Genomic DNA, 114,689 nt, shown 5'->3' on the forward strand with positions numbered 1-114,689 from the left:
AGGGCCCGGTGGGGCCCCGCAGGGCCCCGGCCCGCACCGCGGACCCCGTCCGCCGCCACGGCGCCTACCCGGCGTGCAAGGATGAAGTACGTGCGTTTCCTCAATGACTCCAAGCCGCCGTACGACCTCACCTACGACGACGTCTTCATGGTTCCGAGCCGCTCCGCGGTCGGCTCCCGCCAGGGCGTGGACCTCGCCGCCCCCGACGGCACCGGCACCACCGTCCCCCTCGTGGTCGCCAACATGACCGCCGTCGCCGGCCGCCGGATGGCCGAGACGGTGGCCCGCCGGGGCGGGCTGGTCGTCATCCCCCAGGACATCCCGATCGACGTGGTCACCGAGGTGATCTCCTGGGTCAAGAGCCGCGACCTGGTCCTGGACACCCCCATCGTCCTGACGCCCTCCGCCACCACCGGCGACGCGCTGTCCCTGCTGTTCAAGCGGGCGCACGGCGCCGGCGTGGTGGTCGACGACGACGGCCGCCCGGCCGGCGTGGTCACCGAGCACGACCTCACCGGCGTCGACCGCTTCACCCAGCTGTCCGAGGTCATGTCCCGCGACCTGCTGCTGCTCGACGCCGGCATCGACCCGCGCGAGGCGTTCAACCGCCTGGAGGACGCCCACCGCAGGTTCGCCCCCGCCGTCGGCCCCGACGGCCGCCTGGCCGGCATCCTCACCCGCAAGGGCGCCCTGCGCGCCACCCTCTACACCCCCGCCACCGACGCCGGCGGCCGGCTGCGCGTCGCCGCCGCCGTGGGCATCAACGGCGACGTGTCCGCCCGGGCCGCGGCGCTGCTGGAGGCCGGGGTCGACACCCTGGTCGTGGACACCGCCCACGGCCACCAGGAGCGGATGATCGAGGTCCTGGGCAGGATGCGGGCCCTGGACCCGCAGGTGCCCGTGGTGGCGGGCAACGTCGTCTCCGCCGAGGGCGTGCGCGACCTCGTCGAGGCCGGCGCCGACATCGTCAAGGTCGGGGTCGGCCCCGGCGCGATGTGCACCACCCGGATGATGACCGGCGTGGGCCGCCCCCAGTTCTCGGCCGTCCTGGAGTGCGCGGCCGAGGCGCGCAGGCTCGGGAAGCACGTCTGGGCCGACGGCGGGGTCCGCCACCCGCGGGACGTGGCCATGGCCCTGGCCGCCGGCGCGTCCAACGTGATGATCGGATCGTGGTTCGCCGGCACCTACGAGTCCCCCGGCGACCTGCAGCAGACCGCCGACGGCCGCTCCTACAAGGAGAGCTTCGGCATGGCCTCCGCCCGCGCCGTGCGCAACCGCACCGCCGACGAGTCCGCCTACGACCGGGCCCGCAAGGGGCTGTTCGAGGAGGGCATCTCCACCTCCCGGATGTTCCTGGACCCGGCCCGGCCCGGCGTGGAGGACCTGATCGACTCGATCGTCGCCGGCGTGCGCAGCGCCTGCACCTACGCCGGCGCCGGCTCCCTGGAGGAGTTCCACGAGCGCGCGGTCTTCGGCGTGCAGAGCGCGGCCGGCTACGCCGAGGGCAAGCCGCTGCACGCCAGCTGGAGCTGACCGGCGGCCGCGGCAACGATCAAGCGCACCTGCGGCGATGTCCGCAACGAATCGCCGCAGGTGCGCAAGGATCGGACGTTACCGGGCACCGCCCCCGCTGCGTAGGCTCGGTCGCCGGAAGCGGAGCTGCGGGAGCCTCGGCAGGGCGCTCCTCCCGCACGGGTGCGCGGCAGACGCACCCGCGTGCGCCGTGCACCGGCCGGCCGCGGCCCGCCCGGCCCGCACGACGCGGGCCGGGAGGGCCGCGGCCCGTGCCGTGCTCCGCCCCCCGACCGCGGCGTGCGCCGCCGCGGGACCGGCCCCCGCCGGCCCGCCCCGCAACCGAAGGTGAAGCAGTACCCGTGCCACTGAACGACCTGGACGAGCGCATCGTCCACGCACTCGCCGAGGACGCCCGGCGCTCCTACGCCGACATCGGCGCCGAGGTCGGGCTGTCCGCGCCCGCCGTCAAGCGCAGGGTGGACCGGCTGCTGGCCTCCGGGGCCATCACCGGCTTCACGGTGCGCGTGGACCCCGCGGCCCTGGGCTGGTCCACCGAGGCCTTCGTCGAGATCTACTGCCGCGGCAAGACCTCCCCCGAGGACATCCACCGCGGGCTCTCGCGCTACCCCGAGGTGGCCTCCGCCTCGACAGTCACCGGTGAGGCCGACGCGATCGTCCAGGTCTTCGCCTCCGACGTGCGGCACTTCGAGAGGGTCCTGGAGCGCATCGCGGGGGAGCCGTTCGTCGAGCGCACCAAGTCCGTCCTGGTCCTCTCCCCGCTGCTGCGCCGCTACAGCTCCGGTGCGCCCGCCTGACCGGACGCAACGAATCTCCGGAAGGGCCCGGAAAGACGCAAGGAATCCACCGTCCGCGCGCAATGTCCGGCTCTTGTAGCCACTGTGCGGCGGTCCGTAGCCTCGACGAGACCCCGGACCCCCACGACGTGAGGACCCATGACCCCGCTGCGCATCGCCATCCTGCAGAGCTCCGGGCACCCCGGTGACGTCGCGGCCAACCTCGGCGCGCTGGACGCGGCCGCCGCCCGCGCCGCGGAGTCCGGCGCCCGGCTGCTGGTGTGCCCCGAGATGTTCCTCACCGGCTACGCGATCGGCGACGCGGTGGAGCAGCTGGCCGAGGCCGCCGACGGGCCCGGCCCGGCCGCGGTCGCCGCGATCGCCGCCCGGCACGGCGTCGCCGTCGCCCACGGCTACCCCGAGCGGGACCCGGCCACCGGCGCCGTCCACAACTCCGCCCAGCTCGTCGGCCCCGACGGCCGCGTCCTGGCCGACTACCGCAAGACCCACCTCTTCGGCCCCTTCGAGACCTGGCACTTCCGGGCCGGGGACACCCCGGTGGTCACCGCGGACCTGTTCGGCCTGCGGATCGGCCTGCTGGTCTGCTACGACGTGGAGTTCCCGGAGACCGGCCGGGCGCACGCCCTCGCCGGCACCGACCTGCTGCTCGTCCCCACCGCGCTGATGCGCCCCTACGACGTGGTCCCCGAGGTCCTGCTCCCGGCGCGGGCCTTCGAGAACCAGATGTACGTCGCCTACGCCAACCGCTGCGGCCCCGAGGGCGAGTTCGACTTCGCCGGCCTGAGCTGCCTGGCCGGCCCCGACGGCACCGCCGCGGCCCGCGCCGGACGCGGCGAGGAACTCCTCGTCGCCGACGTCGACCCCGAGGTGCTGAGCGCCTCCCGCGCCCGGAACACCTACCTGAGCGACCGGCGCCCCGAGCTGTACGCCTCCCTGGTCCCGCCGGTCCGCGTCCCCTGAGGGCCCGGGGCGCCCCGGACGCGCCCCGACCCGCCGCCCCGCTCCGCGGGCGTGCGGGCCGCACGACGGCCCGCACGCCCGCGGACCCCTGCCCGTTCCCGCCGTACCCGCAAGGAGAGCCGCGCCGATGACGTCCACGGTGCCCACCGCCGTCCACGAAGCCGGGGAGCCCGCCGCCGACCGGCCCCCGGTCACCATGTTCGGCCCGGACTTCCCGTACGCCTACGACGACTACCTGGCCCACCCGGCCGGCCTCGGCTCGGTGCCCGCCACCGAGCACGGCACCGAGGTCGCGGTGATCGGCGGCGGCCTGTCCGGCGTCGTGGCCGCCTACGAGCTGATGAAGATGGGCCTGCGGCCGGTTGTCTACGAGGCCGACCGGATCGGCGGGCGGCTGCGCACCGTCGGCTTCGACGGCTGCAACGAGGACCTGACCGCCGAGATGGGCGCGATGCGCTTCCCGCCCTCCTCCACCGCCTTCTGGCACTACGCCGACCTGGTCGGCCTGGAGACCGAGCCGTTCCCCAACCCGCTCGCCCCGGACACCCCCTCCACCGTGGTCGACCTCAAGGGCGAGTCCCACTACGCCCGCACCCTGGAGGACCTGCCCGAGGTCTTCCGCCAGGTGATGGAGGCCTGGAACGCCTCCCTGGAGGGCGGCGCCCGGTTCTCCGAGATGCAGCAGGCGATCCGCGAGCGCGACGCGCAGCGCGTCCGGCGGATCTGGGCCGAACTGGTGGAGAAGCTCGACCACCAGACCTTCTACGGCTTCCTGTGCGAGTCCCCGGCCTTCAAGTCCTTCCGGCACCGGGAGATCTTCGGCCAGGTCGGCTTCGGCACCGGCGGATGGGACACCGACTTCCCCAACTCCATCCTGGAGATCCTGCGGGTGGTCTACACCGGCGCGGACGACGACCACCGCGGCATCGTCGGCGGCAGCCAGCAGCTCCCGCTGCGCCTGTGGGAGCGCGAACCGGGCAAGCTGGTGCACTGGCCGCAGGGCACCTCGCTGTCCTCCCTGCACGGCGGCGCCCCGCGCCCCGCGGTCACCCGGCTGCACCGCACCGCCGGCAACCGCGTCACGGTCACCGACGCCTCCGGCGACATCCGCACCTACCGGGCCGCCGTCTTCACCGCGCAGAGCTGGATGCTGCTCAGCAAGATCGAGTGCGACGAGTCGCTCTTCCCCGCCGACCACTGGACGGCGATAGAGCGCACCCACTACATGCAGTCCTCGAAGCTCTTCGTGCCGGTGGACCGCCCGTTCTGGAAGGACCCCGACCCCGAGACCGGCCGCGACACCATGAGCATGACGCTCACCGACCGGATGACCCGCGGCACCTACCTGCTGGACAACGGCCCGGACCGCCCCGCCGTGATCTGCCTGTCCTACACCTGGTGCGACGACTCCTCCAAGTGGCTGCCGCTGTCCGCGAAGGAGCGGATGGACGTCATGCTCGCCTCGCTGCGCGAGATCTACCCCAAGGTCGACATCCGCAGGCACGTCATCGGCAACCCGGTGACCGTCTCCTGGGAGGCCGAGCCGTACTTCATGGGCGCCTTCAAGGCGAACCTGCCCGGCCACTACCGCTACCAGCGGCGCCTGTTCACCCACTTCGTGCAGGACCGGCTGCCCGAGGACCGGCGCGGGCTGTTCCTGGCCGGCGACGACATCTCCTGGACGGCCGGCTGGGCCGAGGGCGCGGTGCAGACCGCCCTCAACGCCGTGTGGGGCGTGATGCACCACCTCGGAGGCTCCACCGACCCGTCCAACCCCGGGCCCGGCGACGTCTACGACACGATCGCCCCGGTCGAGCTGCCGGAGGACTGAGCCGGGGCCGGCGGGGTCAGCAGGAAGCGGCCGACGAGCCCGACGGCCCCGTCGGCGCACTCGGTGAACTCCGCAGCCAGGACGGGCCTGCGCCGCAGGCCCCACAGCACGCGGGACGCTGCCCAGGCCGCGTCCCGCGCCCGCTCCAGGCTCCAGGCGCCCACCAGGTGGGTCAGCGGGTCGGCCACGTCCAGCAGGTCGGGACCCGGCATCAGCTCCTCGCGCACCCGCTCCTCCAGCCCCGCCAGCACCCCGCCCACCCGCTCGTACACCGCCTCCAGCGCCTGCGGCCCGCACCCCAGCGCCCGGCAGGACTCCACCACCGCCGGAGCCAGGTCGCAGCCGATGTGCGCGTTGATCCCGGCCAGGGCGAACTGCACCGGGTGCACCCCCGGGTGGTGGCGCAGCCGGAACAGCGGCCGCCAGCCCGCCGCGGCGCGCCCGCCGGCCCCGTCCTCCTCCACGGCGGCCAGGTACCGGGCGGCGAACCGCACCACCAGCTCGGCCGCGGCCGCCGGGTCGGCGAACCCGCCCGCCGAGAGCAGGGCGCGCACCTCCTCGGTGACCGACAGGTAGACCCGGTTGAACACCGCGACCCCGTCCCGGGCCGGCAGCCCCGCACCCAGGTCCCGCATCCGCCCCGCGACGCCCTCCACCGCCTCCGCGGCGGCCCCCGCGGCCCCCGGTCCCGCCGGGACCCGCACGACCGGTACGTCCGGGCAGCGGTCGGTGCGGATCACGGGGCCTCCTGCGGCGGGGTCCGACGGCGGGAGGAGCTCCCCGCGGGCGGGCCCGTGCCCGGAGCCGCCGGCGGGGAGCCCCCTCACCGGCACTGTGCGCCCGCCGGGGGCCCGCACCCGGGCAGGGACACGCCCCGTCCCCCCGAACGGGCCACCCCCGCAAGCCCGTTGACCCGCCCGCGGCCCGGGCGCCGCACCCGGCCGCCGCGCCCGGCCGCGGCGGTCCCGGAGCGTGTCCGGCCGTGCGTGCCCTAATCGTTGCGACAGGGGCGGTTCCGTGCGCTGACCAGCGAGGACTACCGTTGTCGCGATCTGCGCCGGCGAGAGGCCGGCGGGCACGGTGAGCACAAGGAGACACGATGGGCCTCGGAGTGGGCTGGAAGCTTCACGGCGACGGGAGGAGCCCGGAGCCGGGCGCCGTCGTCCGCCCCGACGAGCGGCTGTCCTGGGGCAGGACGCTGGGCCTGGGCGCGCAGCACGTGGTGGCCATGTTCGGCGCCACCTTCGTGGCCCCCGTCCTGATGGGTCTCGACCCGAACCTGGCGGTGATGCTCTCCGGCGTCGCCACCGTCTTCTTCCTGCTGGTCACCCGGGGCAGGGTGCCCAGCTACCTCGGCAGCAGCCTGTCCTTCGTCGGCGTCGCGGCGATCATCGCGAACAACGGCGGCACGGCGGGAACGCTCACCGGCGCCCTGCTGGTGGTCGGCGTGGTGCTGTGCGCCGTCGGCCTGGCGGTGCGCTCGCTCGGCGCCCGCATCGTGCACGCGGTGCTCCCGCCCGCGGTCACCGGCGCGGTCGTGATGCTGATCGGCTTCAACCTCGCCCCCGTGGCCGCCGGGACCTACTGGCCCCAGGACCAGTGGACGGCGCTGGCGACCATGCTGTTCACCGGCTTCGCCCTGGTCGCCCTGCGCGGTTTCTGGAACCGCATCGCGATCTTCCTCGGCCTGGTCTTCGGCTACGCCCTCTCGTGGGTCCTCGACCGCACCATGGGGCAGATCCACTCCCCGGACGCCTCCGGCAAGGTCGTCGACCACTGGCGCCTGGACCTGTCGGGGGTCGCCCAGGCCGACTGGATCGGCCTGCCCACCCTGCACGCCCCCAGCTTCGAGCTGTCCGCGGTCCTGGTCGCCCTGCCCGTGGTCGTCGCCCTGATCGCGGAGAACGCCGGGCACGTCAAGGCCGTCGGCGAGATGACCGGCGACCCGCTGGACGACGAGCTCGGCACCGCCATCGCCGCCGACGGCGCCGCGACCGTGCTGTCCACCGCGGTCGGCGGCCCGGCCACCACCACCTACGCCGAGAACATCGGCGTCATGGCCGCCACCCGCGTCTACTCCACCGCCGCCTACTGGGCCGCGGCCGGTTTCGCGATCCTGTTCGGCCTGTGCCCGAAGTTCGGCGCCGTCGTCGCCGCGATCCCCGGCGGCGTCCTGGGCGGGATCACCATCATCCTCTACGGCATGATCGGCCTGCTCGGCGCGAAGATCTGGGTCGAGAACAAGGTGGACCTGGGCAACCCGATCAACCTGGTGCCGGTCGCCGCGGGCGTGATCGTCGGCATCGGCAACGTCACCCTGGAGTTCACCGACACCTTCTCGCTCAGCGGCATCGCCCTGGGCACGATCATCGTGCTCACCGGCTACCACGTGCTGCGCCGGCTGGCACCGGAGCACATGAAGGGCGAGGCGCCCCTGTTCGACGCCGTCGTCCCCGGCGGCGACGAGCCGGGCGGCGACGAGCCGGGCGGCGACACCTCCGCCCGGGGCGGCAAGGGCTGACCGTCCGCCGGGCGGGGCGCGGCCCGGCCGCGTACCGCCCGGCGGGCCCGCTTCCGGCCCGCCGCCCGGACTACCGCTTGGGCCGCCGGTGCCGGCCGCGCCCGGACGAGGGGCGCGGCCCCTCGCTCCGGGGGCCGGTGTCCTCCGTGCCCGGTGCTCCGGCGCTGCCGCTCATGCCCCGGGTGTCCTCGGGGCCGTGCAGTCCGGTGGTGTCCCGCTCCGGCAGTCCGGAGAGGTCCTCGCCCTCGTGGCCGGGAAGGTCCTTGGACCGGTCCCGGCCCGCCAGGTGCCCCCTCGGCTCGGGCTCGGCGCCCGCACCCGGCGCGGTGCCCGTGCCGCCGGTGGTGCCCGCGGCTGCGCCGGTGTCGGCGGCGCCGGCGGTGCCCGTGCCGCCCCCGGCCCGGCGGCCGAAGTCCCCGGCCCCGCCGCCCGCCCCCGCCTCCCCGGGACGGCCGGGGCCCGTCGTGGACAGCCCGTAGTACCGGTAGAGCTCCTGCTCCTCCTCGACGGAGAGGTGCCGGCCGACCTCCAGGTCGGGGGCGCCGCTGACCTTCTCCTTGAGGTAGGCCAGACGCAGCTGGTCGCCGGACATCGAGGCGCCGCGCAGCGGGACGAAGATCTCCTTGGAGCGGAACAGCCCCCTCTTCACCGTGACCCATTCGGGTGAGCCGGTGGTGTCGCTGACGAAGACCTGCTCGACCGAGCCGATCTTGTTCCCCTCGACGTCCACGGCCTTGTGGCCGATGACGTCGTCGGGGCGGATCTGGGTGCTCATCGTGCCTCCAGGATCGCTGGGGCGTCCCGCCGGCACCGGGCACACCGGGCGGAGGCGGGCTCTTCCCTTTCCGCCTGCACTATCCGGCGCACCGGCGGGCCCCGCAACCGGTGGCCGCCGGCAGGCCCGCGCAGGGGACCCGCGACGCCGCAGGGGCGCCGGCGGGCCCCCGCGCGGACCCCTGCGCGGACCCCTGCGCGGGGCCGGGCGCGGGGCCGGGCGCGAGGTGCCTCAGCAGGCCCCGAGGTCCTGCCACACACCCCACTCGCCGGTGGTCCCGGGCTCCTCGCCGCTGGTCCACCACTTGGCCCGGTACTCGCGTCCCTTCCAGGAGACGGTCTGCCCGCCGGAGTACGCGGTCGCGGCCGACCACTCGGCGGCCGTGCAGGTGCCGCCCCCGCCGCCGGTCCCGCCGTCACCGCCGGTCCCGCCTCCGCTCCCGCCGTCCCCGGGGTCCACCACGGTGGTGCCGCGGGCCAGGTCGGTGGTCAGCCCGTAGGTGGAACCGCCGAAGGAGACCGTCCAGTTCGACGGCGTCGAGGTCGGCAGGTAGTACACGAGGTCGAACTCCACCGAGGCACCGGGAGCCAGGGCCCGGTGGGAGGGCAGTTTCACGGAGGCCCGGTGGTAGTCGCCCTTCAGGCCGCCGACGTTGCCGACCGAGGAGTGGTCGCTGCGGACCACCGTCAGTCCCCACCCGGACTGGTCCTTGGCGTTGTTCGGGGCCGACGTGGCGTAGTCGAACCGGAACTCCGAGCCGCCGGGGACGGTGGTGCGGGAGTGGTTGGTGATGCGGACCTTGGGGCTGATCGGGTAGTTGGAGTCGCCCAGCGGGAAGGAGTGGAAGTCCACCGACAGGTCCAGCGACTCCTTCGGCACCGCGGTCGTGGCGCGCTGCGCGCCGTAGGGGGAGGCGGCCTTGAAGGCGTCGTACATCGCCGTGGTCAAGGTGGTGCCCGGCCCGTACTGGCCCTTGCCGCCGTTCGCGGAGGCGTCCCAGGCGTAGTCGCCGGCCAGTTCCCAGACCATGGTGCCGCCGATGCCCTTGTCCACCACGTACTTGGCCTTGGCGGCCACCGACTGCTCGTCCTCGGTGGACAGGAACACCTTCTTCTCGGCGTTCCACAGCCACGGGGCGGTCAGCGTGGCGTCGTACTTGCGGGCGTAGGTGCCCTTCAGCGCGGTGTCGGACAGCCCGTGGTCGGCCAGGTAGTCGGGCAGGACGCCCTTCTCCAGGTTCTTGGCGTGCCACATGGGGTTGGAGCCGGCCGGGGACTCCTTGCCGTTGTCGTCCAGGTCGTGCCACAGGTTGTCGATGCCGGTGGCCCCGTCGCCGCACTCGGTCAGCCCCGATCCGGCCGGGCAGGAGGTGGTCTTCGCCGTCCCCCACAGGCCGTCGGTGCCGCCGGTGACGTTCTTCCAGCCGCGGGTGTAGTACGGCAGGCCGATGTTGATCCGTCCGGCGGGCATCGACGCGCGGAAGTAGTGGTACGCCCAGTCGGTGTTGAGGTAGCCGATGCCGCCGTACTGGGAGGTGGTGTACACGCCCCACTTGGCCAGTTCGGCGTCCTTGCCGTCGTCGTACAGCGCGGCGTTGGGCCCGACGAACTCGTTCCACGCGCCGTGCAGGTCGTACGACATGACGTTGACGTAGTCCAGGTACTTGGTGACCTGGTAGGTCTCCATGCCGCGCAGCAGGTAGCCGGAGGACGGCGCGGCCACGGTGAGCAGGTAGTGGCGGCCGTCGGCGGCCCCGGCCCGGTCCAGCTTCTCGCGCAGGGTCTTCATCAGCGCCGCGTAGCCCCGGTTGAGGCCGGCGCGGCGGGCGTTGGCGACCGGCCAGTCCTTGGGGTTGCCGGCGTCCTTCATCGAGGTCGGGTACTCGTAGTCGATGTCCAGGCCGTTGAAGCCGTACTTCTTGACGAAGGCGACCGCGGAGTCGGCGAAGGTGTCGATGCCCGCCTGGTTGACCGAGCCGTCGGCGTTGGTGGCCATCGTGTAGAAGCCGCTGCTGTCGGCCCAACCGCCCACCGAGATGAGGGTCTTGACGTTCGGGTGCTGCTTCTTGAACTTGTTGAGCAGGTTGAAGTGCCCCTTGTAGGAGTACTCCGGGTCCATCTCGGCGCCGGGCGTTCCCGGCCAGGTCATGCCGGTGGCGGCGTTGTCCGCGCCGTCCGCGCCGACCGTGATCCGGTGGGAGGAGTCCACGCCGGCGAAGGCGTAGTTGACGTGGGTGACCTTGTCCCAGGGGACGTCCGGGGCCAGGTAGGCAGGCTTGCCGTCCTTGCCGGTGCGCCAGCCGGTGAAGTAGCCGATGATGCGCCGCTGGTGGTCGGCGCCCATCTTCTCGCGGCCGTCGGCGTCGTAGACCGAGCAGTAGGGGACGTTCGTCCCGGGGGTGGTGTACAGGCCGTCGGGGCGGCAGGCGCTGTGGTCGACGGCCTGGGAGGGGGAGGCGCCGGCCAGTCCGGCGGCCAGGAGGGAGAGCGCGGCCGCCGCCGCGGCCAGGGGGGCTCTCGCCCGGTTCAGGAGTCTCACGGTGGTCCTCCACGCGGGGGTCGGGACACGGAGCGGGGAACGGGTCCTGCGGTGCTCCGGACCGGGTGCGCACCCGGCCGGACGGGCCTCGGAGGTTGGCGAGAGGTTAAGTGGACTAGACCAATGAGGCCAATAGGTCTGTACCAATTCCCCTCGTGTCGCCGTCCCGCGGGTGTGAGTGACCGCACAGCGGAATGCCTGTACGGGGCCGCCCGGGTACGTGGCACACTGACCCCAGAACCAGTGACGTTCGCGCACTCCGGGGTCGGTGAAATTCCGAACCGGCGGTTACAGTCCGCGACCCGGCCGCATCCAGCGGCCGGTTGACCAGGTGAAATTCCTGGACCGACGGTTAAAGTCCGGATGGGAGGCAGTGCGCGGCGGGCGTACACGGGTCGACGCCGCCGCAGGCGGTCCGCGCGATCGCGCTCAGGACCGGCCGGCCGCTCCGTCCCCCGGCGTGCGGCATCCCCGCTCTGTCCTCGAACCACGCCCCGGAGTCCGCGCCCAGCAGCGCAGGAGGACCCGGTGGCCACCGCAGCACAAGCCGACGCCGTGCAGCACGCCGTCGTGCACACCGTGCCCGGCCCGGCCGGCACCGCGACGGTGCGGCCCGGCCCCCTCCCGCGCGTCACCGCCCGCCCGCGGACGCGCCCGGCGCCCGCCGCCGAGAACACCCCGGAGGGGAACTGACGTGTTCACCGGAATCGTCGAAGAACTGGGCGAGGTCGTCGCCGTCGAGGAACTGGCCGACTCCTCCCGGTTCAGGCTTCGCGGACCCCTCGTCACCCAGGACGCCCGGCACGGGGACTCCATCGCCGTCAACGGCGTGTGCCTGACGGTCGTCGAGACCGCGGGCGGGGAGTTCACCGCCGACGTCATGGCCGAGACGCTCGAGCGCTCCAGCCTCGGCGCGCTCCGCCCCGGCTCCCGCGTCAACCTCGAGCGCGCCATGGCGCTCGGCGGCCGGCTGGGCGGCCACATCGTCCAGGGCCACGTCGACGGCACCGGCACGGTCCTCGAACGCGTCCCCGGCGAGCAGTGGGAGGTCGTGCGGGTCTCCCTGCCCGCCGGGCTGGCCCGCTACGTGGTGGAGAAGGGCTCGATCACCGTCGACGGGGTCAGCCTCACCGTCGTCGAGGCCGGGGCCGACTCCTTCACCGTCAGCCTCATCCCGACCACCCTCGCCCTGACCACGCTGGGCCTCAAGCAGCCCGGCGACCCGGTCAACCTCGAGGCGGACGTCCTCGCCAAGCACGTCGAGCGGCTGCTCGCCCACGGGGCGGAGACCTCCCGGTGACCCTCCTCGACCTCTTCGACCGGCTCAACGGCGAGGCCTTCGCCGTCCTGGGGCAGCACGTCATCTGGTCCGACATGCTCGGCAACGCCCTGGGCCTGGCCGCCCTGGCCCTGGGCTGGCGCCGCTCGGTGTGGAGCTGGCCCGTCCAGCTGCTCTCCGGCCTCGTCCTGATCGCCGCCTACGTCGCGGCCGAACTGGGCGGCGGCGTGGGCAAGCAGCTGATCGTCATCGCCGTCGCCGTGTGGGGCTGGAACCAGTGGCGGCGCGGCGGCACCGGCAGCGGCACCGGGCGGATCGAGGTCCGCTTCGCCACCGGGCGGGAGCGGGTGCTGCTGCTGGGCGGCACCGCGGCCGGCACCCTCGCCGTCGGCACCCTGTTCACCGTGTTCCCCGTCCTGTCGTGGAACCCCTGGCCGGACGCCTACATCTTCGTCGGCACCCTGGCCGCGATGATCGCCCAGGCCCGCGGCTGGGTGGAGTTCTGGTTCGCCTGGCTCGCCGTCGACCTGGTCGGCGTCCCGCTCGCCCTCAGCAGCGGCCTGGCCTTCTCCGGCCTGGTCTACGGCATCTACTTCGTCCTGGTGCTCCTCGGCCTGCGCACCTGGTGGCTGACCACCCGCGCCCCCGCAGCGCCCACCCGGACGGTTCCGGAAGGAGCAGCAGCATGATCACCCCTCCCCGCACGCCCGTCGGCGACGACCCGGTGCTGGACCCCGTCGAGCGGGCGATCGCCGACATCGCCGCGGGCCGCCCCGTCGTGGTCGTCGACGACGCCGACCGCGAGAACGAGGGCGACCTGGTCATGGCGGCGGAGAAGGCCACCCCCGAGGTGATCGCCTTCATGATGACCGAGTGCCGCGGGCTGATCTGCGCCCCCATGGAGGGCGCCGACCTGGACCGGCTGGGCCTGCCGCAGATGGTCGACGACAACACCGAGAGCCACGGCACGGCCTTCACCGTCTCCGTCGACGCCCGCGAGGGCGCCACCACCGGCATCTCCGCCGCCGACCGGGCCCTGACCCTGCGCCTGCTCGCCGACCCGGCCACCGCCCCCGGCGACCTGGTCCGCCCGGGCCACGTCTTCCCGCTGCGCGCCCGGGAGGGCGGCGTGCTGACCCGCAACGGCCACACCGAGGCCGGCGTCGACCTCGCCCGGCTGGCCGGGCTGCGCCCGGCGGCGGTGATCTGCGAGATCGCCAACGAGGACGGCACCATGGCCCGGCTGCCCGAGCTGGTGCCCTTCGCCCGCAAGCACGGCCTGGCGATCATCTCCATCGAGGACCTGATCGCCCACCGCCGCCGCTCCGAGCCCACCGTGCGCCGCGAGGCCGCCACCCGGCTGCCCACCGCCCACGGGGACTTCCAGGCATTCGGCTACCGCAGCACCGTCGACGGCGTCGAGCACATCGCCCTGGTGGCGGGCGGGCTGGGCCCCGACGGACGGCTCGCCGACGGCGAGGACGTCCTGGTGCGCATGCACTCCGAGTGCCTGACCGGCGACGTCTTCGGCTCGCTGCGCTGCGACTGCGGACCGCAGCTCCAGGCATCACTCGAACGAGTGGCCTCCGAGGGGCGCGGCGTCGTGCTGTACCTGCGCGGCCACGAGGGCCGCGGCATCGGCCTGCTGCACAAACTGCGCGCCTACGAGCTGCAGGAGCTCGGCCACGACACGCTCGACGCCAACCTCGAACTGGGCCTGCCCGCCGACGCCCGCGACTACGCGGCCGGCGCGCAGATCCTCGCCGACCTCGGGGTCGCCTCGCTGAGGCTGATGACCAACAACCCCGACAAGAGCGCGGCGCTGGCCCGCCACGGGATCGAGGTCCTGGGCCGGGTGCCGATGCCGGTCGCCGCCGGCGAGCACAACCTGCGCTACCTGCGCACCAAGCGGGACCGGATGGGCCACGACCTGCCCTGGCTGGAGGCCGCCGCGGCGGCCCACACCGCGCAGTGACCCCGCCGGTACGGCAGGCCCCCGCCGCCGGCGGGCCGGCGGCGCACCACCAGCACCAGCACCAGCACAGCAACCGAGGAGTGACGTGAGCGGCAAGGGCGCACCCGAGCTGACCGTGAAGAACTGCGGCGACCTGCGGATCGCGGTGATCGCCGCGCAGTGGCACGAGCAGGTCATGGACGGCCTGGTCGACGGCGCCCTGCGCGCCCTGTCCGACCTGGGCATCGACGAACCCACCCTGCTGCGGGTGCCCGGCAGCTTCGAACTGCCGGTCGTGGCCAAGGCGCTGGCCGGGCGCGGCTACGACGCCGTCGTGGCCCTGGGCGTGGTGATCCGCGGCGGGACGCCGCACTTCGACTACGTCTGCCAGGGGGTGACCAACGGCCTCGTCCAGGTGTCGGTGGAGACCGGCGTGCCCGTCGGGTTCGGCGTCCTGACCTGCGACACCGAGGAGCAGGCCCTGGACCGGGCGGGCCTGCCCGGCTCCTCCGAGGACAAGGGCCACGAGGCGGTCACCGCCGCCGTGGCCACCGCCGCGGTCCTGCGCAACGTCGCCGAGCCGTGGCGCTGACGGCCGCCGCGCCGGTCCGCACCGCGCCGCGCCGGTCCGGGGTGTCCACGCCCCGGACCGGCGGCGGGTCGCGCCCGCGGAATCGGTAGGGTGAGGAGCACCATGGCTGACAAGACATTCGAGGAGCTCTTCGCCGAGCTCCAGCACAAGGCCGCCACCGGCGACCCCGCCACCTCCCGTACCGCGGAGCTCGTCGGCAAGGGCGTGCACGCCATCGGCAAGAAGGTGGTCGAGGAGGCCGCCGAGGTGTGGATGGCCGCCGAGTACGAGGGTGCCGACCGCACCGCGGAGGAGATCTCCCAGCTCCTCTACCACCTGCAGGTGATGATGGTCGCCCGGGGGATCTCCCTGGACGACGTATACGCTCATCTGTGACGAACCGCCCCGCCCCTCCACCGACACCGCACCACCACTCCCACGCGAAGGAAGCCCTCCCCATGCTGCGCATCGCCGTCCCCAACAAGGGTTCACTGTCCGAGCCTGCGTCGGCGATGCTCCATGAGGCGGGCTACCGGCAGCGCAAGGACTCCAAGGAACTGGTCCTCGTCGACTCCGACAACCAGGTCGAGTTCTTCTTCCTGCGCCCGCGCGACATCGCCGTCTACGTCGGCTCCGGCCGCCTGGACATCGGCATCACCGGGCGCGACCTGCTGCTGGACTCCGGCTCCGAGGCCGAGGAGATCCTGCAGCTCGGCTTCGCCGGCTCCACGTTCCGCTACGCCACCCGCCCGGGCACGGCCACGGACGTCAAGGAGTTCGGCGGGATGACCATCGCCACCTCCTACCCCGGCGTGGTCGCGGCGCACCTGGCGGACCACGGGGTCGAGGCCTCCGTGGTCCGGCTGGACGGCGCGGTCGAGACCGCCATCCAGCTCGGCGTCGCCGACGTCATCGCCGATGTCGTCGAGACCGGGACCACGCTGCGCAACGCGGGCCTGGAGATCATCGGCGAGCCCATCCTGCTCTCCGAGGCCGTCGTGATCCGCCGCACCGGCGCCGACCCCGAGGACCCCAAGGTCCAGCAGTTCCTGCGCCGCCTGCAGGGCGTCCTGGTCGCCCGTCGCTACGTGATGATGGACTACGACATCCGGGTGGAGAACGTGGAGGCCGCCATCGCCCTCACCCCCGGCCTGGAGTCGCCCACCGTCTCCCCGCTGCACCACGAGGGCTGGGTCGCCGTGCGCGCCATGGTCCCCAGCAAGGGCGCGCAGCAGATCATGGACGAGCTCTACGACCTCGGCGCCCGGGCCATCCTGACCACCGGCATCCACGCCTGCCGGCTCTGACCCGCACGGCGCCCAGGCGCCCCGGAACCCCCGTCCGGCGCGGGCGACCCCGCGCACCCGAGCCGTCCGAGAGTCCGATCGTGTCCTCCTCCCGGCCCCCGCCGAACTGCCCGAACTCCCCCTGGTCCTGCGGCCGAGGCGCACCCGCGCGGTGCTGCTCGGCACCGGGGTCGCGGGGCTCGTGGTCCTCACCGTGATCGCGGTCGCGCTGCCGGTCGGCGGAATGGTGGACCGCGTCTCGATCGTCGCCACGGGCCTGCTGATCCTCGGCGTCCTCGCCCTGCTCAGCAGACCCAGCGTGACGGCCGACCAGGACGGGGTCACCGTGGTCAACCTGACGACCCGGCGGCGCCTGGAGTGGGCCGAGATCGTCCGGGTCAACCTGCGCAGCGGCGACCCCTGGGCCCACCTCGACCTCGCCGACGGCACCTCCCTGCCAGCCATGGGCATCCAGCCCGGCGGCGGGCGGCAGCAGGCGGTGGAGGCGGCCCGCGCGCTGCGCGCCCTCGTCGAGGCGCACGGCGCCTGACGCGGTCCGGGGCGCTGCTCCGTTCGCGGGGGGAATCTGTCGTGCACCGGGCCGGGTTGTCTACTCTGTGAAAACGGCGCAGTACCACGCGCCCGCCCCGCAGCGACACAGCACCACCGTCCGGCCCCGCCGGGCACCCGCGGGGCCCGGAGCAACCCGAGGAGTGACACTCTCCGTCGATGGACGCATCGTCCGGTAGTACCTGCGCCACCCCGCCCGCTCATACCGGCGGGGTGGTGGCGGAATGAGCACCCCCCTGCTGCTGCTCGCAGCGGCATTCGTCCTGATCCTCGCCAACGGCTTCTTCGTGGCCGCCGAGTTCGGCCTGGTCACCGTCGACCGTCCGGCCGCCGAGCGCGCCGCGGCCCGCGGGGACCGCCGCGCCGCGACCGTCGTGGAGGTGCTGCGCAGGCTGTCGTTCCAGCTCTCCGGGACGCAGCTGGGCATCACCATCACCTCCCTGGTCGTCGGCATGCTCGCCGAGCCGGCCCTCGCCGGCGTGCTCGGCGGGCCGCTGGCGGCCACCGGCCTGCCGGCCGGGGCCGTGCCCGGCGTCGCGGTCGGCGTCGGCATGCTGGCCGCCTCCGCGGTGCAGATGGTCGTCGGCGAACTCGTCCCCAAGTACTGGGCGGTGGCCCGGCCCCTGCAGGTGGCCCGGCTCGTCGCCGGACCGCAGCGCGCCTTCTCCGCCGCGTTCGGGCCGGTCATCGCCGCCCTGAACACCACGGCCAACCGCCTGGTGCGCCTGCTGGGGGCCGAACCCACCGACGAGATGGCGTCGGCCCGCACCCCCGACGAACTGGTCTCCCTGGCCCGGCACTCCGCCCGGGCCGGCGCCCTGGAGCAGGACACCGCCGACCTGTTCGTGCGGACCCTGTCGCTGGGGCACCTGACCGCCCAGCACGTGATGACCCCCCGGGTGCGGGTCAGCGCCCTGCAGGACGGCGCCACCGCGCAGGACGTCCTCAACCTCTCCCTCGCCACCGGCCTGTCCCGCTTCCCCGTGTACCGGGAGCGGCTCGACGAGGTCGTCGGCATGGTGCACCTGAAGGACGCCCTCGCCGTCGACCCGCACCTGCGCCCGCGCACCCCCGTGGGGAGCGTCGCGGTGCCGCCGCTGCTGGTCCCGGAGACCCTGCCGGTCCAGCCCCTGCTGGGGCTGCTGCGCAGGGAGCAGCCCATCGCGGTCGTCGTCGACGAGTACGGCGGCACGGCCGGCGTGGTCACCCTGGAGGACATCGTCGAGGAGCTGGTCGGCGAGGTCCGCGACGAGCACGACGTCCACGACCCGCCCGAGCTCGCCCCGGTCCCCGCGGACGGGGACGGCCCGCCGGCCTGGGACGCCGACGGCGGCTGCCGGGTCGACCTGCTGCACGCCGCCGGCCTGCGGGTGCCCGACGGCCCCTACGGGACCGTGGCAGGCCTGGTGGCGGACCTGCTGGGCCGCATCCCCGAGCCCGGGGACACCGCCGAGCTGCCCGGTTGGCGGCTGCGGGTCGAGGAGGTCGCCCACCACCGGGCCGAGCGGGTGCGGCTGGTGCGCACCGCCGACGAGCCCGCCCCGGAGCGGGAGGCGGCCGCGTGAGCGCCCTGCAACTGCTCCTGGCCGTCGTGCTCGTCCTGGGCAACGGCTTCTTCGTCGGCGCGGAGTTCGCCCTGGTCTCGGTGCGCCGCAGCCAGATCGAGCCGCTGGCCGCCGTGCACCGCAGGGCCCGCTCGGTGCTGTACGGGCTGGAGAACCTGCCGCAGATGATGGCGGCGGCCCAGTTCGGCATCACGGTGTGCTCCCTGACGCTGGGCGCGGTCGCCGAGCCGACCGTCGCCCGCCTGCTGGAGCCGCTGCTGCACGGACTGCACGTCCCGGAGCAGCTGATCCACCCGATCGGCTACGCCGTGGCCCTGGCCGCGGTGGTCTTCCTCCACCTGGTCGTCGGCGAGATGGTGCCCAAGAACCTCGCCATGGCCGCCCCGGAGAGCACCGCCCTGCGCTTCGGCCCCGGACTGGTCGCCTTCGCACGGCTGCTCAGGCCCGTCATCGCGGTCCTGGACGGGTGCGCCAAGGCGGTGCTCGCGCTCTTCCGCGTCGAGCCGCGCGACGAGCTGGAGTCGGTGTTCACCAGCGAGGAGCTGACCCGCCTGGTCGAGGACGCGGGCGCGGCCGGGCTGCTGGGGGAGGAGGAGCGCCGCCGGCTGGAGGACGCGCTGGTCCTGGGCAGCAGGCCGGTCACCGACGTCCTGCTGGCCCCGGACGACCTGGTCACCGTCGGCACCGCGGTCACCGCCCGGGAGCTGGAGGAGCTGACGGTGCGCACGGGCTACTCCCGCTTCCCCGTGGCCGACGGCGGCTCCTTCCTGGGGTACCTGCACGTCAAGGACGTCCTCGACCTGGACGACCCCGGCGCCCCGGTGCCGGGGCGGCTGCGGCGGCCGATGACCACCCTGCGGGACGGCACGCCCCTGGACGACGCGCTGACCGCGATGCGCCGGGCCGCCACGCACATGGCCCGGGTCACCGACGGCCAGGGGCGGCTGCTGGGGCTGGTGACGCTGGAGGACGTGCTGGAGATGCTGGTGGGCGAGGTCCACGACCCGGCGCACCGCCTCTCCTCCGGTCCCGGCACGGGGCCCGCCGCCGTGCTCGCGGCCGCCCCGGCGGGCCGGGGCGGCGTCCGGCCGGCCCCTTCCGAGGGGCGGTAGGGGACACCCCGCGGACACTTCGCGGACAGTGCCGGCGCCGGTGGTGCCCCCACCGTGAACTACCCACAAGTAGTTGAGGGTTGCATGATGGGGGCACCGCCGGTGGCGGATCGGTATATTCGACCGCTGACCGGCCCCCACCTCGTCGACCGGAGTCCTTCGTGCCCCAGACAGTCACCGTCAGCGCTGCCGAGATCTCCCGGCTCGCAGGTGTCGGGCGGGCAGCGGTCAGCAACTGGCGCCGCCGCCACCCCGACTTCCCGGCCCCCGCGGGCGGCACCGACGCCAGCCCGCTCTTCGCCCTGGGCGAGGTCGAGGAATGGCTGCGGGCCCAGGGCAAGCTCGCCGGCACCTGCCAGCGGGACTGGCTGTGGCCCTACTTCGACGTCCTCGGCGACCGCGACCGCAGCGGCCGCGCCATCGCCGCGGCCGGCGCCGCCTGCCTGGCGAAGCAGGGGGGCGGGCCCCTCATCCTGCCGGACGCGCCCGCCGACCCGGCCGACCGGGGACTGGTCGCCCGCGCCGTCGCGGTCGCCGAGGCCGACGACGAGGGCCCGCGGGGGACGTTCGAGTTCCTGCGCGGGCGCTGGCTCGACACCCACGTCCGCCAGATCAGCTCCACCCCGCCCGAGCTGGCCGAACTCATGATCGACCTGGCGCTCGCCGGCACGCACGACGGCGACCGTGCCGGGGGGCCGGCGGGGGAGGGGCCGGCGGACGCCCCGTTCACCGTCCTGGACCCGGCCTGCGGCACCGGCACGCTCCTCGCCGCCGCCCTGCGCGCCCTCCCCGCCGGGGGCCGCGGGCCCCTGCTGCTCGGGCAGGAGGCCGACCCCACCCTGGCGGTGCTCGCCGCGGTCCGCCTCGCCTTCGCCTCCCGCACCCGGGACGGCGGCACGCCCCCGCCCGACATCCGCACCGGCGACACCCTGCGCCACGACGCCCACCCGGACACCCCGGCCGACGCGGTGGTGTGCAACCCGCCGTTCAACGAGCGCAACTGGGGCCACGACGAACTCGCCTGGGACGACCCCCGCTGGACCTACGGCACCCCGCCGCGCACCGAACCCGAACTCGCCTGGGTGCTGCACTGCCTGGCCCGGCTGCGCCCCGGGGCCCCGGCGGTCCTGCTGATGCCGCCCGCGGTCGCCTCCCGCCGCGCGGGCCGCCGCATCCGCGCCGCCCTGCTGCAGCGCGGCGCGCTGCGCGCCGTCGTGGCCCTGCCGCCGGGGGCCGCGCCGCCCCACGGCGTCGCGCTCCACCTGTGGGTGCTCACCCGCCCCCAGGAGGACGAAACGCCGCCGGACTCCGTGCTCCTGGTCGACACCGCCGCCCCGCCGGAGCCCGACGGCAGCAGGCCCGACTGGGACTGGGCCGGGGTCCGCCGCGCCACCACCGACGCCTGGGCCGCCTTCCGCCGCGGGGGCGCGGAGACGGCGGACCGCCCCGGCCTGTGCCGGGCAGTGCGCGTCGTCGACCTCCTCGACGACGAGGTCGACCTCACCCCCGCCCGCCACGTCCCCCAGGACACCGCGGGCACCCTCGTCCACGGGCTCGACGAGCGCTGGGACGAACTCGACGGCGGACTGCGCGAACTGGCCGGACTGACCGCCGCCCTGCGCGGCCTGAGGACCCCGGGCGCGGCCGCCTCCGGATCCCCGCGCCCGCAGACCACCGTCGGCGACCTGCTGCGCGCCGGGCACCTGACCCTGCGCACCGGCTCGGCCGCCCACCAGCCGCTGGTGCGCGACGGGGAGCCGCCGAGCGGCGCGGTGCGGGCGCTCGCCCTGACCGACATGGCCCCCGACGCGCAGCCCTCGGGGTGGGTCCCCGCGGGGGAGGTCTCCCCGGACTGGGCGGTCACCCGCCCCGGCGACGTCGTGGTGGCCACCGCCGCGCACAGCGCCGCGGTCCTCGTCGCGGGGGAGGAGCCCATGGTGCTCGGACCGCGACTGGACCTGCTGCGCCCGGACCCGGAGGTCATCGACCCCTGGTTCCTGGCCGGCTGCCTGCGCAGCGCCGCCAACGCCCGGCAGGCGGGCACGCACGCCTCCACCACCTCGCGGATCGACGTCCGGCGCATGCAGGTCCCCCGGCTCCCGCAGGCCGAACAGGCCCGCCACGGCGAGGTGTTCCGCCGGCTGGAGGCGCTGGAGGCCGTACTGCTGCGCACCGGGGCGACGGGCCGGGGGCTGGTCCGCTCCCTGACCGACGCCCTCGCCTCCGGCACGGTGGAACCGTCCTGACGGACGCGGGTGCGGGGCCCGCCGGCCCTGCACCGCCGTCCGGTTCCGCACCGCCGCCCGGTTCCGCACCGCCGTCCGGTTCCGCACCGCCGCCGGGCCCCGGCTGCCGCCGCGGAACCGGCGGGGCCTCACACCGCGGGCGGCTCCGGGCCGTCGGTGTCGGTGTCGGTGCCCGTACCGGCCCCGCTGTCCCGCAGGCCGCGGCCCGGCCCGCGGCCGGAGAGCACCTCGCCGTAGGCCTGCATCAGGTCCGGCAGGCGCAGCGTGGCCAGGTCCTCGCGGCCGGGCGTTCCGGAGAACCCGCTCAGCCGCAGGTCCCGGTAGGCGCAGGACTTCTCGTACAGAGTGCGCACGAAGCGCCCGTTGCCCAGCTCGTCCACCCAGCCCTGGTCCACCACGTGGCCGGCGATGCTGCGCAGTTCCTCCAGGGCCTCCTCGTCCCAGCGGTCGCCGTTCTCCGCCGCCAGTACCCTCCCGATGCGGGTCAGCTCCTCGGGCCGGTAGCTGGGGAAGTCCACCCGGGTGGTGAAGCGGGAGCCGAGCCCCGGGTTGGCGGCCAGCAGCCGGTCCATGCCCTCGGGGTAGCCGGCCAGGATCACCACCAGCCGGTCCCGGTTGTCCTCGGCGCGCTTGAGCAGCACCTGCAGGGCCTCGTCGCCGTAGGCGTCGCCCTTGCTGTAGCCGGCGTTGGCCAGGCTGTACGCCTCGTCGACGAACAGCACCCCGCCGAGGGAGGAGTCGATCAGCTCGTTGGCCTTCACCGCGGTCTGGCCCAGGAACTCGCCCACCAGGTCGGACCGTTGCGCCTCCACCAGGTGGTCGCTGCCCAGCAGGCCCAGCGCGTGGAAGACCCGGCCGAGGATGCGCGCCACCGTCGTCTTGCCCGTGCCGGAGGGCCCGGAGAAGACGAAGTGCCGCTTGGGCGGCTGCACCGGCATGCCCTGCACGGCCCGCAGCCGGGCCATCCTCAGCTGCGCGGACAGTGCCCGCACCTGCCGCTTGACCGGTTCCAGGCCCACCATCCGTTCCAGCTCGGCCAGGGCCTGCGCCAGCAGGGCCGGGTCCGGAGGGGCGGCGGGCAGCGTCGTCGAGGTCCCCGGGTACTTCCCCTGCGTCCCGTCCGGCCGGGGACCGGGCCCGGCGGTGCGGCCGGGAGGCAGCCCGGAACCGGGTGCGGGGCCCGGGTCCAGGAGGTCGTCGTCCGCGCCGCCGAACCCGGCGCCCGGTCCCGCGGACGCGGCCGGCGGGTACGGTCCGGGCCCCGGCGCGCCCGCCCGGCCGTCGGCGTCGAAGCCGGCGTCGGTGCCGGCGTCACCGGCGATGTCGAGGAGGGTCCGGTCCGGGGCGGCCTGCTCGTCCAGGCCGTCCCCGGCGGTGATCGCCGCGAGCCGGGCCGCGGTGTCCATGAAGGCCGGGTCCACCCGGTGCACCGCCCGGTACAGGGGGAGGGCCGCCGCGCTGCGCCCCGTCCCCTCGTGGGCGCGGGCCAGCCAGTAGCGCAGCTCCTTGCGCTGGGGCTGCTCGGAGCGGCACCGCATCAGGGCGCGGGCCAGTATCGGCTCGGCCTGCCCGCACAGCTCCATGCGCACGCGCGCCATCCCGCCGAACAGTCCCGCCTCGATGCCCAGCACCGGGTCCTCCAGCAGGGGCTCGGACTGCCGGACCAGCTGGTCCCAGTCCTTGACCAGGTAGGCCCGGCAGGCGTGCAGGAAGCGCACCTGCGGGTCGGACTCCGGCGGAGGGCACTCGGCCAGCGCCCGGTCGAGCTCGGCGATGTGGCGGCCGTCCAGCCAGTGGGAGGCGTGCGCCAGCAGCAGGTCCCGCTGCGTCTCCAGCACGGGCTGCACCCACCAGCCCAGCCAGTACCAGGAGTTGAGCGGGCGCCCGTGGCGTCGCCGCTGCTCGCCGAAGCGGTGGCGGTGGCGGAACATCTGCGGCAGCGCGGTGGCGGTGTCCACCCGCAGGGCGTGCAGCCCCAGCCAGGCGTCCGCCATGCCGGGATCGAGCCGCACTGCGGTCCGGAACTCCTCCTCGGCCTGGGTGTAGGCCCCCACCACGCAGGCGTCCACGCCGCGCAGCCACGCGAGGTCGGCGGAGGAACCGGCCCGCTCCGGGTCGAGGTCCATCAGGTCTCCCACCAGCCCAGTCCCCGCGTCCCCCGCACACCGTGATCCCGTGATCGCATGCCAAGTGCCCCTCGCCGGGGGCCCGTTGGAATGGTACCGGCGCGAGGGCGGGCGGGCAGGGGAGCGACGGCGGGCCGAGGGGGCGGGCGCGGGCGTCCGGGGGGAGCGCGCGCGGCGCACCGTGCCCCGAAGGTCACCCTCGGTGAGGAGCGGGAGGTCTTCCTCCCGTCCGCGGAGTGACCCGGGACAGGACGAAGCCCCCGGTCACGGGGGAACAACCGGGGGCTTCGTGTCTGTGTGCGGCCCTTCGTGACCGCGCATTCAGAACGTAATTGCTCCACCGGCCCCGGGTCAAGCCGATCGGCCCCGGCGCGGGGTGTGTTTTTCCAGCGGCCGCGCACCGGCGGGGGGCAGTCACGGACGGTCGCGGAACCGGAGTGCGGACCTCCCCTTCCCGGGGCCGGGGAGGAATCCGTAGCCGCCGTCCCGCTGGAGGACGAGGAGGTCCGCCCGGGGCCGCGAGGGGTCGGCGGCGAAGTGCGCCGCCTCCGCCCGCGCCCACTCCCGCCAGAACCGCTCCCAGTAGCCGTCCGGGTCCTCGCTCCCGGGCGGGCGGTCCCGGAGCAGGCCGCGGGCGTGGGAGGTGCGGACGTCCGTCTCCATCCACAGGGCGGCCGCGAGGAAGGGGCGCACCTCGCGCCGGGCCGCCCCGACCCCCTCCAGCAGGACCACCGGCGCGGCGGGCACCTCCCGCTCGTCTGCGAAGCGCCGCCGCGTCCAGTCGTAGACCTCGTACCGGCCGCTCTCCCCGCGGGCCAGCGGCTCCAGCACCCGGGCCCGCAGGCGCCCGGCCCAGCCGAAGGGCTCGCGGTGGGTCGCCAGGTCGTCCAGGCGGACCACCGGGGTCCCGGGGCCGAGCGCGTCGGCCAGCCGGGCCGCGAACGTGCTCTTGCCGGACCCGGCGTGCCCGTCGACGGCGACCAGCCGCACCGGGCCGCACGAGGGGGCCAGCGCGCACAGCCACCGGGCGAGCTCCGGAAGACGGGCGGGGGAGGCGTCCGGCGCCCCGCGGTCCGGCGCCCCGCGGTCCGGTGCGGCTCGGTGCTTCGGATCCGGGAGCCCGTCCCGGCCCGGCAGGTGGTCGGCCATCCCGGCCAGCCTAAGCCGCCCGGGCCGGCAGCCACGTCTTCCCGCAGCCACGTCTTCCCGCGGGGCGGCCCGGGCGGGCGTACGGTGGGCGCGTGAGCGATCTCTTCCCTGCCGAACGACTCGAACGGACCCGCGGGGCGACCGCCGAAGCCGGACTGGACGCGCTGCTCGTCTCCCCCGGAGCCGACCTGCGCTACCTCACCGGCTACCAGGCCATGGCGCTGGAGCGGCTGACCTGCCTGGTGGTGCCCTCCTCGGGGGACCCCTTCCTCGTGGTGCCGCTGCTGGAGAAGCCCTCCGCCGAGGCCTCGCCGGTCGCCGGGCTGGGGGTGGAGATCGTCGGCTGGAAGGAGACGGACGACCCCTACGAGCTGATCGCGGACCGGCTGGGCGGGTCCCGGGTCGGCCGGATCGCCGTCGACAACCGCATGTGGGCGGAGAAGGTCCTCGCGCTGCGCGCGGCCCTGCCCCGGGCCGAGCAGTCCCTGGCCGGGACGGTCCTGCGCGACCTGAGGATGCGCAAGACCCCGGCGGAGGTCGACGCCCTGCGGCAGGCCGCCGCCGCCATCGACCGGGTGCACCGGCGCATCGGGGAGTGGCTGCGCCCCGGCCGCAGCGAGCTCGACGTCGCCAAGGACATCGCGGACGCCATCCTGCAGGCCGGCCACCTCAGCGCCGACTTCGTGATCATCGGCTCCGGGCCGAACGCGGCCAGCCCGCACCACGAGGTCTCCGACCGGATCGTGCGCGAGGGCGACGCGGTCGTCGTCGACATCGGCGGCACCACCGAGGACGGCTACTGCTCCGACTCCACCCGCACCTACACCATCGGCGAACCCGGCCCGGAGTTCCGCGAGATGTACGAGGTGCTGCGCACCGCCCAGGCGGCCCAGACCGACGCCGTCCGCCCCGGCATCACCGCCGAGCAGCTGGACGCGGTCGGCCGCGACATCATCACCGCGGCCGGCTACGGCGAGCACTTCATCCACCGCACCGGGCACGGCATCGGGCTGCAGACCCACGAGGAGCCCTACATCGTGGCCGGCAGCGACCTGGTCATCGAACCCGGCATGACCTTCTCCGTCGAGCCGGGCATCTACCTGCCCGGCCGGTTCGGCGCGCGCATCGAGGACATCGTGGCGTGCACCGAGGACGGCGGGGAGCGGCTCAACCTCACCTCCCGCGACCTCGTCGTCCTCCCCGCCTAGCACGGCCGGTGCTCGCCGAGCCCGCGGCCGGTCGGCGCCGTAGGCTCGGTGGCATGCGCTGCCGAGTGCGATCGCGAGGTCCCGTGGGGCCACACTCCCGGGGGCGGGGAGGGCCGCCGGGCCGGTCCGCCGCGCCCGGACGGCCGCTCCGGCGGAGGTGAGCCCGTGGGACCGGACGCCTCCCCGGGCCGCGCGGCGAAGGACCCCGGCCCGGGTCCCGCCCCGGCCGCCGGTTCCGACCTGTTCCCGCCGCACGCGGTCATCCGCCTGCTGACCTGCGCCGAACCGCAGAGCCTGCTGCACACCGCGATGCGGATCGGCGTCGCCGGCGTCGACGCCGTCTCCGGCGTCATCTGCCTCGTCCAGGACGACGGCTGGCTGCGTCCGACCGCCGCCGTCAACTACAGCGACAAGATCCTGGACCGGTTCCGGCTGATCCCGCCGGACTCCCCGCTGCCGGCCGCCCGCGCGGTCCGCGAGCGGCGGGCCGTCTACCAGGCGGCGGAGGAGCTGTCCGAGGCCTTCCCCGACATCCGGGCCCTGCGGGCGCCGGAGATCAATTTCGCCGCGATCCCCCTCCTGGTCGACGACCGCTGCCTGGGCTCGATCGTCCTGCGGATCGACCGCCCCTGGCCGCCCGGGAGCGAGTGGAGCCTGGCCCTGAGCGCCGTCGCGGCGGTGTGCGCGCACCGGCTCGAGCACCTGCTCTCCGTCGGCGTGGACTCGGTGCCCGGCGGCGGACTCGACATGGCGGTCGAACTCCTGGAGAACCGGGCCCGGACCGCCCGGCTGGAACTGGCCATGTCGGGCGCGGAGACCGGGGCGTTCGACTGGGACTTCGCCTCCGGCAGGCTCGTGTGGGACGAGCGCCTGTGCCGCCTGTTCGGCATGCGGCCCGAGGACTTCGACGAGAAGGACGCCACCTACTACAACGCGATCCACCCCGACGACCGGGCCGTCGTCAACAGGGCCGTGCGCGAGAGCAGGCGCACCGGCGGCGACTACCGCGCCACCTACCGCATCGTCCGCCCCGACGGCCGGGTCCGGAGACTGGACGCCCGCGGCCGGGTCTTCCGGGACATGACGGGCCGGCCCGCCAGGATGGTCGGCATCGCCCAGGACGTCACCGAGGAGTGGGAGCGCAAGGAGCGCGAGGACCACCGCAAGAACCTCGTGCTGGAGGTGACCGGCGCCCTGTCGGACGCCATCTCGGTGAGCGACGTGGTCACGGCCATGACCCGCACCATGCTCCCGGCCCTGGGCGCCGACGCGGTGGTCCTGTACGTCGAGGAGGACGGGCACCTGTGGCCGGCCGGGGTCCAGGGCCACCCCGAGGAGGCGACCCGCAGGATGAGCGCCGCGGCCGCCTTCCCCGGCAGCCCCGTGCGCAGAGCCCTGGAGGAGGGCCGCCCGCTGTTCTACGAGAACCGCGCCGCCTACCTGGCCGACTTCCCCGAAGAGGTCTTCAGCCCCGGCGAGCACCACCACTCCTGGGTGGTGCTCCCGCTGATCGCCGCGCACCGCGTCGTGGGCGGGTGCGTCATCTCCCACACCGCGCCGCACCGCTTCTCCCCCGACGACCGCACCCTCGTCGCCGCCCTGGCGGGCATCCTGACCCAGGCGATGGAACGCGCCCGCCTGTTCGACCAGCGCCGCTGGCAGATGACCGAACTGCAGCGGGTGATGCTGCCGCGGCACCTGCCCGTCCTGCCCGACCTGGCCGTCGCCGCCCGCTACCTGCCCGCGTCCCGGGGCATGGAGGTCGGCGGGGACTGGTACGACCTGCTGCCCCTGCCCAGCGGCAGGGTCGGCGTGGTCATCGGCGACGTGCAGGGCCACAGCGCCACCGCGGCCGCGGTCATGGGCCAGCTGCGCACCGCCCTGCGCGCCTACACCGCGGAGGGGCACGACCCGGCCACCTTGATGGAGCACAGCAACCGCCTGCTGTGCGAACTGGACACCGACCTGTTCGCCACCTGCTGCTACGCCGAGATCGACCCGGTGGACGGCACCGTGGAGATGGTGCGGGCCGGTCACCCGGTGCCCCTGCGGCTCGACGCCGAGGGGCGGGCGGCCGAGAAGAACGTGCCCGGCGGGGTGCCGCTGGGCCTGGACCCCGGGAGCGAGTACCCGGTGCACCGCGCCGAACTCCCGCCGGGGGAGGCGCTGCTGCTGTTCACCGACGGGCTGGTGGAGAACAGGGGCGGCGACTACGCCGAGAACGTCGCCCGCCTGGCGGACCGGGTGAGCCGCTGGAACGCCACCCGCGGCAGCCGGTACAACGACGTGATCGCCGACGCCCGCAGGGAGCTGGAACTCCTCGCCGACGAGATCGTCGCCCCGCCGGGGGACCGCACCCCCCGGGAGGACGACGTCGCCGTGCTCCTCGTGCGCCGCTGCCCCGACTCGCGCAACCCCACCACGTGCAGCGCCCGGTGGCACGCCGCCGGGGGGAACCTGGCCGAGGTGCACGAGGTCCGCCGGGCCCTGGGGCGGCAGGTGCGCGCCTGGGGCCTGCGCGAACGGGCCGCCGACACGGAGCTGCTGGCCGCCGAACTGCTCAGCAACGCGGCCCTGCACGCCGACGGCGACATCGACCTGACGGCCCGTCTGGAGGACGGGACGCTGCGGGTCGAGGTGTTCGACACCAACCACTACCGCCCCAGGGTCGTCCCGGTCGACGAGGAGACCGGGGAGGCCGCCGAGCCCGGGGTCTCCGGGCGCGGCATGCACCTGGTCCAGGAGTGGGCCGACCGCTGGGGGTGGGAGCCGCGCGGCGACCGCAAGGCGGTGTGGTTCGAGGTGACGGAGAAGTACCCCGCGCCCCGGAGGCCGTGAACCGCCGTGTCCGCCCCCCGCACCCCCGCCCGTACCGCACACTTGACGGGACACCGGCCCGCGGCCGCGGCCGCGGCGAGTGAACCACGAGGAGTCCTGGAATGAGTGACACGACCGCACCGCAGGGTGTCCGCCCGGACCGGCTGCCCGAGTGGGCCGCGCTGGGCAAGCACCGTGAGGAACTGGGGGAGGTGCGGCTGCGCGAGCTGTTCGCCGCGGACCCCGGACGCGGCGAGCGCTGCGTGCTGCGGGTCGGCGACCTGTACATCGACTACTCGAAGAACCTGGTCACCGACCGGACCCTGGAACTGCTGCGCGGCCTCGCCGCGGCCACCGGCGTGGAGCGGCTGCGCGACGCGATGCTGCGCGGCGAGCGGATCAACACCACCGAGGACCGGGCCGTGCTGCACACCGCCCTGCGCGCCCCGCGCGACGCGGTGATCGAGGTGGACGGCGAGAACGTCGTCCCGGCCGTCCACGAGGTCCTAGACCGGGCCGCGGACTTCGCCCGCAAGGTGCGCTCGGGGGAGTGGACCGGCCACACCGGCGAACGCATCACCACCGTCGTCAACATCGGCATCGGCGGCTCCGACCTGGGGCCGGCCATGGCCTACGAGGTGCTGCGCCCCTGGACCGAGCGCTCGCTGGACTTCCGCTTCGTCTCCAACGTCGACGGCGCCGACCTGCACGAGGCCCTCCGCGGCCTGGACCCGGCCCGCACCCTGTTCATCGTCTCCTCCAAGACCTTCACCACGGTCGAGACCATCACCAACGCCACCTCGGCCCGCCGCTGGCTGCTGGACGGCCTGGGCGGCGACCGGGCCGCGGTGGCCGAGCACTTCGTGGCGGTGTCCACCAACGCGGAGAAGGTCGCCGACTTCGGCATCGACACCGCCAACATGTTCGAGTTCTGGGACTGGGTCGGCGGCCGCTACTCCTACGACTCCGCCATCGGCCTGTCGCTGATGATCGCCGTCGGCCCGGAGCGGTTCCGCGAGATGCTCGACGGCTTCCATCTGATGGACGAGCACTTCCGCACCGCGCCGCCGGAGGCCAACGCCCCGATGCTGCTCGGCCTGCTGGGCATCTGGTACAACAACTTCCACGACGCCCAGTCCCACGCGGTCCTGCCCTACTCCCACTACCTGTCGCGCTTCACCGCCTACCTGCAGCAGCTGGACATGGAGTCCAACGGCAAGTCGGTGGACCGCGCCGGCTCCCCGGTGACCTGGCAGACCGGCCCGGTGGTGTGGGGCACGCCCGGCACCAATGGCCAGCACGCCTACTACCAGCTGCTCCACCAGGGCACCAAGCTGGTCCCGGCGGACTTCGTCGGCTTCGCCCGCCCGGTCGAGGAACTGGGCGAACTGGCCGCCCAGCACGACCTGCTGATGGCCAACTTCTTCGCCCAGACCCAGGCACTGGCCTTCGGGAAGACCGCGGAGGAGGTCGAGGCCGAGGGCGTGCAGGCCGACTTGGTGCCGCACCGCACCTTCCACGGCAACCGCCCCACCACCACGATCCTGGCCGACAGCCTCACCCCGTCGGTCCTCGGCCAGCTGGTCGCCCTCTACGAGCACAAGGTGTTCGTCCAGGGCGCGGTGTGGAACATCGACTCCTTCGACCAGTGGGGAGTGGAACTGGGCAAGGTCCTGGCCAAGCGGATCGAGCCGGCGCTGACCGAGGGCGCCGACGTCCCCGGCCTGGACTCCTCCACGGAGACCCTGGTGGCCGTCTACCGGAGCATGCGCGGCCGCTGAGCCGCCCCGCCCCCCCGCCCCCGTCGCGGCTCCCCGGGCCGGCCCCGGGGAGCCGCGGCCGGCCCCGGCCTCCCCGAAACGGCGGACGGGGCGTCGGTACCGCCCGGCACGCGGAAGGCGACTCGTCGGCCCGCGCTCTGGCCCGGTGCGCCCCCGCCGGGGATAGTGGTTCCACCGTCGTGCAGCTGACGTTGCGTCGGACCTGGCCACCAGCCGAACAGGGGGACCGATATGCCCGCACCCACGCCGCGCCGCACCGTCCTGGCCGCAGCGCTCGCCACCGCGGCCACCGCCGCCGCACCTGCCGCATCCGCCCGCGCGGCCACCTCCCCGGACGCCGCCCCGGGCCGCGGCGGCGCCCCGGCACGCGGCCGGACCGCGGACCCCACCGCCCCGGCGGGGTCCGCCGCACCCGCCGCCGCGGAGGCCGCGTTCGTCGGCCACCGCAGCTGGGCCACCCGCACCGACTGGAACAGCGGCACCGGCAGCGGCACCCGGGTCGTCCCCGGTCCCCGCCCCGGCATCGCCCTGGACCGGCCCACCGGCACCCTGGAGCACACCGACCCGCACACCGGGACCACCGCCACGTGGGAGACCGCCACCTGGACCTCCCGCACCCACCGCCTCGAACGCGGCGCGACCGAGGCCGTCCCCTCCTGGAACGCGCACACCCCGCCCGGCACCTGGATCCGGATCGAACTGCGCGGCACCTACGGCGACGGCAGCACCACCCCCTGGTACGTCATGGGCCACTGGGCGTCCGGGGACAGCGACGCCGACATCAGGCGCACCTCCGTCGACGACCAGGGCGACGGCCGCAGCACGGTGTGGACCGACACCCTCTCCCTCGACGACCCCGCCTCCGGACTGCGCCTGACCGCCCACCAGCTCCGGCTGACCCTGCTGCGCAGGGCCGGGAGCAACGAGACCCCCACTGTGTGGCGGGCGGCCGTCATGGCCTCCGACGTCCCCGACCGCTTCGAGGTCCCCGCGTCGCGGCCGGGCGTGGCCCGGGGCGTCGAGCTGCGCGTGCCCCGCTACTCGCAGGAGATCCACGTCGGCCAGTACCCCGAGTACGACAACGGGGGAGAGGCGTGGTGCAGCCCCACCTCCTCGCAGATGGTGATCGAGCACTGGGGCCGTGGACCGGCCCCCGAGGACCTGGCCTGGGTGGACCCCGCCTACGCCGACCCCCAGGTCTGCCACGCCGCCCGCCTCACCTACGACCACCAGTACGCCGGCTGCGGCAACTGGCCCTTCAACGCCGCCTACGCGGCCGGCTACCCCGGCATGCAGGCCACCGTCACCCGCCTGCGCTCCATGGACGAGGCCGAGCTCCTGGTCCGCGCCGGCATCCCGCTGATCACCTCCCAGTCCTTCCTGGAGAGCGAGCTCGACGGCGCCGGCTACGGGACCGCCGGGCACCTGATGTGCCTCGTCGGCTTCACCGGGGACGGCGACGTCGTCGCCAACGACCCGGCCAGCGAGAGCAACGAGGCCGTCCGCCGCGTCTACGACCGCCGCCAGTGGGAGAACATCTGGCTGCGTACGAAGAGGTACGACGCCAAGGGCAACGTGCGCAGCGGCACCGGGGGCGTCTGCTACGTCTACTGGCCCACCGACCCGTCCCCCGCCCAGCGCCGCGCCCTGGCCGAGGTCGGCATCCGCTGACGGCCACCGGGGCGGCGGCCCGGGCAGCCGCCCCCCGGCGGCGCTTCCGTCCGCCCCGGTCCCGCCCGGGGAGCCCGGACCCGTGGGTGTCCCGACGGGGCGTGCGCTTATTCCGTCCGGGCGGCCGGGGAATGCCGGGCGGCCGACGAACACCGGGAGTCGACCGATGAACGTCGACGAATACAAGGGGTTTCGCCTTCATGACCACGGTGCTGATCCTGGTTTTCGAGGCGGGACGAACGGCGGCATCCCGACCTCTGACCGGAAACAGCCGGTCCACCGAACGGTCGAGCACCGGGTGCAGATCGCCGCGGCCGCCGGCACGGCCGTTTTCGCCCTTGCCGTGCTCCTGACGGCACGGCGTCCTCCCGCGGAAAGCTGCGGCCCGACCGCGCACCGGCAGTGAGGGCGGGCCCGGGATCCTCCGAGTCCCCGGAGGACCGGACCGGGACGCAACGTCCGCACGCAACACCCGCAAAGCGCCTGCCGACGCGCTTCTCCCCCTGCGGTACCGGCGCCGAGCAGGTGGTGGAGAGCCGCCCGTGCACCGGGGCCGTACGGCCCCGGTGCACGGCGTCGGTCCGGACGCGCCGGATCAGAGAATCTGCAGGGCGTACAGCGTCTGGTTGAGCCCCTCGATGTCGACGATGGTCGACCACTTTTCCATGGAAACCGGCTCGTTGTTGAGGAACATCTGGATCCTGTTGTCGCCGGAGCTGACCTTCCAGACGTTGGGGAGCTGGGGCGTCACGATGCCCGCGTTGGCGAAGCACATGACCTGGTCCCCGCCGTCGTACCAGACCTTGACGAAATCGGTCCTGGTGCCGCAGTCGGTCTGGTTGATGGCGGCAGCCGATGAGACGGGAAGAAGAGCCGTCATGATTCCCGCCGCCGCCACGGTGAGCGCGATGCGCGATGCGCGATGCTTCATGAGAGTGAACATCCTTTTTGAGATACCGAACGTCGTGCAACGGTGCTGAAGAAAAATCAACTGCCTTCCTGGAAAGGCAGTTGATTGTTGGTGATCAAATCAGAAAAAAATCGAGGGCTGAGTGTTCAACCGTTGGATTCGGCCATCCGGAACCTCGCCCGCACAAGGTGGCGGAGGCGTCGGCCGCCGGCAGCCACCGGGGCGGCGGCCTGCCGCCCGGTGATCGTGGGAAAAATAGTGTGCCAAGCGGACTGTGTGACTAAGAGGTCATCTCATTTGGTGAGTCTGCGGTAGCAGATGAGGGTGCAGGCGATGCTGGTGAAGGCGAGGAAGTGGTCGGCTTTGCGCTCGTAGCGGCGGTGGAGGCGCCGGTAGCCGGTGAGCCAGGCCATGGTTCGTTCGATGGTCCAGCGGTGTCGGCCGAGCCGTTGCGAGGTCTCGACGCCCTTGCGGGCGATGCGGTGCCGGATGCCGCGCCCGGACAGCCATCGGCGCAGGTGGCGGTAGTCGTAGCCCTTGTCGGCGTGGAGCTTGCCGGGCTTGCGCCGGCGGGGCCCGCGGCGGGAGCGGATCGGGGGGATGCCCTTGACCAGCGGGATCAGGGCCTGGCTGTCGTGGGTGTTGGCACCGGAGATCCCGACGGACAGGGGCAGACCGGTCCGTTCGGTGATCAGGTGGATCTTCGAGCCGTACTTGCCCCGGTCGACAGGATTCGGACCGGTCAGGTCCCCTTTTTCATCGCCCGCATGTTCACCGAGTCGATGGCGCACCGGGACCAGTCCAGCTCGCCGCGGGAGCCGAGTTCGTCCAGGACCAGGCGGTACAGCTTGGCCCACACCCGGGCCTTGGTCCACTCGGTGAAGCGACGGTGGGCCGTCGCCCCCGACGGCCCGAACGACGCCGCGGGCAGCTGCTGCCACGTACAGCCCGACGTCGCCACGAAGATGATCGCGGCCAGCACCTCACGGTCCCCGTGCCGACGTCGGCCGCCGCCTTGAGGCCGCGACGGCGCCTCCGGCACCACCCGCTGGAACAGCTCCCACAACTCGTCCGGCACCAGCCGCTCAACCATTCCCACCACGACCGGCAGCCTATCGGGCCAAATGAGATGACTTCTAATGTGGGCCGGGTGAGCGTGACGGACGACAGGACGAGCAGCCGGTACCCGCGGCCGACCGTGTCGCCGGAGGAGGCCGAGTGGGTCTGGCGGCTCCTGGCGGACGAGGCGGTGCGTGACGGGGCGAAGCCGGAGACGGTGCGGCTGGCCGTGGTGGTGGGCCTGGTCCGCGACACCGGGGCCCGCTACTCGGACCTGCTGCGGTGCACGGTCGACGACCTGGACCTGCGCACGGGGCGGGTGGAGGTCGCGCACGGCAAGCACCGCACCCTGCGCCGGCACGACCTGCGCGACGGCACGGCGGTGGTGCTGCGCCGCTGGCTGCGGGTGCGCGAGCAACTGTGCGCCGAACTGGAGGGGGCGACGCCCCGGGCCCTGCTGCTGACGGTGCACCACACCCACGACAACGGGGTGACGGTGGTGGCCGGGCTGCCCATCACCGCGCAGGGACTGGTGCTCTCCTGGCGGCGCTTCGTCCACCGCACCAACGCCGCCCACGCCGGCCGCCGCCCCCCGCTGCCCACCCGCTTCGAACAGCTGCGCCGCGCCTGGACCACCGCGTAGCGGCCCTTCCCGGCGGAACGCGACGGGGACGCGGCCGGGCCCGGGATCAGCCGAGGGGCGTGACGGTCCCGCGCAGGTGCTCGCGGCCGGAGCCGGTGCCGTGCAGCCGGAAGTCCCAGCCGGTGCCGGTGCCGGTGCCGGTGCCGGTGCCAGTGCCTGTGCCGTCGGCGTCCGGGCCGGCGGTGCGGACGGAGGCGTGGAAGCGGACGTGTGCGGGGAGCAGGACGGGGGCGCGGAAGACGACCTCCACCCGGTGGGCGTCGGGCAGCAGCGTCTCCAGGGCCGCCAGGCAGCGGGCCTTGGTCCACATGCCGTGCGCGACGGCGCGGGGGAAGCCGAAGGCCCTCGCGGCGAGCGCGTGCAGGTGGATGGGGTTGCGGTCGCCGGAGACGGACGCGTACGACCGTCCCGCCGAGGCGCCGACGTCCCAGTGCTCGTCCACCAGTGCCGCGACGGTGGTGTCCGCGACGGTGTCCGTGGCGGTGTCGTCCGGGTCTCCGGCGTCCGGGTCCGGGGCTTCCGTGCCGGGGGCGGCCGTGTGCGGTTCCGGGGCGGGGGGCCGGCGGCTCCGGGACAGGTAGGTGCTGACCGACCGCCACACGGTGGCGGTGCCGTCGTCGGCCTCGGCGACCACCTCGAACGAGGTGCCCCTGGGATGGGGGCGGGGCTGCCGCGTCCACACGTGGTGGGTGAGCCGCTCCCCGGCGCCGACGGGCCGGAGCTGCTCGATCCGGTTGGCGATGTGGACCAGCCCGAGCATGGGGAGCGGGAAGTCCCGGCGGGCCATCAGGGACATGGCCAGCGGGAAGGCGACCAGGTGCGGGTAGGTGGCGGGCAGCCTGTCCCGGCGGGTGAACCCGCAGACCTCGGCGTACCGTTCCAGTTTCCGGGGATCGGTCGCGGCCTCGCGCAGGACCAGCCGCCGTTCCGGTGCCGGGCCGCCGCCGCGTTTGGGGACGAGCGCGCGGACGTACGGGCCGAGCAGGCCGGGTGGTGCGGTCAGTTCCCGGGTGCCGGGGCGCCCGGCGCTCACGGTGCTCCCGGTGGGGGAGCCCGGGGCGCCGGTGGTCGTCCTCCGGAGGCGATCGGCCATGGGCTCCGTCCTTGTGGGTCGTCGGGTCGCCGAGGCGTTGGGTCGGCGGGTCTGAGGGGCGTCGAGTTGGTGGGCGACGTTCGCCCGAAGGCAAGTTACCGTGGGTTCGCCCAGCTCGGAACGGATACCGCGGATCCGCGGGCCCGGCGCGGGGGAGTCAGTCACGGGGGAGCAGCGTCCCCAGGGGGCCCAGGTCGAGGTTGAGGTCCTCGGGCGACAGCCCGTGGTGGTCGCGGAGTTCGGCCATCCGTTCGTCCAGCAGCATCAGCGTCCGGCCGATGCGCTCCACCTGGTCGTCGGTGAGGTCTCCCTGGTCGATGCGCCGGATCGCCTGCCGCTCCATCAGCTGCCGCAGCAGTTCGACCACGGTCAGCACGAGGGCGACGAGGTCGCGTCCGACGGTGTCGGCGTCGAGGTCGACCCGCTCCGCGGTCAAAGCGGCCCCCCGTCCCCCCAGGGCGCGGGGACGCGCTCGTTGACCGAGGACAGCAGCGCGTGCAGGGAGACCCGTACCAGAGGCACTTCGGCAATGGCGATCACCAGGTCGCCGCTGACGACCACGCCGGTGCCCAGCACCCGGTCCAGCAGGTCGACCAGGGGCACGCCCACCGGGCCGCCCTCCTCCCACGCCTCCTCCCAGGGGAGGGCCTCAGCAGCCGAGGTCACCGGTGCCGCCCCCGTCCACGAAGGAGTAGGGCACCCACGGCCCGGAGACCTCGATGCGGACGCCGTCCGCCTCCGCCTCCTGCCGCAGCCGCCCGACGGCTGCGGCCAGTTCCCGGTCGCGGTCCCCGTCCACCAGGTAGGCGGCGTTCAGCATCTGGGTGCGGCGGTCGCGGTCGGGCCCCGGGCCGTGCAGGCGCAGCCGGCGTGCGGCCACCGCCAGGCCCCGCAGGGCTGTGTCCACCCGTTCGGCCGCGCGCAGTGCGGCCTCCTGCCGGAGGTCGCACGCCCGTTTCCGGCTGCGCACCCGCTCCAGGTAGGCGCGGCCCGATCCGGGCCCGTCCGGGGAGGAGGAGGCGGGTGCGGCGGGGCCCTCGGGCTTCCCGGCCGGTGCGGGCGCGTCGGGCCGCGCCGGCACGGTGTACGCCTTCACCGCCCACTCGGCGCGGCCCTCGATGCGGTCGAGCGCGGCGTGCAGGTGCTGCTCGCGCTTCCCGAGCGCGGCGCGGGCGCGCTCGTCGCCGAGGTAGAGGGTGGCCAGCGGCAGAGGGACGGTCGGGGCGCAGCGCGCCGCCGCGGAGACCACGGCGTGGTGCGTCCGCGCGCAGCGCTCGAGCTCCGCGCCGTCGGACAGCCGTTCCCGCACGGCCTCCTCGGAGAACCGGTCGGCCGGCACGTCCTGCACCACGGCGGTGAGGGATCCCAGGGGGAGCAGCCGGACGCGTGCGCCCTCCTCGTGGCCGGGCATCCCTTCGAGGGCGGCCGGGTCGCCGCCGCGGCAGACGGCGAAGACGCAGGTGGCGGTGGAGGCGTCGGTGGCGGTGGGGACGTCGGTGGCGGTGGGGACGCCGGTCGTGCACGGGGCCGCCGTCATCGGGTGCTCCTCACATGGACGGCCCGGGCCGCGGCCCGGGGAGGGGGAAGGGGGAGGGAAGGGGACGAGGGGGGAGGGGCGGGCAGGAGCAGGGGTCAGGAGCCGGCCGGTTCCCCGGCCGCGCCGGGAGCGGCGGCCGGAGAGCTGCCGCTCTCCAGCGCCTCCAGCCGTTCGCGCAGCTGCCGGTTCTCCTCGGCGAGCGCGTCGCGGGCGGCGCGCGAGGAGAGCGCGGGGTCGGTCTCCCACCAGTCGATGCCGGCCTTCCTGGCGGTGTCGACCGAGGCGATGAACAGCCGCAGGCGGATGGTCAGCAGTTCGATGTCGAGGAGGTCGATCTTGATGTCGCCGGCAATGACGATGCCCTTGTCGAGGACGCGTTCGAGGATGTCGGCGAGGTTGGCGGTGCGCGGCCCGTAGGGGGTCGTCGACGCGGGCGCGTCCCAGGGGTCGGGGGGACGCGTCCCCGCCGGGGCGAGGGCGGTCCCGGCAGGGTCGTTCATCGGTGCGCTCCTGTCGTCGGTTCCTGCGGTCTCGTCGCCGGTCCCGTCGCCGGTCCCGCGGCGGCCGGCGGTGTGCGGAACAGCCGGTGCTCGAGCAGGTCGAGGAGCCGCTCCTCCTCGCGTTCGAACTCCTCGGTGCCGATCTCCCCGTTGTCCAGCGCCTCGTTCAGGGCGGCGAGCCGGGCCCGCAGGACCGAGGGGTCGTACAGCTCGTGCTCGGCCGCTTCGTTGACGCGCTCGGCCAGCCAGGCGACCCCCCTCACGGGTGCGAGCGGCAGCAGGAGGATCCCGGTCAGCAGGCCCATGCCGCTCAGGCCCCGGCCGGTGCGTGCGCGGGGCCGACGAAGCTGTAGCAGGGCATCGGGCCCGTCAGCTTCAGCTCGACGCGGCCGCGGTGGCCCGTCGCGAGGCGCGAGACGGCCGCGGTGAACCGGTCGTGCCCGGAACCGCCGACCAGGAAGGAGACGTTGAGGACGCATCCGGCCACCTCCGGGCCCGCGGCGGTGCCGTCGGCGAGCGCGGAGAGTTCGCGCAGCACCGGGACCGCCGCTTCCCGGGCCCGGCGCTCCAGCCCCGCCGCCACCGCCTCGCCCAGGCGCAGGTGCGCCTCGTAGCCGGGGCGGCGGCGCGCCTCGTCGCGCAGCCGCCGTACGCGCGGGTCCTCCTCGAGGAGGCCGGCCAGCCCCTCCTCCTGGGCCGGCAGCACCTTGAGGTTCATCTCCACGCGGCCGTCGACGCGGTCGAGGCAGGACAGGTGATGGCGCTCGGCCGCCGCCAGCCGCTCCACGAGGAGGTCCTCGCCGCCGCACACGGTGCCGAAGCGCATGGGCACCACCGGGCCGTGCGCGGCGAGGGAGGCGAGGATCCCCTGGTGGGCCGTCAGGTCGCGCCTGCGGGCACGCAGCCCTTCGGGGACGTCGCTGACCACGGCGGCCAGCCGGCCCGCCGGGAGGCGGCGGACGGGGGCGGGCGGCGAGCCGACGCCGAGGCTTCCGGCCGGGAGCCGGTGGCCGGCGCGGACGACGCCGTAGACGTACAGGTCCCGTGCGGCCACCGGTCAGTCCTCCTCGGCGCGCCGGGCGGTGCGCGGGCGGCCCCCGCGGGCCTTGGCGGTGGTCCGGCGCCGCGGGCGGGGCTCCTCCTCGGCCGGTTCCTCCCGGGGCTCCTCCTCCGGCTCCACGTCCTCGTCGCCGTCCTCCGCCCCGATGGCCCTCCGGACCTTCTCGCCCATCGACCGGACGGCCTTCCCCGCCGCCTTCTTGCCGACGGCCCGGGTCATGCCCCCGCCGCCGAAGAGCTCGGGCACCGTCTTGCTGCGGGTGTCGGTCTCCAGGTCCAGGCGGTTGCAGGCCTCGGCGAAGCGGAGGTAGGTGTCGACGCTGGCGATGACGATGCGCACGTCGACCTTGAGGATCTCGATGCCGACCAGGGAGACGCGGGCGAAGACGTCGATCACCATCCCGCGGTCGAGGATGATCTCGATGACGTCGTACAGCGTGCCCGCGCGGGGCACGCACGCGACCTGCTCGGTGTAGGTGGTGGTCATTGCGGGGCCGTCCTCTCGGGTACCGCGCTGCGCCGCGGTCGGCTGCGCGGGCGGTCAGTCGTCGGCCGCACCGCGCCGGTAGCGGCGGACCCTGCGGTAGCGCAGGAGCTCACCGTCCCGGTCGAGCTCCACCTCGTACGTGGCGAGCAGGCTGGTGGTGTCGGGGATGCGCGGCACCTCCAGCACGTCGACCTCGACGTGCCAGCCGTCCTCGGAGCGGCCGACGGCGGACACCCCCTCCGCCGGGTGGCCGGTGAGCGAGGTGATGCACCGGCAGGCCCGGCCGGCGGCCTCCTCGGGCCCCTCCACCGGCGGAGGGGAGGAGACCGCGCTCCCGGCCGCCGGGCGGCCGCGTCGTTCGCGTTGCTCTGCCATGGGGATCAGTGTGTCCGCACGGAACCGCGGCGTGCGCGTGCTGATGGGCCGGACGGAGCACCGCACGCGGCGGGCGGCCGTTCCGCCGAGGCCTCCCCGCCGGCCCGGGGCGGCTTCCGGGTCAGGCTTCCCGCGCGGGTCCGCCGGGCTTGGTCGCGGACAGGCGCTCGACGACGCCCGCCCGGAAGCGGTCGCGCCGCTCGACGGTGAACCCCGACGCGAGCACCAGGGCCAGCGGGCGGCGGGTCATGCGGTCGCCGCACCAGCGCCACGTCAGCCTCTCCAGGCCGCGCTGGGCCGCCCGGACGGCCCGGCCGGAGCCGGCGACGTGGTCGAGCAGCAGCAGGCGCCCGCCCGGGCGCAGCACGCGGTGCATCTCGGCCACGGCGGCGCGGTCGTCGGGGACGCTGCACAGGGCGAGGGTGGACACCACGGTGTCGAAGCAGGCGTCGGCGAAGGGCAGCCGCTCGGCGGACCCCTCCACCAGTTGCGCCCGCAGGCCGGCGCGGGCCGTCCGCCCGCAGGCGTGTTCGAGCATGGCGCGGGAGAGGTCCAGCCCGACCACCTCGGTCCCCGGCGGGTACAGGGGCAGGTTCAGTCCGGTGCCGACGGCGACCTCGAGGGTGCGGCCGGACGCGCGGGAGCAGACCCACCGGCGGCTGTCCCCGACCAGGAGGCGGTCGCAGCGCATCCAGCGGTCGTACGACGGCGCGATGCGCTCCCAGATGCGGCGCACCCGCCGGGCGGGCGTCTCCTGGTCCACGGCACGTTCCTTCCGAGAGGCCGCCGGCCTGCCGGTCGTTCCCGCAGCGGCTAGCCTCCAAGTGTGGCCCGCCGGCCGGGGAGAGGCATCGGCGGACCGGCCCGCTCTCCGAGGGAGAAGCGATATGCGTCACCGTGAGAACCGTCCCGAGGACCGTTCCGCAGACCGCCGCGGCGGCCCCGCGCAGCCGGGGGGAGGGCCCGGCGGCGGGGAGCGCACCACGACGGTGCTGGACGTGAGCGGCATGCAGTGGGCCTCGCAGCAGGGCACCGTCGCCGCCGTGCTGGAGCGGCGCCCCGGCGTGCTGGAGGCCGAGGTCAACCCGGTCGCGCAGTCGGCGACGGTGGTCTTCGACCCGCGGCGCACCTCCCTGGCGGAGCTGACCGGCTGGGTGCGCGAGTGCGGCTACCACTGCGCGGGCCGGTCCGTGCCGCACCACATCTGCGACCCGACGGCCGAACCGGCCCCGCGCCCCGCCACCGCCCCGGAGGGCGTGCGCGAGGCACCCCCGGCCGCACCGGAGGGGAGGCCCCCGGCCGCGCCGGAGGGGAGGCCCTCGCCGCAGGAGGTCATGGGGCACGGCGGGCACGAGGGCATGTCGATGGCGGCGATGACGGCCGACATGCGCAACCGCTTCCTGGTGGCGCTGCTGTTCTCGATCCCGATCGTCATCTGGTCGCCGATCGGCGAGGACGTGTTCGGCCTGGACGTGCCGGTGCCCTTCGGGCTGCGCCAGGACGTGTGGGCGCTGCTGCTGAGCCTGCCGGTGATCCTCTACTCGTGCACGGTCTTCTTCGGCGGGGCCGTGCGGGCCCTGCGCGCCCGGACCCTGGACATGATGGTCCTGGTCGCGGTGGCCGTCGGCTCCGGCTGGCTGTACTCGCTCGTCGTCACGCTCACCGGCGGCGGGGAGGTCTTCTACGAGGCGGCCACCGTGCTGGCCGCCTTCGTGCTGCTCGGCCACTGGTTCGAGATGCGCGCCCGGGGCGGCGCCAACGACGCGATCCGCACCCTGCTCGACCTCGCCCCGCCCAGGGCGCTCGTGGTGCGCGACGGGCAGCCGGTCGAGGTGCCCACCGCGGAGGTCGTGGTGGGCGACCTGCTCCTGGTCCGGCCCGGGGCGAGGATCGCCGTCGACGGGGTGGTGGAGGAGGGGGAGAGCGAGGTCGACGAGTCGATGGTCACCGGCGAGAGCCTGCCGGTGCACAAGCGGCCGGGCTCGCAGGTGGTCGGGGCGACCGTCAACGCCAACGGCACGCTGCGGGTGCGCGCCGCCAGGGTCGGCTCCGACACCGCGCTGGCGCAGATCGTCGAGCTGGTGCAGGAGGCGCAGAACTCCAAGGCGCCGGGACAGCGGCTGGCGGACCGGGCGGCGTTCTGGCTGGTCCTCGTCGCACTGGTCGGGGGTGCGGCGACCCTGGCGGTCTGGCTGCTGGCCACCGACCGGTCCTTCGGCGCCGCGATGCTGTTCGCCATCACGGTCGTGGTCATCACCTGCCCGGACGCCCTGGGCCTGGCCACTCCCACGGCCGTCATGGTGGGGACCGGCCTCGGGGCGAAGCGCGGGGTGCTGTTCAAGAACGCCGCCGCGCTGGAGACGTCCGCCGGCATCGAGGTGGTCGTCATGGACAAGACCGGCACCCTGACCAAGGGCGAGCCGGAGGTCACCGACGTGGTCACCGCGCCCGGCGCGGACGAGCACGGGCTGCTGCGGCTGGCCGCGGCGGTGGAGGCCGAGTCCGAGCACCCCCTGGCCGGAGCGGTCGTGCGGTACGCGCGGGCCCGCTCGGCGGGCACCGCGAGCGCCCGGGACTTCGAGAACGTCCCCGGCCACGGTGCGACCGCCGTGGTCGACGGCCACCGGGTCGCGGTCGGCAGCCTCCGGCTGGCCGAGCGCGAGGGCGTCGTCCCGGAGCCGCTGGCCGCCGCCCGCGAGGAGATGGCCGGCACCGGCCGCACCGTGGTGGTCGTCTCCGTCGACGGCCGGGCGGCGGGGCTGATCGGGCTCGCCGACGCGCCCCGGGAGACCTCGGCCGAGGCCGTCGCCGAGCTGCGCGCCCTCGGTGTCGAGACGGTCATGCTCACCGGCGACAACCGGGCCACCGCCGAGCGGATCGCCGGACGGCTGGGCATCGACACCGTCGTCGCGGAGGTCCTGCCCGGCGACAAGGCGGACAGGATCGCCGAACTGCAGCGCGGCGGGCGCAGGGTCGCCATGGTCGGCGACGGTGTCAACGACGCCCCCGCCCTCGCCCGGGCCGACCTGGGCATCGCCATCGGCGCCGGCACCGACGTGGCCATCGAGACCGCCGACGTGGTCCTGATGCGCTCCGACCCGCTCGACGTGCCCACCGCCCTGCGCATCGGCCGGGGCACGCTGCGCAAGATGCGGCAGAACCTCGGCTGGGCCGTCGGCTACAACGCCGTCGCCCTGCCGATCGCCGCCGGCGTCTTCGAACCGGCCTTCGGCCTGGTGCTGCGCCCGGAGATCGCCGCGCTGACGATGTCGGGCTCCAGCTTCGTCGTCGCCGTCAACGCCCTCGCGCTGAAACGGCTGAGGCTGCCGGCCGCGGCGCCGCCAGCAGAGCCGCCCGCGGCACCGCCCGCAGGCGGGCCGCGGCCGGGCACGGGGGCCGCCGGTCCGGGTGCGGCCGGCTCCGACACCCCGCCCGCCGGCCCCGACGCCGGGGAGGCGGGCCGCCGCGCCGCCTGACCCGGCCCCGGCTCGCCGTGTCCCGCCGGTGCCCCGCGGGGCCGGGGCCGGGCGTCCCCGGTGCCCGGGCCGGTCGGCCCTGGCCGTTCCCCCGCGGCAGGAGGAGGATCGAAGGCATACCGGGCGAATTGCCTGCCGGGACCGCACCGGTGGGAGGAGGCGGCGATGTACTGGTACGACCACGGCATGAGCGGATGGGGCTACGCGCTCATGGCCGTCAGCATGATCGTCCTGGGGGTGCTGGCGATCGCCGTCGTCGTCGTCCTCGTTCGCGCCGCGGGGCGCGGCGGGGCGCAGCAGCCCCTCCAGTACCCCGCGCCCCCTCCGCCCGGGCCTCCGCCCGCCGAACAGGTACTGGCCGAGCGTTACGCCCGGGGGGAGATCGACGAGGAGGAGTACCGCCGGCGCCTGGACACCCTGCGGGCCGGGCCGTCCTCCCGGCCCGGCACCTGACCGGCCCGGCACCTGACCGGCCCCGGCACCTGACCGGCGCAGGGGCCTGACCGGCGCAGGCGCCCCGGCGGACCGGCCCGGGAGGGCCTGCCGTCCGCCGGGGCGCCTGCGCCGTCCCGGGCTCAGCCCAAGGTCTTGATCAGTTCGTTGCAGGCCTGCTCGCAGCGGCGGCAGGCCTCGGCGCACACCCTGCAGTGGTCGTGCATGGAAGCGTGCTGCTCGCACTCGTCGGCGCAGGCCTTGCACACGGTGGCGCAGGCCTCGAGCTGGGCGCGGGTGACGTTGGCGTCGTAGCCGGTGTGGCGGGAGAGCACCGCGGCGGTGGCGGCGCAGATGTCGGCGCAGTCCAGATCGGTGCGGATGCACTTGCGCAGCTCGGCGACCTGCTCCTCCGACAGGCAGGCGTCCGCGCAGGCGGTGCACGCCTGGGCGCAGGCGACGCACTCCTCGATGCAGCGGGCCATGGCCTCACGGTCCACCCCGCCCAGGTCGGCGGGGTAGGCGGCCAGCATGTCCTTGGCGACGGTAGTGGTCATGGGACTGACTCCGATCCTGCCGGGAGCCGACGGGCCCCGGTGGCACGTACGGACGGATTCCCGGCACCGTCCGTACGCCTGACACCACAGAGCGGGATCAAACCCGCCGTTCGCCCCGGGCCTCGGCGGGGCGGGGCGGGCGGGGGCGGAGCGGCCCCTCGGTGTCGCCCCGCCCCCGCCCGGAGGGTCAGCCCTTGCCGAGCAGCTTCTCCATCCGGTCGATCTCCGCGTTCTGGACGGCGACGACGTCGGCGGCCAGGTCCTTGGAGGGGCCGTGGAGGCCCTGCTTCCTCTCGGTCTCGGCCATCTCCACCGCACCCTCGTGGTGCGCGATCATCATGGTCAGGAACGCGGTGTCGAACTCCTTGCCGGAGGCCTTGCCCAGCCCAGTCATCTGTTCGTCGCTCATCATGCCGGGCATGCCCGCGCCGCCGTGGCCGGACCCGTGGTCCATGCCGCCGTGGCCCGCGCCGTCCGTGCCCTCGGGCACGTCCTCGCCCCAGGCGGCGAGCCAGCCCGACATGGTCTCGATCTCGGGGGCCTGCGCCTTCTCGATCTCCTCGGCGAGCTTCTTGACCTCGGCGGAGGACGCCCTGCTCGCGGCCAGTCCGGCCATCTCCACCGCCTGGCGGTGGTGGGGGATCATGCCCTGGGAGAAGGCGACGTCGGCCTCGTTGTGCTTGTCCGCCGGGGCCGTGGCCGGGGCCGAGGTGGCGCCGGCGTCGTCGGAGGGCCCGGCGGGGGTGCTCTCGCCGCCGCAGGCGGTCAGCGTGAGGGCGGCGGCTCCCGCGGCGAGGAGCAGGGCTGCCCGGCGGGCCAGGGAACGGGTGGGGGTCATGGTTCGGAGAACTCCTGTGTCGTGCGCGAATGAGGACGTGCGGGGCCGCGGCGGCAGGCCGGTTCGGGGCGCTGCGCCGGGAGGGCGTCCTATATCCGCAGGAGTTGGAGTTCGGCGAGGGACGGCGGGGCGCGTCCGCCGTCGGGGCCGGCCGGGACGCGGAGGGCGGGCTGCCGGTCCGCCGCGTCCGGGTGGTGGATGCCGACTGCCGCCACGGGCGCGGTGGGGGAGGAGGGGACCGAGGCGGAGGAGCACGCCGGATCGGCGTGGCTGCCGTGGCCCGCGGGCCCGTCCTGGCCGCCGGGGCAGGCGTGCGGCGGAGCCGTCGCGTCCGCCGCCTGGTGGGAGGCGGGGGCTGTGTGGTGGGCGGCGGAGACCGCGCGGTGGGCGGGGACCGGCAGGCCCGCGGCGCCGAGGCCGTGCATGCCCACGAGACCGGCCAGCACGGCGAGCACGAGCAGCACCGGCGCCCGCAGCACCTGCTGCGGGGAACGGGAGGGCTCGCCGAGGACCACCGGCTCATCGTAATGCCCCGCCCCGCGGGGCCTTCGGGGAGGAGGAGGTGCCCGAGCCGGGCGGTGTACCCGAGTCGTGCTTCAATTCCGTTTCAAGCAAGGGCAGTTGGTAAGCAGTTCGACGGTTCGGGAAGGCCTGGCATGACGGACGAGCAGGAGTGGATGAGGGTGGACCCGGACGCGCCGGCGAGGGAGCCGGTGGACCTGCGCACCGACCGGCCCCACTCGGCCCGCATGTACGACTGCTACCTGGGCGGCAAGACCAACTACCCGGCCGACCGGGAGGCGGTCGGGAGGGTCCTGGCGGCCAACCCCACGGTCATCATCGCGGCCCGCGCCAACCGGGCGTGGATGAACCGCGTCGTCCGGTACCTGGCCGAGCACGAGGGCGTGCGCCAGTTCCTCGACATCGGCACCGGCATACCCACCTCGCCCAACCTGCACGAGATCGTGCAGGGCGTCGCGCCGGAGGCCAGGGTCGTCTACGCGGACAACGACCCCATCGTCCTGGCGCACGCCCAGGCGCTCCTGCGCAGCACGCCGGAGGGGCGCACCGCCTACCTCGACGCCGACGTCAGGGACCCGCGGCGCATCCTGACCGCCCCTGAGCTGCTCCGGACCCTGGACCTGGACCGGCCGGTCGCCCTGAGCATGGCGGCGCTCCTGCACTTCGTGCCGGACGACCAGGGTGCCCAGGACATCGTCAAGACCCTGGTGGACGCGCTGGCACCGGGCAGTTTCCTGGTGCTCTCCCACGCCACCGGGGACTTCGCCCCCGAGGAGTGGGCGAGGACCGTCGAGACCTACCGGGCGAGCGGCACCGACGCCCAGGTGCGCTCCCGCGAGGAGGTGGCCCGGTTCTTCGACGGCCTGGAGCTGCTCGAGCCGGGTGTGGTGATGCCGCACCAGTGGCGCCTGGACGTGGACGCCTCGCCCCTGGTGCTGCAGGACGCCGAGGTCTCCGGGTGGGTCGGCGTCGCCCGCAAGCCCTGAGCCGTCCCGGCCCCGGACCCGGTACCCCGGCGCCCCGCGGCGCGCGGCGCGCGGGGGCGCCGGGCCCGCCCGCCTCCGGCGTCGTCACTCCGTGTTCTCGGTCCACTCCGCTGCGGATGCGGACACGCCGGGCCGCTGCGAGACTTGACGCACCCGAAGAACCCTCCGTGGTGGTGGTTCGGCCGGGCACAACCTTTCCGTGCCTCCGGCGGTCGGACCCTGCACACGCGCACTCATGTATTGAGGGGAACCCCATGCGACGGTGGAACACCGCACTGGCCGCGCTCGTACTCACAACCGCAGGGCTGACGGTGACGACGGCCTCGGCCGCGCCGGCCGCATCCGTTCCGACCGCGTCCGTCCCGGCGGCCGCCGCGCAGGCGGCCGCGGTCTGCCCGACCGGCTGGGGAAGCCTGACCAAGTCGGTCACCGAGACGTCCTACAAGCCGCTGACCAACGTCAGGACGGGGCGGCACGACTGCTTCGACCGGATGGTCCTGGATGTGCCCGGTGCGGGCAGCAAGCCCATCGGCTACCGGGTGGGCTACGTCGACACCCTGTACCAGGACGGTTCCGGCAACCCCGTCGCGGTCCGAGGCGGCGCCGTGATCGAGGTGCGGGCGGCCGCGCCGAGCTACGACCCGGCGACCGGGAAGGCGACGTACCCCGCCCGGGCCGGGCAGCGGCTCCCCGGCGTGGACGTCACCGGGTACCGCACCTTCCGGGACACCCGGTTCGCCGGCAGTTTCGAGGGCGACACGCAGATCGGGCTGGGGGTCCGGGCGCGGCTGCCGTTCCGGGTCCTCCGGCTCCCCGACAAGCTGGTGATCGACGTCGCCCACTCCTGGGGCAAGAAGAGCTGATCCTTCCGCCCCCGTTTCCCGGCGCCGGGAAACGGGGGCGGGGGGAGAGACGAGGGCGCCGTCCCGCCCGGCAGTGCGGGACGGCGCCCTTCCTGCTGCCCGGACGCGGCAGGGCCGAAGGGGCGGGTCAGCAGCGGAAGAGGCGCCAGGTGGCGAGCGCGGCCTCGCCCGGTGCGGGCGCGTCCGGGGAGGAGGCCTGCGCGGCGAGCCAGTGCGCGAGGACGCCGGTGAGGGCGCCGGCGAGGTAGGCGGCGTGGATGTCGACGGGCACGTCGTCGAAGCCGGAGGGGCGGCCGTCCTCGCGGAAGCGCTCCGCCAGTTCGCGGGCCAGGCGCTCGCGCATGCGGACGGCGAACAGGGGGCTGCCGCGGTCGCAGAGCACCCGGTGGTAGAGCGTGGCGTTGGCCGCGATGTGCTCGAAGAGGTCGGTGAGCGGTTGCGGGGCCCGGTCGCGGGGGGCGGTCAGGGGGCACAGTGCGGCGGCCCGCACGGCCTCCGCGACGGCCTCCTCCATCGAGTCGCTCACCAGGGAGTGCAGGTCCGGGTGGTGCTGGTAGACCGTCGTGCGGTTGACGCCGGCCCGCTTGGCCACCTCGGAGACGGTGATGGAGCTCAGCTCCCGGTCTGCGGCGAGTTCGAGAACGGCTGTGCGCAGCCTGGCCCTGGTGCGCCGGGCGCGCGGGTCGTCTGGGTTCACGGCCCTTACTCTACGACACCTGTTGCTTATCCAACACGTGTCGTTTAGTGTTTCCGGTATGCGAATCGAGGTGTGGGCGGACGTGGTCTGCCCCTGGATGTACATCGGCAAGCGGCGGCTGGAGAGGGCCCTGGCCGGGCGCGGCGGCGAACCGGTCGAGGTGGTCTGGCGCCCGTACCGGATCGACCCGACGGCGCCGGCCGAGGCCACGCCCAGGGCCGGACTGCTCACGGACCCCGACGCCCGCGAGGCGCTGCGCGAGTGCGCCCCCGGCCTGACCCCGGAGGAGAACCGGGACCGGGTGGCCGACGAGGCCCGCGCCGAGGGCCTGGGTCCGCGCTGGGGCGCGGTGTGGCGTGCCAGCAGCCACGACGCGCACCGGCTGATCGCGCTCGCCCTCGACGCCGGCGGCGCACGCCTCCAGGACGCCGTGGTGGAGGCCGTGCTCAGGGCCCACTTCGTCGAGGGCCTCGACATCAGCGACCGCGAGGTCCTCGGCCGGCTCTCCGACAGTGCCGGCTTCCCCTCGGGCGGCGCCCTGCTCGACGACGGCGCGGGCGAGGAGCAGGTGCGCGAGCTGCTGCTCCGGGGGAAGGCGATGGGCGTGCGGACCTCCCCGACCTACGTGGCCGCCGGCCTGGCACTGGCCGGTGCGCAGCCGGCGGAGTCGATCGCGGCGCTCCTGCGGGACGCCGAGGCAGCCGGCGAGCCGCGGCGGCTGCCCGAGGAGGTGGAACGCCTCCGGCACGCGGAGGCGCTGCTGGACGTGCGGGACCCGCTCGGCGCCCTCACCCTGCTGCGGCCGCTGCTGGCGGACCACGGCGACGACCCCAACGTCCGGCTGCTGGCCGCCCGCGCCTACTACGCCTCCGCCCAGCTCGGGCGGGCCAGGGGGATCCTGGAGCAGCTGGTCGCCGACGCGCCGGACGACGCCTACGCCCGCCTGCTCCTGGGGCGCACCCTGGAACGCCAGGGCCTGCCCGCCGAGGCCGCACCGCACCTGCGGATGGCCGCGGCGATGGTGCCCGACTACGGCTGACCGCCCTGTCGCTGATCCCCTGTCAGCTCCGTGCCGGCCCGGACCGAGGGGGCCGGACGGAGCAACCCGGCCACGTCGGGAGCAACGAGAGGTGCGTTCCCGGGCCCGGTGTGGTGATGCTGAAAAGGACTCATCAGTGCATTCACGACAGGGAGTTTTCATGCGTGCACGTCGGATCCTGACCCCCCTGGCCTTCTCGCTGGCGCTGGCCGGCCTCGGTGCCTCGGCGGCCCAGGCCGCTCCTTCGCAGGTCACGCCGCAGGAGTGCATCGAGGCAGGCGGCCGGGTGGTGAACCTCAGTGCGGAGGTCTCGATCTGCGTCGGCGGCAGCCTCAGCGGCGAGGTCATCGAGCCCGGTTCGGTGAACAACGAGACCGACACCGGGACCGGGGTCGGCACGGACACCGCGGCCGGTGCCGGAGCAGAGGCCGGCACCGGGGCGGAGACCGGAGTCGGCACCGAGAACGGGGTCGGTACGGAGAACGGGACCGGCACCGAGGCCGGGGTCGGCACCGAGAACGGGATCGGCGCCGGTTCCGCCGGTGTCGGACAGGACGGCACCGCCGTCTGACGTCCTCCTGTCCCGGACGGCTCATCGGCAGCGGGCGCGCCCAGCGGCACGGGGCGCGCCCGCTCCGGCGTGCTCCGGGCCCGTCACCGCCCCCTGCGCGGGGCGGACGGCCTCCCGGGCGGGGCGGACGCGCCGTGCCCGCCCCGCCCGGGGGGCCCGCCCTGTGTGTCGTACTCGCCCTGCGCGTCGTGCTCGGGCGGCCGCCGCATCGGACCCCAGGGGCCGCGCTGGCGTGCCACCTCGGCCTGCGCCTTGGCGATGACGCGGCTGCCCACCCAGGCGAGCGGCCGGACGTCGGTCACCAGGGGCTCGTTGTCGGGGCCGCGGCCGATCTCCCGGCCCCTGAGCACCCACGGCCGCACCTGCGGGCCCTGGTCGTGCCGCAGGTGGCAGTAGTCGTACAGCCTGCGTGCCACCCACAGCCGCACCGAGCGGCCCGCCCACCAGGGCTCGACGTCGAGGGTGTTGGCCGACAGCCCCGGCAGCTCGACGCCGGTCAGGGTGTCGGTGCTGGAGGTGCGCTCCAGGTCCGGCCCGGGCCCGCGGGACCAGCGTATGTACAGGTGGTCGCTGCGGTGGACGAGGGAAGCCAGGTCGTCCAGGTCGCGCAGCTCCGTCATCCGGGGGGTCGCCGCCATCGTGGGTCGCTGCCTTCCCTGCTCCCGCGTCTTTCCCGCTCCGCCGCCCCGTGCCTCCCCCGCCCCGCGCCGCCGTGGGACGCAGGGGTCCGAAGCCGCTCGCGAGGGGTCGGGTGCCCGCCGCCCGGGCGGGTAAACCGGCAGGTCCGGCGCCGCGCGCCCGCACTCCGCCCGTCAGAGGCGCTCACGGGCCACCGCGTCGTCGTCCGGCTCGGCCGTGCCGCTTCGGGCGCGCCGGCGGCGCAGCCGGTCCAGGCGCGAGATCACCGGTGTGGCGGTGACCCCGTGCAGGACGACGGAGGCGAGCACGGTGAACGTCACCACCGCCCACAGCTGCCGGTCGAAGGCGCTCAGGTCCTCCTGGCCCAGGGCGTGGGCGAGGTAGAACAGCGAGCCGATGCCCCGGATGCCGAAGAACGCGGTCACGATCCGCTCCCGCGGGCCCGCGGCCCCGCGCGCCTGGGCGACCCAGCCCGTCACCGGGCGGATCACCACCAGCAGCAGGAGCCCCACCGCGGCCCCCTGCCAGGTCAGGGCCGCCAGGCCGCCGGTGGCGACGTAGCCGCCGAGCAGGAAGAGCAGGACGGCGGTGAGCAGCCGCTCGACCTGCTCGACGAAGTCGTGCAGGACCTGGTGGTAGCCGTGGGCGCGCTCGGCCGCGCGCAGGGTGCACGCCGTGGTGAACACGGCCAGGAAGCCGTAGCCGTGCAGCAGCTCGGTGACCCCGTAGGCCAGGAACGTCGCGCCGAGGGCGACGAAGCCCTCCCGGTGCTCGGACAGCCGCAGCGCTGCCCAGCCGGCCCGGAAGAACATCCACCCCAGCAGCCGCCCCACGGCCAGTCCGCACAGCACCCCGACGGCGCACATGTACCCCACCTCCACCAGCGCCCAGTGGCCGATCCACTCCGCGGACCAGCCCGCACCGGCGACGGCGAACAGCGCGAGGGCCGCGTTCACCAGGGGGAAGGCCAGCCCGTCGTTGAGGCCGGCCTCGCTGGTGAGGGAGAAGCGCACCTCGTCCTCGTCGTGCTCGGAGTCGGTCGGCTCGCCCACCCGCACCTCGGAGGCGAGCACGGGATCGGTGGGGGCGAGGACCGCGGCCAGCAGCAGGGCGAGCGCCGGCGGCCAGTCCAGGAGCAGCCAGGCCGCGACGCCCGTGGCGGCGACGGCCAGCGGCATGGTGATCCCCAGCAGCCGCCAGGTGGTGGACCACGCCCGGCGGCCGAAGGGCCGGTTGATGGCCAGGCCGGCGCCCATGAGGGAGATGATCACGCACACCTCGGTCACGTGCTCGGCCCAGAAGCGGTCCCGCACCGGATCGACCCGCGGCAGGGGGAGGGGAAGCAGGTAGGCGGCCAGGCCGCCCAGGGCGAACACCAGGGGGAGGGAGAGCGGCCGCCGGGCCACCAGCCGGGGCAGCACCGCCGCTCCCAGCGCACCCAGCCCCAGCCACGCGTACACGGAATCCGACAGGGTCACCGGGGCCGCCTGCCTCGGAAGACGCACCGCGAAACCCTGCAGGGGGCGACCGTTCGGGAGGGTTTGTCGGGAGTGCCCCGGGGGACGCGAAGGACGACAGCGGACGGAAGGAAACGCAGGAGGTGACCTTCGTTGCCGGGACGTGAGGAACTCCCCTCGACCCTGGAACGCTCCCCGGAGGAGGCGCAGCGCACCTGGATCAAGGCGCACGACTCCGCAGTGGAGCAGTACGGAGAGGGACGGCGGGCCCACCAGGTGGCCTACGGCGCCCTCAAGCACACCCACGAGAAGGTGGGCGACCACTGGGAGCGCAAGGAGAAGGGCCGCAAGGGCCCCTCCGACCCCCGGGCGGCCCGGCCGCGGCAGCAGGGCGGCCGCACGGGCGAGGGCGTCGACGAGCACGCGTCGAAGAAGCACCTGTACGAGGTGGCCAAGCGCCTGGACATCAGCGGCCGCTCCCGCATGGACCGGGACGACCTGCTGGACGCCATCCGCAAGGAGAACCGCTCGCGGACGCGGAAGGCCCGCTCGGACTGACCCCGGTCCGGCCGGACCGGCCCATGCCCGGGTGCCCGGATCGCCGGACGCCGGTCCCGGGTGCCCGGGGTCCGGGGTGGAGCGTCAGGCGGCCTTCGCCGGGGCCGCCGGGCCGGTGCGCAGGCGCTCGGCGAGACCGTCCCGGTGCAGGTCGGCGACGGGCGCCAGCAGGTCCGGGTGCCGCAGCAGCGAGGCGGCCCGCCGGTCGTGGGCGTCCGGGTCGGTCAGGCGGCGGAACGCGGGGGCGCAGACCCCGTCGGCGTCCGCGTCCTCCTCCGCCAGGGCGGCCACCGCGGCGGCCGCCAGGGCGGGGTCGGCCAGCAGGCACGCCGCCCAGCTCGCCACGGTCTCGTCCACCCAGGTCCGCCAGCCGTGTTCGGCCCCGTCGGTGGCGCCGGCGTCGGCGCCGACGAGCCGGTCGAGCCGGGCGGAGCCGCCCGGCCCCACGATCCCGAGCAGTGCGACGTCGACGGGCGTGGGGTGGAGGAGCCGCGCGGCGACGGTGGCCGCCTGCCGGGCCTGCGTCTCGGCCAGGGCCGTGCTCAGCGCACCCCCGGCCGCCGGGTAGGCGCGGACCAGCCACTGCGCCGTGGCCGCTATGACGGGTGACAGATCGGCGGACACCGCAGCCCACCACCTTCCTCGTCGGGTGCTCGCTGCGCCGTTGCGGCGCGGACGGCGCCGGTGCCGGCGCGGCCAGGGTAGACGCTGCGGTGGCGCGACAAGGATGGCGAACGTCACGTTCGGGGAAATGTCACTTTTTGACACCACGGCGCGGTGTGCGGCCGGTGTGCACGGGTGCCGCGGCGGGAGCGGTCCTCCGCGCCGCCCGTTCAGGAAGCGGTGGTGCCGGTCACGAGCAGGTCGACCAGGGCCGGCACGCCCCCCTCGTGCAGGGTCCGGCGCTGCCGGGCGGCCGGGGTGCCCTCCGTCAGGAGACGGTGGACCAGGGAGGCGACCTGCCGGTCGTCGCCGCTCTCCTCCAGGGCGGGGGAGATGTGCTCCACGAGCCGGCACACCACGTCGCCGGCCCGGCGCCGCCGCCCCTCCAGGGGGTCGATGAGGACGTCGTCCAGTCCGTACCGGGCGGCCTGCCAGGTGGCGGCGTTGAGGAACTCGTGCGTGGGGGTGGGGAAGGGCGTGCCCGCCTTCTCCTCGCGCAGGGCCGTGGCGACGAGCGCGCGCACGATCCCCGCGAACATGACCGCGTCCTCGGCCCGCAGCTGCACGTCCAGGGCCCGCACCTCGATGGTGGGGTAGCGATCGGAGGGGCGGACCTGCCAGTACAGCTGGCCCCGGTCGCGGACGAGGCCGCCGGCCAGCAGGGCCTGGACCCGCCGCTCGTAGTCCACCGCGTCGGTGAACAGCGGCGGCTGGCCGCTGACCGGCCAGCGGCCGAACACCAGGGTGCGCCAGCTGGCGAAGCCGGTGTCGTGCCCGAACCACAGCGGGGAGTTGCCCGCCATGCCCACCAGGACGGGCAGCCACGGGCGGAGCCGGTTCATCACACCGATCGCGGTGCTGCGCTCGGCCACCGCCACGTGCACGTGCATGCCGTTGATCAGCTGCTCGTCGACCAACTGCGGGGCGTCCGAGCACATGGCCCGGTACCTGGGCTTGTCCGTCACCGGGAACGGCACCGGGCCGGCCAGGGGCGCCGTCCCCGAGGCGGCGATCCGGCACCCGGCCCTCTCCGCCGCCTCGCCGACCGCGTGCCGCAGCCGCAGCAGGTGCCCGCCGACCTCGTCCAGGGTCTCGCAGACGGGGGTGGCGATCTCCACCTGCACCTGGAGCAGCTCGGCCTGGACCTCGTGGGCGCTCAACGCCGCCTGCCCGCCGACCGAGGCCCGGACTTCCTCTGCCATCGGTACGGGCATTCCGCTGTGCGGGTCGATGAGCAGGTACTCCTCCTCGACCCCGAAGGTGGTCACATCTCGCGGATACCCTGCCCGTTCCCGGCCAATCGCGGCCCGTCACTCCGGTCCGTCACTCCGGTCCGGCGGACGGGCCGGCCACCGGCACGAGCAGTCCCCGGCCGACCACGGCGGCCAAGGACAGGGTGCGGTAGCCCACCGAGTCGAACAGGACGGTGACGCGGTCCCGCTCCGCGCCGAGCACCGTGCCCTCCCCCCACCGCCGGTGCCGCACCCGCGCCCCGGTGCGGAAGGCGTGCCCGCCGGGCTCCGGCCCCGTCCCCCGCCCGGGCCAGGCCTCCCGCCGGGGCCGCGCGGTGCGGCCCTCCCGCACGGCCGCACCGCAGTTGTCGCAGTTGCCGCAGGGGGCCTCGTAGTCCTCGCCGAAGTAGCCGAGGAGGTAGCGGCGGCGGCAGCCGGTGGTCTCGGCGTAGCCGCGCATCATCTCCACCCGGGACCGGCCCAGGCTGCGCCGTGCCTCGGCGAGCCCGGCCGCGCGGGCGGCGGCCTCCGCGGGCGGCAGGTCCCCGGCGGGCAGCAGACCGCCCCCGGCGGTGGTGGTGACCGCCCCGGCCTGCTCCAGGAGGCCGACCGCCGAGGTGAGGCGGTGCGCCGACAGGCCGGTCTCCTCCAGCAGGCGTGTCGGTGACAGCGGCGCGTCGCAGGCGTGGACCCGGGAGGCGACGTCGGCCAGGGCCGCGGTGTCGGGGTGCCCGGAGGCGAAGAACTTCTGCAGGGCGAGGTCTTCGGGACGGTAGTGCAGGACGGCGGTCGCGGGGGCGCCGTCGCGGCCGGCCCGGCCGATCTCCTGGTAGTAGGCGTCGGGCGATCCGGGCGCGGAGGCGTGCAGGACGAACCGCACGTCGGGCTTGTCGATGCCCATGCCGAAGGCGGAGGTGGCGACGACCACGTCCACGCCGCCGTCGAGGAACGCCCCGTGCACGCGTGAGCGTTCGGCGGGGGGCAGCCCGGCGTGGTAGGCGGCGGCGTGCAGGCCGGCCGCCGCCAGTTCCGCGGCGCAGGTCCCGGCGTCCTTGCGGGTGGCGGTGTAGACGATGCCGGGACCGTGCTGCGCGGCGGCCCGTTCCACCACGGCCCGGCGCTTGCCGCGGTCGTCGGTGAAACGGCGCACCTCCAGGTACAGGTTGGGCCGGTCGAACCCGGCCACGACCTGCGCGGGACGCTCCATGCCCAGGCGCCCGGCGATCTCCTCCCGCACGGGAGGGGACGCGGTGGCGGTCAGGGCCAGCACCACCGGGCGGCCCAGGCGGCGCACCACCTGCCCCAGCCGCAGGTAGTCGGGGCGGAAGTCGTATCCCCACGAGGAGACGCACTGGGCCTCGTCCACCACGAACAGCGACGGCCCGGCCCGCGCCAGCCGCTCCACCACCTCGTCCTTGGCGAGCTGCTCGGGTGCGAGGAAGAGGTACTCGACGTCCCCGGCGCGCACCGCCTCCCACGCCGCCGCGGTCTCCCCGCCGGTGCGGGCGGAATTCACGGCGACCGCCCCGGGCGCGTGACGCCGGTGGAGTGCTTCGACCTGGTCCCGCTGGAGGGCGATCAGGGGGGAGACCACCACGGTGGGGCCGGGGAGCAGCAGCGCGGGCACCTGGTAGACGGCGGACTTGCCGGCCCCGGTGGGCATGACCACCAGGGTGTCGCGCCCGGCGAGGACGTGCTCCATGGCCTCGAGCTGGCCCGGGCGCAGCCGGCTCCAGCCGAAGACCTCGGCGGCGGCCCTCCCGAGCCGCCCGGCGGGGTCGGCGTGCTCGGCGGGTGCGGCGGTCCCGGCCACGGCTGCTCCTCGCCTCCCCCGCTCCTCGCCGCCGGAGCCCGGCCCCCGGCGGCCGGGCCCGTGCCGTCAGTGGTTGGGTCCGGCGGCACTGATGCCGGACAGGGCGGCGCCCTCGTCGCGTTCGACGGCCAGGTCGCCGAGCGCGACGATGCCCACCGGGCGCCCGTTCTCCACCACCGGCAGGCGGCGCACGGCACGGGTGCGCATCAGCTCCTCGGCCGTGGCGACGTCGTCGTCGGGGGAGACCGTGACCAGCGATCCGCTGCACGTGCCGTGCATGGTGGTCTCGCCCCCGTACTCGCCCTCGGCCAGGACGCGGACGACCAGGTCGCGGTCGGTGACCAGCCCGCACAGCCGGTCGCCGTCGACGACCAGGACCGCGCCGATGTTCTCGTCGCGCATCAGCCGGGCCACCTCGGTGACCGAGGTGTGCGCGGGCACGGTCACCGGGTCGGTGGTCATGATGTCGCGGATTCGCTGGGCCATGGCTTCCCCTCGGCAGTCGGTCGGGACACGGGGCGTTCCTCGTCCGCCCGCTCCTGGCGCGTGCCCGCTCCCGGGGCGGAAATGCCGGTCCGCGGCAGTTCACGGCGGTTCACGGCGGTTCGCGGAGGTCCGCGGAGATTCGCGGCGGTTCCGTGATGTTTCGCAGCGGCTCGCAGCGGCTGGAGGTGGTTCGCGTCCTGCGCTGCGGGCCCCGTCCGGGCGCGGGACCCGCAGCGCCCGGACGGGAGCGGCCGGACGGGGTGACCGGTCCGGCGGCGGGGGAAGGCTGTACGCGGGGGAGGCGGGCACAGGGCCCGCACAGCCGGGAGTCAGGAGTTCGCCGTGACCGTTGAGGGGACCACCACCTGTGCCGTCTCCGGGGGAGGGCCTGCAGGGATCATGCTCGGCCTGCTGCTGGCCCGCGCCGGGGTGGAGGTGACCGTCCTGGAGAAGCACCGGGACTTCCTGCGGGACTTCCGCGGCGACACGGTGCACCCGTCCACCCTGGAACTGCTGGACGAACTCGGGCTGGCAGAGGCGCTGGAGGCACTCCCGCACCGGAAGCTGACGGCGGTGCGCATGGGCACCCGGGACCGGGCGCTGGTCGAGGCCGACCTCGGCCTGTCCTCCTCCCGGTACAGGTACCACCACATCGCGATGATCCCGCAGTGGGACTTCCTCGACCTGCTCGTCGCGCACGCCCGCCGCTATCCGACCTTCCGGCTGCTGATGGGCGCCGAGACGCTCGGCCCGATCCGGCAGGGGCCGGCCGTGCGCGGCCTGCGGTACCGGGACGCCGACGGGGAGCACGAGCTGCGCGCGGTGCTGACGGTGGCCGCCGACGGCCGCCGCTCCGACCTGCGGGCGGCGGCCGGCATGGTGCCGCGCGAGCTGGGCGCCCCCATGGACGTGCTGTGGCTGCGCCTGTCCCGCAGGCCCGGGGACCGCGAGGGCGTGGCGGGGTTCCTCGGCAAGGGCGAGATGGCCGCCGCCGTCGACCGCGGGGACTACTGGCAGGTCGCCTTCGTCATCCCCAAGGGCTCCCGCGAGAAGGTCCGCGCCCAGGGGCTGGAGACGCTCCGCGGCCGCGTGGCCGCCCTGGTGCCGATGCTCGCCGACCGCGTGCACGAGCTCGACGACTGGGAGAAGGTGGCGTTCCTGGAAGTGGGGCTCGACCGGCTCCCGCGCTGGGACCGGCCCGGGCTGCTGGCCATCGGGGACGCCGCGCACACCATGTCGCCGATCGGCGGGGTCGGCATCAACCTCGCGGTGCAGGACGCGGTCGCCGCGGCCAACCTGCTGGCCGGGCCGCTGTACCGGGCGCAGGCCGACCCCCGCCGCTTCGAGCGCACCCTCGACCCCCTGCTGGTGCGGCGCGTGCAGCGCCGCCGGTCCCTGCCCACCGTCGGCACCCAGCTGGTGCAGCAGATGGTGCAGCGCCGGGTGATCGGCAGGGTCCTCGACGAGGGGGAGGAGCCGCGGCTGCCGGCCCTGCTGGGCACCCCTCTCGGGAGCCGGCTTCTCTCCCGGGTCTTCGCCCGGATCATGCTGTACGGCCTCCTGCCCGAGCACGTCCGCACTCCCGAGCGCACTGTTTCCTCCGGAGGCTGACCGGAGCCGCGGGGGCGCCGCCCCGGCCGGGTGCCGTCGGCGGCTCCCCGCCGGTCAGGCGCCGTCGGCGGCTGCCGCCTCCGGGGGCGGTGCGGTGCGGCGCACGAGCAGCACGGCGATGTCGTCGTGCTGCCGGGAGAGCACGGGTGCCACGAGCCGGTCGGCGATGCCTTCCAGGCCGCGGCGTCCCCTGCCGCCCGCGTCCGCCCGGTCCGCCTCCCCGGACGCCCGGACGAGCCTCCGCGAGAGGTCGGCGACCGCCTCGGTGTAGTCCCGGCCGTGCTGCTCCACCAGGCCGTCGGTGTAGAGGAGCAGCGTGGTGCCGGGGGGCAGGGTGCGCTCGGTGACGGGGTACCGGTCGTCGGAGTCGTAGCCCCACGGCAGGCCGCCGGGGTCGTCCAGCTCCCGCACGCCGCCGTCCGGATCCAGCATCAGCACGTAGGGGTGGCCCGCGCGCACCGTGCGGAAGCAGCCCGCTCCCGGGTCGACCTCCACCAGGCAGCAGGTGGCGAGCAGGTCGGTGTCCAGGGCGCACAGGGTGCGGTTGCCGCGGCTCATCAGCTCGGCCGGCGGGTGCCCCTCCTCGGCGTGGGCGCGCATGGCCGTGCGCAGCTGTCCCATCACCGCCGCGGCCTGCGCGCTGTGCCCCTGCACGTCACCGATGACCAGGGCGACCCGCCCGCCCGGAAGCGGCAGCACGTCGTACCAGTCGCCGCCCACCTCCATGCCCTCCGAACCCGGCAGGTAGCGGGCGGCCACCTCCAGGCCGGGCAGGTCGGGGATGCGCTGGGGCAGCATCATCCGCTGCAGCTCGGTCATCTGGGCCCGCCGCGCGTCGAACAGGCGGGACCTGGCCAGCGACTGGGCCAGGATGCCCGCCACCGCCGTGCACACCATCCGGTCGTCGGTGGTGAACGTGCGCGGCGCGTCGAAGGAGATGACGCACCCTCCCGTCAGGCCGTCCGCGGTGGACAGCGGCAGGATGGCCCAGGCGTGCCGGCCCGGGGGCGGCTCCAGGCTTCTCTCGGGGAAGGCCGTGCGGAACTCGTCGAGGTTCCCGGCGAACACCGGTTCCCCCTTCTCCAGGCGGGTGCGGGAGAGGCGCGCGAGCTCGAGGTCGTCGGTGGAACGCAGCCACTCCAGTCCTTCGTCGGAGTACCCCCGGGCGCCGATCAGCCGGGTCCGGCCGTACCGCACGACGTAGACCGCCAGGTCGCGCGCGCCCAGGGCGGGCAGCACCGTCTCGGCCGTCGTGTCGAGGACCTCCCGGGTCGACAGGGCGGCGGCGTAGCCCCGGGTGACGTCGATGACGAATTCGTTGCGCTCCTGGCGCCGCGTCTCGTACTCGTGCTCGGCGGTGCGGTCCCGGGCGACCCCGATGATCTTCCGGGGCCGTCCCTGGGCGTCGCGCACCAGGCGGCCCTCGGTGCCGAGCCGGCGGACCGTCCCGTCCGGCAGGACGATCCGGTGCGCGTTGCGGTAGCTCCCCGTGGTGAGGCTCTCGTCCACGGCCTTCAGGAAGGCCGCGCGGTCCTCGGGGTGGATGGCCGCGAACAGCGTCTCGAAGCGCTCGTCGTACGTGTCCGGGTCGATGTCGAACAGGTGGCACAGGCTGTCGTCGCCCGTCACCCGGCCCGTGTCGAGGTCCCAGTCGAAGGAGCCGATGCCGGAGAAGGACATCGCCATCTCCAGGACGGCGGCCCGGCTGTGGGAGCGGATCGTGTGCTCCGCCGGAATTCCCCGCGGCGCCCCGTTCCCCGGCTCTCCGTCCCCGGACGTCCCGCGGTCCGGTTCTCCGCGGCCCGGTCCTCCGCTGTCCGGCTCCTCACCACCCGGGTCCCTGCGGGGCCCGGGCTTCCCGCCCTCCAGCCCCTCGTGCTGCTTCGGCTCCGGCACGGGGAGGCCCGTGACGGGGTCGTCCGGGCCTTCGGGCAGCAGCTCCGCGGTCCGGTGGGCGCACAGCGCCGCGACGGCCTCCAGCACCGCCAGGTCGGACCCGGCCGGCGGCCCCGGGGTGCGCATCCACAGGAACAGGGCGCCCACGCAGCGCTCGCCGAGCAGCAGGGGGAGGGCGAAGTACCCGTCGCTGATGTACACCGGGATCCGCTCCCGCACCGCCACGGGGGCCGGCAGCTCCGAGTCGGCCGGGATCAGGTGGTACGGCTCGAACAGGTCCTCCTCGAAACCGACGATCGCGACCAGGCGCAGCCGGCCGTCGCCCCGGAGGACGTACAGGGCGCCGCAGCCGTCCGTGATCCCGGCCAGGCCCGTCTCCACGGCGGCGGACAGCAGGGTGTGCAGGTCCGGGCTGCCCAGCAGCCGGACGACGGTGTCCGCGGGCACCGCGGCGTCCTGCGCCGAGGTGCCGTCCGGGCGCGCGTCGTCCGGGCGCGGTGCCCCGGTGTTCCCGTCGGGTGCTCCGGACGCTGCGGACATGGCGTCTTCCTCGGCCTCGACCGGAACGCGCCCCGCCGGACCGGGCCGGGCTGCCCCGGCCGGTGCGGGCGGCGCCCGTTCCCTGCTGTAGCCATGCTCCCGCGAAGCGGCCGATCGTGCACGGGCCGCGCACGGCCCGGGGAAGTCCTGCGGCCGCTTGCGGAGATCCTGTGTGCGCGAGGGACGGGCCGGAGGCGGCCGTGAAATCGTGATCGCGCCGCTACCGAGAGTCATCGGACCGGTGGTGTGCCCGTTCCTGTTCGGCCCGTACCCCTGGAGCACCGCAGTGCCGTTCGCACCCTCCTTCTCCCGCCGCCGCCTGCTGGGCCTGGCGGCCCTCCGGTTCGCCGCCGGCGCCGGTCTGGCCACCGTCGCCGCACCCGCCTGGGCCGCCCCCCGCCCCCGGGGGCCGGAGGACGCCTACCCCGCCGTGGTGGTCGGCTCCGGCTACGGCGCCGCGGTGGCGGCCCTGCGCCTGGGCGAGGCGGGGGTGCGCACCCTGGTGCTGGAGATGGGCCGGCTGTGGAACGAGGCCGGGCCGGACGGCAGGGTCTTCTGCCGGATGACCGCCCCCGACCGGCGGTCCATGTGGTTCAAGCGCCGGACCGAGGCCCCGCTGTCGAGCATGCTCTGGCTCGACGTGGTCGACCGGGACATCGCCCCGTACCCCGGCGTACTGGACAGGGTCAACTTCGAGCACATGTCCGTCTACGTCGGGCGCGGACTGGGCGGCGGCTCCCTCGTCAACGGGGGCATGGCCGTCGCCCCCTCCAGGCGGTACTTCGAGAAGGTCTTCCCCGGCGTCGACGCGGGCGAGATGTACCGGACCTACTTCCCCCGCGCCGCCTCCGCCCTCGGGGTGAACTCCGCCGACCCGGACTGGCTCGGGCGCAGCCCCCACTACCGGTACGCCCGCGTCGGCCGCGACCAGGCCCACAACGCCGGCCTGTCCACGGTCCACGTGCCCAACGTCTACGACTTCGGCTACATGGAGCGCGAGGAGAGGGGCGAGGTGGCCCGGTCCGCCCTCGCCGGGCAGGTCATCTACGGCAACGACCACGGCAAGCGCAGCCTGGACAAGACCTACCTGGCCGCCGCCCTCGGGACCGGGAACGTCACCGTCCGCACCATGCACCGGGTCGACGCGGTCCGGCAGGAGCGCGACGGCGGCTACGTGCTGTCCGTGGAGGAGATCGACACCGCGGGCAGCACGGTGGCCGTGCACGAGATCGCCTGCCGCCACCTCTTCCTCGGCGCGGGCAGCCTGGGCACCACCGAACTGCTGCTGCGCGCCCGGGACACCGGCGCCCTGCCCGGCCTCGGCGAGGAGGTGGGCACCGGGTGGGGCACCAACGGCAACGTCATGGCGGCCCGCGCCAACCACGCCTGGAACCCCACCGGCTGCAAGCAGTCGTCGATCCCCGCGCTGGCGGTCGACGACTGGGACAACCCCGTCCACCCGGTCTTCGCCGAGATAGCCCCCGTGCCCGCGGGCATCGAGACCTGGATCAGCCTCTACCTGGCCATCACCGAGAACCCCGAACGCGGCACCCTGTACCGCGACCCGGCCACCGACCGGCTGGGACTGCGCTGGACCCGCGACCAGAACCAGCCCTCGGTCACGGCCGCCAAGTCGCTGCTCGACCGGATCAACAGGGCAAACAGGACCGTCTACCGGTACGACCTGTTCGGCGACGACCGGGCCTTCGCCGACGACTTCTGCTACCACCCGCTGGGCGGCTGCGTCCTGGGGAAGGCCACCGACGGCCACGGCCGGGTCCGCGGCCACCGCAACCTGTACGTCACCGACGGCTCGCTGATCCCCGGCTCCGTCGGGGTCAACCCCTTCGTCACCATCACCGCCCTGGCCGAGCGCAACCTCGCCCGCATCGTCGCCGAGGACGTCCTGGGCCGCTGACACGAGCGGCAGCCGGCCCGTCCCGGACGGGCCGGCGTCAGCGGCCGGGGAGCTTGACGACGGTGACGAAGAACTGGTCGATCTGCCGGATCGCGGAGACGAACTGGTCCAGGTCCACCGGCTTGGTCACGTACGCGTTGGCGTGCAGCTTGTAGCTGCGCAGGATGTCCTCCTCGGCGGAGGACGTGGTCAGCACCACGACCGGGATGCTGGCCAGCTCCGGGTCCGACTTGATCTTCTCCAGCACCTGGCGGCCGTCGTACTTGGGCAGGTTCAGGTCCAGCAGGACCAGGTCGGGGCGCGGCGCGGAGGCGTGCTCGCCGCGCCGGTAGAGGAAGTCCAGCGCCTCCAGACCGTCGCGGACCACGTGCAGGGTGTTGCCGATCCGGTTGTCCTCGAACGCCTCACGCGTCATCAGCTCGTCACCGGGGTCGTCCTCGACCAGGAGTACCTCGATCGGCTGGATGCCGGTGGTGTTCACGCGGGGGTCCTCTCGCTGCTGCTGCTGCTGTTGCTGCCGGGGGCGCCGTCGGCGCGGCTGTCACGGTTGTCGGGGCTGTCGGGGCTGTCGGGGCTGTCGGGGTCGTCGCCGCGGTTTTCGCCGCCGCCGCCGTCGCCTGCCGGAAGCCCGGTGGTGGTGCGGGGGAGGGTGAAGACGATGCGGGCCCCGTCGGTGTACCCGGTGTCGAGCCAGATCCGGCCCCCGTGGTACTCGACGATCTTCTTGCACAGGGCCAGGCCGATGCCGGTGCCCCCGTACACGTCGCGCTGGTGCAGGCGCTGGAAGATCACGAAGACCTTGTCGGCGAACTCCGCGCCGATGCCGATGCCATTGTCGGTGACGGAGAAGCGCCACTCCCCGCCGTCCTCCTCGACCCGGACCGACACCCGCGGCGCCCGCTCCGGGGAGCGGAACTTCACCGCGTTGCCGACCAGGTTCTGCCACAGCATCGTCAGCAGCGTCGGGTCGCCGACGACCCGCGGCATCTCCCCGGGCCGCTCGACGACGGCCCCGGACTCCTCGACCGCGGCGGCCAGGTTGCCCAGCGCCTTGTCCAGGACCGACCCCAGCTCCACCGGCTCCTGCCCGTCGTGCAGCCGGCCCACCCGGGAGAAGGTGAGCAGGTCGTTGATGAGCACCTGCATGCGCTTGGCGCCGTCGACGGCGAAGGCGATGTACTGGCCGGCCCGCTCGTCGAGCTGGTCGCCGTACCGCTTCTCCAGCAGCTGGCAGAACGACGCCACCTTGCGCAGCGGCTCCTGCAGGTCGTGCGAGGCCACGTAGGCGAACTGCTCCAGCTCCGCGTTGGAACGCCGCAGCTCCACCGTCTGGGAGTCCAGGTCGGCGGCCTGCCGGGCCAGGACGTCCTGCTGGTGCCGGGACCCCTCCAGCGCGGACATCAGCCGGGTGCGCATGCCCTCGACGTCCGCGGCCACGGCCTGGATGTCCGCCGGCCCGTGGGGCGTGATCCGCTGCTCGAACGCACCGTCGGCCACCGCCCGGGTGGAACGCCGCAGGTTCCGCAGGGGCCGCGCCACCGCGTACTGCAGCAGCACCCCCATGGACACGGCCACCACCAGGAACGCCACCAGCATCCCGGCCAGCACCATGTCGCGCATGGCGCGCGTGCGGTCCAGCTCCGCCCGGCCCTCCGCGCGGGCCCGGGCCAGGTCCGCGTTCTGCGTCGCGAACGCCTCGCGGACCAGGCCGAACTCCCGGTCGCCCGTGCGCACCGCGTCCTCGTCGGCGGCCTGCGTGCCCTCGCGCTCCACCCGGTCGACCAGCGGGTCGGCGTAGGCGCGCCGCCACTCCTGCCCGGCCCGCCGCACGGCGGTCGCGTCCGCGAGCAGCTCCTCCTCGCCCTTCAGCAGCTTCCGCAGCCGCTCGTAGGACGAGCGTTCCGCGGCGATCCCGTCGGTGTAGGGCTCGAGGAATTCGCTGTCGCCGGTCAGCGCGTACCCGCGCAGTCCCGTCTCCTGGTTCAGCAGCGCCGCCTGCATCCGGTAGGCCTCGGTGCGGGCGGGGGAGATCCGGTCCACCAGCCGGTCCGACACGTGCGCGGTGCGCTGGAGCAGCCCCGCGCTCACCACGGAGACCACCACCACCAGCACCCCGATGACGGCGAGCACCAGCGAGTACCACCCGCGCACCGACAGCCGGTGCCGGAACTCTTTGGGCCCGGCCTTCTCGCGCCCGGCCTCGTCACGCTCCAAGGCGTGCACTCCCCTCACGACCACTCCACCTGCACCACGGCCACGTCGTCGGCGAGCCCGCCGCCGACGGCGCACACCGCCTCAGCCTTCTCGATCACCGCGTCCACGAACCGGACCCCGGGCAGCGCGGCGTGCTCACGCGCCAGCTCCAGCAGCCCGTCCTCGCCCAGCCGAGCCGCCCCCGAGGCGGACGTCCGCCCCTCGAACAGCCCGTCGGTGAACATCACCAGGGAGCCGCCGTCAGGCACCTCCACCCGGCCGCACGGCCACTGCGCCAGACCGGGCAGCAGACCCAGCGCCGGCCCGAACTCCGGCTCCACCAGGTCGACCCTCCCGCCCCCGCCGCGCACCAGCACCCCCGGATGCCCGGCCCGCCACACCTGCGCACCGCGCTCGCCGGGACGGATCACCACCGCGCACACCGTGGCGAAGATCTCCGGCCCGGACCGCTCGGCCAGCAGCATCCGCTCCAGCAGGGCCAGCGCGCTGCCACCCGTGGTCCCGCTGAGCACCGCGGTCCGCCAGGCGATCCGCAGGCACACGCCCAGCGCGGCCTCGTCCGGGCCGTGCCCGGACACGTCGCCGACGATGGCGTGCACCGACCCGTCGTCGGCCTCGACCACGTCGTAGAAGTCCCCGCCGAGCAGCGCCTGCGCCCGCCCGGGCCGGTAGCGCGCCGACACCCGCACCCGCCGCGACGGCAGCAGCGGCTCGGGCAGCAGCCCCCGCTCCAGCCGGACGTTCTCCTGCGCCCGCAACTGCTCGGCCTGCAGCGCGGCGGCGTAGCGCTCGGCCTGCTTGCGGTGCATCGCGTACCGCAGCGCCCGACCGAAAAGCTCGGGCTCCACCGCGCCCTTGATCAGGTAGTCCTGGGCCCCGGCCGCCACGGCGGCCGCCCCGGACTCCTCCTCGGCCAGACCGGTGAGCACTACCACCGCCGCCGTCCCGGCGGCCCGCAGCACCCGGTCCAGGGCGGCCGCGCCGCTCCCGTCGGGCAGGTGGAGGTCGAGCAGCACGCACTGGGGCGGCTCCTGCGCCAGAGCCTTCTCGGCACCGGCCAGCGTGGTCACCCACGTGATGTCGGCCTCGACCCCGCTGTCCAGCAGGAGTTCCTCGACCAGCAGCGCATCACCGGCGTCGTCCTCGACCAGCAGCAGCCGGGGGCGGGGGGAACCTCCGGAGGCCGCCGGCACGGCGTGCGCTCCCACGGTGTCGAGCCCTGTCGTCGTGACGGCCTCTTCCGGGTCCGCCGCGGGCACGGGGCCCGGTTCCACCTGACGCATCCACCGTCCTGTTCCGCTAGACAACGCCCCGTGCGGGGCGTGCGCCCCGTAAAAAATCTTCCCACACCGGGCCGGCGCACCTGCGCGGCCCGGTGGTTCCTCGTGGGCAACGGACGGAGAAAAGGGGAAATTCCCAGATCAAAGAGGGTGCAGGGGTTATGTGGGTCACAATGGGGTACCTCGGGTTGCGCTGGACGAAGGCGGGGGCCAGGACGATGTCCTGGCCCCCGCCTTCGGGTGTTTCCTCGCGGATCCTCAGGAGGCAAACCCGGGAGAGTCGTCGGGAGCAGGTGCGGGGCTCAGGCACCCGACCTTGAGAATGGAGTGGGAGGCGACCAGGGAGGCGATGCCGGCGATGGTGAGGCGCTGCTCGTCGGAGTCGCCGTCGGAGGCGCCGGGGGCCGTGACCGTGACGCTCAGGTGGACGTTCTTGCCGCCGGGCAGCCTGCAGGGCAGGCGCAGGGCCGCGCTCGAGTCGCCGGACAGGGCCGTGTAGTCCTTCCCCTCCAGACCTTCAGGAGCCCTGTTGATGACGATATCCAGGGGCCTCTCCCGACCCAGAAGGAGTTCTCGTCTCCTGGTCTCCTCCAGCCAAGTGTCCTTGTCCGCAGTGGTGACTCGGACCCTCGCATGGAGTTGCAACTCCCCGTCCGCGAAGACCGTGCAGCCAAGCCAGTGGTCGTCACCCCGACCCGTCTCTTCGAACTCCGTGGTGATGATCCGACGCCCGGTGAGGGTGTTCTGCGGAATGAAACCCATGTCGAAGGAGGAGAGGATCCGGCCGCAGGCCCGATGGTAGGGGGCACCGGTACCGCGGAAAGGGAGGAAGCGGTCCCCGGCGAGCGTCCCCGCTGCCAGGCAGAGGACGACGACGAGGGTGGTGGTCAGGCGTTTTCGACCGGCAGGGCTCAGAATCATAGGCACCTCGGAGGGGGACGGCGGGCGGAAGCGGACGTGTGATCGGCTGCTCAGGGCGAAGGGTTGGCGCCGAGGTCGAGGGCGTACAACTCGAGATTGCTCATGGCATTGACATAACCGCTGTCCAACCCGTTGCTCACTGCTGTGCCGGTTTCTGCCTCGTTGAGGCCGGCGCCGGCCTCCTGGCTCGCACGCAGGGCGGCATCACCGGTGACTGCCATGTAGGAGTTCTTGCGGCTCTCTGCTTCTCCGCCCGCGCTGTAGACGACTTCACCGGACTTGTCCCTCGTGGCGCCGGAGACGAAGGCGTCGATGACCTGACCGCTCACTGTTCCGGCCACGCCTCCGATCACCGCTCCGCCGACGGGGGAGGCGATACCGGCCGTTCCCGCACCTATGCCGATGCCGACGCCCATCTTCGCCCAGTCCCCCGCAGCCTTGAGGCTGTCGTTGAACTCCTTGTCGTCGGCGACCTTCTCGTTGACGACCGCGTCGTTGCGGGCAATGCCGATGATGCCTTCGATCTCCGCCCCGCCCGTGCTGATCTTCTCGACCTTCTCGGCGGCGGAGATGTCGTACGCGTCCGGGTGCTGGAGGTGGTACTCCAGCAGGGAACTGGTGTACTGGGTCTGGCCGTAGTTGATGGCCGCGTGGCCATCGGGGTCCTGGCCGACCGTGTACAGGAACCGTGTGGCGTCCTGTTCGCTGATGTGCGCCCGTTCGCTGTCGCCCATGGGGTACAGGGCGTCGACCTTGCTCTCCTTGTTGGCCAGGGCGTAGTTGATGTCCGGCATGTACTCCGCCGACATGCGGCCCAGGCTGTCCTGCATGCCGTCGTGGGCGAGTTCGGGGTCCTTGGAGACCTTCGTGATGATCTCCGAGGTGAGGTCGGCCTGTGCGCGGGTGTGCTCGGGGAGGGGGCTGGGGATCGGCGCGTCGTAGGCGTGGCCGGTGGTGGCGGCCTCCAGGGCGTGGCCGAGGTTGTCGTAGCCGCCGCCTTCCTCGGAATGGCCCGTGTACCCGGCGCCCTTCGGCCAGTGGCGGTCCTTCATCAGGTAGTCGAGGTGGTCGACCTTCTCGCCGTCGACGGTGGAGTCGGAGGAGAGGAACTTGTTGGCGGCCTCGGGGTTGTGGCCCAGGGCCTCCATGAACCCGGTCATGGGGTCGAGGGCGCCGATGTTGGTCGAGCCGAGGGCGCGGGTGCCGTTCCCGCCCCAGTGCGCGTCGGGGTTCATGCCGCCCCGGGCGCTGCGCTGCTCGGAGGTGATGATCTCGGTGCCGAAGTCCTGGAGGAAGCCGGTGTCCCACTTGCCCTCGGCCATCAGGCTGCCGGTGAGCTGGTAGCCGCTGAGGCCGTAGGGGGAGTGGGTGGGGTTGGCGTTGAAGTCGCGGTTGCCCGCGGCGAGGAGGTCTTCCTGGAACTTGGTGACGGCCGGGTCCGGCGATCCCTTGTCGTCGGACGTGGTCGCCGTGCCGATGGTGACGCCCAGGTTCCTCTTGAACTTCTCGAGCTCGGCGAGCTCCTTCTTGGAGAGCTGGGTGCCGGGGGGAGGGCTGAGGAGCTCGTTGTACTTCTCGAGGGTGTTCTCGGCGCCGGTGCGGGTGGTGAACCGGCGGGCGAACTCGGGGTCGTTTTTGTTGGCGGAGAGGAGCTGGTTGAGCTCGGTGAGCTCGGAGTTGCTCAGCCTCCCCTCCTTCTTCATCAGCTGCGACGCCCGGTCGGCCTCGACGGCGTCGAGGCTGGTGTAGGTGCTGGTGTTGAAGGAGTTGTCGTTCTCGCCGTTGGCGTCGCGCTCCAGTGCGGAGGACGCGGCGGCGTCGGCGGCGGTGGCCAGCTCGATCACCCGGTTGATCCGGGACTCCAGGGAGTCCAGCTTCTCCTTGCGCTCGGTGGCGAAGCCCGGGGCGGCGGAGGCGGTGGGGCTGTCCCAGCGGGAGTCGACGTCCTCGATCACGCCCTTGTCGGAGATGCGGAAGTCGTCCGCGGACGCCTCCTCGACCAGGGCCTTCAGCTGCTTCTGGCAGGCGGAGAACTCGGTGTGGGCGTCCTGCAGCAGCTTGGCGATGCGCCCGGCCTCGGTGGCGGCGTCCTTGTACTGCGTGCGGGCCTTCGCCATGGTGGCGAACGCCGCTTCGGCGGCCTCGCCCTCCCAGTGGCCCTCGAGGTGTTTGATGACGCGGCGGTTGAACTCGTCGTGCAGGCTCTCGTACTTGGCGGGCAGCGCCTTCCAGGAGGCGGCTGCGGTGGCCAGCGGGCCGAGGTCGGCCTCTTTGAGGTAGACGAAGGACGGCATGTGCGGTGGCTCCTCTGCGCCGGACGGGCGTCCGGTTCCGTTCCGGTTTCCGGTCTCCTGCGTGCTTCCGGCTTACCCGAAGGGGGAGTTGATCGCGTTCATGCGGGCCCGTTCCTCCTGCTCGGCGCGGGTGTACTGGCCGGTGGTGGCGTGGAGCTTGTCGCTGATCTCCTGCAGCATGCTCTTGAGGTTGGCGACCTGCATGCCCCAGCGGACGTCCATGGTCATCAGGGAACCGGCGGTCTGCCAGGAGCCCGCGTCGGGCATGCCCCCGGCGGTGTGCTTGTTGAGCCCCCTGACGGCGCTCTGGGTGTCGTCGTCGGCGGCGTTGTCGACGTTCTCCGTGTCACCGCGCAGTTCCACCAGCGCATTGGACGCCTGGTTCATCCGCGCGGTGTCGGCCTTGGTGATTCCCGCGGAACCCCCGCCGCCTCCGCCCTGGTCCGCGGCGGAGTTCAACCGCATCCGGGTGGTCTCGTTGCTCTGCGGCCCGTCGAAGGGCGTGCTCATCCCTCACTCCGTCCCCGTTGACACCCGTGCATGGCATGGATGCTTCAATCCGTGCAGCTTACAAGGCGAACGCTAGGCCCTTCGGGGGCCGAGGAGTTCGGCTTGGGCGTTCCTTTGCAGGGTTCACGTGGGCGGCGTCCTCCGGACCGGCCGGCCCGGTCGGACGGACCGGGGACGGGGAAGAGGTGAGGGGATCCGAGTGACAGGACCCCGGCGAGGACCTTCTTGCCTGTTCAGTTCCGTGCCGATTCATGCCGCGCGGCCGTCGACGGTGATCGACGCGGCGCCGGACGCGGTGGTGGTCGCGGTGGCGTTCCGGCAGTCGCGGCACAGGGCGTGAGTGTGGGAGCGGTGGGCGCGGTCGCAGCCGTCGCAGTTGATCAGCGGGGCGACGGAAGGGCGTTCCTTCCGGCCCTCCCCGTCCTGCCCGTCCTCCGGACCCGGCCGCCGGCCCGGTGCGGCCGGGCCCGGCCGCGAGGACGGGGGGACGTCCGGCGGGAGGTTGGCGGACAACCGGTAGGCGAGCAGGGCGGCCGGGCGGTGCTCGATCCGGTCGGGAAGGTTCCCGGACAGGGCCTCGGCGATCTGCCCCGGTGCGACGCCGCGTCGCAGCCACGCCCCGACGGCCGGGGCGAGCCGGGCGATCTCGGGTACCGACAGCAGCAGCCGGGGGTCCCTGTGCCGCAGTCCCGCGAGAACCCGCACCGCCTCCGGGGACACGTCCGCCAGCGCGTCGCCCACCGGCAGCGGCTCGGACGCGCGGCCTGCTCCGGGCGCTCCGGGCGTCCGTGCCCCTCGGGGCTCCCGCATGTGCGCGGGGGCTCGCCGTGCCCGCGCCTGCTTCCGGGCTCCGAGGCCGTGCGCGTGCGCCCTGGCCGGGTACGCCGGAATGCTGCGGCCGGCTGCCCCGTCCGGAGCTGTGTCCGCATTCGGGACCGCCTGTGCCGTCGTGTCCGCCGCCGCCTCCGCTGCGGTGTCCGCACGTTCCGCCCGGGGACCGGGCAGTGCCCGGTCGGCGGCAAGCCCCTGCCCGGCGGTGAACTTCCTCCCGGCAGGCGGGTGTTGCTCTGCTTCCGGCTGCCGCTGGCGCCGTTCGCGGGCGGCCTCGGCGCGCAGCCGCGGGTCGTTGTAGACGTAGGTGCGGGTACGCATCCTGCCTGCGGCGACGCGGACCACGACCCGTTCGAGGAAGCCGCGCTCCTCGAGTTCGTTGAGGGCGGCGGACAGGCACTTCTCGCCCTGCTTGAAGCGCAGGCGCAGAGCCTGGATGCTCACCGTCGTCCCCTCGGGGACGGCCATCAGGTAGGTGCCCAGTCCGATGACGACCAGGTCGTGGGCGTCCAGGGCGAGTTGGTTGGGGACGATCGTGAAGTCCGCACCGAGACGGCGGCGGATGTGGACGACACCGGCCCGGCACGGCTCCGCGGAGGCGCGCACGGGCGCAGTAGACTGCGCTCCAGTCATCGGGAAGGTCTCTTCTTCCTGGGTGATCAGACCCTCGCCCGGGACGGCCATCCCGGCGGGGGTCGTTCTCTGTCTGCGGTTGTGGCCGCGACGATACCCCGGCCGGTCCCCTCCCCGCGCCCGCGTCACCCGATGGGGTGATGGCGGTGATGCCTGGTCAGGTGGGCTGGGACAGGAAGTCCTTGGACCGGAGTCCTGGTTGGGCCCCGCGCCCCACCGGCCCTCGCTCCGCCGTGCCCCGGTCCCGCCCCACCGGCCCCCGGCGGAGCGGGCTCCGGCCGCGCCCGTGTTCGTACCCGGAGCGAGTGTGCGGGACGGCCCGCAGGGGCAGAATCCAACACTGATCGAGTCCGACGGCACACGGGCCGAGGTGTTTCAGGGCGACAGCCGACAGCCCGGGAAACGGTTTTTCCTCCGGGACGTGCTGGTCGACCGGATTCCCGGGGGCAGTGCTCCGGCTGTGTTTCACCGACCGACTTCGTAGTGATCAGTGGGGCAGGGTGGGGGCATGACTGCGTATGAGACGATGCCGTTCCACCTCGAGACCGAGCGGCTGACACTGCGGCCGTGGGCCGAGTCGGACGCCGCCGAGTTCTGTGCCCTCCTCTCCGAACGCGGCAAGGGAACCCCCACGGTCGAGCGGATCCGGACGTCCATCGCTGAGCTGCTCGCCGCGACGGCGACCACCGGGATCGCCCTGTTGCCCGTCCAGCGCCGTGCCGAAGGTGACTTCATCGGCTACTGCGGGCTGATCATCGGCCGTTCCACCCTGGAGGAGCCTGAGATCGCGTACGAGCTGTTCCGACGTGTGCACGGGCGCGGCTATGCCACCGAGGCGGCCGGCGCAGTGCTGAACGCCGCCGCCGCGACCGGGCGGAAACGGCTCTGGTCGACCGTCGGTGCGTGGAACGCGCCTTCGCTCCGTGTCCTTGAGAAGCTCGGGTTCGAGCGGGATCGCGTTTCCACGGAGGACAAAGGTGAAGTGGTCTGGCTGACACGCTCGTTGCCCTGACGCGAGAGCGCGCTCCCGGGGTTTCGAGCCCACATGATCGAGTGTGCCGGAGCCGGCCCGGTGGAACAGCAGCGGCAGTGGGCGAGTTCGCCGGTGGTGCGGTTGCGCCGGATCAGCAGCCGGCGGCTCGGGCCGACCTGCCTGGTCATCGAGCAGTCGTCACCGAGGTCCATGATGCTGTCGGAGGCGGGAGGCGGGAGGCGGGAGGCGGGAGGCGGGAGGCGGGAGGCGGGAGGCGGGAGGCGGGAGGCGGGAGGCGGGAGGCGGGAGGCGGCGTCGGACGGGCGGGCAGGGCGGTTCCGCCCGGGGTCGACTCCGGGTCAGCCCTGGGTCCAGAACACGATCGTGTCCGCGGTGTGGCCGTATTTCTGGGAGGCCTGCCACTCCTCGTGCTCCACGGTGAGCAGGTCGACGAGGTGTTCGGTGTCGTAGGTGAACTCGTCGCCCAGGCGGGGGAGTACGGCCGTGTAGGCGTCGGCGACGGCCTTGGCCCTGTCCAGGGGGAGGTGGCCGATGGCAGGGTAGCCGTCCATGGGGGCCGGGACGCGGTACGGGAGCAGGCCGGGCAGGTCCGCGTACAGGAACTCGTGCGGCAGCATGTCGGAGGGGACGCCCAGAGAGCGGAGTTCGTCGCCCATGAGGCCGAAGAAGGTGGACGGCTTGGAGTACACGCCCACGTCGACGGGGTCGGACCCGATGCACTCGATGACGGCCAGCAGCGCGGTGCAGTAGGCGTTGCCGGCGCAGTCGCCCGTCGCGTCGGCCCGGCCCGCGACGAGGTGCTCCAACGCCTCGGGGACGGTCAGCCCCCAGTCGACGCCCTGGTGGTCGAGACTGTGCTGGGCGGCCCGCGCCCGCTCGCGCGCGGTGTCCAGGACCTGCTTCTGCCGGTCGGTGAGTTCGCCTCCCCGTACGTACGAGAGGGTGCGGTTCAGATCGACCGTCTTCATGCTGATCACGTGGCTCATGCGGTCATGATCGCAAGCCCCACTGACACCTGTGGTCTCAACGCGACCGAAGAGAAAAGGAGTTGGCTCCGCAGAGCATTGCTCACCCTTTCTCCGCGGCACCGGCTCCGCGTGGCGGACGGTCCCGGCCCGGCCCGGCGGGCGGTGCGGCGGGCGCTGCGGCGGGCGGTGCGGTGCGAGTGCGGCCGGTGGCCACGAGCAGCGCGGCCGCGCCAAGGGCGACAGCGCCGGCCGCGAGGAGCTGCACCCGGTGGTCGAGGACGGCCACCATGGCCGTGCCCGCGAGGAGGGCGAGGCCGGTCGGCGCGAAGACCAGGGTGCTCGCGGTGGCCGCGACCCGGCCGAGCAGTTCACCCGGTGTTTCCTTCTGGACCGTGGTCATTGCGCCGATGAGCGGCCAGGGCAGGCCCAGCCCGACGAGCAGGCTGCCGCCCAGCACCAGGGAGACGGAACCGGTGGTCCGGGCCAGCGCGCCGAGGGCGAACACCGCGAGCCCGATCGCGGACAGGACGCGCGCCGGGACGCGGCGCAGGAGTGCGCCGACGGTCAGGCCGCTGACCACCGATCCGAGTGCCTGGACCGAGCCGAGGACGCCGGCGAACGCCGCGGGCCGGTGCAGTCCGACGTCGAGGAGCGCGTAGGTGGCCGTGCTGCTGAGGCTCGACGCCGTCATGGCGCAGCCGCCCGCGACGACCAGGGGACGCAGCCCCGTGTGCCGCCACAGGTGGCGGACGCCCTCCGCGGTCTCGGCGGCCCAGCTCCGCCGTGACCGGGGCGCAGGCGGGGCTTCACGCACGCGGATCAGGCTGAACGCGGCCGCGCCCAGGAGGAAGGACAGCGCGTTCAGCAGGGCGACGGCGGGCCCGCCCACAAGGGTGAACAGGCCCGCGCCGATCAGGGGGCCGAGCAGGCCGGTGCTCTCGATCGCGGTCCGGACCAGGCCGTTGAAGTCCCCGCGCACTTCGCCCGGAACGGCGGAGGCGATCAGTGCGGTCTCGGCGGCGTCCATGAGCACGGATCCCGTGCCCACCGCGGTCAGCACGGCGAAGAGCAGCCAGACGTCCTCCGGGGAGCGCACGGCGAGCGGCGACGTCATGACGGCGGCCAGTACCAGGCTCGTGGCGATCAGGAGTGTGCGGCGGCGCATCCGGTCGGCCAGGTTGCCGATGAACGGTCCCGCCAGGGTGGGTGCCCAGGCGCAGAAACCCGCCAGGGCGGCGAGGCTGCTGGAGCCGGTGAGCTCCTTCACCCAGACCCCGGAGGCCAGGAGCATGGCCGAGTCCCCGAAGCCGGAGACGATCACCCCCGCCAGATAGACACGGGCGTTGCGCTCCCGCAGCACCGTGAACAGACCCACAGCCATGCCGGCCCCCTCGGCGAACTCGTTCCAGGCTTCGGCACACTACCCCCAACCAAGTGGTTGGGGGTAGTGTGCCGCGGCGGCGGCATGCGCTTTACTGGCCGGTGTGACTGACGCGGACCCGGCCCTGAGGGCCCTCGCCCACCCCGTGCGGCTGCGGATGCTCTCGCTCATGTGGCCCGGACCGATGTCCGCCGCCGAACTCGCCCGTGAGCTGGACGTCTCGCACGCCCTGGCCAGCCGGCACCTGCGGCGCCTGGACGCCGCCGGCCTGGTGGAACTGGCCGAGGAACGCGTCCGCCGCGGAGGCCGGGAGCGCCGCTACCGCGCCGTCCGCGGCACCCCGCTGTCCGACCGCCGCGACGGGGCCCGGATGCTGGCCGCGGCCCTGGCCCACACCCTTCAGGAACGTGCCGCGCGCCGGGACCCGGACGGCGGGGGAGTGACGGTCGACGCGGAACTGTGGGTGGCGCCGGAGGCGTGGGAGGCGGCCCGGCAGCGGCTCGCCGACCTCGCGGACGAACTCCACGCCGCCGCGCGCCCGCCGCACACGCCCGGAACGGTCCCCGTGGGCATGAGCCTGATGGCCTTCCCCCTGCGGGAAGCACCGCACGCCGGCGACGGTGGGGAGCCGGAGCCGGAGCCGGAGGAGGCGGAGGAGTAGGAGGGGCGGCCCCGTCGCCGGAGGGGGAGCCCTCCGGCGACGGGGCCGCCTGTGCGTTGTCCGTCGCGGTTCCCGCGGTTCCCGGTGTCCGTGTCGCCCGGTGGCGTGTCCGCCGGCACGGCACCGGGCCGCCGGTCAGGCGAACGGGATGGTGAGCACGGATCCCGAGCCCACCTGGATGGTGGACGCGGTGTTGCCCAGGGCGCTCCAGACCTCGACGCGGACGGTCCCGCCGTTCAGGTCGCCCAGGGTGCCCGAGGCGGAGTGCAGCCCCTGCCGGGCCGAGGAGTACTCCTCCCAGCCGGTGACCGGGTCGGTGGCGAAGTAGCGGAACGTCTCGACGCGGTCGAACGTGCCGTCGCCGGTCAGGTCGTACGACACCCGGGCCTGCTGGGCGTTGCCGACGGAGGTTCCGGCGTCGACCTTGAAGGTGAAGGACGTGGCGGCCCCCGACTTCAGGGAGCCCTTCACGTTCTTCACCTCGTAGACGACCGGGTTCTTCGGCGTGCCGTCGTTGTTCGTGCCGCCCGCCGACTGGATGGTGTCGGAGGAGGACGTCGCGCCCGCCTCGGTGGCGAGCGTGCCGCCCGACTGCGGGTAGAAGGTGTCGCCCGTGACGTACGGCGGGGGAGCGTCGCCGGTGGTGGTGACGGTCACGGTGCCGCTGGCCGGACCGACCTGGTTGGCGGTGTCGCGGGCCTTCACGCTGTACGTGTACTCGGTGCCGGAGGTCAGCCCGGTGTCGGTGTACGAGGTCCCGGTGACTGTGGCGACCTTCGTGGTGCCGCGGAGGACGTCGTAGTTCTTGACGCCCTTGTCGTCCTCGGCGGCGGCCCACTTCAGGGTGACCGAGCTGTCGGTGACGTCGCTCGCGACCGGGGTGCCGGGCGCGGTGGGCTTCGTGTCGTCGTCCGGCGGGACGGTGCCGCCGCCGGAGCCGCAGAGCGTGCCGAGGAGGGCGTCGTCACCGGCTCCGGACGCGGTGGACCTCGCCGGGACGTTCAGGACGCCGCCGTCGGAGAACTTCACCGAGCACTCCTCGCCGCCGTAGTTGTGCGCGGCGTACGTCCTGGTGCCGTTCTTCTCGAAGACCACGGCCGACGGCGTGTTGGCGGTGACGGTCGTCTCCGGCGCACCGATGGAGTTCATCGTGGACACCCAGTGGTAGGTGTGGGCCTTGGTCTCGCCGGCCTCGGGGACGTAGCCGCCGTTCCACTGGTCCCAGAACGCCATGGCCTTGGCCGGGTCGGCCATCGCCTGGACCTCCCAGAAGACGTCCCGCCACTCGACGGCCGGGCCGCCGTTCTCCTTCTCCATCTCGGTGATGCTGCGGCGGAGCATGTCCTTCTCGCGGGCCAGGTGCAGCGAACCACCGGTCACCGGGAGGAAGTTGATGCCGTGGATCTCCTCGGGGTTGGCGGTCCACCAGGTGGAGTAGGCGCCGCCGCTGCTCCAGACCATGCCCACGACGTCGTGGGTGAAGTCCTCGGGGTAGACCTGCTGGTCGGCGTCGAACCAGTACTGCGCGATCGACTCCGACTCGGTCGTCATCATGTAGACGCCCTGGTCGCGCAGCGCCTTGTCGCCCGTGGCCGAGCCCCACATGATCAGGCCGGCGCTGAGGTTGATCGACTCCGAGGACGACTCCTGGTTGTTGCCGGCGGCGAACGCCTCGTGGCCGGCGGCCCAACTGTGGCCGGCGTAGGCGTCGAAGCCGCGCAGGAACGGGTACTCGGTGTCGTCCCGGGCCGGGTTGGCGGCGTCCTTGATCAGCTCCTTCACCATGCCGCCCCACTCGGAGTCGGCGGCCCACTGCGGGTCGTACTGCGCCACAATGGCCGCGGCCATCACGTAGTACGAGTAGTGGAAGTGGTGGTCGTTGAGCTCCTGGTCGCTGCCGTACGACGCCGGGTACCCGATGAGGGTGCGCCAGTCCTTGTCGTAGGAGAACTCGGACGGGCCGCCGACGGTGAACCACTCCTCCATGCGTCCCTTGATCAGGGCGAGGAGCTTGTCGCGGTTGGCGGTCTCGCCGATCTGGTCGGCGATCGGCACGAGCTGGGCCAGCTTGCCCAGGGCCTTGCCGGTCCAGTAGGTGTCGACGGCGCCGCTCAGGGGGTCGCCCTGCGTCAGCACGTCGTTGATGTACGCCTTGAGCTTGGCCTTGTCGACGCCCGGGGCGGCGGGCAGCCCCGGCAGGACGCCGTTGACGTCCTGGACGGTCGTGAAGGACTTGCCCTCGCGGACCTTCATCTCACCGCGCGGCGAGACGTAGCCGTAGTCGGTGAGTTCGCTGGTGGTGTTCAGCCACTGGTGGCGGTAGAGCGCCTGCAGGGTGCCGGTCTCGTCGCCCTCCTTCGCCTCGGTGGTCAGCGAGTAGGTCGCCTTGACCTTGCCGTCGCCCTCCAGGTACTCCCAGTCGACCTTCGACCCGGTGACGAAGCTGAAGGCGTACTTCTCGTAGTCGGCGAGCGCGTCCTTGGAGGGCAGGACCGCCAGGGAGAAGTAGTCCTTGGAGCCCAGGTCGGCCCGGATGTCGTTGCCCGAGACGGTCCAGTCGCTGCTGCTCGGGGCGAACAGCGCGTAGTGGTGGCCGGAGATGGTGACGCCGAGGACGTTGCCCCGGTCGGCGAAGACGGTCGGCGGGGCCTCCGCGGTGATCTCCGCCGCGCCGCCGGTGCCCTCGGCGTACACGTACGGCATGCCGTGGCCGACGGTCGCCCGCAGGGTGCGCGCGTCGTCCTTCCAGTAGGGGGTGACGGTCCAGTCGCTCCACCCGTCCGCCTTGGCGTCGGGGGAGTTGAGGCCCGCGAGGCCGAGGGTCAGGTCGGCCTTGTGCGGGAACTCGTACTGGCGGCCGCCGCCCACGATCTGGTGGGTGGTCGGGTAACCGACCTCCAGGCCGCCGGACACCGCCTTGTAGGTGAGGGGGTGCCCGTACATGTTCTCGGACCACGGGTTGCCGGCGAACCGCTGGAAGATCAGCGAGGACCACCAGTCGTTGGTCGGTACCGGCTTGTCCGCCATGGCGGGCGTGACCTTCGGTTTGACCGCCTGTCCGCCGTTGTTGGAGGGCCCCTGCCTCCCCGCCGGGCGGACGTCGCTGTAACTCCCCTTGCCCACGTCGACGGTGGCGGCGTGGGCGGCGCCGGCACCGGTGGTCGTCGCCAGGCCCGTGGCGGCCACGGCGGCCGCCGAGAGTAGGGCGAGACGTCTGCGTAGTCTCATCAACAGCCTCTCTGAGAGCGCTCTCAGGAACGGCGACAACGTAGGCTCGCGGCAGCGGGCGGTCAATACTTGCAACCAAAGAACTCCCCGAGGGGCAGGGGTGGTTCAAGTACCGACCGCTCAGTGGCGGCGCGGCCCGCGAACCCCCGCCCGGCGGGCCGCGCGCGTGCTGTTGGCGCAGGTTTGCGCCCCCGCGGTGACCGGAATGCGGCCCCTTCTGTACCGGACTGCCACGGTTGCGTCGATGCCGACGCCCGGTGTCTGCGCTACGGCGACAAGTTGTTCGGCCATCGGGAGGCGAACCCGGCGCGAGCAGCGGTGGTTGCGGCGGTGCCTTTGGTCGACCGCAGCGCGGACCGGCGCATGAGAGCGCTCTCATCGCGATGCGGTCGACCAAAGGCACCACCGTCCGGGCAGGGCGCCGGATCACCGCCGAACCGCTGCCTCTGCGGACCGCCCGCAGTAGCCGCCGGCCCTCGCCGTCGTCGATCTCCCGAACCCGAACGCTGTCAGGCGGTGGCGCCCGCCGAGCGGAGCGAGCGGCCGAGATCGCCGACGAGCCGGGCCCACGCGTCGAACATCTCCTGAAAGGTGAACGCCTTGCGCCAGCCGCGTTGATGCAGCACTTCGCCTGCTGTCTGCTCGTTGCGGGGCTCCGTGCGCCGGATCCTGGCATGCGCCCCGGTCCGGTGGCCACGGGTTTCTCCTGGCCACCGGACCGGAGCGGCGCTTCGGGGGCGTCGGCGGCCGGACCGCTCCGGGATCATTCCGCCGGGGGTTCTCGGTAGGCGACGAAGCGGTCGACTCCCGTTTCGGCGAGTGAGTCCAGTGCGTCGAGCCGCGTGGCCGCCGCGACGATCAGGTCGTACTCCGTCCGCAGGATGCGGATGCGGAAGTACTCGATCACTCGCGCGAGGTCGTCCACGGCCAGTTCGGCCTCGTCGTTGTCGACCATGCGGACGACCGAGCGCAGCGCGTCCGCAGGGCCCTTCTCCCCGGCCGACCGGACCGCGATGCTCTCGGCGGCCGAACGGACGAGCGCGGCGGGCGAGTCCGGTGCGTTCGTCTGCACGGGGCGTGCTCCTTCGTGAAGGCCGACCGGTCCGGTCGGTGCGGACGGCGGGAGGGCGGCGGCACGGCGAGGGGCCACGGTTTCCGCCCGCGGGGGCGAAGAAGGCCGTGAGGTCGGCCGTTGGGCCATGGGGGTGACCTGGCTGCGGTTTGCCGCCGTGCTTTTCGCAGGCACCCCTGGGTGGCGCAATGTCTTGCTCTGTGCGGGGGCGAAAATAGCCCGTGTGGGGTACGCCCGCGAAAGGCTGCGGTGGCAAACCGCAGAAACGGGCGGCAAGCGCGGTGGTAAACCGTCGACCGGGTCCTCGCCCCGCCCAGCCGGGGCGACCCGCCGCGGGAGCGAGGTGCCGGCCGAGCGGCGACGGAGCCACCGGGGGCGGCGGTTCGTGGCGGTCGGCTGCCCGCAGCGCGGGCAGGACGCGGGTCCGGGCGCACCGCGCGTCGGTCGATCGACCGCGAAACCGCAACAAGCGGAACAACTTCCGACCCGAAACGTGATGTCCGTCACAGGCGGGACTCCGTCCACGAAGCGGCTTAGTGGATGCCGTGCGGCGGCAAAAGGACCCAGGAGTACCAAAAGGGAAATTCCGCCCCGGGTCGCTCTTTGTTCCTCCGTGGGCGGACGGCCTCTCGTCCTCGTCGGGGAACCGGGCGGCGTTATGACGCGGCGACAGGCGCCCTCCGGGTCCGACGGGTGGCGGTCGCTGCATGTCCCGACGGGTCTGGCAAGGCCCCTGCCCGGTACGAAGACGCCTAGTAACTGCGCTCTTTGCCCGTTGTGCGCCGGCGTTCTCACAATGGCCGGGCTCGCAAGGCGCCCCCACGGCGGCACCCCCACTACCCGCCCGCCGGAAGCACGGAATGAGGTCATCCATGCCGAAGCACCGCAAGAGCCCCCGTCACCGGAAGATAGCCGTCACGGTCGCGGCCGCCATGGCCGTGGGAACGCCGTCGGTCGCCTTCGCGTCCGGGGCCTGGAACGACGACTGGAGCTGGCAGGAGAGCTGGAGCCGGCAGGGCGAGGAGAAGGACCGCTCGCACGGCGCGGACCGCGCCCACGACTGGCGGGACGGCAAGGGCGACGGCGGCTCGTACCGCGACGGCGGACGCGACGACTCCGCCGACGCCAAGGACGGCTACGGAGGGGCCTGGTCGAAGCCCGGTTCCGAGCCCGTCGCGAAGGAGTCGGCCAAGGCCGGCACGCCCGCCCCGAAGGCACCGTCCGACGCGTCCGCCCCCGGCGCCGCGTCCCCCGGCAAGGACGCGTCCGCTCCCGAGGCGCCCTCCTCCGGGAAGACCTGGACCAAGGACTCCTGGACCAAGGCGCCGTCGTCCCCGGGCACCTCGGCGCCGGCCCCCTCCGCCACGGGCGGGAGCACCTCCGCCGCGCCCGCCGCCTCCGACGCCGTCAAGCGGGTCCTGGAGCTGGTCAACGCCGAGCGGGGGAAGGTCGGCTGCGCACCGCTGTCGCTGAACGACAAGCTCATGGCCGCGGCCCAGGCCCACAGCGAGGACATGGCCGCGCACCGCAACATGTCCCACACCGGCTCCGACGGCTCCTCCCCGTCCGAGCGGATCAAGCGGGCCGGCTACACCGCGGGCGCCTCCGCGGAGAACGTCGCCTACGGCTACAGCACCCCCGAGAAGGTCATGGACGGCTGGATGACCAGCGACGGGCACCGGCGCAACATCCTCAACTGCTCCTACAAGGACATCGGCATCGGCCTGGCCCAGCCGGGCAACTACTGGACCCAGGACTTCGGCACCTCCCGGTGACCGACAGCCGGTTACCGGCAACCGGTCACCGGTCACCGCCGCCGGATCGGACCGGCCGCGCCCTGCCGGGCGCCGTCGCCCCCACGGCGCCCGGCAGGGCTGCCCGGCTTCCCGGCCGCCCGCCGGGCGGCCGGGGCCCGCGGCCGTTCGTCAGGGCTTGCGGCCGACTCCGGCGAAGCCGGTGAAGGCCACGGGGTCCTCCTGCTCGGGCGGGCTGTCGGGACGCCAGAGGGGCAGGGGAACCACCCCTGGTTCGATCGGCTCGAACCCGTCGAAGAACCGCTCCACCTGCTCCCGGGAGCGCATCACCAGCGGGGAGCTCGCCCCGCGGTAGACGCCTTCCACCCGGCTGCCCTGCTCGGACGAGAGCGGGCTGCCCTCGGTCGAGGCGTGGGTCATGATCAGCAGGCTGCCCGGGGCGAGGGCGTCGCGCAGTTCGGCCACCGCCCGGTGGGGGTCGTCCGCCTCGGTCAGGAAGTGCAGCACCGCGACCAGCAGGAGGGCGACGGGCCGCTCCAGGTCCAGCAGCCCGCGGACCTGCGGGCTGTCCAGGATCTGCCGCGGTTCGCGCAGGTCGGCCGCCGCCACCGCGGCGTACCCGCAGCCGTCCAGCACGGCGCGGCTGTGGGCCACGGCCACCGGGTCGTTGTCCACGTACACCACGCGGGCCTGTCCGGTCGCGGCCCGGGCGACCTCGTGGACGTTGCCGAAGTCGGGGATGCCGGAGCCGACGTCCAGGAACTGCGTGACGCCCTCGCCGGCGGCGAAGCGCACGGCGCGCCGCATGAAGGAGCGGTTCGCCTGCATGATCTTCGGCAGGCCCGGCACGGCCTCCAGGGCCCTGCGGGCGGCCTCCCGGTCCACCTCGAAGTTGTGCGAGCCGCCCAGGTAGTAGTTGTAGATCCGCGCCACGCTCGGCACGGAGAGGTCGATCCCCGCAGGGGCCCACGAGGGGCGCTCCATCACACGCTCTCCCGGTTCCGTCTGCCGCGCGGTCCCCTTCCGGGCCGCGCGGACGTGTCGGCCAGACGGTATCGGCTGATTGCGGGCCGGAGCCTGGCCCCTCTCAACTTCCTTGCGGGGAGACCCTCTTGGGAATCGGGGGAGGCGGCGCCCGGGAGCGGCGCCGGGCCGGGGCGTGGGCAGGCGTCCGGCCGCAGGCTACGATCCTGCCCGTCCGGTCGCCGGATGCCCGGTCAGCCCGGGGCCCCACCTGACGGCGTGCCTCGTCGCGGCGGTCCGCGCCGCCGCCCGCCGAAGGGAAGACCATGGCCACTTCGCCGATGCCCGACGACCTGGAGACGCTCGTCCCGGAACCCTGGACGGGCAGGGAGTTCGAGGCCGACCCCGCCCCCTTCCTGGAGCGCCTGCGCGCGGCCCACGGGCCGGTGGCCCCGGTCGAACTGATGGGGGTGCGGCTGTGGATGGTCCTGGACTACCGCGAGAGCCTGGAGGTCCTGCAGGACGAGACCGCCTGGCGCAAGGACATGTCCCACTGGCGCGCCATGACCCAGGGGCGGGTGCCACGGGACTGGTCGCTGCTGTCGACCGGGCTCACCCGGCGCAGCATGATGTCCTACGACGGCGAGGAGCACCGACGGGCGAGCATCGTGCTCGACCGGGCGATGCGGCCCTTCCAGCACCCGACGCACCCGCAGGCCCGGGCGCTGCGGGAGGCCGTCGCCCGGATCGCCGACGAACTGCTCGACCTGATGACCGAGGGCGGCGACGGCACCGGGACGGCGGACCTGTGCGCCCAGTACACCCGGCCGCTGCCGGTGATGGTGGTCGGCCGGCTGTTCGGCTTCCCGGCCGACCTGGACGACGAGCTCCTCATGGACGTGTGGCGCGCGCTCGACGGCAGTACCGACACGGTCGCCGCGGCCGAGCGGCTGATCGCCGCCATGGAGCGGCTGGCCGAGCGCAAGAAGGCCGAGCCGGGCGACGACCTGGTCTCCGGGCTCCTGGCGGCGAGCCCCGGGCTGCCCGCCGCGCAGCTGGCGGTGGAGCTGTACCAGGTGCTGTCCGTCGGCGCCGACTCCACCGGGAACCTGATCGCCAACACGGTCCTGGAGGTCCTGCGGGGCAACACCGGCGCGTGCGCCGCGCTGGCCTCCGGCCGGACCGGCGAGGCCGTCAACCACGCGGCCATCGCCTGCCCGCCGATCGGCGCGCTGCCGCTGCGCTTCGCCGCCTCGGACGTCCCCGTGGGCCGGTACGTGATCGCCGCGGGCGACCCGGTCGCGGTCAGCGTCGTCGCCGCGCACCGCGACCCGGCCTTCGCCGGCCGGCTGGCGGCCGACGCGCTCCACAGCACCCGCGCCCACCTGGCGTGGGGAGCGGGGCAGCACCAGTGCCCGGCCCGGGACCTGGCCGGCAGCATCGTCTCGATCGCGCTGGAGCGGCTCTTCGCCCGCTTCTCCCGGCTCGAGCCGGTCGAGCCCCTGGACGAGCTGCCGTGGCGCGCCACCCTCTCCGTCCGCAGCCTGCGCGCCCTGGTGGTCCGCTACGAACTCGCCCCGGCCCCGCACGGCGGGGAGGGCCGGGAGGTCACGCGGGAGGCGGACGCCGCGGCGCAGGTCCCGCGGACCGAGCAGCCCCGCACCGGCCTGCGGCGGCTCCTGGGCGCCCTGCGGCGCAGGGTCGGCTGACCGGTGGGCCCGGTGGGCCCGGTGGGCGACCGGAACGCGCCGGGCGCCCGCCGGGCCGCGTCGTCGTGCGTGTCGTCCTCCGCGGGGACATCGCGGTCCGGGACCTGAGCACCACGGTCGAGGCGGCGGCAGTCGGCTCCCGGACCTCCTCGCCGTGGCCGCCGTGGCCGCGGCGGCCGCCACGGCGAGGCTCGTGGGAATCTGCGACTGCTCGGCGGTCGTCGGCCGGGCACGGTGCACGTGCTCCACTCTTGCCGGGTGGGACGGCGCGGCGACGTCACCGGCGGCTGGACGCGGCTCGACGCGCCTTCCCGAAGTGCAGCCGCAGTTGCGAGTAATTTGCAGGAACGCCGGCGGCGTGACGAGGAGAGGTTATTCCATTTTCCGATGACGCGTTTGTTTTGAGTATTGGCCGTTCTGGATACTATGCCCGATTTGTAGTTCAGGGACTTCGTTCTGCAAGTCGTTTGCGGGGTGGCGGCCGCAAAGGCCCAGTGGTCGACCTCTTTACCTTCTCGTTACCAAGCAAAGCTTGATAGTTCTGATTCACAAGTGGCATGGTTGCTCGGGTTCGTGCCGAGGGTCGAGCGATGCCGCATGCTCGGATCCCTTGTGGGTGCGACCGTGGTTGCCCGTCGAGTGAGTGGGTGTTTCCCCGGGTCGGACGGGGTCCGGGAGGTGAGGGGTGAATTGGAGCGGTCGTGTGTTCGGGCCTCTGGGGGCGTTCCGCGGTGCCGGCGCTCCGAGGTGCCTGCCTGCTCGGGGCTCGATCGATTGTGGCGCACGGTTTCCTGACTGATTTCCGGACGGCCGTACAGGCGGGGGTTTCCGATGTCGGACTTGAAGTGTGACGAGGGCCGCCGCGACGCCTCGTCGGCGCACGGCGGGAACAAGGGACCGGCGCGGGAGGTTCTCCGGCGAAGACCCACGGGGGCGCCGTCTCCCGGGTCTCCTCTTTTTCGGCGCCGTTTGTCCGCGGTGCAAGTGTCGGGAATCTCTTGGCGCAGTAATCCGCCGACGGCTCCGGTCCCGCACTTTGAAGAACCGGGCGCTGAACCCGGCAATGCGCCGACGGTAATCCTCCTTTCGTTGTTCATTTCCCTTCTGTGCCCTCGTGCCGGCCGGGACGTCACCTGTCCGGCCACGCACGTGCACGCCGCACCGGAGCGCCCCGTGCCGGAGTCGGGCGCGGGCGGTCCTGCGGCCGGGCCGTGCGTCGCTCCTCCGCGGTGCCCGGCTCGCCGTCCTCCCCCGGGCCGCGGCCGCCGGCCGTGCGGCCGCACGAGGCCGGGCCGGGTTCGACGTGCGGATCAGGGCGTCCGCGTCGGTGAAGCACCCGACCGCCCCCGTTCCCGCCGCATTCCTCCGAAGGCGCGTCGGCCTCGACCGACCTGCCCGGAGGAACTCGGACACGAAAGGCCGCGGGCAGTGTTGCCCGATTCGGCGAAACTGATTCCGGAAAAGCGCGGACGTCCCTGCGCGTGCGTTCCGGGCGGGAACGGACCACCGTTCGGGCTTCCCTGAGAAGAGGCCTCGAAAATAATCCCCGGCAGGTCGCCGGGTGCATCTTTCCCATTCCCTGCGGGCTCTTCGGGAGTCGTCGCCCGGGATTGGCAAAATGGCCGGAGAGGTGCCCCTGCGCGTCCTTTTACCGGGCTGGGCGCAGACTCGCGCGGCGGTCGCCGCACGCCGGAGAAGAACACGAGGACCGGTTGACAAGACTCCTCGGACAGGGTTTTCTCTAGCGGACGGAGAGGCGCCGTGAAATCCCGTGGGGTGCCCGATCGGTGGACGAGATCGCCCCGGGGCGAATACCGTCCGGCTTTTGGGCGGCCGACGCGGACGGGGCCGGAATCCCGATCGTGCGAATTCGCCAATCGATATCGGTGGGCTCGGAGAGCCCCGGATGTCGACGATGTCGATCGTTTGAACCGACCGGCCGGCGGCGTGCCGGGCGCAGAAACGATTGTCGAACCGGTGCCGGTCCGTGTGACGGCCCGATCGTGCTCGTGCACCCGCAAGAACCGCGCAGCAGCCCCCACCCGCTCGGCTGCTGACGCCTGACCAGATGCCCGTGCCACCTGAACCGAGGGGACCAATGGGAATCGACGGCGAGACGTTAGTCCACGAGCGCTTCGCGCTCCGTGCTGCCGCACAGCCGAATGCGATCGCGGTGGAGCAGGGCGACGTGCGGATCACCTACGCAGAACTTGACGATCGTGCCGACCGGCTGGCCCACCGCCTGCGGGCGCACGACGTCGGCCGGGGCTCGGTGGTCATGGTCCACCTGGAGCGGTCCGTGGATCTGATCGTGTCCGTGCTCGCCGCGTTCAAGGCGGGTGCGGCGTACCTGCCGGTCGAGCCGACGGTGCCAGACCACCGTGTTGCGGCCTTCGTCGAGGAGACGGACTGCGCGGCCGTTCTCACCCGCTCCGGCGGCCCGGAGCGCTTCGGGGGACGCGGCCTGCCGGTCCTGGACCCCGGCGCGGACACGGCATCGTCCCCGACGGGTCCGGCCGGCCCCCCGGACGTGGCGGTCGACGGGTCGGACTGCGCGTACATCGTCTACACCTCCGGATCCACCGGAACCCCCAAGGGAGTGCGCGTCGAGCACGCTTCGCTCGCCTACCTCCTCGGCGAGATCAACGAGCGCTACGGAATCGGCCCGACGGACCGGGTGCTGCAGTTCGCCGCCGTTGCCTTCGACACCTCCGTCGAGCAGATCCTCGTCGCGCTGCTCAACGGCGCCACGCTGGTGCTTCCCGATCGCTTGTGGGCCCCGGCGAACTGTCCGGCGAGCTGGTCGGGCGCCGTGTCACCGTCATGGACCTCACCCCCTCGTACTGGCGTGCCTTCCTGGCCGAACTCGCCGACGCGCCGAGGGAGCTGCCCGTCCGGCTGACGATCGTGGGCGGCAGCGCCGTGCACGCGGACGACTGCAGGACCGCGCTGCGCCTGATGCCGGACTCACGGCTTGTGAACGCGTACGGACTGAGCGAGACGACGATCACCTCCTGCACGATGGAGATCACGCCGCAGGTGCTGCCCGAGGGCGGCACCGCTCCGGTCGGCCGGCCGCTGCCGCACACGGTCGTCCATGTCCTGGACGACGACATGCGTCCCGTTCCGCCGGGACTGCACGGTGAGATATACATCTCCGGGCGCGGTGTCGCACGAGGTTACCTGTCGGACAGCGAGACCCGTGCACGGTTCCTGCCGGATCCTCACGCGGAGCGGCCCGGCACGAGGATGTACCGCACCGGAGACCTCGGGGGCTGGACACGCGACGGAAACCTCGAGGTCGTGGGACGCGTCGACCGGCAGATCAAGGTGCGCGGCTTCCGCGTCGAGCCGGACGAGATCGAGGCGGCCCTCATCTCCCACGGGGCGGTCGCGGACGCGGCGGTGAAGGCCTACAGCCGCCGTGGCGAGATCGAGATCGCCGCGTACTACGTCACGACTCCGGCCGGCGCGGGCTCGCCCGGCCCGCGGGAACTGCGAGCCCATCTCGCCGGCCGCCTGCCCGGTTACATGCTCCCGTCGGCATTCGTCCGACTCGCCGAGATGCCGCTGAAGACCAACGGCAAGGTCGATCTGGACGTCCTGCCCGAACCGGGGTCCGGGGCGGCACCGGCGTCCCCGGCCCCGCCGGACGGCGCGGACCGGACCGCCGGCCTCGTGGAACGGGCCGTGGCCGGTATCTGGCGCCAGGTGCTCGGCCTGGACCACGTGGAGCCGGACGACAACTTCTTCGAGCTCGGCGGGAACTCGATCCTGGCGGCTCAGCTCCTCGCGAAGGTCAGGGCCTCTCTCGGCATCCTGATCACCCAGGTCCGCCCGTTGATCCGCCTGCTGCTCGACGAGGCGACGCTCCGCAGCTTCGCGGCCGCGGTCGAGTCGGCCAGGGCGGGGACCCTCTCCGGCGACGACACGAAGGCGGTGGACTTCGCCGCCGAGACCGTGCTGGACGTCCCCGTCCGGCGCACGGTCGACAACCCCGCCTCCTGGCAGGAGCCGGCCCACGTCTTCCTCACCGGTGCCACCGGTTTCCTCGGGATCTACCTGCTGCGCGAACTGCTGGAGACCACCGACGCGACGGTCCACTGTCTCGTCCGGGCAGACAGCCGGAGCCACGCGCTGGAGCGCGTCCGGGCGAACGCGCGGCACTACTTCAAGGACGATCTGGCCGACCACTGCGCATCCGGGCGGATCGCGGCCGTCCCGGGCGACCTTGCCGAGCCGCGACTCGGCCTGTCCGAAGAGGAGTTCGACCGGCTCGCCGGCCTGGTCGACGTCATCCACCACCCCGGCGGCCTCGTCAACTTCATCTACCCCTACACGCACATGCGCGCGGCCAACGTCGAGGGCACGCGTGAGATCATCCGCATGGCCGCCAGGTACCGCAACGCCCCTGTGCACTACACGTCCACGATGGCGGTGATCTCCGGTTTCGGGACCGCGGGCGTGCGGCACGTCACCGAGCGCACGCCCGCCGCCCACGCCGACCACCTGTCCGTCGGCTACGTCGAGAGCAAGTGGGTCGCGGAGGCACTGCTGCAGAACGCCGCGGAGAAGGGGCTTCCCGTAGCCGTGTACCGGGCCGCCGACATCTCGGGCGACCAGGAGACCGGGGCCTGGAACACGGCGACGGAGATGTGCGCGATGAAGAAGTTCATCGTGGACACGGGCACCTCGCCGATCGCGGAACTGCCCCTCGACTACACGCCGGTGGACTGTTTCGCAGCGGCGGTCGCGCACATCGCCAAACGGCGGCTGCCGGCGGGCGAGGTCTACCACCTCACCAACCCGGGCAAGGCCAACGTCGCGGTTCTCGCCGAGCGCCTGCGGGCGCACGGTCACACCGTCCGCGACGTGCCCTGGAGCGAATGGCTCGACCAGGTGGTCAGGATCGCCGTGGAGCAACCGGACCACCACATGACCCCGTTCGCGCCACTGTTCATCGACCGGTGCTCCACGGGTGCGATGAGCGTCGCGGAGATGTACCTGGAGACGACCTTCCCGGTCTTCACCCGGGACAACGTCGATGCGGCCCTGCGCGACAGCGGCATCGAGATCCCCCCCGTGGACGGCGCGATGCTGGACCGCTACATCCGGTACCTGACCGACATCGACTTCCTGTGAGCCGGACATGCTGATCGCAAGCCTGCCCCGGCCCAAGTCGGCCTGGGAGTCCCTGGACCTGACAACCGCACCCGCCGAGGGGCCTGTGGCCTTCGGCGACGACCTCCGCCCGCAGAGCCTGCTCAGTGCCTATCGGCAGGGGCTGTACCCCTTCCCCGCCGACACCGTCGAGCAGCGGTTCCTCAACGAGATCGGCCACGAGCCGGACGTGGCGGCCGGACGGGTGAAACTGCTCGCCGGATCCAAGGATCCCTACTCGGTCGCCTGGTGCTCCCCCGACCCGCGGCCGCTCATCCTCGTGGACCGGGCCCGCGTCCAGCGCAGCCTGCGCCGCCTGCTGCGCAGCCGGACCGGCTGGACGACCACCGTCGACGTCTGCTTCGAGCGGGTCGTCTCCCTCTGCCGGGAAGGCCGTTCCGAGAGATGGCTGACCGACGAGCTGATCGCCGGCCTGTGCAGCCTCCACACCTGCGGATTCGCCCACAGTGTGGAGGTGTGGGACGACGGCCGGCTCGTCGGAGGCACCTTCGGGGTGCGGGTCGGAGCGGTCTTCAGCGCCGACTCGCAGTTCACCCTGAGCAGCGGAGCGGGGAAGGTCGCCGTCGCCGAGCTGACACGGCGCTTCGCCGAGGCCGGCGGTGTGGCCGTCGACGTGCAGCACGACGGCGACCACGCCCGGTTGCTCGGGGCGCGCCCGTCCCCCGGGCGGAGTACCTCGAACTGCTCCGGTCCCCGCGCGGGTCGTCACCTCTGAGCACCGGCCCCCGGCCCGCCCGCCGGCTTGCCGACCGACAGTGACGCGGAACGACAACACGTCAGGAGACCCGCCATGCCCACCCGTACCGTCGGCACCGAACTGCACGTCGCGAGCCTCGCCGAACGGCCCGATCTCACGTCGGCGATGCTGACGATGGAATCGTCCTGGCCGGCCTACATCCGCCCCGATCCGGTCCTGGTCCACTGGGTCTTCGAGCGGCACGCACACCACCAGCTCGTGGTGTTCGACGACGGGGGCACGGTCGTCGCCCGCGCGGCCAGTGTGCCGCTCACCTGGGACGGCACCCCGGGCGGCCTGCCCGACACGGGCTGGGACGAGGCACTTCGCCGGTGCATGGACGACACCTACTCCGGCCGCGAACCCAACACCCTGTGCGCCATGGAGATCGCGGTGGTCCCCGGCCGCAAGGCGCAGAACCTGTCCCGCCGCGCCCTGGACGCCCTCAAGGACCACGGCCGGCGCATGGGCTACGGGGACATGGTGGCGCCGGTGCGCCCCAGCCTCAAGCACAGCCAACCGCAGCTCTCGATGGACGAGTACGCCCAATGCGTTCGCCCCGACGGGCTGCCCCAGGACCCCTGGCTGCGCGTGCACGTACGCGCGGGCGGTCAGGTGCTGAAGGTCTGTCCCGTGTCCATGACCATCTCCGGCAGCCTCGACCAGTGGCGCGGATGGACCGGGCTGCCGTTCGACACCAGCGGCCCCGTCGAGGTGGCCGGGGCCCTGAACCCGGTCGTGGCGGACGTCGAGCACGACCACGCCGTCTACATCGAGCCCAACGTCTGGGTCCGGCACCCGCTCACTGGCCGGCCCCAGGACTCCTGAACCACCCGGCACTGCGCACACCCCCGACCCGGACCGGACCCGGTCCCTTCGACGACCGACCACGGAGGACGAACCCCGATGACTGCAGTTGCGAAGAACCCGGCCGAGAAGATGCGCCTGCGAGCCGCGCTGATCGAGCGCATCGGCGGCTACATGACCGCTCACTCCATCGGTGTGGCGGCGGAACTGGGCATAGCCGACCTGATGAAGGACGAGGTGCGCGGCAGCGACGAGCTGGCGGCGGAGAGCGGGACGCACGAGCCGTCGCTGCGGCGCCTGCTGCGTACGCTGGCGGCGGTCGGGCTCACCACCGAGCCCGAGCCGGGCCGCTTCGCGTTGACCGACGTCGGAGCCCAGCTGCGCTCCGACTCGCCCGACTCCCTGCGCGCCTTCTCCCGCATGTTCTGCCACCCCATCCTGTTCCGTGCGTGGCAGGGCCTCGGCCACGCGGTCACCACCGGCGAACGCGCGTTCGACCACGTGTACGGCAAGGACTTCTACAGCTACGTCGCCGACCAGGGCGACGCCAACAGGCTGTTCAACGAGGCGATGAGCGAGGAGTCGCGGATCGCGGCCGCACAGCTCGCCGCCGGGTACGACTTCTCCGGCGCCAAGAAGGTGGTGGACCTCGGAGGGGGCGACGGCACCCTCCTGGCGGCGATCCTGCCGACCCAGCCCCACCTGCAGGGCATCGTGTTCGACAGTCCCAGCGGCGTGGCGGAGGCCCCCGACGTCCTCGCGAAGGCGGGCGTCGCGGACCGCTGCGAGGCGCGGTCGGGCGACTTCTTCCGGGACATCCCCTCGGACGGCGACCTCTACATCATCAAGAGCGTCTTCCAGGACTGGGGGGACGAGGACTCCCTGGCGCTGCTGCGCTCCTGCCGCGCGCAGATGCCGGAATCCGCAACCCTCCTGATCGTGGGTTCCGTTCTCCCCGAGACGGCTTCCACGGACCAGCCGATCATGTTCTTCACGGACCTGAACATGCTCGTCAACACGGGCGGCCGGGAGCGGACCGAGAGCGAGTTCCGGGCCATGCTCGACGGGACGGGCTTCACCGTGCGGTCCGTACGGCTCGGCGCCGCCGGCCCGCTGTCCATCATCGAGGCCGTCCCCGCGGTGGCCCGGTGACGACGCCGGGCTTCGGTGCGGAGCTGTTCCTCGGACGGCTCCGCACCGACCTTCTCGACCGGCTCGCCGGCGTTCCGAGGCACCTCGACGACGAGGAGGAGCGGTTCCTCGGCCGCCTGAGGGAGTTCTGCGAGAAGAGGGTCGACGGCGACCTCGTCGAGCGGGAGGACCGCATTCCGGACGACGTCGTCGAAGGGCTGAAGGACATCGGCGCCTTCTGCATCAAGATCCCCCGGGAGTACGGCGGGCTGGGCCTGTCCGGTCTCTGCTACCTCCGGGCGCTGATGATCGTCACCACCGTCCACTCGGCCCTGGGGGAACTGCTCGCGGCCCACCAGGCCATCGGGCTGCCCCAACCGGTCGCGCTGTTCGGCACCGAGGAGCAGAAGCGCGCCTTCCTTCCGCGGTGCGTGCGCGAGATCTCGGCCTTCGCGCTCACCGAGCCGGACGTCGGGAACGACCCCTACCGGATGCGCACCACGGCCGTGCCCGACCCGGAGACCGGCACCTACACGCTCAACGGCGTGAAGCTGTGGGTGACCAACGGCGTCATCGCGGACCTGCTCATGGTGATGGCCGTGGTGCCGGCGTCGAACGCGGGACCCGGCGGGACGACAGTGTTCGTGGTGGAGGCCGACTCCCCGGGCGTGACGGTGGAACACCGCAGCTCCTTCCTCGGACTGCGCGGCCTGGAGAACGGCGTCGTCCGCCTCCACGACGTCGTCGTCCCCGGGGCGAACCGGATCGGCGACGAGGGAGCGGGGCTGGACATCGCCCTCGCGGCGCAGGACACCGGGCGGCTCTCGCTGCCGGCCGTCTGCGCCGCGGCGGCGAAGTGGAGCCTGAGGGTCGCCCGCCAGTGGGCCGGTGCCCGCGTCCAGTGGGGGCGGCCCATCGGCGAGCAGGAAGCGGTCGCGGGAAAGCTGGCGTTCATCGCCGCGACGGCGTTCGCGCTGGAAGCGATGGTCGAGACCTCAGGGCGCCTCGCGGACCTGGGCACCGACGACACCCGCATGGACGCCGAGCTGGCGAAACTGTTCGCGTCGGAACGGGCATGGCTCGTGGCGGACGAACTCGTGCAGATTCGCGGCGGGCGCGGATACGAGACGGCGCGGTCGGCGGCGGCCCGGGGAGAGCGCGGCGTTCCGGCGGAACAGCTCCTCCGCGACCTGAGGGTCGGGCGGATCTTCGACGGCTCCACCGAGGCGCTGAGGACGTTCATCGCCTCGGCCGTGGTGGAGAGCCACCGCGCAGGCGGCGGGGCGTTGGCAGCGGGCGACGGCCCCGGTGCGGAAGCAGCCCGCGGCGACGAGGCGGGCCCGCTGGCCGGACACCGGCGGTTCGCCTCCCGGGCGGCGCGCAGACTGGGCCGGCTGGCCGGTGGGTTCGCGGACCGGCCGGACACCGAGCTCGGCGACTGCCAGCGCCGTCTGGGCCGGATCGTCGACATCGGGGCCGAGCTGTACGCGATGAGCGTCACGTGTGCCCACGCCGAGGCCCTGAGGGACCACGGCGACGCACCGGTCCGGCTTGCCGACGCCTTCTGCTCCCAGGCACGGATTCGGGTCGAGGAGATGTTCGAACGACTCACGGCCAACACGGACGCGGGTGATCGAGCCCTCGCCCGCCAGGTGCTCGACGACCGCTTCACGTGGTTGGAGGAGGGCATCGTCGACGCTTGCGCCGAGGGCCCCTGGGTCGCCGAACCGAAGCCGGGGCCGGCGACCGGCCCGAATCTGCGCCGCCGTGTTCCGGCAGGCAAAGCCCCGAACCCGGCCGAGACCAGGAGGGTCCTGTGAAGGACGACGACATCGCGGACCTGATCAGGTCGGCGCAGCAGGAGCTGGCCGAGCTGCCGGCAGGCAATCGGTTCGTCGATCTGCTGGAGGCGGGAGAACTTTCCCGGGAGACGCTCGGCGTGCTGGCCAGGGAGCTCTACCGTCTCGTGCGCAGTGATCTGAGCAGCTTCGCCCTGCTCGCCTCCCGATTCCCGTCCCCGCCGGCCGGTGACCTCTTCCTCACCATGGCGCAGGGGGAGGCGCAGGCGCTTCGGCTGCTCCTCGGTTTCGCGGCGGCACTCGGCATGGACGAGCAGCAGTTGGCGTCCCACGAGCCGAGGCCGTTCGCGCAGGCCTACCCGGCGTACCTGGCGCAGACCGCGCTCCGCGGCACGCGCAGCGACACGGCCCTCGCGCTGCTGGCCAACGCCGAGGGATCGGGGCGTCAGTACGCCCGCGTGGCCGGTGCGCTGAGATCCCGGTACGGGTTCGGCGAGGAGTCGGTCGAGCACTTCCTCTTCTTCGCCGACACACCGCAGGAGCTCCTGGACCTGGCGGTGGAGACGCTGAAGGAGGGGCTCTCCGGGGGCGACGACCCGGCGGACGCCCTGCGGACCGCCCGCACGGCCCATGCGTACGAGGCCGCGTTCTGGGCCGCTCTCACCGAGGACGCCGATGCCGGCTGATCCTCCCCGGGATCCCGCACGGCATCGCACCGGATTTCTGGAACCAGCCAGCTGCAAGGGGTACACATGATTGCCTTCAGCACGTCTCCCACCACGGCCCTCGACAGTTCGGGCGGCCGGTGCATGTACGAGCAGGTGGACCGCCTGCGTGAGATGGGGCCCGCCGTCCCCGTCCGGCTGCCCGAAGGAGTCGGGGCCTGGTCGGTGACGCGAGGGGACGTGGTCAGGCGCCTGCTGACGCACCCGGGCGTCTCCCGGAACCTGAAGAAGAACGTGCCGAGCTACGAGCCGGGCTCCGTTCCCTGGCTGTCCCCGTGGGTGGACGTGGATTCCATGGCCACCGCCGAGGGCAAGGACCATGCGCGGCTCCGCAAGCTGATCACACCGGCGTTCACCCCCCGGCGCGTCGAGGCGATGCGGTCGCAGGTCGAGGACATCGTGACCCGGCTCCTCGACGAGCTGGAGTCACGCTCGGAGAGCGACGGGGCGGTGGACCTGCACGCGGCGTTCTCCTACCGCGTGCCGACCGAGATGATCTGCGACCTGTTCGGCGTGCCGGCGGACCAGCGGGCACGGGTGCTGCGCCTGTTCGTCGCCGTCGGGGAGACCGGCGTCAGCGAGGAGGAGTCGCTCGCCATCAACAACGACCTGGTCGAGACGATGCGCACGCTCATCGCCACCAAGCGCCAGGATCCGGGCGAGGACCTGACCAGCTTCCTCATCGCCGCCCGCGAGGAGGGCAACGACCCGCTCACCGAGCACGAGCTGATATCGACGCTGCTCCTGATGCTCGGGGGCGGGAGTACGACGACCATCAACCTCATCGATCACACGGTGCGCGAACTCCTCGCCCACCCGGAGCAGCTGGAGGCGCTGCGAGCGGCACCGGAACGGTGGGACGAGGCGATCGAGGAGTCCCTGCGGGTCCACTGCCCGGTCATGCACCTGCCGATGCGGTGGGCCACCGAGGACATCGACCTCGGCGAAGGGGTCGTCATCCGGGCGGGTGATGCGATTCTGATCTGCTACGGGGCCCACGGCCGCGACCCCGGCGTCCACGACGACCCGGGCACCTTCGACATCGACCGGGAGGACAAGGACCACATCGCCTTCGGGCTCGGTGCGCACTTCTGCCCCGGCTCCCATCTCGCACGGCTGGAGGCCCGGGTGGCCCTGCCGGCGCTGTTCGACCGCTTCCCGGAGCTCGAACTCGCCATCGAGCCCGACGAGACCGAGCACGAGCACACCTTCATCGGCAACGGCCTCACCGCGCTGCCCGTCCTCCTTCGCCGCCCGTAGCCCTGCGGGTGGACGGGGCCGCCCCCCGCCGCGGCGGGGGGCGGCCCCGTCCACCCGCCCGCGAACCCGGAGATCCAGATGCATGACGGTGCCCAGCAACCGCCGCCGCAGGTGACCGCGGCGGAGTTGACCAGCATGGCCGACCGGACCGGGCGGCTCCTCGACGGGGCTCGGTACCTGAACCTGGCGACGGTGTCGCCGGGAGGCCGCCCGTGGGTGGCGACGCTGGAGTACGCCTGGCTCGGTGACCCGCTGCGCTTCCTGTTCGGCTCGGCGGTCGGTTCCCGGCACAGCCGCGACATCGCGTCCTCGCCCCTGGTCGGCGGATCGCTCTTCCTGGCCGGCAACGGCACCGGCCTGGACGTCGCGGCGGTCGACGGTGCCCAGTTCACCGGGACGTGCTCCGAGGTGGGGGCCCATGACCTGGACCGGTACCGCCCCGTCTTCTACGAGGCGGTGTTCCCGGACGAGAGGGAGCGCGCGCGGTGGATGCTGCCGAAGTCGTCGCTGCGGGAGCCGGCCGAGCACCGGCTCTACCTGGTCGAGGTGGAGCGGTGGTGGCTGATCGACACCCGCACCTGGGAACAGGACAGGGTCGACCGGCGCATGGAGCTGCCGCTCGCGGAACTCGACGCCCGGGTGGTGTCCACGAAGTCGACCGGCCGCTGTTCCGGCCGCGGTACGCCGTCACGGGGCGACTGACCGGCCGCGCGGCCGGTGGCCGGGCCCCGCCGGCCCGGTCCCGGCCGCGCGGTCCGGTCCGGGACCGGTGGGAGGGCTCGTCCCCGCCGGTCCCGGACCGGCTCCGATCACTCGGAGCGCGGGTTCGGCGTGATGACGAACGCCAGGACGGCGGCCACGGCGGCCACGACCGCTCCCGTCGCGAAGCCGCGCGAGAATCCTGCGGCGTCCGTTCCGGCGATGCTCGCCGCGGCCATGCTCGACACGACGGCAGCGCCGAGCGAGGCGCCGAATTCGTGGAAGGTGCTGACGATTCCGGACGCCAGGCCGGCCTCGTGCGGCTGGATCTGTCCCAGCGCCGTGGCGGAGGCGACCACGAAGACGACCCCGGTGCCGGCGGCGGCGACGGCCACGCCGATCACCATGGCCGTGGTTCCGTCCCGGAACGCGGGGACCGCCATGCCGGCGGCGGCGACGAGGAGCCCGAGGGTTCCCAGCATCCGGGGCCCGGTACGGCCGATCACGCGGCCCGCGGTGTTCGCCCCCGCCATGGTCGCCAGGGCCACGGGGAGGAAGAGCAGGCCGGTGGTCAGCGCACCGTGCTCGCGGTAGCCCTGGAGGTAGAACGTGCCGAGGAAGAAGACCATGATCATCAGTGCTGTGGCCACGAGGATCAGCAGGGTTCCGGCCGTCACCGGTCGGCGGACCAGCAGCTTGACGTCCATGAGCGGGCTGGCGGCCGTGCGCTGACGCATCACGAAGGCGGCGTAGAGGACTGCCGAGGCCGCGACGAGGGCCGCCGTCGTCAAGGTGGCCCATCCCTGGTCCCCCGCCCTGATCAGGGCATAGGTCAGGGTTCCGGTGGCTGCCGTCACCAGGACCGCGCCCGGGACGTCGAGCGGGTTCCTGGCGGCCGGGCGCGACTGCGGCGGGAGCTGCGTCCGGAGGGTCAGCAGCAGCACGAGTCCCACGGGGACGTTGATGTAGAAGACCCACGGCCACCCCGGTCCCGCGGTGAGGAGTCCTCCGAGGAGGACGCCCAGGGCGGCGCCGCTGCCGCCCAGGGCGGACCAGATCCCGAGCGCCTTGTTCCGCTCGTCGCCCTCGAAGAGGGTGACGATCAGCGCCAGTGCCGCCGGGGAGAGGAACGCTGCGGAGAGGCCCTGCGTGACACGGGCGCCCAGGAGCATGGGCCCGGAGACGGCGAGGCCCGCGACGAGCGACGAGACGGCGAACAGCAGCAGCCCCACGAGGACGAGGCGGCGGGCGCCGAAGAGATCGGCTGCGCGGCCCCCGAGGAGGAGGAGGCCGCCGAAGGTGAGGGTGTAGCCGCTCACCACCCAGGTGAGCGTCTCCCGCTCCAGGCCGAGATCCGCGCCCATGTGGGGCAGGGCGATGGCCACGACGGTGACGTCCAGGATCAGCATCAGCTGGGCGATGCCGACGAGAGTGAGGATCTTCCAGCGTCGTGGTTCGGGACCGTCGGTCGGTCTGGCGGAGGTCAGGTGCTCGGTCATGGCTTCAAGCCCTTCGAGGACAAGTTGAACAGGCGTGTTCGAGTTGTGTCGGTTACTGTAACTCATACATGGCTGTTCGACTTGAGGAGTCGCATGTCTCGTCCGGCGGTGAAGCCCGCGCGGAGGGCCGATGCCCAGCACAACGCGGAGAAGATCCTTGAGGCGGCGGTCACCTGCCTGAGCAGGAATCCGGATGCGAGCGTCAGTGACATCGCGCACGCGGCCGGGGTGGGCCGGGTGACCCTGTACGGGCATTTCCCGTCCAGGGCCGACCTGATCGAGGCCGCACTGGCGCGGCTCCTCGGCCAGGGGGACGAGGTGCTGGAAAGACTGGACCTCACGGGCGATCCGCGGGAGGCGCTGCGGGTGCTGATCGAGTCGAGCTGGCTGCTGATCGCTCAGGCGAGTGCCGTCCTCGAGGCGGCGCAGGCGGTTCTGCCCCCGGGGCGGCTGCACGACCTCCACGCCAAACCGGAGCAGCGGGTCGGCGACCTGATCGGCCGGGGCCAGGCCGAAGGGGCTTTCCGCCGGGACCTCCCCGCGAGCTGGCTGGCCGGCGTCATGCACCACATCATCAAGGGGGCGGCGGCGGACGTGGCGGACGGGCGGCTGGACCGGACGGACGCGCCGCGGTTCATCGCGGAGACGGTCCTGGGCGCCTGCAGGCCCGTGGACGAGGAGCGGGGCCCGGCCGGCCACTGATACCCGCGATTGCCGGGGAACGCCGCCGGGCCCGGCGGCGGGCGGGTACGTTCGGTCGCGGCAACGCGTTCCGCGCGGCCGGCGCGGCCGTCGGCCGAGCGGGCCGCCCCTTTCGAAGCCGAGAGACCGAGCGTGCTCACACAACTCCTGCGGACCCGCCTGGGGCCGTACAGAAGATCCCTGGCCCTGCTGGTGCTGCTGCAGTTCCTGCAGACCTGCGCCACTCTCTACCTGCCGACCCTGAACGCCGACATCATCGACAACGGTGTCGTGCGGGGGGACACCGGCTACATCCTGTCGTCCGGCGCGCTGATGATCGCCGTCACCGTCGTCCAGGTGGTGTGCAACACGGGCGCCGTTCATTACGGCGCGCGCACCGCCGCGGCGCTCGGGCGCGACCTGCGGGCCGCCGTCTTCGACCGCGTGCAGTCCTTCTCGGCGCGCGAGGTCGGCCGCTTCGGGGCGCCGTCGCTGATCACCCGGACCACCAACGACGTCCAGCAGGTGCAGATGCTGGCCCTCATGGCGTTCACCCTCATGGTGTCCGCGCCGATCATGTGCGTCGGGGGCATCGTGATGGCCCTCGGCCAGGACGTGCCGCTGTCCGCGGTGCTGCTGGTGGTGGTGCCGGTCCTCGGTGCCGCGGTCGGCCTGGTCGTGCGGCGGCTGCGGCCGCTGTTCCGCTCCGTGCAGGAGCGGCTCGACACCGTGAACCGGGTGCTGCGCGAGCAGATCACCGGCAACCGCGTCATCCGCGCCTTCGTGCGCGACGCCCACGAGGAGGAACGGTTCCGCGGCGCCAACGCCGACCTCACGGACGTCTCCACCAGGGCCGGGCAGATGCTGGCGCTGATGTTCCCGGTCGTGATGACGGTCGTGAACGTCTCCAGCGTCGCGGTGCTCTGGTTCGGCGCGCACCGCATCGACGACGGCGGCATGGAGATCGGCGCGCTCACCGCGTTCCTCGCCTACCTCATGCAGATCGTCATGGCCGTGATGATGGCCACCTTCATGTTCATGATGGTCCCGCGCGCCGAGGTCTGCGCCGAGCGCATCCAGGAGGTGCTGGACACCGACAGCAGCGTCGTGCCGCCCGCAGACCCCGTGCGGGAGCTGCGCGGCCGCGGCCGCCTGGAGATCCGCGGGGCCGGCTTCCGCTACCCGGGCGCCGAGGAGCCCGTGCTGCGCGACGTGGACCTGGTGGCCGGCCCCGGCGAGACGACCGCCGTCATCGGGTCCACGGGCAGCGGCAAGTCCACGCTGCTGGGCCTGGTGCCCAGGCTGTTCGACGCCACGGACGGCGAGGTGCTGGTGGGCGGCGTGAACGTGCGGGACCTCGACCCGGCGCTGCTCGCGAGGACCGTGGGCCTCGTCCCGCAGAAGCCGTACCTGTTCTCCGGCACGGTCGCCACGAACCTGCGGTACGGAAACCCGGGGGCCACGGACGAGGAGCTGTGGCACGCGCTGGAGGTGGCGCAGGCCCGCGACTTCGTCGAACGCCTCGAAGGGGGACTGGACGCGCCGGTCTCCCAGGGAGGGACGAACGTCTCCGGCGGGCAGCGGCAGCGCCTGGCGATCGCCCGCACCCTGGTGCAGCGGCCCGGGATCTACCTCTTCGACGACTCCTTCTCCGCCCTGGACTACGCCACGGACGCCGCGCTGCGCGCCGCGCTCGCCCACGAGACCGCGGGGGCCGCGGTCGTCATCGTCGCCCAGCGCGTGTCGACCGTGCGCGACGCCGACCGGATCGTGGTGCTGGACGGGGGCCGGGTCGTCGGCACCGGGCGCCACCACGAGCTGATGGAGGACAACGACACCTACCGGGAGATCGTGCTCTCCCAGCTGACCGAAGCGGAGGCGGCGTGATGGCGGGGCCCATGGGACGGCCGGGCCTCGGCGCCCCCGACCAGCGTTCGATGGACTTCAAGGGGTCCGGCAGGCGGCTGGTCGCGCAGTTCGCGCCCGAGCGGGCCACGCTGTACGGCATGCTCGCCGCCGTCGTGCTCAGCGTCGCGCTCTCCGTCGCCGGGCCCATGGTCCTGGGCCGGGCGACCGACCTGGTCTTCGCCGGCCTGGTCGGGCAGGAGATGCCCCCGGGGGCGAGCAGGGAACAGGTCCTGGAGTCCATGCGCGGGCGCGGCGAGACGGACGTCGCGGACATGCTGTCCGGACTGGACTTCACACCCGGCCGGGGCATCGACTTCGGCGCCGTGGGCGCCGTCCTGCTGACCGCGCTGGCGGCCTTCCTGGTGGCCGGCCTGCTCATGGCGGTCGCCACGCGGCTGTCGAACCGGGCGATCAACCGCACGGTGTTCCGCATGCGCGAGGACCTCCGGGCCAAGCTGGCGCGGCTGCCCCTGTCGTACTTCGACAAGCGGCAGCGCGGCGAGGTGCTCAGCCGGGCCACCAACGACATCGACAACATCGGCCAGACGCTGCAGCAGACCCTGGGCCAGCTGGTCAACTCGCTGCTGACGATCGTCGGCGTCCTGGTGATGATGTTCTGGATATCCCCGCTGCTGGCGCTGGTCGCACTGGTCACCGTGCCGCTGTCGGCGCTGGTGGCCACGCGCGTCGGCAAGCGGGCGCAGCCGCAGTTCGTCCAGCAGTGGAGGACCACCGGCAGGCTCAACGCGCACATCGAGGAGATGTACACCGGCCACACGCTGGTGAAGGTCTTCGGACGGCAGGAGGAGTCGGCCGCGGCGTTCGCCGAGCAGAACGAGGCGCTGTACGAGGCGGGCTTCAAGGCGCAGTTCAACAGCGGCGTCATGCAGCCGCTGATGATGTTCGTCTCCAACCTCAACTACGTGCTGGTGGCGGTCGTCGGCGGGCTGCGGGTCGCCTCGGGCGCCCTGTCCATCGGCGACGTGCAGGCCTTCATCCAGTACTCGCGGCAGTTCTCGATGCCGCTGACGCAGGTCGCCTCCATGGCGAACCTGGTGCAGTCCGGCGTCGCCTCCGCCGAGCGGCTCTTCGAACTGCTCGACGCACAGGAGCAGGACCCCGACCCGGTGCCGGCCGAACGCCCCCGGGAGCTGCGCGGCCGCGTCGTGCTGGAGAAGGTCTCCTTCCGCTACGACCCGGACAAGCCGCTCCTGGAGGACCTCTCCCTGACGGTCGAGCCCGGGCAGACGGTCGCCGTCGTCGGTCCCACGGGCGCGGGCAAGACCACCCTGGTCAACCTGCTGATGCGGTTCTACGAGGTCACGGGCGGCCGGATCCTGCTGGACGGCGTGGACACCGCGAGGATGACGCGCGACGAACTGCGCTCCGGCATCGGCATGGTGCTCCAGGACACCTGGCTGTTCGGCGGGACGATCGCGGAGAACATCGCCTACGGCGCGCGGGGCGAGGTCACGCGCGAGCAGATCGAGGAGGCCGCGCGGGCCGCCCACGCGGACCACTTCGTCCGCACCCTCCCCGACGGCTACGACACCGTGATCGACGACGAGGGAGCGGGCGTCAGCGCGGGGGAGAAGCAGCTGATCACCATCGCCCGCGCCTTCCTGTCCGACCCGGTGATCCTGGTCCTGGACGAGGCGACCAGCTCGGTCGACACCCGCACCGAGGTGCTGATCCAGGAGGCGATGGCCCGGCTCGCCCGGGGCCGTACCAGCTTCGTCATCGCGCACCGGCTCTCCACGATCCGGCACGCCGACACGATCCTGGTGATGGAGAACGGCTCCATTGTCGAACAGGGCACGCACGAGCAGTTGTTGGCCGCCCAGGGCGCCTACGCCCGCCTGTACGAGGCGCAGTTCACCCGGGCCGCCACCGAGGCGGGCTGACCGACGACGGGCTGACCGACGACGGGCTGATCGACGACGGGCTGATCGACGACGGGCTGACCGGAGGCGGGCCGACCGGCGACGGGGGCGACGGGGGGCGGACGGGGCCGGGAGCGGGGTGCCGCCGGCAGGACACAGCCGGCGGAACCCTCCCCGCCCGCTCTCCGCTCCCCGCTCCGGAGGCGGAGACCGGTCGCGGCGGGGGCGGTCACCCCGTGGGTCTTCCGCGCAGTGCCCCCTGACAGACTGGGGCGATGTTACTGCCGCAGGGAGAACTCCCCGAACCCATAAGGGCCGACCCGCCTCCTGCGGCGGGCCGTCCCCTGCTCACCCAGTCCTGGCTGGACCTGGCCTTCCTCCACTGGGCCGTGGACCCCGACGCCGTGGCGCGGCTGCTGCCCGCGGGCACGCGGCCGGACACGCTGGACGGCGTCACGTACGTCGGGCTCGTCGCCTTCCGGATGCACCGCGTCGGTTGGTTCGGCCTCCCCGGCATCCCCTACCTCGGTTCCTTCCCGGAGACCAACGTCCGCCTGTACTCCGTGGACGCCCACGGACGGCGCGGCGTGGTCTTCCGCTCCCTCGACGCCTCCCGGCTGATCCCCGTGGTCGTCGGGCGGGCCGCGTTCCGCATCCCCTACGTGTGGTCGAGGATGGAGGTGCGCCGGGAGGGCGACACGATCACCTACACCAGCCGCCGTCGCTGGCCCGGCCCCCGCGGGGCGCACAGCCGGATCGCGGTGCGGGTCGGCGACCCGGTCGGGGAGCCGTCCGAGCTCGAGCACTTCCTGACGGCCCGTTGGGGCATGCACACCGCGTTCTTCGACCGCCCGCTGTACCTGCCGAACGCGCACCCCCGCTGGCCCCTGCACCGCGCCGAACTCCTCGACTGCGACGAGGACCTCGTGGCCTCGGCGGGCCTGCCCGCGCCGGCCGGGGAGCCGGTGAGCGTGCTGTACTCCCCGGGGGTCCCGGTCCGGTTCGGACGCCCGCCCCGCAGACCGGGGGGCATCCCCACCCCGTGAGCCGGGAGCGCCGTGCGGGCCGGGCTCCCGGCTCCCGCGGCAGGGGCACACCGGGCGGCTCCGGCGGACGGACAGCCGGGCGAAGCGGAGCCTGCCGGGGCGGCAGGAGGCCCCGGAACCGGGTTCAGGCGCGGGTGAAGACGTGGAGGGTGCCGACGGGAGTGAAGCCGCGGCGGGCGTACCAGGTGCGGGGCCAGTCGCCGGGGTCGGCGAGGAGGAAGAACAGGTCGCAGCCCGCGCTCCGGGCGCGGTGCAGGGCCGTGGCGAGGACGGTGTCCGCGTGGCCGCGCCGGGTGTGGGGGTCCGCGGTGACGAGCTCCTCGATCTGGGCGGTCCCACCGGCCCGGTCCAGGTAGAGGTCGGCCCAGGAGACGACGGTGCCGTCCTCGTCGCGGACGCCGAGGAACTCGACCAGGCCGGCGCCGCGGAGCCGCGCCGCACGGCGGTCGGTGAGCGCGCGGACCACGGACCCGTCGGCGTCGGGCATCCAGGCGCGGAGCTGCCGCAGGGCGGCGGGGCGCAGGTCCTCCAGGGGCACGGGCCGCGCGGGCGGACCACCGGGGGCGGGGGCCGGACCGGCGGCGGAGTGCGCCATGACGACCTCGGTGTCGTGGCGGTAGCCGGCGGCCTCCATGGCGGGCGCGCAGGCGGTGCCCGCGGCGTCGTCGAGGACGGTGATCCGGCGGTGGGGCAGGTGCCCCAGTACGGCCTCGGACAGGGACAGCAGTCCGGCGGGGTCGAGGACCCGGGTGACGACGAGCCGGTTGTTGTCGTAGGAGGCCGCGTACCTGCGGTCCAGGACGGCGACGCCGCCGGGAACCTCCCTCACCTCGTCCGCCTGGCGCCGGGCGAAGGACAGGAGGAAATCCGTGATGCGGGGGAGGAATTCGGCGGGCACGCGGTGAAGTGTAGGGCGCGCCGCCCCCTCCGCGGCCCGCACGCCGAACCGGCCGGCGGCGGGCGCGGCCCCGGGGGCCGGGGTCAGGGGTGGGGGCGGGGGCGGGTCTCGTACATGCGTACCGCGACCACCAGGCCGGAGGCGGCGGTCAGGGCGGCCACTGCCCATATCGCGGTGGTCAGGCCGTACAGGTCGGCCAGGAGGCCGGAGAGCAGGGCGCCGACGGCGAAGCCGCCGTCGCGCCACAGGCGGTAGACGCCGACGGCCCGGGCGCGCCACGCGGGGTGGGCGACGTCGCCGACGGCGGCGAGGAGGGTGGGGTAGACCAGGGCGGTGCCCGCGCCGAGCAGGACCTGCGCGGCGGCCCACACGGGGAAGGACGTGCCGGCGGCGACCAGGCCGATGGCGACGGCCTGCAGCAGCATGCCCGCCGTGATCAGGTGCTTGCGGCCGACGCGGTCGGACCACCAGCCGGTGAGCATCTGCCCCACCCCCCACACCGCCGGGTAGAGGGCGGCCAGGACGCCGATGCGGCCGATCGGCAGGCCGTGGGCGGCGTACAGCAGGGGGAAGATCCCCCAGGCCAGGGCATCGTTGAGGTTGTTGACCATGCCGGCCTGGCTGGCCGCCGACAACGCCTTGTCGCGGACGCTGGTGATCAGGGCGACCTCGCCGGTGGTCAGCTCGCCGTGGTGCTCGGGGTTGGCCGGGGCGGGGTGGCGGGCGGCCTCGGCGCGGGCGTGCTCGCGGGTCTCGCGCACGGCGAGGACCGACAGGCCCAGGCCCAGGGCCGTGTAGGCGGCGCCGAGCAGGAACGGTTCGGGCCGCAGCCCGTAGCGGGCGGCGATCAGGCCGGTGGCCATGGCGGTGGCGGCCACCGCCGCGTACCCGGCGGCCTCGTTGAAGCCCATGGCCAGGCCGCGCCGTTCGGGACCGACCAGGTCGATCTTCATCACGACGGTGGTGGACCACGACAGGCCCTGGTGGACGCCCAGCAGGACGTTGGCGGCGATCACCCAGCCCCACGACGGTGCCCAGATCAGCAGGGCGGGCACCGGCAGGGCGACGAGCCACCCGGCGACCAGAACCGGTTTGCGGCCGAAGCGGTCGGAGAGCGTCCCGGCGAAGAAGTTGGTGACCGCCTTGGTCGCGCCGAAGGCCACGATGTACGTGAGCGCCGCGGTGTAGGCGGACAGGCCGAAGACGCCCTCGGCCAGCAGGGGCAGCACCGTGCGCTCCTGGCCCAGGGTGCCGCCGACCAGCGCGTTGACCGCGACGAGCAGGGTGAACTGCGCGAGGTTCGCGCGCAGGCCGAGCCTGATCCCGCCCGGTCCTTCGGCGGCCGGTGCGGTGGTGTCTTCCGGGACGGTCATGGGTTCTCCGAACGTGGGCTCCGGACGGCCGGTCGCGGCGGCGTCCTCTTGTACGATATTCCATGGATCCTTGGAGGAATGCATGGGAGACCCCGCCCGCAAGGCAGCCCTGTACGAGACCCTCGCCCGAGCCGGCAAGGCGCTGGCCAACGGCAAGCGGCTGGAACTGCTGGACCTGCTCGCCCAGGGCGAGCGCAGCGTCGACGCGCTCGCCAGGGCGGCGGGGCTGGGCCTGACCACCGCCTCCGCCCACCTGCAGACCCTCCGCCAGGCCGGACTGGTCGCCACCCGCCGCGACGGCGTCCGCGTCCACTACCGCCTCGCCGGGGACGACGTCGCCGCCCTGTACGCGCTGCTCGGACGGGTCGCCCGCACGCACCTGGCCGAGGCCGGGCCCGCCCGCGCCGCCTACCTCGGCCCCGAGGACACCGACCGCCTCACCCGCGAGGAACTCCTGGAGCGGCTGCGGGCCGGCACCGTCACCGTCGTCGACGTCCGCCCCGCCGAGGAGTACGCCGCGGGCCACATCCCCGGCGCGGTCTCCGTTCCCCTCGACGAGCTCGAGGCCCGCCTCGCCGGCCTTCCGGACGGCGGGGAGATCGTCGCCTACTGCCGCGGCGCGAACTGCGTCCTCGCCCACGACGCGGTCCGCCTGCTCACCGCCCGCGGGCGCCGCGCACTGCGGCTGGACGACGGCATGCTCGAGTGGCGCCTGGCCGCCCTCCCCGTCGACACCGGCGCCGGGGCGGCCTGAGACCGGACGGCGGGACCGCGGCGGCCCGGCCCGTGCCCGCGAGCAGCATCCGGCGGGCCCGGCTCCGGGCCCTCTTCGACCCGCTTCCCCACCCCGCCCGGACGGCAGCCCTGGCGCGGTACGCACGCACCCTCGCCCCGGACGACTACCGCACGCTCCACGCCGCCCTCGACTCCGGAAGCCCGGACGACCGGCACACCGCCCTCTTCCTCGCCGTCGTCCGGCGCGACCTCGACACCGTCGGCACGGCCCTCGGCGACCCCCTGCTGCGCCGCCGGGCCCTGGCCGCGGCGGCCCGGCTCCCCGTCCCGGACGGGCCACTGGCCGCAGTGGCGCTGGGCGACGTCCGCTCCGCACGCCACGACACCTACCGGGTGCTCCGCCTGAGCCGCCGCACCGCACTCGCCGACCGGCTGCTGCCCCGGGTGCGCGAACGCCACGGCGACGCCGACGCGGTGCGGCTGCTCCCCGCCTGCTCGCCGGAGGCCGCGGCCGAACGGCTGCCCCGGCTGGAGGTGCCGGAGGGGGCCCTGCGCAGCCTCGCCCGCACCGCGCCCGCCGCCACGGTGGCCCGGCCGGTGGCGGACCACCCGACCCGTCCCCGCCGCGCCCGCCACCGGCCGTTCAACCGCCGTGCGCACACGGCGGACCTGGCCGCCGAGCGGGATCCGGAGGCCGGGACCGCGCTCCTCGTCGACCCGGGCGACCGAGGAACCTCGGAGTGCGGAACGACGTACCCCGCCCGGCACTCCGGGCGGGGTACCGGCGCAGGACGCCTCAGACGCCGGTGCCGATGCCGGCGCCCGGTCTCCGGTCGGCGGGGAGGGCGCAGGCCGCGGTGCCGCCGGGCATGCGCTCGCGGTTGTCCGCGACGAGCCGGTAGAGGACGTGGGCGGGCAGGCGCACGGGCGGCAGGGCGAGCAGCGCACCCAGGACGGCCCAGCCCGACCCCGCGCTCAGCAGCAGCTTGGCGACGGCCTGGGCGCCGCCGTACACCTTCCCCACCGGGGTGATCCACAGCAGTTCGTGCTCGGCCCGCTCCTGCGTGACGCCCAGTGCGGTCAGGTCCGCGAACTGCCGGGGGACGACCTCGCAGCGGGGGCGGACGCGCCGCTCGGCGAACCTCACCGAGGAGGTGCAGAAGGAGCAGTCGCCGTCGTAGACGAGCACGGGCCGGTTGCGCATGCCGCCATCGTCCCACGGGGACACCGGCCCGGTGCGGTGTTCCCACCGGCCCGCCTGTCGGCCCGCTCGCCGGTCCGCCCGGCCGTCCGAACGCCGGTTCGCCCGGCCGTGCCGCAGTGCCGTTGCCGTCGGACGGCGGGTGGCCCGTATCCTCCCGGCGGGAGGTGGGGATGCGCGAGACGAGTACCGAACTGCAGCCCAGTGCGCACCAGTTGAGATACGGGAAGGCCGCCGAGTCGGTCACGCACGTCGCGGCGCCGCTGCTGGCGGGCGGAGCGGTGGCGATGCTGGGGGTCGTGGCCGCGGACGCGGAGAAGTTCCGCTGGCCGGACCAGGCGCTGCTGCTCCTGGCCGCGGCCGGGGTGCTGCTGGTCGCCTGCGTGCAGTGGGGATTCCGCGCCCGGCCCTACCTGTACTCGCTGAAGGAGGTCGAGGACTGGCGCGGAGCACCCCTGACAGGGGCGGAACGGGCCGCCCACCTGGAGCAGCAGCGGGAGGACCTCGGACGCTGGCGGCGCGGCGCGAACCTGGCCGCGGCCTCCTACAACCTGGGCATCGTCGCGCTCGGGGTGGCAGTCGCCCTGCTGCTGGCCCCGCCCCCGCAGCCGGAGGCCGCGGCCGGACCGGCGTGGCGGTGGGCCGCGTTCGGGATCGTCCTGACCGCGTCCGTGGCCGAACTGCTGTGGACCCTGCTGGAATGGGGGGACGGGGCGGTACTCCGCCTCGAACAGCACTGGAGACTGCGCCGCGCGCGGAACCGTGCGCGGCGCCCTGCACGGACGGGGGAGCAGCGGTGATGAGGCCCGACGACCAGCCCGGCACACCCGACGACGAGCCCGGCCGGCCCGGTGGCGGGGGCCCGGAGGACGGGCCGACCGCCCTCGACGGGTCCGTGCCGCCGGCTCCGGGGGACGAGGACCGGACGGAGGGCGCCGCGCCCCTTGAGCAGGAGTACGCGGCTGCGCCCCTGCCGCCGCTGTTCATGGACGCGGTCTCCCGGCCGCAGGGGCCGCCCGTGCCGCCGGTCCGCGAACCCTCCCCCTTCGCCTCCCGGCCGCTACCGCCGCCGCCCCGCGTGCCGTTCCCGCAGCCGGGCGGGATGCCTCCGGCGCCCCCCGGAGCGTGGGAGCCGTCGTCGGAGTGGGACGCACCGGAATCGCGGCCCGAGGGCGCACCGGCCCGGAGCGCGCCGCCCGCGCCGGGGCCGTACACGGTCCCCCCGGTGCCGGTGCCGGTGCCGGTGCCGGTGCCTGTGCCTGTACCGGCACCGGCGGCGGTTCCCGCACAGGAGCCTGCCGTCCCGCCCCGGCGGGTTTACGGCTGCCCGCTCTGCCTGGCTCCTTGTCCGAGCCTGGGGCAGCGCCTGTTGGGCAGGAGGGGCCGGCACGGTCCCGGGTGCCCGGCCGAAGTCCTGCCGGTGCGCCTGGTGGTGGGGCTCACCCTGCCGAAGTGGGCGAACTGGTGGCGGACTTCCGCGCCCGCACCCGCGACGGCGGCATCCGCGACGGCGGCGGTGACGGGCGGCGGGACCCGCGGTGACGCGCGTCGGCCGGACCGTTTGACCTCAACCTTTGTCGAGGTTGAAGACTTCTTTCCGGAGGCACCGGAGCGGCCGGTGCCCTGAGTAACGGGGAGAGGCCGGCATGAGAGCGGTGCGGGTGGAGCGGTTCGGGGGTCCCGAGGTGCTGGTGGCGGGCGAGGTGCCCGACCTGGCTGCAGGGCCGGGGCAGGTGGTGGTCGGGGTCCGCGCCGCGGACGTCCTGTTCCTCGACGTGCAGGTCCGCCGCGGCCTGTTCGGCGAGCACTTCGCGGTGCGGCCCCCGTACGTGCCGGGCTGCGCGGTGGCCGGGCGGGTGCTCTCGGTCGGGGAGGGCGTGGACCCCGGGTGGACCGGCCGTCGCGTGGCGGCCAGGACCGGTGTGCAGGGCGGCTACGCCGAGCAGGCGGTCGTGCCGGCCGGAGAACTGGTCCCGGTGCCGGACGCCCTGGACCTGGACACGGCGGCCGCCCTCCTGCACGACGGCCCCACCGCCCTGGCCCTGTCCGACAACGCCCGGATCGGCCCGGGCGCCCGGGTGCTGGTCCTGGCCGCGGCCGGCGGAATGGGGGCCCTGCTGGTGCAGTTGGCGAAGGCGTCCGGGGCGCGGGTCGTCGCGACCGCCCGCGGCAGGCGGAAGCTGGACGCGGCCCTCGCCCTCGGGGCGGACGCCGCCGTCGACCACTCCGAGCCGGACTGGGCGGACCGGGCGCGGGAGGCGGTCGGCGGCGCGGGGGCGTGGTGTTAGACGGCGTCGGCGGGGAGACCGGCCGGGCGGCGTTCGAGGTGACGGCGTCCGGCGGCAGGTTCTCCGCGCACGGCGCCCCCGGCGGCGGCTTCACCGCGGTCGACCCGGATGAGGCGGAGAGGCGCGGGGTGACGGTGACCGGGATCGAGCAGGTGCAGTTCGCGCAGCCGGACGCGCGGCGGCTGGTGGAACGGGCACTGGCCGAGGCCGCGGCGGGCCGGATCAGGCCGCTGGTCGGGCAGACCTTCCCGCTGGAGCGGGCGGCCGAAGCCCACGCGGTGATGGAGGCGCGCGGCGCCGTAGGCAAGACGCTGCTGCTGCCCTGAGGACCCGTCGGACCGCCCGCCCGTCGGACCGCCCGCCCGTCGGCTCGCCCGGACGCCCGCCCAAACACCCGGGTGCCCGGGTGCCCGTCCGGATCCACGTGCCCGCCGCCGATATTGCGTTGCGGCGGCGGGCCGTGCCCCTGAGACTGTGCCGATGCTGATCCGACGCGAGACCCCCGCCGACATCCCCGCCGTACAGGCCGTCACCGCGGCGGCATTCGCCGCCCAGGGGGCCCCGGCCCCCGTCGAGGTCGCCCTCCTGGAAGAGCTGCGCACCTGCGACGCCTGGATCCCCGAGCTGTCGCTCGTGGCCGTCGGCGACTCCGGGGAGGTGGTCGGGCACGTGGTCTGCACCCGCGGGCACGTCGACGGCGCTCCGGCCGTGGGGCTGGGGCCGCTCAGCGTGCACCCCGCCCACCAGCGCCGCGGCGTCGGCCTCGCGCTCGTCCACACGGTGCTCGGGGCGGCGGACGCACTCGGCGAACCGCTCGTCGTCCTCCTCGGAAGCCCCGACTACTACGGCCGTTTCGGCTTCCGCCGCAGCACGGAGCACGGAATCACCCCGCCCGACCCCGCCTGGGGCGAGTACTTCCAGGTCCGGCCCCTGGCCGCCCACGACCCCGCCCTGCGCGGCACCTTCGTCTACTCCGAGCCGTTCGACCGGGTCTGACCGCGCCCGGCCCCGGACTTCCGCGGTCCGTTCCCCGCCGCTCCGGTCCGTACGGGTGACGCACGGCCGGCCGACCTTTCGCCACCCGCACGAACAGCGCGGCGGGCGAGACCCCCGCCGCACCCGCCGCTCCTTCTTCCCCTGCCACCCCGTCACTCCGTCACCCTGCCGCCCTGCCGCTCCCGCCCGTGCTCCCCGGCCGGAGCGCCCGCTTCCGCAGGCCCCGCCGCTGCGAATGAGACAGGAATGAGCCCGGTGATAGCCGGGCCGCGCAGCATTTCGGCGACCAGCGGCCGGGGGACCCCGCTCCCGCGTCCGGAGCCGGCTGTGCGGCTTCGGACCGCAGGGCCTGTGCGCCCCCTGCCCCCGTCGGGCGCCCGCCGACGGAACCGCAGGACCACGGCAGAGGGAGCACACCATGCAGGAGCCGACAGGAACGACCGCACCGCAGGAGCCCGCCGGCGGCACGCCCGCGATCAACCGGAGGCTGTTCCTCGGAGGCCTCGGGGCGGTGGCCGCAACCGCCCTGGCGGCCGGGGCCGGCGCCGGGTCGGCGCGGGCGGCGGACGGGACCGCCTCCACCGCGTCGCTGCCCACCGCCATGCAGGCGCCCTCGGCGATGGCGATGAGGACCTTCAGCCGGATCGACGGCACCCCGGTCTACTACTGGCGCAGCGACCGCGGCAGCACCGCGCTGCGCGACTGGCAGTGCACCGAGGCGTTCTACGACCGGCTGGTGCTGTGGATCCGCGACCTGCGCGAGCTGTCCGCCGACGGCGGCTTCGGCAGCATCGACTTCCTGGTCTCCGCCGGCTTCTACGTCAACCGCAGCGGCCAGCACGGCGAGGGCACGGCCATGGACCTGGACATGGTCCACTGGGCCGGCGGCAGGCGCTCCTCGCCGCTCGACGGCCACCACGCCGCCGCCGACCTCACCCTGCGCCGCCGCTACCTGGCGGTGGACGCGGTCACCCGCAGACGCTTCCGCTACGTGCTCGACGGCTGGTACAACGCCGACCACCACGACCACATCCACGCCGACTTCGCCGGACTGCCCACCCTGTGCGAGAAGGGCTCGTCCAGCGACACCAGGTTCGTCCAGGCCATGTGCAACAACTTCATGGGCGCGGGCCTGGCGGTGGACGGGGTGTGGGGCTCCAACACCCAGACCTGGTTCAACCGGGCGAAGACCCGCCTGAGCATCGAGGGGGACCCGCACACGGACCTCACCGCATGGCGGAACATGCTGGCGCGGATATCCCGGCACGGCTTCAGCGACACGGCGATCTGACCCCGAACCGGGACGGCCCGGGCTCCGGGCGGCGAACCCGCAGCCCGGCGCCCGGGCCGCCCCCGCAGCGCCTCACGCCCCGCCCGGCACCCGCGAACCGCTGCCGCCCGCGCTGCCGCCCGCGCTGCCGCCCGCGAAGCCGCTCGCGCTGCCGCCCGTGAAGCTGCCCGTGAAGCTGCCCGCGAAGCCTTCCGCGAAGCCTTCCGCGGACCCGCCCGCGAGCAGCCCGCGCACGTGCGCGGGCAGGCGCAGGCACGCTGCGGGCAGTTCCAGCTCCGCGAGGACGCGCCGGCACGCCGCGGCGTGCCCGTCCGCGGGGCCGTGCTCCCCCGACAGCCGGTACGCGGCGGCCAGCCGGGCCTCGGCGCGGGCGATCTCGACCGGCGCCCCGTCCTGCGGCACATCGCCAGCGCCTCCTGCAGGGGGCCGTGCGCGTCCCCCGGCCGTCCGGCGCCGAGCGCGACATCGCCGAGACTGCGCAGGACGTGCGCGGTCCCAGGTCCTCGCGGTGCGCGCGCAGCACGGCCAGGGCGGATTCCAGCCGGGCCCGGGCCCGCGGCCACTCCTGCCGGGCGATGTCGACCAGGCCCCGCACCCGCTCCACGTGGGCCGTGCCGACCCCGTCCCCGATCGAGGCGGTGATCCGCCCGGCCTCCTCCAGCAGTTCCTCCGCCCGCAGGGCCTCCGCACGGTCGGCCAGGGCCTCCGCGCAGCGCAGCAGCATCACCACCCTGGTGCGGTCGGCCGCGGTGTGCCGCTCCAGCGCCTGCCGGTAGTGGTGCACCGCGCCCGCGGCGTCACCGAGGTCGGCCAGCGCGTTGGCCAGACCGGTGAGCGAGTACACCAGGGCGCGGTCGGACAGCCCCAGCCGCAGGGACTCCCGCACCGAGCCCCGGTACCGCCCGGCCGCCTCGGCCAGCCGGCCCCGCAGGGCGGTCGCCTTCGCCACCTGCCACGCCGCGTCCGCGACGACCTCCGGGTCCCCCAGGTCGGAGGCCACCGGAGGGCGCGCTCGGCGGCCTCGGCCAGCTCGGCGTAACGATCCTGCTGGTACATCGCCCAGCACAGCGCGAAGTACAGCCGCGAGAGCCTGCGGTCGGCGGTGGGCCGGCCCTCCCAGCAGCCGATCGCGGCGCGGACGACCGCCTCCCGCTCGCCCTCGCAGTAGCGGATGACCAGGTAGCCGTCGATCTGCAGGGCCAGGTCGGCCGCCAGCTCGGCGTGCCGCAGGCCGGCCGCCAGGTGCACCGCGGAAACCAGGTTCGCCTGCTCGGCGGCGAACCAGTCCTCGGGGCGCGCGAGCACGGCGGACACCGCACCCGCCGGGGCGTCCCCGGCGGCCGCCACCGGGTCGAGCACCCCGCCGTGCCCCAGCCGGCCGGCCGCCCGCGAGGCGAGCGCCAGCCAGGTCCGCAGCACCCGTTCGACCGCGGCTCCGCGCTCGGCCGCGGTGTCCTCGGCCAGCGCCCGCTCGCGGGCGAAGTCGTGCACCAGGTCGTGCAGCCGGAAACGCGGCTGCCCGGCCCGGTCGGCACCGACGGGCTCGAGCAGGTGCCGTTCGACCAGCTGGTCCTGGAGCCGTTCGTCCCCGGCGGGGCCGCCGGCCAGCGTGCCGATCACCCAGCCGGGCAAGCTGCGCGCGTCCACCAGCCCCAGCCTGCGCAGCGCCACCCGCAGCTCGGGCGTCAGCGCCCGGTAGCCCAGCGCGATGCTCGCGCGCACGTCCAGGTCGCCGGCGGCGAGCTGGTCCAGCCGCAGGCGGTGCTGCGCCAGGCGGTCGCGGAAGCTGCGCACCGTCCAGTCCGGCCGGGAGGCCAGCCGGGCGCCGGCGATGCGCAGCGCGAGCGGCAGGTACCCGCACAGCCGAGCCACCTCCCCGGTGGCCTCCGGCTCGGCCCCGGTGCGGCCGGCGCCGACCAGCCGGGCCAGCAGCGCGCGGGCGTCCGCCGGGGCCAGGGTGGAGACCCCGAACGTGCCGGCGGCGGCGACCGCGGTCAGGCGGCGGCGCGAGGTCACCAGCACGGCGCAGTCACCGGTGCCGGGCAGCAGGGGACGCAGCTGGGACTCGTCGCGGACGTCGTCGAGCACCACCAGCACGCCGCGCCCGGCGAGACGGCTGCGCAGCTCGGCGGCCCGCTCCTCCGGGTCGGAGGGAACCTCCCGGCCGGGCACCCCCAGGCTCCGCAGGAACCGGGCGGCCGTCTCGTGCGGGTCGGCGGGCGCCTCCCGGGACCCCCGCATGTCGGCGTAGAGCTGCCCGCCGGGGAACCAGCCCGCCAACGCGTGCCCGGCGTGCACGGCCAGCGCGGTCTTCCCCGCGCCGCCCGGCCCGGCCAGCACCACCACGGGCACGGCCGTGCCGCGCCTGCACAGTGCCGCACGCACGTCCGCC

General features: G+C 73.9%; 99 protein-coding genes, 2 pseudogenes and 1 riboswitch. Of the genes and pseudogenes, 55 read left to right on the plus strand and 46 right to left on the minus strand.

Features of this window, described 5'->3' with window-relative positions; genetic code table 11:
• Positions 1–81 precede the first annotated feature (81 nt).
• The 4 genes from GQS52_RS23720 (at position 82) to GQS52_RS23735 (ending at position 5,121) form a co-directional block, all read left to right on the plus strand.
• Positions 82–1,533, plus strand: a complete 1,452-nt coding sequence (locus GQS52_RS23720; protein WP_182315355.1) for a GuaB1 family IMP dehydrogenase-related protein — start codon at positions 82–84, stop codon at positions 1,531–1,533.
• A gap of 341 nt (positions 1,534–1,874) precedes the next feature.
• Positions 1,875–2,330 (plus strand): Lrp/AsnC family transcriptional regulator, encoded by a 456-nt coding sequence (locus GQS52_RS23725; protein WP_182315357.1) that lies wholly within the window; start codon positions 1,875–1,877, stop codon positions 2,328–2,330.
• 138 nt (positions 2,331–2,468) lie between these two features.
• Entirely contained in the window at positions 2,469–3,290 is an 822-nt protein-coding gene (locus GQS52_RS23730; RefSeq protein WP_182315359.1) for a carbon-nitrogen hydrolase family protein, read from the plus strand.
• Positions 3,291–3,417: 127 nt separating this feature from the next.
• Positions 3,418–5,121, plus strand: coding sequence for an NAD(P)/FAD-dependent oxidoreductase (locus GQS52_RS23735; RefSeq protein ID WP_182315361.1), 1,704 nt, complete (start codon positions 3,418–3,420; stop codon positions 5,119–5,121).
• Here the strand turns inward: GQS52_RS23735 and GQS52_RS23740 are convergent.
• Positions 5,082–5,777 carry a DUF5995 family protein gene (locus GQS52_RS23740; protein ID WP_275946494.1) on the minus strand — a complete coding sequence of 232 codons (696 nt, stop codon included), beginning with the start codon at positions 5,775–5,777 and terminating at the stop codon, positions 5,082–5,084. The two genes, GQS52_RS23735 and GQS52_RS23740, sit on opposite strands and share 40 nt — an antisense overlap.
• Before the next feature lie 443 nt (positions 5,778–6,220).
• On the opposite strand from GQS52_RS23740, the gene GQS52_RS23745 reads away from it, so the two are divergent.
• Positions 6,221–7,642 carry a solute carrier family 23 protein gene (locus tag GQS52_RS23745; RefSeq protein ID WP_182315363.1) on the plus strand — a complete coding sequence of 474 codons (1,422 nt, stop codon included), beginning with the start codon at positions 6,221–6,223 and terminating at the stop codon, positions 7,640–7,642.
• A 70-nt stretch (positions 7,643–7,712) separates the two neighbouring features.
• Here the strand turns inward: GQS52_RS23745 and GQS52_RS23750 are convergent, their stop codons facing one another.
• Both GQS52_RS23750 and GQS52_RS23755 read right to left on the minus strand, forming a co-directional pair.
• Complete coding sequence (locus tag GQS52_RS23750; protein WP_182315365.1) at positions 7,713–8,417, minus strand: PRC-barrel domain-containing protein; 705 nt, start codon at positions 8,415–8,417, stop codon at positions 7,713–7,715.
• Positions 8,418–8,648: 231 nt separating this feature from the next.
• Positions 8,649–10,955 carry a glycosyl hydrolase family 18 protein gene (locus GQS52_RS23755; protein WP_182315367.1) on the minus strand — a complete coding sequence of 769 codons (2,307 nt, stop codon included), beginning with the start codon at positions 10,953–10,955 and terminating at the stop codon, positions 8,649–8,651.
• Positions 10,956–11,205: 250 nt separating this feature from the next.
• Positions 11,206–11,336, plus strand: a riboswitch (FMN riboswitch).
• 147 nt (positions 11,337–11,483) lie between these two features.
• Here GQS52_RS23755 and GQS52_RS23760 point away from each other — a divergent pair.
• From GQS52_RS23760 to GQS52_RS23810, 11 genes are all read left to right on the plus strand, one after another.
• Positions 11,484–11,648 (plus strand): hypothetical protein, encoded by a 165-nt coding sequence (locus GQS52_RS23760; RefSeq protein WP_182315369.1) that lies wholly within the window; start codon positions 11,484–11,486, stop codon positions 11,646–11,648.
• 1 nt (position 11,649) lies between these two features.
• Positions 11,650–12,255, plus strand: coding sequence for a riboflavin synthase (locus tag GQS52_RS23765; protein WP_182315371.1), 606 nt, complete (start codon positions 11,650–11,652; stop codon positions 12,253–12,255).
• The gene (locus tag GQS52_RS23770; protein ID WP_259370935.1) at positions 12,252–12,923 is read left to right on the plus strand and encodes a nicotinamide mononucleotide transporter family protein; all 672 of its coding nucleotides are present in this window, start codon (positions 12,252–12,254) and stop codon (positions 12,921–12,923) included. The genes GQS52_RS23765 and GQS52_RS23770 overlap by 4 nt, the downstream gene beginning before the upstream one ends.
• Entirely contained in the window at positions 12,920–14,209 is a 1,290-nt protein-coding gene (locus GQS52_RS23775) for a bifunctional 3,4-dihydroxy-2-butanone-4-phosphate synthase/GTP cyclohydrolase II (RefSeq protein ID WP_275946485.1), read from the plus strand. Before GQS52_RS23770 ends, GQS52_RS23775 begins: the two co-directional genes overlap by 4 nt.
• A gap of 85 nt (positions 14,210–14,294) precedes the next feature.
• Positions 14,295–14,780, plus strand: coding sequence for a 6,7-dimethyl-8-ribityllumazine synthase (ribH, locus tag GQS52_RS23780; RefSeq protein WP_182315372.1), 486 nt, complete (start codon positions 14,295–14,297; stop codon positions 14,778–14,780).
• Positions 14,781–14,882: 102 nt separating this feature from the next.
• Complete coding sequence (locus GQS52_RS23785; protein WP_182315388.1) at positions 14,883–15,155, plus strand: phosphoribosyl-ATP diphosphatase; 273 nt, start codon at positions 14,883–14,885, stop codon at positions 15,153–15,155.
• Positions 15,156–15,217: 62 nt separating this feature from the next.
• Positions 15,218–16,066: an ATP phosphoribosyltransferase gene (gene hisG / locus GQS52_RS23790; protein ID WP_182315390.1), complete on the plus strand. Its 849-nt coding sequence runs from the start codon at positions 15,218–15,220 to the stop codon at positions 16,064–16,066.
• A 151-nt stretch (positions 16,067–16,217) separates the two neighbouring features.
• Complete coding sequence (locus GQS52_RS23795; RefSeq protein ID WP_259370936.1) at positions 16,218–16,595, plus strand: PH domain-containing protein; 378 nt, start codon at positions 16,218–16,220, stop codon at positions 16,593–16,595.
• A gap of 244 nt (positions 16,596–16,839) precedes the next feature.
• Positions 16,840–18,180 carry a hemolysin family protein gene (locus GQS52_RS23800; RefSeq protein WP_182315392.1) on the plus strand — a complete coding sequence of 447 codons (1,341 nt, stop codon included), beginning with the start codon at positions 16,840–16,842 and terminating at the stop codon, positions 18,178–18,180.
• Positions 18,177–19,292, plus strand: a complete 1,116-nt coding sequence (locus tag GQS52_RS23805; RefSeq protein ID WP_182315394.1) for a hemolysin family protein — start codon at positions 18,177–18,179, stop codon at positions 19,290–19,292. The genes GQS52_RS23800 and GQS52_RS23805 overlap by 4 nt, the downstream gene beginning before the upstream one ends.
• 161 nt (positions 19,293–19,453) lie before the next feature.
• Positions 19,454–21,538, plus strand: coding sequence for an N-6 DNA methylase (locus GQS52_RS23810; protein ID WP_182315396.1), 2,085 nt, complete (start codon positions 19,454–19,456; stop codon positions 21,536–21,538).
• Positions 21,539–21,666: 128 nt separating this feature from the next.
• Here the strand turns inward: GQS52_RS23810 and GQS52_RS23815 are convergent, their stop codons facing one another.
• Complete coding sequence (locus tag GQS52_RS23815) at positions 21,667–23,664, minus strand: AAA family ATPase (RefSeq protein WP_182316685.1); 1,998 nt, start codon at positions 23,662–23,664, stop codon at positions 21,667–21,669.
• Between the two features lie 414 nt (positions 23,665–24,078).
• Entirely contained in the window at positions 24,079–24,813 is a 735-nt protein-coding gene (locus GQS52_RS23820; RefSeq protein ID WP_259370937.1) for a hypothetical protein, read from the minus strand.
• A gap of 92 nt (positions 24,814–24,905) precedes the next feature.
• Here GQS52_RS23820 and GQS52_RS23825 point away from each other — a divergent pair, with 92 nt between their 5' ends.
• The 5 genes from GQS52_RS23825 (at position 24,906) to GQS52_RS23845 (ending at position 32,696) form a co-directional block, all read left to right on the plus strand.
• Positions 24,906–26,021, plus strand: a complete 1,116-nt coding sequence (locus GQS52_RS23825) for a Xaa-Pro peptidase family protein (protein WP_182315398.1) — start codon at positions 24,906–24,908, stop codon at positions 26,019–26,021.
• A 165-nt stretch (positions 26,022–26,186) separates the two neighbouring features.
• Positions 26,187–28,859: a SpoIIE family protein phosphatase gene (locus GQS52_RS23830; protein ID WP_182315400.1), complete on the plus strand. Its 2,673-nt coding sequence runs from the start codon at positions 26,187–26,189 to the stop codon at positions 28,857–28,859.
• A gap of 101 nt (positions 28,860–28,960) precedes the next feature.
• Entirely contained in the window at positions 28,961–30,619 is a 1,659-nt protein-coding gene (pgi, locus tag GQS52_RS23835; protein ID WP_182315402.1) for a glucose-6-phosphate isomerase, read from the plus strand.
• 231 nt (positions 30,620–30,850) lie between these two features.
• Positions 30,851–32,290, plus strand: a complete 1,440-nt coding sequence (locus tag GQS52_RS23840; protein ID WP_182315404.1) for a C39 family peptidase — start codon at positions 30,851–30,853, stop codon at positions 32,288–32,290.
• Positions 32,291–32,456: 166 nt separating this feature from the next.
• Positions 32,457–32,696: a hypothetical protein gene (locus tag GQS52_RS23845; protein WP_182315406.1), complete on the plus strand. Its 240-nt coding sequence runs from the start codon at positions 32,457–32,459 to the stop codon at positions 32,694–32,696.
• A 189-nt stretch (positions 32,697–32,885) separates the two neighbouring features.
• Here GQS52_RS23845 and GQS52_RS23850 read toward each other — a convergent pair whose 3' ends face one another.
• Both GQS52_RS23850 and GQS52_RS23855 read right to left on the minus strand, forming a co-directional pair.
• The gene (locus GQS52_RS23850; protein ID WP_182315408.1) at positions 32,886–33,170 is read right to left on the minus strand and encodes a beta/gamma crystallin domain-containing protein; all 285 of its coding nucleotides are present in this window, start codon (positions 33,168–33,170) and stop codon (positions 32,886–32,888) included.
• Positions 33,171–33,493: 323 nt separating this feature from the next.
• Positions 33,494–34,293, minus strand: a protein-coding gene (locus tag GQS52_RS23855; RefSeq protein WP_259371089.1) for an IS5 family transposase whose coding sequence is annotated in 2 segments (ribosomal slippage) — positions 33,494–33,955 and positions 33,958–34,293 — 798 coding nt in all. Because the reading frame shifts where the segments join, the coding sequence is not laid out codon by codon here.
• Positions 34,294–34,350: 57 nt separating this feature from the next.
• Here GQS52_RS23855 and GQS52_RS23860 point away from each other — a divergent pair.
• On the plus strand, positions 34,351–34,902 hold the full coding sequence (locus GQS52_RS23860) for a site-specific integrase (protein ID WP_259370938.1): 552 nt from the start codon (positions 34,351–34,353) through the stop codon (positions 34,900–34,902).
• 46 nt (positions 34,903–34,948) lie between these two features.
• Here the strand turns inward: GQS52_RS23860 and GQS52_RS23865 are convergent, their stop codons facing one another.
• From GQS52_RS23865 to GQS52_RS23910, 10 genes are all read right to left on the minus strand, one after another.
• Positions 34,949–35,995, minus strand: coding sequence for a MaoC/PaaZ C-terminal domain-containing protein (locus GQS52_RS23865; RefSeq protein ID WP_182315412.1), 1,047 nt, complete (start codon positions 35,993–35,995; stop codon positions 34,949–34,951).
• A gap of 157 nt (positions 35,996–36,152) precedes the next feature.
• Positions 36,153–36,431, minus strand: a complete 279-nt coding sequence (locus tag GQS52_RS23870) for a gas vesicle protein K (RefSeq protein WP_182315414.1) — start codon at positions 36,429–36,431, stop codon at positions 36,153–36,155.
• Positions 36,428–36,661, minus strand: a complete 234-nt coding sequence (locus GQS52_RS23875; RefSeq protein WP_182315415.1) for a gas vesicle protein — start codon at positions 36,659–36,661, stop codon at positions 36,428–36,430. The genes GQS52_RS23870 and GQS52_RS23875 overlap by 4 nt, the downstream gene beginning before the upstream one ends.
• Positions 36,645–37,532 (minus strand): GvpL/GvpF family gas vesicle protein, encoded by an 888-nt coding sequence (locus tag GQS52_RS23880; protein WP_182315417.1) that lies wholly within the window; start codon positions 37,530–37,532, stop codon positions 36,645–36,647. Before GQS52_RS23880 ends, GQS52_RS23875 begins: the two co-directional genes overlap by 17 nt.
• Before the next feature lie 95 nt (positions 37,533–37,627).
• Positions 37,628–38,032 (minus strand): gas vesicle protein, encoded by a 405-nt coding sequence (locus GQS52_RS23885; RefSeq protein WP_259370939.1) that lies wholly within the window; start codon positions 38,030–38,032, stop codon positions 37,628–37,630.
• Complete coding sequence (locus tag GQS52_RS23890) at positions 38,029–38,337, minus strand: gas vesicle protein GvpG (protein WP_182315419.1); 309 nt, start codon at positions 38,335–38,337, stop codon at positions 38,029–38,031. The genes GQS52_RS23885 and GQS52_RS23890 overlap by 4 nt, the downstream gene beginning before the upstream one ends.
• 5 nt (positions 38,338–38,342) lie before the next feature.
• Positions 38,343–39,086, minus strand: coding sequence for a GvpL/GvpF family gas vesicle protein (locus tag GQS52_RS23895; protein WP_182315421.1), 744 nt, complete (start codon positions 39,084–39,086; stop codon positions 38,343–38,345).
• 3 nt (positions 39,087–39,089) lie between these two features.
• Positions 39,090–39,578: a gas vesicle protein GvpJ gene (gvpJ, locus tag GQS52_RS23900; protein ID WP_182315423.1), complete on the minus strand. Its 489-nt coding sequence runs from the start codon at positions 39,576–39,578 to the stop codon at positions 39,090–39,092.
• Between the two features lie 54 nt (positions 39,579–39,632).
• The gene (locus GQS52_RS23905; protein ID WP_182315425.1) at positions 39,633–39,953 is read right to left on the minus strand and encodes a gas vesicle protein; all 321 of its coding nucleotides are present in this window, start codon (positions 39,951–39,953) and stop codon (positions 39,633–39,635) included.
• A gap of 121 nt (positions 39,954–40,074) precedes the next feature.
• The gene (locus GQS52_RS23910; RefSeq protein ID WP_182315427.1) at positions 40,075–40,716 is read right to left on the minus strand and encodes a class I SAM-dependent methyltransferase; all 642 of its coding nucleotides are present in this window, start codon (positions 40,714–40,716) and stop codon (positions 40,075–40,077) included.
• 124 nt (positions 40,717–40,840) lie between these two features.
• Here GQS52_RS23910 and GQS52_RS23915 point away from each other — a divergent pair, with 124 nt between their 5' ends.
• Both GQS52_RS23915 and GQS52_RS23920 read left to right on the plus strand, forming a co-directional pair.
• Entirely contained in the window at positions 40,841–43,429 is a 2,589-nt protein-coding gene (locus GQS52_RS23915; protein ID WP_182315429.1) for a heavy metal translocating P-type ATPase, read from the plus strand.
• Between the two features lie 165 nt (positions 43,430–43,594).
• On the plus strand, positions 43,595–43,882 hold the full coding sequence (locus tag GQS52_RS23920; protein WP_182315431.1) for an SHOCT domain-containing protein: 288 nt from the start codon (positions 43,595–43,597) through the stop codon (positions 43,880–43,882).
• Between the two features lie 122 nt (positions 43,883–44,004).
• On the opposite strand, the gene GQS52_RS23925 is transcribed toward GQS52_RS23920, so the two are convergent.
• The 3 genes from GQS52_RS23925 to GQS52_RS23935 form a co-directional block, all read right to left on the minus strand.
• On the minus strand, positions 44,005–44,418 hold the full coding sequence (locus GQS52_RS23925) for a four-helix bundle copper-binding protein (protein ID WP_182315432.1): 414 nt from the start codon (positions 44,416–44,418) through the stop codon (positions 44,005–44,007).
• Positions 44,419–44,605: 187 nt separating this feature from the next.
• Positions 44,606–45,256, minus strand: a complete 651-nt coding sequence (locus tag GQS52_RS23930) for a DUF305 domain-containing protein (RefSeq protein ID WP_182315434.1) — start codon at positions 45,254–45,256, stop codon at positions 44,606–44,608.
• An 89-nt stretch (positions 45,257–45,345) separates the two neighbouring features.
• Entirely contained in the window at positions 45,346–45,771 is a 426-nt protein-coding gene (locus GQS52_RS23935; RefSeq protein WP_259370940.1) for a DUF6153 family protein, read from the minus strand.
• Positions 45,772–45,912: 141 nt separating this feature from the next.
• Between GQS52_RS23935 and GQS52_RS23940 the strand changes: the two genes are divergently transcribed.
• Both GQS52_RS23940 and GQS52_RS23945 read left to right on the plus strand, forming a co-directional pair.
• The gene (locus GQS52_RS23940; protein WP_182315436.1) at positions 45,913–46,764 is read left to right on the plus strand and encodes an SAM-dependent methyltransferase; all 852 of its coding nucleotides are present in this window, start codon (positions 45,913–45,915) and stop codon (positions 46,762–46,764) included.
• Positions 46,765–47,018: 254 nt separating this feature from the next.
• The gene (locus tag GQS52_RS23945; RefSeq protein ID WP_182315439.1) at positions 47,019–47,627 is read left to right on the plus strand and encodes a hypothetical protein; all 609 of its coding nucleotides are present in this window, start codon (positions 47,019–47,021) and stop codon (positions 47,625–47,627) included.
• Positions 47,628–47,754: 127 nt separating this feature from the next.
• On the opposite strand, the gene GQS52_RS23950 is transcribed toward GQS52_RS23945, so the two are convergent.
• The gene (locus GQS52_RS23950; protein WP_182315441.1) at positions 47,755–48,324 is read right to left on the minus strand and encodes a TetR/AcrR family transcriptional regulator; all 570 of its coding nucleotides are present in this window, start codon (positions 48,322–48,324) and stop codon (positions 47,755–47,757) included.
• 58 nt (positions 48,325–48,382) lie between these two features.
• Between GQS52_RS23950 and GQS52_RS23955 the strand changes: the two genes are divergently transcribed.
• Both GQS52_RS23955 and GQS52_RS23960 read left to right on the plus strand, forming a co-directional pair.
• Complete coding sequence (locus tag GQS52_RS23955; protein WP_182315443.1) at positions 48,383–49,363, plus strand: DsbA family oxidoreductase; 981 nt, start codon at positions 48,383–48,385, stop codon at positions 49,361–49,363.
• A 160-nt stretch (positions 49,364–49,523) separates the two neighbouring features.
• On the plus strand, positions 49,524–49,934 hold the full coding sequence (locus GQS52_RS23960) for a hypothetical protein (RefSeq protein WP_182315445.1): 411 nt from the start codon (positions 49,524–49,526) through the stop codon (positions 49,932–49,934).
• A gap of 200 nt (positions 49,935–50,134) precedes the next feature.
• On the opposite strand, the pseudogene GQS52_RS23965 reads toward GQS52_RS23960, so the two are convergent.
• Together GQS52_RS23965 and GQS52_RS23970 are read right to left on the minus strand one after the other, a co-directional pair.
• Positions 50,135–50,572: pseudogene (locus GQS52_RS23965) on the minus strand (DUF6098 family protein); the annotation flags it as partial.
• Between the two features lie 174 nt (positions 50,573–50,746).
• Positions 50,747–52,051, minus strand: a complete 1,305-nt coding sequence (locus tag GQS52_RS23970; protein WP_182315447.1) for a cation:proton antiporter — start codon at positions 52,049–52,051, stop codon at positions 50,747–50,749.
• Between the two features lie 132 nt (positions 52,052–52,183).
• On the opposite strand from GQS52_RS23970, the gene GQS52_RS23975 reads away from it, so the two are divergent.
• Positions 52,184–52,588: a ChaB family protein gene (locus GQS52_RS23975; protein WP_182315449.1), complete on the plus strand. Its 405-nt coding sequence runs from the start codon at positions 52,184–52,186 to the stop codon at positions 52,586–52,588.
• A gap of 84 nt (positions 52,589–52,672) precedes the next feature.
• Here GQS52_RS23975 and GQS52_RS23980 read toward each other — a convergent pair whose 3' ends face one another.
• From GQS52_RS23980 to GQS52_RS23995, 4 genes are all read right to left on the minus strand, one after another.
• Positions 52,673–53,212 carry a hypothetical protein gene (locus GQS52_RS23980; protein ID WP_182315451.1) on the minus strand — a complete coding sequence of 180 codons (540 nt, stop codon included), beginning with the start codon at positions 53,210–53,212 and terminating at the stop codon, positions 52,673–52,675.
• Positions 53,213–53,421: 209 nt separating this feature from the next.
• Positions 53,422–54,519, minus strand: coding sequence for a glutamate--cysteine ligase (locus GQS52_RS23985; protein ID WP_182315452.1), 1,098 nt, complete (start codon positions 54,517–54,519; stop codon positions 53,422–53,424).
• 55 nt (positions 54,520–54,574) lie between these two features.
• Positions 54,575–56,296: a RecQ family ATP-dependent DNA helicase gene (locus GQS52_RS23990; RefSeq protein WP_182315454.1), complete on the minus strand. Its 1,722-nt coding sequence runs from the start codon at positions 56,294–56,296 to the stop codon at positions 54,575–54,577.
• Between the two features lie 66 nt (positions 56,297–56,362).
• Positions 56,363–56,782 (minus strand): CBS domain-containing protein, encoded by a 420-nt coding sequence (locus tag GQS52_RS23995; RefSeq protein ID WP_182315456.1) that lies wholly within the window; start codon positions 56,780–56,782, stop codon positions 56,363–56,365.
• Between the two features lie 342 nt (positions 56,783–57,124).
• On the opposite strand from GQS52_RS23995, the gene GQS52_RS24000 reads away from it, so the two are divergent.
• Entirely contained in the window at positions 57,125–58,393 is a 1,269-nt protein-coding gene (locus GQS52_RS24000; protein WP_182315458.1) for an FAD-dependent oxidoreductase, read from the plus strand.
• Between the two features lie 54 nt (positions 58,394–58,447).
• Here GQS52_RS24000 and GQS52_RS24005 read toward each other — a convergent pair whose 3' ends face one another.
• Entirely contained in the window at positions 58,448–60,829 is a 2,382-nt protein-coding gene (locus tag GQS52_RS24005; protein ID WP_182315460.1) for a SpoIIE family protein phosphatase, read from the minus strand.
• A 286-nt stretch (positions 60,830–61,115) separates the two neighbouring features.
• Here GQS52_RS24005 and GQS52_RS24010 point away from each other — a divergent pair, with 286 nt between their 5' ends.
• The gene (locus GQS52_RS24010; protein WP_182315462.1) at positions 61,116–62,747 is read left to right on the plus strand and encodes a GMC oxidoreductase; all 1,632 of its coding nucleotides are present in this window, start codon (positions 61,116–61,118) and stop codon (positions 62,745–62,747) included.
• Positions 62,748–62,784: 37 nt separating this feature from the next.
• On the opposite strand, the gene GQS52_RS24015 is transcribed toward GQS52_RS24010, so the two are convergent.
• The 7 genes from GQS52_RS24015 to GQS52_RS24045 all read right to left on the minus strand — a co-directional run bounded on the left by GQS52_RS24015 (position 62,785) and on the right by GQS52_RS24045 (position 71,430).
• Positions 62,785–63,228: a response regulator gene (locus GQS52_RS24015; protein WP_259370941.1), complete on the minus strand. Its 444-nt coding sequence runs from the start codon at positions 63,226–63,228 to the stop codon at positions 62,785–62,787.
• The gene (locus tag GQS52_RS24020; protein WP_220472790.1) at positions 63,225–64,961 is read right to left on the minus strand and encodes a sensor histidine kinase; all 1,737 of its coding nucleotides are present in this window, start codon (positions 64,959–64,961) and stop codon (positions 63,225–63,227) included. Before GQS52_RS24020 ends, GQS52_RS24015 begins: the two co-directional genes overlap by 4 nt.
• A 14-nt stretch (positions 64,962–64,975) precedes the next feature.
• On the minus strand, positions 64,976–66,244 hold the full coding sequence (locus GQS52_RS24025) for a SpoIIE family protein phosphatase (protein ID WP_182315464.1): 1,269 nt from the start codon (positions 66,242–66,244) through the stop codon (positions 64,976–64,978).
• Positions 66,245–66,499: 255 nt separating this feature from the next.
• Positions 66,500–67,162, minus strand: a complete 663-nt coding sequence (locus GQS52_RS24030) for a hypothetical protein (protein WP_182315465.1) — start codon at positions 67,160–67,162, stop codon at positions 66,500–66,502.
• Between the two features lie 50 nt (positions 67,163–67,212).
• Complete coding sequence (locus GQS52_RS24035; RefSeq protein ID WP_182315467.1) at positions 67,213–69,456, minus strand: DUF6571 family protein; 2,244 nt, start codon at positions 69,454–69,456, stop codon at positions 67,213–67,215.
• Between the two features lie 72 nt (positions 69,457–69,528).
• Complete coding sequence (locus GQS52_RS24040; protein WP_259370942.1) at positions 69,529–69,966, minus strand: hypothetical protein; 438 nt, start codon at positions 69,964–69,966, stop codon at positions 69,529–69,531.
• 249 nt (positions 69,967–70,215) lie between these two features.
• Positions 70,216–71,430, minus strand: coding sequence for a hypothetical protein (locus tag GQS52_RS24045; RefSeq protein ID WP_182315469.1), 1,215 nt, complete (start codon positions 71,428–71,430; stop codon positions 70,216–70,218).
• 508 nt (positions 71,431–71,938) lie between these two features.
• On the opposite strand from GQS52_RS24045, the gene GQS52_RS24050 reads away from it, so the two are divergent.
• Entirely contained in the window at positions 71,939–72,442 is a 504-nt protein-coding gene (locus tag GQS52_RS24050; protein WP_182315471.1) for a GNAT family N-acetyltransferase, read from the plus strand.
• 320 nt (positions 72,443–72,762) lie between these two features.
• Here GQS52_RS24050 and GQS52_RS24055 read toward each other — a convergent pair whose 3' ends face one another.
• Both GQS52_RS24055 and GQS52_RS24060 read right to left on the minus strand, forming a co-directional pair.
• A complete protein-coding gene (locus GQS52_RS24055; RefSeq protein ID WP_182315473.1) occupies positions 72,763–73,410 on the minus strand; it encodes a hypothetical protein in 648 nt (215 codons plus the stop codon).
• Positions 73,411–73,492: 82 nt separating this feature from the next.
• Positions 73,493–74,773, minus strand: coding sequence for an MFS transporter (locus GQS52_RS24060; RefSeq protein ID WP_182315475.1), 1,281 nt, complete (start codon positions 74,771–74,773; stop codon positions 73,493–73,495).
• Between the two features lie 103 nt (positions 74,774–74,876).
• Here GQS52_RS24060 and GQS52_RS24065 point away from each other — a divergent pair, with 103 nt between their 5' ends.
• A complete protein-coding gene (locus GQS52_RS24065) occupies positions 74,877–75,434 on the plus strand; it encodes a winged helix-turn-helix domain-containing protein (protein WP_182315477.1) in 558 nt (185 codons plus the stop codon).
• A 135-nt stretch (positions 75,435–75,569) separates the two neighbouring features.
• Here the strand turns inward: GQS52_RS24065 and GQS52_RS24070 are convergent, their stop codons facing one another.
• Both GQS52_RS24070 and GQS52_RS24075 read right to left on the minus strand, forming a co-directional pair.
• Complete coding sequence (locus GQS52_RS24070) at positions 75,570–78,662, minus strand: glycosyl hydrolase (RefSeq protein ID WP_182315479.1); 3,093 nt, start codon at positions 78,660–78,662, stop codon at positions 75,570–75,572.
• 763 nt (positions 78,663–79,425) lie between these two features.
• Complete coding sequence (locus GQS52_RS24075; protein WP_182315481.1) at positions 79,426–79,734, minus strand: hypothetical protein; 309 nt, start codon at positions 79,732–79,734, stop codon at positions 79,426–79,428.
• An 872-nt stretch (positions 79,735–80,606) separates the two neighbouring features.
• Here GQS52_RS24075 and GQS52_RS24080 point away from each other — a divergent pair.
• Positions 80,607–81,509 (plus strand): CAP domain-containing protein, encoded by a 903-nt coding sequence (locus GQS52_RS24080; RefSeq protein WP_182315483.1) that lies wholly within the window; start codon positions 80,607–80,609, stop codon positions 81,507–81,509.
• A 150-nt stretch (positions 81,510–81,659) separates the two neighbouring features.
• Here GQS52_RS24080 and GQS52_RS24085 read toward each other — a convergent pair whose 3' ends face one another.
• Complete coding sequence (locus tag GQS52_RS24085) at positions 81,660–82,472, minus strand: SAM-dependent methyltransferase (RefSeq protein ID WP_182315485.1); 813 nt, start codon at positions 82,470–82,472, stop codon at positions 81,660–81,662.
• Positions 82,473–82,777: 305 nt separating this feature from the next.
• Between GQS52_RS24085 and GQS52_RS24090 the strand changes: the two genes are divergently transcribed.
• The 10 genes and pseudogenes from GQS52_RS24090 to GQS52_RS24130 all read left to right on the plus strand — a co-directional run bounded on the left by GQS52_RS24090 (position 82,778) and on the right by GQS52_RS24130 (position 96,501).
• A complete protein-coding gene (locus GQS52_RS24090; RefSeq protein ID WP_182315487.1) occupies positions 82,778–84,160 on the plus strand; it encodes a cytochrome P450 in 1,383 nt (460 codons plus the stop codon).
• Positions 84,161–86,258: 2,098 nt separating this feature from the next.
• A pseudogene (locus tag GQS52_RS27995) lies at positions 86,259–87,688 on the plus strand (amino acid adenylation domain-containing protein); the annotation flags it as partial.
• Between the two features lie 36 nt (positions 87,689–87,724).
• Complete coding sequence (locus GQS52_RS24095) at positions 87,725–89,302, plus strand: thioester reductase domain-containing protein (RefSeq protein WP_259371186.1); 1,578 nt, start codon at positions 87,725–87,727, stop codon at positions 89,300–89,302.
• Between the two features lie 7 nt (positions 89,303–89,309).
• On the plus strand, positions 89,310–90,056 hold the full coding sequence (locus GQS52_RS24100) for a leucyl/phenylalanyl-tRNA--protein transferase (protein WP_182315489.1): 747 nt from the start codon (positions 89,310–89,312) through the stop codon (positions 90,054–90,056).
• 75 nt (positions 90,057–90,131) lie between these two features.
• Complete coding sequence (locus GQS52_RS24105) at positions 90,132–90,905, plus strand: N-acetyltransferase (RefSeq protein ID WP_182315491.1); 774 nt, start codon at positions 90,132–90,134, stop codon at positions 90,903–90,905.
• Positions 90,906–90,983: 78 nt separating this feature from the next.
• A complete protein-coding gene (locus GQS52_RS24110) occupies positions 90,984–92,036 on the plus strand; it encodes a methyltransferase (RefSeq protein ID WP_182315493.1) in 1,053 nt (350 codons plus the stop codon).
• Entirely contained in the window at positions 92,033–93,835 is a 1,803-nt protein-coding gene (locus GQS52_RS24115) for an acyl-CoA dehydrogenase family protein (RefSeq protein ID WP_182315495.1), read from the plus strand. The genes GQS52_RS24110 and GQS52_RS24115 overlap by 4 nt, the downstream gene beginning before the upstream one ends.
• Positions 93,832–94,500 carry a transcriptional regulator gene (locus tag GQS52_RS24120; RefSeq protein WP_182315497.1) on the plus strand — a complete coding sequence of 223 codons (669 nt, stop codon included), beginning with the start codon at positions 93,832–93,834 and terminating at the stop codon, positions 94,498–94,500. The genes GQS52_RS24115 and GQS52_RS24120 overlap by 4 nt, the downstream gene beginning before the upstream one ends.
• 66 nt (positions 94,501–94,566) lie before the next feature.
• Positions 94,567–95,799 (plus strand): cytochrome P450, encoded by a 1,233-nt coding sequence (locus GQS52_RS24125; RefSeq protein WP_182315499.1) that lies wholly within the window; start codon positions 94,567–94,569, stop codon positions 95,797–95,799.
• A gap of 78 nt (positions 95,800–95,877) precedes the next feature.
• Complete coding sequence (locus GQS52_RS24130; protein ID WP_259370943.1) at positions 95,878–96,501, plus strand: pyridoxamine 5'-phosphate oxidase family protein; 624 nt, start codon at positions 95,878–95,880, stop codon at positions 96,499–96,501.
• A gap of 107 nt (positions 96,502–96,608) precedes the next feature.
• Here GQS52_RS24130 and GQS52_RS24135 read toward each other — a convergent pair whose 3' ends face one another.
• A complete protein-coding gene (locus GQS52_RS24135) occupies positions 96,609–97,997 on the minus strand; it encodes an MFS transporter (RefSeq protein WP_182315501.1) in 1,389 nt (462 codons plus the stop codon).
• Positions 97,998–98,090: 93 nt separating this feature from the next.
• Here GQS52_RS24135 and GQS52_RS24140 point away from each other — a divergent pair, with 93 nt between their 5' ends.
• The 4 genes from GQS52_RS24140 (at position 98,091) to GQS52_RS24155 (ending at position 103,515) form a co-directional block, all read left to right on the plus strand.
• Positions 98,091–98,699 (plus strand): TetR/AcrR family transcriptional regulator, encoded by a 609-nt coding sequence (locus GQS52_RS24140; RefSeq protein WP_182315503.1) that lies wholly within the window; start codon positions 98,091–98,093, stop codon positions 98,697–98,699.
• A gap of 132 nt (positions 98,700–98,831) precedes the next feature.
• Complete coding sequence (locus GQS52_RS24145) at positions 98,832–100,565, plus strand: ABC transporter ATP-binding protein (protein ID WP_182315505.1); 1,734 nt, start codon at positions 98,832–98,834, stop codon at positions 100,563–100,565.
• Entirely contained in the window at positions 100,565–102,490 is a 1,926-nt protein-coding gene (locus tag GQS52_RS24150; RefSeq protein ID WP_182315506.1) for an ABC transporter ATP-binding protein, read from the plus strand. Before GQS52_RS24145 ends, GQS52_RS24150 begins: the two co-directional genes overlap by 1 nt.
• 254 nt (positions 102,491–102,744) lie before the next feature.
• Positions 102,745–103,515: a DUF2071 domain-containing protein gene (locus tag GQS52_RS24155; protein ID WP_182315508.1), complete on the plus strand. Its 771-nt coding sequence runs from the start codon at positions 102,745–102,747 to the stop codon at positions 103,513–103,515.
• Positions 103,516–103,639: 124 nt separating this feature from the next.
• Here GQS52_RS24155 and GQS52_RS24160 read toward each other — a convergent pair whose 3' ends face one another.
• Together GQS52_RS24160 and GQS52_RS24165 are read right to left on the minus strand one after the other, a co-directional pair.
• Positions 103,640–104,413, minus strand: coding sequence for a GNAT family N-acetyltransferase (locus GQS52_RS24160; protein WP_182315510.1), 774 nt, complete (start codon positions 104,411–104,413; stop codon positions 103,640–103,642).
• 83 nt (positions 104,414–104,496) lie between these two features.
• Positions 104,497–105,786: an MFS transporter gene (locus GQS52_RS24165; protein WP_182315512.1), complete on the minus strand. Its 1,290-nt coding sequence runs from the start codon at positions 105,784–105,786 to the stop codon at positions 104,497–104,499.
• Positions 105,787–105,868: 82 nt separating this feature from the next.
• Here GQS52_RS24165 and GQS52_RS24170 point away from each other — a divergent pair, with 82 nt between their 5' ends.
• Positions 105,869–106,540, plus strand: coding sequence for a metalloregulator ArsR/SmtB family transcription factor (locus GQS52_RS24170; protein WP_182315514.1), 672 nt, complete (start codon positions 105,869–105,871; stop codon positions 106,538–106,540).
• A 777-nt stretch (positions 106,541–107,317) separates the two neighbouring features.
• Here GQS52_RS24170 and GQS52_RS24175 read toward each other — a convergent pair.
• The gene (locus GQS52_RS24175; protein ID WP_182315516.1) at positions 107,318–107,725 is read right to left on the minus strand and encodes a DUF393 domain-containing protein; all 408 of its coding nucleotides are present in this window, start codon (positions 107,723–107,725) and stop codon (positions 107,318–107,320) included.
• A 170-nt stretch (positions 107,726–107,895) separates the two neighbouring features.
• Between GQS52_RS24175 and GQS52_RS24180 the strand changes: the two genes are divergently transcribed.
• The 5 genes from GQS52_RS24180 (at position 107,896) to GQS52_RS24195 (ending at position 112,297) form a co-directional block, all read left to right on the plus strand.
• Positions 107,896–108,522 (plus strand): hypothetical protein, encoded by a 627-nt coding sequence (locus GQS52_RS24180; protein ID WP_182315518.1) that lies wholly within the window; start codon positions 107,896–107,898, stop codon positions 108,520–108,522.
• 846 nt (positions 108,523–109,368) lie between these two features.
• Positions 109,369–110,010, plus strand: a complete 642-nt coding sequence (locus GQS52_RS24185; protein ID WP_346268258.1) for a zinc-binding dehydrogenase — start codon at positions 109,369–109,371, stop codon at positions 110,008–110,010.
• Positions 110,001–110,336, plus strand: a complete 336-nt coding sequence (locus tag GQS52_RS28465) for a zinc-binding dehydrogenase (RefSeq protein WP_346268259.1) — start codon at positions 110,001–110,003, stop codon at positions 110,334–110,336. Before GQS52_RS24185 ends, GQS52_RS28465 begins: the two co-directional genes overlap by 10 nt.
• A gap of 154 nt (positions 110,337–110,490) precedes the next feature.
• Complete coding sequence (locus GQS52_RS24190; protein WP_182315520.1) at positions 110,491–111,006, plus strand: N-acetyltransferase; 516 nt, start codon at positions 110,491–110,493, stop codon at positions 111,004–111,006.
• 418 nt (positions 111,007–111,424) lie between these two features.
• Positions 111,425–112,297, plus strand: a complete 873-nt coding sequence (locus GQS52_RS24195; protein ID WP_182315521.1) for an extensin family protein — start codon at positions 111,425–111,427, stop codon at positions 112,295–112,297.
• A gap of 72 nt (positions 112,298–112,369) precedes the next feature.
• Here the strand turns inward: GQS52_RS24195 and GQS52_RS24200 are convergent, their stop codons facing one another.
• Positions 112,370–112,699, minus strand: a complete 330-nt coding sequence (locus GQS52_RS24200) for a hypothetical protein (protein WP_182315522.1) — start codon at positions 112,697–112,699, stop codon at positions 112,370–112,372.
• 173 nt (positions 112,700–112,872) lie between these two features.
• Between GQS52_RS24200 and GQS52_RS24205 the strand changes: the two genes are divergently transcribed.
• The gene (locus GQS52_RS24205) at positions 112,873–113,073 is read left to right on the plus strand and encodes a hypothetical protein (RefSeq protein ID WP_182315523.1); all 201 of its coding nucleotides are present in this window, start codon (positions 112,873–112,875) and stop codon (positions 113,071–113,073) included.
• Here GQS52_RS24205 and GQS52_RS28000 read toward each other — a convergent pair.
• Positions 113,021–114,649 carry an NB-ARC domain-containing protein gene (locus GQS52_RS28000; protein ID WP_259370944.1) on the minus strand — a complete coding sequence of 543 codons (1,629 nt, stop codon included), beginning with the start codon at positions 114,647–114,649 and terminating at the stop codon, positions 113,021–113,023. The two genes, GQS52_RS24205 and GQS52_RS28000, sit on opposite strands and share 53 nt — an antisense overlap.
• Positions 114,650–114,689: the final 40 nt, after the last annotated feature.

Source organism: Streptomyces sp. SCUT-3, assembly GCF_014083985.1.
Lineage (GTDB): Bacteria > Actinomycetota > Actinomycetes > Streptomycetales > Streptomycetaceae > Streptomyces_H > Streptomyces_H thermolineatus.

What these genes read in the sequence shown, in the direction of transcription:
- GQS52_RS23720 (WP_182315355.1), top strand. Translation starts at nt 82, where the DNA reads ATGAAGTACGTGCGTTTCCTCAATGACTCCAAGCCGCCGTACGACCTC.
- GQS52_RS23730 (WP_182315359.1), top strand. Translation starts at nt 2,469, where the DNA reads ATGACCCCGCTGCGCATCGCCATCCTGCAGAGCTCCGGGCACCCCGGT.
- GQS52_RS23735 (WP_182315361.1), top strand. Translation starts at nt 3,418, where the DNA reads ATGACGTCCACGGTGCCCACCGCCGTCCACGAAGCCGGGGAGCCCGCC.
- GQS52_RS23745 (WP_182315363.1), top strand. Translation starts at nt 6,221, where the DNA reads ATGGGCCTCGGAGTGGGCTGGAAGCTTCACGGCGACGGGAGGAGCCCG.
- GQS52_RS23750 (WP_182315365.1), bottom strand. Translation starts at nt 8,417, where the DNA reads ATGAGCACCCAGATCCGCCCCGACGACGTCATCGGCCACAAGGCCGTG.
- GQS52_RS23775 (WP_275946485.1), top strand. Translation starts at nt 12,920, where the DNA reads ATGATCACCCCTCCCCGCACGCCCGTCGGCGACGACCCGGTGCTGGAC.
- GQS52_RS23785 (WP_182315388.1), top strand. Translation starts at nt 14,883, where the DNA reads ATGGCTGACAAGACATTCGAGGAGCTCTTCGCCGAGCTCCAGCACAAG.
- hisG (WP_182315390.1), top strand. Translation starts at nt 15,218, where the DNA reads ATGCTGCGCATCGCCGTCCCCAACAAGGGTTCACTGTCCGAGCCTGCG.
- GQS52_RS23800 (WP_182315392.1), top strand. Translation starts at nt 16,840, where the DNA reads ATGAGCACCCCCCTGCTGCTGCTCGCAGCGGCATTCGTCCTGATCCTC.
- GQS52_RS23815 (WP_182316685.1), bottom strand. Translation starts at nt 23,664, where the DNA reads ATGGACCTCGACCCGGAGCGGGCCGGTTCCTCCGCCGACCTCGCGTGG.
- GQS52_RS23820 (WP_259370937.1), bottom strand. Translation starts at nt 24,813, where the DNA reads ATGGCCGACCACCTGCCGGGCCGGGACGGGCTCCCGGATCCGAAGCAC.
- pgi (WP_182315402.1), top strand. Translation starts at nt 28,961, where the DNA reads ATGAGTGACACGACCGCACCGCAGGGTGTCCGCCCGGACCGGCTGCCC.
- GQS52_RS23840 (WP_182315404.1), top strand. Translation starts at nt 30,851, where the DNA reads ATGCCCGCACCCACGCCGCGCCGCACCGTCCTGGCCGCAGCGCTCGCC.
- GQS52_RS23845 (WP_182315406.1), top strand. Translation starts at nt 32,457, where the DNA reads ATGAACGTCGACGAATACAAGGGGTTTCGCCTTCATGACCACGGTGCT.
- GQS52_RS23850 (WP_182315408.1), bottom strand. Translation starts at nt 33,170, where the DNA reads ATGACGGCTCTTCTTCCCGTCTCATCGGCTGCCGCCATCAACCAGACC.
- GQS52_RS23865 (WP_182315412.1), bottom strand. Translation starts at nt 35,995, where the DNA reads ATGGCCGATCGCCTCCGGAGGACGACCACCGGCGCCCCGGGCTCCCCC.
- GQS52_RS23880 (WP_182315417.1), bottom strand. Translation starts at nt 37,532, where the DNA reads ATGACGGCGGCCCCGTGCACGACCGGCGTCCCCACCGCCACCGACGTC.
- GQS52_RS23885 (WP_259370939.1), bottom strand. Translation starts at nt 38,032, where the DNA reads ATGAACGACCCTGCCGGGACCGCCCTCGCCCCGGCGGGGACGCGTCCC.
- GQS52_RS23890 (WP_182315419.1), bottom strand. Translation starts at nt 38,337, where the DNA reads ATGGGCCTGCTGACCGGGATCCTCCTGCTGCCGCTCGCACCCGTGAGG.
- gvpJ (WP_182315423.1), bottom strand. Translation starts at nt 39,578, where the DNA reads ATGACCACCACCTACACCGAGCAGGTCGCGTGCGTGCCCCGCGCGGGC.
- GQS52_RS23905 (WP_182315425.1), bottom strand. Translation starts at nt 39,953, where the DNA reads ATGGCAGAGCAACGCGAACGACGCGGCCGCCCGGCGGCCGGGAGCGCG.
- GQS52_RS23915 (WP_182315429.1), top strand. Translation starts at nt 40,841, where the DNA reads ATGCGTCACCGTGAGAACCGTCCCGAGGACCGTTCCGCAGACCGCCGC.
- GQS52_RS23920 (WP_182315431.1), top strand. Translation starts at nt 43,595, where the DNA reads ATGTACTGGTACGACCACGGCATGAGCGGATGGGGCTACGCGCTCATG.
- GQS52_RS23925 (WP_182315432.1), bottom strand. Translation starts at nt 44,418, where the DNA reads ATGACCACTACCGTCGCCAAGGACATGCTGGCCGCCTACCCCGCCGAC.
- GQS52_RS23930 (WP_182315434.1), bottom strand. Translation starts at nt 45,256, where the DNA reads ATGACCCCCACCCGTTCCCTGGCCCGCCGGGCAGCCCTGCTCCTCGCC.
- GQS52_RS23940 (WP_182315436.1), top strand. Translation starts at nt 45,913, where the DNA reads ATGACGGACGAGCAGGAGTGGATGAGGGTGGACCCGGACGCGCCGGCG.
- GQS52_RS23945 (WP_182315439.1), top strand. Translation starts at nt 47,019, where the DNA reads ATGCGACGGTGGAACACCGCACTGGCCGCGCTCGTACTCACAACCGCA.
- GQS52_RS23955 (WP_182315443.1), top strand. Translation starts at nt 48,383, where the DNA reads ATGCGAATCGAGGTGTGGGCGGACGTGGTCTGCCCCTGGATGTACATC.
- GQS52_RS23960 (WP_182315445.1), top strand. Translation starts at nt 49,524, where the DNA reads ATGCGTGCACGTCGGATCCTGACCCCCCTGGCCTTCTCGCTGGCGCTG.
- GQS52_RS23995 (WP_182315456.1), bottom strand. Translation starts at nt 56,782, where the DNA reads ATGGCCCAGCGAATCCGCGACATCATGACCACCGACCCGGTGACCGTG.
- GQS52_RS24005 (WP_182315460.1), bottom strand. Translation starts at nt 60,829, where the DNA reads ATGTCCGCAGCGTCCGGAGCACCCGACGGGAACACCGGGGCACCGCGC.
- GQS52_RS24025 (WP_182315464.1), bottom strand. Translation starts at nt 66,244, where the DNA reads ATGCGTCAGGTGGAACCGGGCCCCGTGCCCGCGGCGGACCCGGAAGAG.
- GQS52_RS24030 (WP_182315465.1), bottom strand. Translation starts at nt 67,162, where the DNA reads ATGATTCTGAGCCCTGCCGGTCGAAAACGCCTGACCACCACCCTCGTC.
- GQS52_RS24035 (WP_182315467.1), bottom strand. Translation starts at nt 69,456, where the DNA reads ATGCCGTCCTTCGTCTACCTCAAAGAGGCCGACCTCGGCCCGCTGGCC.
- GQS52_RS24040 (WP_259370942.1), bottom strand. Translation starts at nt 69,966, where the DNA reads ATGAGCACGCCCTTCGACGGGCCGCAGAGCAACGAGACCACCCGGATG.
- GQS52_RS24045 (WP_182315469.1), bottom strand. Translation starts at nt 71,430, where the DNA reads ATGACTGGAGCGCAGTCTACTGCGCCCGTGCGCGCCTCCGCGGAGCCG.
- GQS52_RS24050 (WP_182315471.1), top strand. Translation starts at nt 71,939, where the DNA reads ATGACTGCGTATGAGACGATGCCGTTCCACCTCGAGACCGAGCGGCTG.
- GQS52_RS24055 (WP_182315473.1), bottom strand. Translation starts at nt 73,410, where the DNA reads ATGAGCCACGTGATCAGCATGAAGACGGTCGATCTGAACCGCACCCTC.
- GQS52_RS24060 (WP_182315475.1), bottom strand. Translation starts at nt 74,773, where the DNA reads ATGGCTGTGGGTCTGTTCACGGTGCTGCGGGAGCGCAACGCCCGTGTC.
- GQS52_RS24070 (WP_182315479.1), bottom strand. Translation starts at nt 78,662, where the DNA reads ATGAGACTACGCAGACGTCTCGCCCTACTCTCGGCGGCCGCCGTGGCC.
- GQS52_RS24080 (WP_182315483.1), top strand. Translation starts at nt 80,607, where the DNA reads ATGCCGAAGCACCGCAAGAGCCCCCGTCACCGGAAGATAGCCGTCACG.
- GQS52_RS24085 (WP_182315485.1), bottom strand. Translation starts at nt 82,472, where the DNA reads ATGGAGCGCCCCTCGTGGGCCCCTGCGGGGATCGACCTCTCCGTGCCG.
- GQS52_RS24090 (WP_182315487.1), top strand. Translation starts at nt 82,778, where the DNA reads ATGGCCACTTCGCCGATGCCCGACGACCTGGAGACGCTCGTCCCGGAA.
- GQS52_RS24095 (WP_259371186.1), top strand. Translation starts at nt 87,725, where the DNA reads ATGCCGCTGAAGACCAACGGCAAGGTCGATCTGGACGTCCTGCCCGAA.
- GQS52_RS24100 (WP_182315489.1), top strand. Translation starts at nt 89,310, where the DNA reads ATGCTGATCGCAAGCCTGCCCCGGCCCAAGTCGGCCTGGGAGTCCCTG.
- GQS52_RS24105 (WP_182315491.1), top strand. Translation starts at nt 90,132, where the DNA reads ATGCCCACCCGTACCGTCGGCACCGAACTGCACGTCGCGAGCCTCGCC.
- GQS52_RS24110 (WP_182315493.1), top strand. Translation starts at nt 90,984, where the DNA reads ATGACTGCAGTTGCGAAGAACCCGGCCGAGAAGATGCGCCTGCGAGCC.
- GQS52_RS24125 (WP_182315499.1), top strand. Translation starts at nt 94,567, where the DNA reads ATGATTGCCTTCAGCACGTCTCCCACCACGGCCCTCGACAGTTCGGGC.
- GQS52_RS24130 (WP_259370943.1), top strand. Translation starts at nt 95,878, where the DNA reads ATGCATGACGGTGCCCAGCAACCGCCGCCGCAGGTGACCGCGGCGGAG.
- GQS52_RS24135 (WP_182315501.1), bottom strand. Translation starts at nt 97,997, where the DNA reads ATGACCGAGCACCTGACCTCCGCCAGACCGACCGACGGTCCCGAACCA.
- GQS52_RS24140 (WP_182315503.1), top strand. Translation starts at nt 98,091, where the DNA reads ATGTCTCGTCCGGCGGTGAAGCCCGCGCGGAGGGCCGATGCCCAGCAC.
- GQS52_RS24150 (WP_182315506.1), top strand. Translation starts at nt 100,565, where the DNA reads ATGGCGGGGCCCATGGGACGGCCGGGCCTCGGCGCCCCCGACCAGCGT.
- GQS52_RS24155 (WP_182315508.1), top strand. Translation starts at nt 102,745, where the DNA reads ATGTTACTGCCGCAGGGAGAACTCCCCGAACCCATAAGGGCCGACCCG.
- GQS52_RS24165 (WP_182315512.1), bottom strand. Translation starts at nt 105,786, where the DNA reads ATGACCGTCCCGGAAGACACCACCGCACCGGCCGCCGAAGGACCGGGC.
- GQS52_RS24170 (WP_182315514.1), top strand. Translation starts at nt 105,869, where the DNA reads ATGGGAGACCCCGCCCGCAAGGCAGCCCTGTACGAGACCCTCGCCCGA.
- GQS52_RS24175 (WP_182315516.1), bottom strand. Translation starts at nt 107,725, where the DNA reads ATGCGCAACCGGCCCGTGCTCGTCTACGACGGCGACTGCTCCTTCTGC.
- GQS52_RS24180 (WP_182315518.1), top strand. Translation starts at nt 107,896, where the DNA reads ATGCGCGAGACGAGTACCGAACTGCAGCCCAGTGCGCACCAGTTGAGA.
- GQS52_RS24185 (WP_346268258.1), top strand. Translation starts at nt 109,369, where the DNA reads ATGAGAGCGGTGCGGGTGGAGCGGTTCGGGGGTCCCGAGGTGCTGGTG.
- GQS52_RS24190 (WP_182315520.1), top strand. Translation starts at nt 110,491, where the DNA reads ATGCTGATCCGACGCGAGACCCCCGCCGACATCCCCGCCGTACAGGCC.
- GQS52_RS24195 (WP_182315521.1), top strand. Translation starts at nt 111,425, where the DNA reads ATGCAGGAGCCGACAGGAACGACCGCACCGCAGGAGCCCGCCGGCGGC.
- GQS52_RS24205 (WP_182315523.1), top strand. Translation starts at nt 112,873, where the DNA reads ATGTCGACCAGGCCCCGCACCCGCTCCACGTGGGCCGTGCCGACCCCG.